A 111,145-nucleotide genomic window follows, 5' to 3' on the forward strand; every position below is an offset into this window, starting at 1 on the left:
GCCTACAAGGCCAAGACAGTGATCGTGAACAAGCGCAGCATGGCCGCGGGCTATGCAGGCCTGGACAACGAGTTGTTCTACATGGACAAGACCATGATGGTGTTCGGCGACGCCAAGAAGGTGGTCGAGGACATGGCCAAGGCGATCGAATAAACAAACATGCCACGCCTGTGAGAGATGACGGATGCCAAGCGCTCGCTCGCTGGCTTGCTGCCTACATCGGCTCTATTCCCACCTTCTTCATCATGGCCTCGGTGAAACTCATTTCGTGTTTGAAACCCTGGATGTAACCGGCCGAATCCTGGATGTCGACGAGGCCGCCTTGCTGCTGAAGCGCGGCAATCACCTTGGGCTGGGCCAGCGCCTGCTGAAAGGCCGCCCGGATTTTGTCCACCACCGCATCAGGTGTGCCTGCCGGCACGGAGATTCCGCCCCATGATGTCAACTCGGCGCCCTTGATGCCCGCCTCGGCCAACGTGGGCACGTCGGGCAGGGTGGGGTTGCGTTTGGAACCCGCCACGGCCAACGCACGAAGCTGGCCGGCCTTGACGAGTGGATAAGCGACGCTGAAGATGGGCGCGCCGAAGGTCACCTGGTCGCCAATCACCGCATTGACCAGTTCCGATGCTCCCTTGTAAGGCACATGCGTCGCTTGCGCACCGGCGGACGTGAGCATCATCTCCACGCCCAGGTGTGACGGCGTTCCCACGCCGCCCGATGCGTAGTTCATCTGCCCCTTGTTGGCCTTCGCCTGGGCCACCAGCTCGTGCATGGTGCGGATGTTCGACCGGCTACTCACCACAACCACGATGTCGGAGCTGGTCAGTCGCATGATGTGGCGGAAGTCCTTCAACGCGTCGTAGCCAGGGCTCTTGTACATGAGCATATTCGCCGCCATCGGCGCTGCGGAATAGATCCACGTGTACCCGTCGGCTGGTGCCTTGGCAACCACGCGTGCTCCGATGTTGCCCGCCGCGCCCGCGCGGTTGTCGATGACGACCGGTTGACCGAGGATGGGCGACACGGCCTCCGCCAGGATGCGCGTGGTGATGTCTGGACCTGTGCCGGCCAGATAGGGCACTACCCACTTGATGGCGTGGTTGGGGTAGGGGTCCTGCTGCGCCAGGACGGCGTATGGCGTTGCAAAAGGAAGCAGTGCGGCAGCCACGGTGCCGCGGCGCAGCAATGTTCGCCGGGTGATGTCTCTCATGTCTCTCGTCTCCATCAGTCTTTTGTAGGGGAAAGGGAAAAGCCGTGCGGGCCTCAGTGGCGCCCGCATCGGCGCGCTTTTAGCGCGCCGGCAACTCGCCGAGAAGTTCCTTGGCGATGGTGTTCTTCTGGATCTCGCTGGTGCCGGTCAGTACGCGGTACATGCGCAGCATCCGAAAGAGAAACTCCACGCGGCGGCCCTGCACGATGCCCTCGCCGCCATGCACCTGCACCGCCTTGTCGGCCACCCGGAAGGCGGTCTCCGAGCAAAACAGCTTCGCCATCGACGCCTCTGCGCGAGCCTCGGCGCCCAGGTCGATCTGGCGCGCGGTGTTGATCATCAGCGCGCGGGCCGCGGCCAACTCGGTGGCGGCCTCGGCCAGCATGTGCTGGATGGCCTGGAACTGGCCGATTGCACGGCCGAACTGCTTGCGCTGCATAGCGTAGTCGCGGGCGTCGCGAAGCGCCACGGTGGCCAGGCCCACCATCGCAGGGCAGTGCAGGAGCCGGTTGACCGTGATGCGCCCCAGGGCCAGCGCCAGGCCGCGGCCCGGCTCGCCGATCAGGTTTGCGGCTGGCACGCGAGCGGCTTCGAACACGATGTCGCCAGTGCTGCTCTGTCCGGCCATGGTCTTGTAGCCAGCCTCCACCCGCACGCCGGGCGCGTTCAAGTCCACGAAGAACGCGGAGACCTCCCGTTCGCGTGACGGGTCCGCGGCGGTGGAAGCCATCAACACTGCATAGTCGGCGAAGGGCGAGCCCGAAATGAAGCGCTTGCGGCCGGTGATGACGAAGTGGTCGCCATCCCGCACAGCGTGCGTCTGGACCGCGCCAGCATCGGAGCCCGCCTCCGCCTCGGTCAACGCGAAGCAGATCGCCTTCTCGGCCTGCGCCACCGGGATGATGAAGTCGCGCATCTGCTCGGGCGTGGCTTGGCGTGCCAGTGCGCCCACGCGCGGCGGGCCACTCAGCTCGCCAAACACGTGCGGCGCAAAGGGCGAGCCCGTGGCGTAGATGGCTTCCTTGATCAGGACGTGGTCCAGCACCGACAGGCCCAGGCCACCCATCTTGGCGGGCAGCGTCATGCCGTAGAAGCCCAGCTCGCGCGAGCGCCGCCACACGTGCTGCAGCAGCTCGCGCGGCGCGCCGTGCTCCTGGTCGACCTTGTGTTCGTGTGCCAGATCGGCCAACTCGCCATGCAGGTACTGCTGCACGCGCTCGATGATCTCGGCGGCGCGCTCGGAGCCTTCAAAAGGGCCCGCGAAGAAAGGTGCGGGCACCTTCACGTTGGGAGTCGTTGTGTCCATCTCAGTTCACCATTCGTTCTTGTCCGGCCCAGTAGGGCGCCTGAACTGCCTTGCGCATCACCTTGCCGTTCGGGTTCTTGGGCAGCTGGGCGACGAATTCGATGTGACGCGGGCGTTTGAAGCCAGCCAGGCGCTCCCCGCAGAAGGCATCGAGCAGGCGAGCGTCCGCCGGCCGGCCGGGCTTGAGCACCACATGCGCCGCCACCGCCTCGCCCCACTTGTCGTCGGGAATGGCGAACACGCAGGCTTCCTTGATCGCCTCGTGCTGGTAGAGCACCGCCTCGACCTCCGAGGGATACACATTGAAGCCCCCGCTGATGACCATGTCCTTCTTGCGATCGACGATGTAGACGAAGCCTTCCTCGTCCATCCGCGCCAGGTCGCCGGTGTGATAGCGGCCGTTCTTGAGCACCTCGGCGGTGAGTTCGGGCGCGCGCCAGTAGCCGGCAAAGACGTCTTCGCCGCCCACCACGATCTCGCCGATTTCGCCGGTGGCCACAGGCAGGGCGTTGTCGTCGAGGATCTGCACGTCGCATTCCAGCAAGGGCCTGCCGCACGACGCCAGGCGTTCGGGTCGCGCAGCGCGGGCGTACAGGTGATCGGCGACGCTGAGCGCGCACACGCCCGAGGTCGTCTCGCCCGCGCCATAGCCTTGCGACAGCACCGGCCCGAACACGTCCATCGCCCGCAAGATGCGCGCGGGCGCCATCGGTGCAGCGCCATAGCCCAGGCGTACCAGATCCGGCAACGGACGGTATTGCCCTTCCAACTCGCCCAGCAGCATGTTGATCATCGTCGGCACCATGAAGGTGTGCGTGACGCGGTCGGCGCGCATATCCGCAATGAAGCGACCGGGCTCGAAGCTGTCGAACAAGCGGATCGTCACGCCGCTGCACAACGCCGGCACCAGTTGCATGCCCGATGCGTGGGTGATCGGGCCCACCAGTCCGAGCACCGAACCTTCGTTCATGCCCTCGGAGCGCAGCAGGAACTTGCGCAATTGCGCCAGCCGGTTGCCGAAGGTCTGCATCGCCGCCTTGAGCACGCCGGATGAACCCGATGTGTAGTGAAGCACCGCGACCTCGTCGGCCGTGACCGCCACCGCCTCGAAGGCGTCGCTTGCGCGGGCCAGCGCGTCTTCGTACGAACTGGATTCGCCGCTGCCGGCAGGCTGTTCATCCACCAGCAGCAGGTGTGGCATCGCGCCGCGGATGTGCGACCCGAAGGACTCGACCCGCGCGGCCGTGGTGACGATGACGGCCGCATCGCTGTTGGCCGCGATCTCGCCCACTTCGGACGGAGAAAGCCGTGCGTTGAAGGGTGCCTTGATGAGCCCGACCTTGTAGCAGGCCAGTTCCACTTCCACGATCTCGGGCCGGTTGGGCAGGTAGATGCCCACGCGGTCGCCGCGCTTCAAGCCCAGGCCAAGGAGCGCATTGGCCAGACGGTTGGAGCGGCGCTCGAGCTCGGCATAGCTGAGGCTGCGCGTGGCGGTCTTGATGGCGACGCGGTTCGCGTAGGCGCGAGCGCTTCGCGATACCAGTGCACCGACGTTGGCGACGCGCCGTTGCGCCGCGGCGGAAAAGGGAATCGGGGTAGTGATGGGTGTCTCCTGGAACATGCCCGGTGGCGCTGTGCCGTGGGGCTTGATTCGACTGTTCCAGAAGGCCGGGTATCAGGGAAATACCGTTTGTTGATCTACAGGGATCAACGGAATTGATGGGCTGGTCAGCTTCGGGCCAGCCATTCGGCCTCCCACGTGCCCGATTCGATCATCTGCTTGATGTGCTCGATCAGCGTATCCCTGACGACCTGCGTTGCCGCGTCCATTGGCTTGCCCGCCGGCATGGCCAGCGAATAGGTGCGCTGCAGGTCGGGCTTTGCGACGCGTGCAACGACCCAGTTCGGGCGCGGTGGCGGCTGGTCGTTCAGCGCGCAGGCCGGGGTGAATGTGAAGCCAGCGCCGTTCAAGTAGAGGGAGCGAATCACACGGGTGGAGTCTTGTTCGTGCGCGATGTTCAGCGACAGGCCCAGACCGGCCGCTGCATCCTCCACCCCTCGACGGATGGCGAAGCGACGTGATTGCAGTACCAGAGGTTGGGCGACCGCGTCGGAAAAATCGATCTCGGGGCGTTGGCTGCTGTCGCTGCTGCTCACCGGTTTCTTTTTTTGGCGGGCCGGCTTTGCTGCTTTCGCCGTATTCGCTGGGCCGGGTTTGCGCAGCATGCGACGCACGCTGCCGTCCTCATCGTGACCGCAGAAGTACATGGCTTCGCGCACCAGCAGCCTGCACTGCAAGCCTTCCACCTGCGGCGAATCAACCAGCACGCCCAAGTCCGCGCGCCGGTCCAGCATGGCCTTCTTCACGCCGAGACTCAGGTCGTCCAAGACAAAGACGCGGATGCGCGGGTGCGAGATCTTCAGCGCGCCAAGCACAGGCCCCATGAGCAGCGACGCCAGCAGAAAAGGCAGCGCCACAGTGACGGAGCCTTCCGGCCCCTGCGGAAGGCGCTGGATTCGCTCGCGCACCGCGTCGGCATCACTCAGCAGACGGCGCGCATCTTCATAGAGCTGCACGCCGGCCTGTGTGGGCGTGACGCCCGCGTGCGAGCGATCGAAAAGCTGCGCGCCCAGCTCCGCCTCGAGCTTTTTGATCTGCGCCGTCAGAGCGGGCTGAGCGATGTAGAGGCCGCCCGCAGCGCGCGAAAGGCTGCCGGCTTCAAGAACGGTGATGAAATAGCGGAGAGTGCGCAGGTCCACGGGCGCGGATATGAAATGCTGGTGAATGAAGCATTCTTGCTCAGTTCTTGAGCTACGGACGTTTGCCCGTTTGCACATAGTCACTTCTCTACAGCGATGCTTCCTGAGCACCAGGCTTGCACGTCGTCTTTGGCTACCTCTGCCGTGTCCACGGACCGCGATTGGCCAGATCGTTGATCAGGTGACTAGGGCGCGTATGGCCGTGGCAGGAAAAGGCTGGTTGTTGTCGTTCATGCGCGAAGGGCGAATAACAGGGAAGGGCCCCTGAGGAGACATCGAGCCCGCGCGATTGAGCGCCGAATAGCGGACGTTCGTTCGGAGCAGCAGTCAGGCTGCGGTATCCGAACGGCGGACACGCACGCACTTTGTGGCGTCCAAAGACGTGCCTTTGAGGCGCGGAATGTGCGCATCTTGTCTGCCATGTATTCATGGCAGTCGAGGTGTGCGCCCCTAGCGAGCCATTAGGAAGGGGCAGCTCATGAATCTTCAGGGTGTCGGCAATGCACCAATCTGCTGTAGAAGCCCGAGCATGTCGGGCTGGCCACGTTCCCCCGAAATTTGCCCGTTGGACCACCGATAGAAGTTCATCGCCTGCACTTGGATCCGCTTCTCAGTCGCTGGAATTCCTAAGAAGGTGCCCCGATGCGTGCCGCGCATCGTGAAGCGCGCAGCGACCTTGTCGCCTTCCGCGATCATCTCTTCAAGGGTCCACTGCACGTCCGGGAAGCCTCCGCGCATCATCGCGACAATGAACAAGTACCCCGCAGGACCCAGCAATGGCGTGGTCTGCGTCGGCACATGAAAAACCGCATCCTTGGCGATGAGTTCCTTCGCGAGGCGCTCATCGGCCGTGTTGATGAACTCGGTGAATCTGTGCATCAATTGTTTAATAGCCTCGGGGTTCATCTTGCTCTTTCAAGTTGTCGAATTTGGATCGTCCGGTCCAATCGCCGTCCCACCGCAACGGCGCAGCAGCGACTGTGCTTGTGAGATGCCATGCTGCTCGCCGAAGGGCCCCGGGCTGCTACGCATGCCGGCTCATCCCGTTTTCGACGCGCACTACCGCAACCGTCGCGCTGGGATCCACACCAGAGCTCACGTCAGCCCGCCGCTCCGAAGCCGATCGATCGTGATTGATCAAGAGAACCGCGATCATTCCAATGACGGCCGGGATGGCGATGGCGATGAAGTTCTGCTGCAGCGGCAGGTTCATGCCCACCAATACGCCAATCAAAATTGGCGCCAGGATCGCCCCGCTGCGGCCAACGCCCAACGCCCAACCAAGGCCCGTGGAGCGTACGGCCATCGGATAGAACTGTCCCGTGTAAGCGTTGGCTACGATCTGGGTTCCAATTGTTGACGCGCCAGCTAGTCCGATGAGAAGGAAGAGCACAGGAGTCGGCATCTTGTAGCCGAGCAGAGCCAAGGAGATAGCCGCCAACGCATACATGCCGGCAAGCACGAACTTGATGTGGAACCGATCAGCGAGCCAGCCGCCGACGATCGCCCCCAGCATGGCGCCCACATTCAGCACCAGCACAAACGTTAGTGCCGAACCGAGGCTATAGCCTGCGCTGGCCATCAGCTTCGTCAGCCAAGAGCTCAGCGCGAAGACCATGAAAAGGCACATGAAAAAGGCGACCCAGAACATGACCGTGCTGAAGCCACGGCCGTCGTAGAAGAGATGCTTAATCGGCGCACTGTCGGCCCTGTCCTTCGCTGGAACCACGAACTGATCAGTGGGCAATGGCTTGTAACTCGGATCAAGCCTCCCGACGATGTTCTTCAACTCCTCAGTTCGACCCTTGGCGAGCAAGAATGGCATCGATTCCGGCACGGACTTCAGGATGAGCGGAATCAGCAGTATCGGTATGCCGGCCGCAAAGAATACCGATTGCCAACCATACGATTCGATAAGACCTTTGCCGAGCAGGGATGCCACGATTCCTCCGACTGCGTAACCGCTGAACATCAGTGTGACGAGGGTCGCGCGAATCTTCTTCGGGGAGTATTCGGTCATCTGCGCCACAACATTCGGCATCACACCGCCGATACCCAGTCCCGCGAAGAAGCGGAAGGTGCCAAACGTCACCGGATCGTTAGCCAGTCCGGCTGCGGCAGTGAACACACTGAAGAGGCCCACACAGATCGAGATGGCCCAGCGGCGGCCGATTTTGTCGGCGATGGTGCCGAGGAAGATTGCCCCAAACATCATGCCGAACAGCGCAGAACTGACCATGAAACCAGCGTTGGTCGCGTCTACACCCATCTTTGCCATGATGGAGGGCAGTGCGATGCCCACGACAGACAAGTCGTATCCGTCGAACACGATGATCAACGCACACCAAAAAAGCACAAGGCCGTGAAAGCGGTTGAACCTGGCATCGTCGGCCAGTTGATGAAGGTCGATTTGGCGCATGAATCTTGTCTCCGATGGGATGCCTAGGAACGATTCGGCAGAGCGTGCGCGTCGGCGGGAGCCGCAGGCTGTGCCTCGCGTGAATGTGCAGTTTGCGAGGCTTCCGATGATCGGCACCATGCGTTGTCGGGTCCAACGGATTTTCTTGATGTCCCGTATGCAATCTGGAAATGATGGGGTGGGTCTACCCAAGGGAACGGCGAGTCAGGCGATCTTGGCGCTGTCGTGGGCGCGCGCGCGTCAAACCCACGCCGTTCGAGCCGTTCGAGTGGTTCGGTCATTCGACCTTTCCTCCATGCGATTCCCAAATGCTCGCTATCACGGAAATTCGTTCGACCGAGGGCACCGGGCCTCATTACATTGATCAGCAAGGCAAGCGCCACTGTGGAACTGCCATCAATCAATCGGCCTCGGCTATGGCCGAACATAGGAGATACGCATGCAAGGAAAAATCGGCCTCGAGGAGCACTTTGCAATTCAAGAGACGTTGCAGGATTCAGCTGGATTCGTGCCCGGTGACTACTGGACCGAACTTAGCAGTCGTCTGCTCGACATCCACGACAAGCGCCTGCATCAGATGGACGAGAACGGCATGGAAATGATGATCCTCTCGCTAAACGCGCCTGCGGTCCAAGCGGTACCTGATCCGAAGAAGGCTTACGAGCTTGCTGTCCGGGCGAACGACTTTCTAGCGGAGCAAGTCGCAAAGAGACCCGACCGTTTCCAGGCTTTTGCAGCCCTCCCCATGCAGGACCCCGAGAAGGCAGCACAGGAGCTCGAGCGATGCATGAGGGACCTCGGCTTTCGCGGAGCCTTGGTCAATGGCTTCTCGCAAGTCGGGTCGCCAGACAATGTCGTCTACTACGATGCGCCGCAATATGAATCGTTCTGGGACGTAGCCGAACGTCTCGATGCGCCGTTCTATCTGCATCCGCGCAATCCCTTGCAAAGTTGGGCGCAGATCTACGATGGCCACCCGTGGCTGCTCGGACCCACTTGGGCGTTTGCTCAGGAAACCGCAGTGCACGCTCTGCGCCTCATGGCAAGTGGGCTTTTCGACCGCCATCCCGCCCTCAAGATCATTCTTGGGCACCTGGGCGAGGGGCTACCGTACAACATGTGGCGAGTGGATCATCGCAATGCCTGGGTGAAGGCACCCAAGGGATACCCCGCGAAGCGCAAGCTTTGCGAATACTTCCAGGAGAACTTCTACCTCACGACCTCGGGCAACTTCCGCACCCAGACGCTGATCGATGCGATGCTGGAAATCGGTTCGGACCGCATCCTGTTCTCGACCGATTGGCCCTTCGAGAACGTTGATCACGCCTCGAACTGGTTCAACGACGCGAGCATCAGTGAGGCGGACCGCACGAAGATCGGCCGGACGAACGCGATGTCGTTGTTCAAGCTCAAGTAGCACAGGCTCGCCCGCCGAGCATGGAGATCAAATGATTGACATTGACGAATGGACCATCACCGGTGCCGTGCTGAAGGCGCAAGCGGGAGCATCCCATTCCCGCCTCAAGACGGTGATGGACAGCCTTGTGCGACACCTTCATGACTTCGCACGGGAGATTCAACTCACCGAAGAGGAATGGTCCGCAGGGATCGACTTTCTTACCCGCGTTGGGAAGATCACCGATGACAAGCGACAAGAGTTCATCCTCCTGTCCGATGTTCTGGGCCTTTCTACACTGGTCACAGCTCAGTGCAACCGAAGGCCCAGCGGATGCACGGAAGCGACCGTGTTCGGGCCCTTCTTCGTGCACGATGCGCCGACCTACAACAACGGCGATGACATCTCCAACGGCGCAACCGGCGAACCTTGTTTTGTCAGCGGGATCGTCCGCGGAATCCACGGCGAGCCGATCGCCAATGCAGAGATGGATGTGTGGCAATCGGACGATGAAGGTTCGTACGATGTACAGCGCCCCGGGCTCGACCACGCCCAAGGCAGGGGTCGGCTGACCACTCGTGACGATGGGCGCTATCACTTCAAATCGATCGTAGCCGTTCCTTACCCTATCCCTCACGACGGGCCGGTGGGGCAGATGCTGGAGACCGTCGGGCGCCACCCTTGGCGGCCGGCGCACCTGCACTTCATGATCCAGGCGCCCGGATACCAGACCCTGATCACGCACGTATTCCGCTCAGGCGGGACCTATCTGGATTCGGATGCTGTCTTCGGCGTGCGCTCTTCTCTCATCGCGGATTGGAAGCGCCATGAGCCGGGCACGGCGCCAGACGGAACGCAGGCAGATGTGCCTTTCTATACCCTCGAATACGACTTCGTCTTGAACAATGCGCGGGAGGACTAAGGCCATGGAGGTCAAACACATTGTCATGTGGCGCGTCGCCGGCGCGACGGCCGCCGAGCGAAGCAGGAATTCCATCGTAGTGCGCGACGCATTCATTGGACTTCTGGGGAAGATCCCAGGCCTTCGCGAGCTTGAGGTCGGCATTGACACGAGCCACGTCGACTATGCCTGCGACGTGGGGCTGTGTACCGTTTTCCAGGACGCGCAGAGCCTTAGCGCCTATGCGACACATCCTGAGCACCTCCGCGTCAAGCGCGAACTTGGCGACATACGCGTCTCCCGGCACCAGGTCGACTATCTGCTCATCCCGGCCTAATGATGGAAAACTTTGTCTACACCGCGAACGCATCGCGAATCGTCTTTGGACCTGACAGCATTGATCAACTCCCCGCGGAGCTTGAGCGCCTCGGTGCCAAGCGCGTACTGGTGATGTGCACGCCGAACCAGCGCGATCAGGCTCAAGCGATTGCAGAGCGGCTCCCGGGCCGTGTCGCATCGATCTTCGACGAAGCTGTCATGCACGTGCCAATCGAGACCGCGCGCAAGGCCCGCGCACTCGCTGTCGAACTTGACGCAGACTGCGCATTGGCGATCGGAGGTGGCTCTACTGTCGGACTCGGAAAAGCGATCGCCCTCGAAGCCGGTCTCCCCATCATTGCGGTGCCGACCACATACGCGGGCAGCGAAGTCACGCCGATTTACGGAATCACCGAGAACGGCCTCAAGAAGACCGGGCGAGACCCCCGCGTGCTTCCTCGGGTCGTGGTCTACGACCCCATGCTCACGCTGTCGCTGCCCCTGGATCTCACCGTCACCAGTGCAATCAACGCGATCGCCCACGCAGCTGAGGGGCTGTACGCTCATGATGGCAATCCCGTCATCGCGCTGATGGCTGAAGAGGGGATACGCGCCTGCGCCGCGGCGCTGAATCCACTGCAGCAGAATCCTCGCGATGTCTCAGCTCGCAGCTCCGCGCTGTACGGCGCCTGGCTTTGCGGCACTGTACTCGGTGCCGTGTCGATGGGCCTGCACCACAAGTTGTGTCATACGCTAGGCGGGACATTCGACTTACCGCATGCAGAAGTGCACACAGTGGTGCTACCGCACGCACTGCGCTACAACGCGAAGGCGGCGCCTGCGGCTATGGACCGGATCGCCAAGGCGCTCATGGTCGCGGATGCACCCTCGGGCATGTTTGAACTTGCGAGATCGCACGGAGCTCCCGTCTCATTGAGATCCATCGGCATGGTCTCTAGCGGACTTGACCAAGCTGCCGACCTGGCTGTATCGAACCAATACCCCAATCCGCGGCCGCTAGAGAGAGCCGCGTTGCGAGAGTTGCTGGGTCGTGCGTTTGAAGGCGAAACACCCTGACCGATCAGCAGCATGATGACGCGTTAGTCGAAGATTAGGCGCACTCAACCTGAGGGCGCAGCACGTCACCGAGACGCGATTTCACGTGAAAGAGGCCGAATATCAATTCACGCAACCAGCGATTGCCGCTGTCTTGGTGGAAACGCTCGTGCCACTGCTGGTGAATCTCGAAGGGCACCACTTCGAAGGGCGCAGGGATGCTGCGCAGGTCCGAACGAGACTCCACCATCGCCTTCGCGAGCCGGGCCGGCGCCGTCATGAGAAGTCCGGAGGCGGCGACGATCGACGCCAAGCCAAGTGAGTGCGCGGCTGTGAGGACTACTTGTCGGCGGTCCAGCGCCCCTGCCTTGCCGAGGGTTTGCTGGAGCTGGAAATCGGTTGTCCCCTGGGGTCGGTAGGCCACATGCTCGGCCGCAAGATAGTCCTCGATGTCGATGCGATTTCTGGTGGCCAAAGGAGAGGACTTGGACATCAAGACGACGAACGTCTCATCGAATAGCCGTTGCTGATAGAAGGATGGACCCATCATCTCCCAACTTCCGAGCGCGATGTCGATCTGCCCATGGAGCATCCGCTGTCTGGCTTCGGGCATTGACACATCCACCGTTTCGAAGCGAACTCCCGGTGCGATAGAGCGAGCGACAGAGAGCAGCTCCGGCATCATGACCAACTGACCAATGTCATTGACCGCGATCCGAAACAAGCGGGTCGATGATGCCGCTTCGAATGTTCTCCCCTGATCGACCGCATGCACGAGGCAGGCAAGGCCTTCCTCTATGGGGGTGATGAGGCGCTCGGCAACTGGCGTTGGGACCATCCCCTCCGGCGAACGCACAAACAGCACGTCGTTGAAGCGTTCGCGCATACGCTTGAGAGCATTGCTCACGGCGGATTGCGTCATGCCAAGGCGATCACCTGCAAGCGTCACGCTGCGCGTGTTGTAGATCGCCTGAAAGACAAGGAAGAGGTTCAAGTCGATCGCGATGATGTTCACTTTGCCGTCTCCGAAACTTTTTATTTGAAGACGCTCGGCGCTCAAGTCGAACACCGGGCAATTTCGTCAAGTCACCCCGTCGGGCACTGATGTCCTGTGCGGAAAGCGCATTTCCTCACTCGGTATCCAAAACCGCTAGGTTGTCGTAGACCATGGCGAGCATGTCTCGAAGCGCCTCTGCCTGCACGGCGCTCAACCCAGACAACGACACGCGCTCGTACAGCTGCGCGAGCGGGATGATTCGGAGCGTGAGCTCTCGTCCCGCCTCCGTCAAACCGAGAGCGATTGCACGAGCGTCCTCGTTCGATCGCTCGCGCACGAGAATGCCCCGCTGCAAGAGACCGTCTACCACTCTTGAGAGCGTGGAAGCGTCCGTTGATGTATGCAGTGCCAGATCCGACAGGCGCTGGTGCTCCTTGTGATGCAGAGCAACGCAAACCCGCCACTCGGTCAGCGATAGCTTGAACTGCTTGAGCTCCTTGCTGAACGACTGCCCCATTCGTGTTCCTGCGCGCGCAAGCAAGTAAGGGATCGCACGCTCCAGATCGTGATCTTCCTTTTTTCCTGCAGACGCATTCAACTCTGAGGGCGACCGACCGTTGGGTCGATGCTGCTGGATGGGCACCACTGAACCTGATTTTCGTTTCACAAAGGCGAATTTAACAGCAAATGATGCCGGAATCATAGAGTAAACCCTAGGCTCTTTTTAATTGCGTTTGCAAATATTATGGACTTTAATTGAGGCCTCACCCAACCCGTAGCACCTTGGAGACCTCCATGACCGAATCCGCCGCCCGCTTTGCTCCCTTCGCACAACTGAACCGCGTTGACCTCCCTGCGCCCGGCCGAAGGTCGCCCGTGGCTGACGCCCCTCCGATCGGGCAATTAGTTGCATCCGCAAGTGAACTCGTCCCGGTGCTGCGCGCCCGGGCGCAGCGAACAGAACAAGATCGCCGGGTGTCAGACGAGACCACCCGGGCCTTTCATGACGCGGGCTTCTTCAAGCTGATGCAACCTGCCCGATACGGCGGCTATGAGTACGGTTTCACTGCATTCATCGATGTGGTTAGCGAACTTGCACGCGGCTGCACCTCATCGTCTTGGGGCTGTTCTTTGGGCGCCATCCACCAGTGGCTGGTCGGCACGTTTCCCGAGCAAGCTCAGGAAGACGTGTGGGGCAAAGACCCCAGCGCCATCGTCTGCGGTTCATACGCGCCGGCAACCATGGCCGAGAAAGTCGACGGAGGCTACCTTGTGCACGGCAAGTGGCTTTTTGCATCCAACGTGGACAACTCTCAATGGGCTCTCCTCGGCGTCCAGTTTCCGCCCGAAGAGAAAGGTGCGGCACCCACCGCTGGGTTTCTGCTCGCTCCCCGATCCGATTGGTCTATCGAAGACAACTGGTATGTAGCGGGCCAAGCGGGAACGGGCTCGAAGGCCGTCGTGATCGAGAAGCCCACTTTCATCCCGGCACACCGCAAACTGACGTTCGCGGAAGCTTCGTCCAACTGCCCTCCGGGCACCAAGGTCAACGCAAATCCGATCTATCGCATCCCTTTCCTCTCCGCGGTGCCGGTGTGCCTGGTGTCTCCTATCCTCGGAACTGCTCAAGGTGCGGTCGACGAGATGATTGAATTGGCTGGCAACCGGGTCACCCGCGGCGCCGTATCTGGAGGTGGCAATCGCCTGAGCGAGTTCTTTCCTGTCCAGTCTCGCTTGGCCGAAGCATCCGCAAGCGTCGATGCGGCGCGGTTGCTGCTGTACCGGGACACCGCACAAGTCGAGCAAATGGCTCTCGACGGCAACACGATCAGTGTCGAACAAAGAATTCGAAACCGTCGAGACCACGCTTTCGCAGCACGTCTGTCACGCGATGCCGTTGAGGCCGTGTTCGCCAGCGTCGGGGGTGCGGGCTTGTCCCTGAATCAGCCCATTCAACGTATGTGGCGCGATGCGAACGCTATCTCTCGCCATATCAGTCTCAACTGGGACGCAGTTTCTTCGATGGTGGGGCAATACCTGCTCGGCCTGGAGCCCAAGGGACAGTACTGATCGCGGAGGCCAACCATGTACTCCTGGGCACTCATCACTGGCGACGAGGCCGACACGGTCGACGCTCGCCAACTCCGCCAGGCGCTGGGCGCATTCCCCACGGGCGTGTGCCTCGTCACGACCACAACGCCCGACGGCAAGCGCGAGGGGATGACAATCAACTCCTTCTCCTCGGTGTCGCTCGACCCACCTTTGATCTTGTGGAGCATTCGGGACGACACTCGCAGCGCCGACGCGTTCTTAGCAGCAAGGCCTTTCAACCTCAGCGTGTTGAGTTCCGAGCAGCGCGACCTCGCTTGGCATTTCGCGAAGCCTGCGCCAGACAAGTTCGAGCGCTTCGCTGACGAGTTCGAAATCGGATCCAACGGATGTGCAAAGCTGCTGCACAGCGTTGCAACATTCGAATGCTCCACGTATTCGCGCCATCAGGAAGGAGATCACACGATCATCCTCGGGCGGGTGGATGGCTTTTCGCGGACGGACATACCACCTTTGCTTTTTCATTCAGGGCAGATGGGGTCGCTGTGGGAGCTCGCCGATACGCTGGCCCGGCCACAATAGCTCAGCAGCGGTAGGAGAAAAATCCTCCTCTGTTGAGCATGGTCGACGCGACCGGCACCACGCAGGCTGCATGCTATGCGTCGACCTCACCCGCGGAGATAAGTTGTGTTGAACCGGGCAGCACCACGACGGCTGCTGCGCCTATGGTGCCTGGCATGAAGGCGACGGCGCTGAGGCCGGATCATCGTCGCGAGATTCTGGAGCCAGAAAAGAAGGGATACGCGCAAATGGAAGTCATATCCGATATTCCTGTCGAATCAGAGTCACCCATCGCTCTCACGATCGGCAAATTCGACGGCGTACATCTCGGCCACCGAGCAGTCGTCGAGAGATTGAAGCAGAACGCAGCAGCGCGGCAATTGCCCGCCTGCGCCCTGACGTTCGATCCGCATCCCATCGAGTACTTCCTTGGAGCGCGCGCGCCAGTCAGACTAACGTCGCTACGCGACAAGATCCGACTGCTCGAAGAAACACAGGCACTCGACAGGCTTTACGTCTTCCCCTTTACTGAAGCCATCGCGGGTATGTCACCTAAATCGTTCGTAGCTAACGTTCTTGTCGGACAGCTAGCGGTTCGGTCTCTGTTGGTCGGGAAGGATTTCCATTTCGGCGCTGAGCGAGGCGGTGACATAACTACTTTAAGGACGCTGGGCTGCGAAGTGGGCCTTGAGGTGGCCACGTTGGAGGACTTTTTCCTCGACGGGGTCCGCGTATCAAGTACCGCCATACGCGCTGCCGTCGCTGAGGGGGACGTCAGTCGTGTGCGACGCTTCCTTGGGCGGGGGTAAATGCCGGCGTAGAACACCGGCTCAATCGCTCCCGCATCGAAGTTAATTTAGCTCGCTCCAGAGCGGACGTCGGCGAACGGTAGGTCATGGTCGCCTACGGTAGTACGCGCGCATCGGCGCAAGGACCGCAAACGCTTGCGGATTCAACCGGTCGATGCAACACATTCGCTGAACATCTCAGCCGGTGTATGGAAACCGAGCGTCTTGCGCGGCCTCTCGTTCAATTGTCTCGCGATCGCGTTGAGTTGAAGCTGTGAGAACCCTGAGATGTCCATGCCCTTGGGCATGTACTGCCTGAGCAATCCATTCGTGTTCTCGTTGCTTCCGCGCTGCCATGGGTTCTGAGGATCGCAGAAGTACACCTGAATGTCGGTGGCCAACGTGAACTTCTTGTGAGCATGCATCTCCGTGCCTCTGTCCCAAGTCAGTGACTTGTAGAGTTCCTGGGGCAGTTTGCGGGCGTTCTTGACGAGCGCGTTGACGACAGTCTGAGAGTCCTTGCCATCCAGCTTGACCAACATCACATATCGCGTCTGACGCTCAACCAGCGTGGCGATCTGGCTGTTGGCGCTTCCAAAGAGCAAGTCGCCCTCCCAGTGGCCGGGAACTGCTCGATCTTCGACCGTGGCTGGCCGCTCGCTGATGGAGACGGCGTCGACGATTCTTCCGTGGACGTCTGTCTTCTGCGTGTACTGGCGTGAGCGGCGCATGCCCCGGGTGCGCCTGAGATGCTGCAGCAGCTCCTTCTTCAAGGCCCCGCGGGCTTGAATGAACAGGCTGCGGTAGATGGTCTCGTGGGACACGTGGGAGGTCTCGTCGCTCGGATAAGTATGCTTGAGCCAACCGGCAATCTGCTCCGGAGACCATTGCAGTCGAAGCTTCTCAGTGACGATGCGCGCCAGGTCCCGGTTCTCAACAAGTCTGCAGCGTTTGGGTCGACGAGCCCGATCCCAGGTCGCCTGATCGGCCTGGGTCGCTCGATAGCATCCCGGACCACCATTGCGCTTGATCTCACGGCTGATGGTGGATGCAGCTCGCCCGAGGATCAATGCGATCGAGCGAATCGAGAAGCCAGCCGCCATGGCACGCGAGATCTCCTCGCGCTCGGCGAGTGTCAGCGCCATCGATGAACGGCTTCGCTCCGGTGGTTGAATGCCACCCGTACGGGACAGAATCTTTTGCACGGACGTGTGTGCCCGATTGAACAGTTGAGCAATCTGATGCAGGGTCCATCCCTGCCTCCATCGCTCCCACATCAATGCCTTCTGGCTGTCCGTGTAGTAGGTTCGCGTCCGGTAAGCCATCTGCAACACTCCTTCTGCCTACGGCAGTCATCAGTGGGTTGCATCGACCGGTTGAATCCGCACTCCAAACGCGAATTCTGGGTAGAGCTCTTGCAACTTCTACCTGCTTGCCCTGGCAACGGCGCTACAGAGCATCAATCGATGCCACGCCAGGCGCCTCCTTGGGCGCTCAGGACGAACCGCGCGCGACTGTCGTACCCATAGTGGTCTTTCGCGCTGTAGCGCAGCACGCCTTGCGGCACAACGACTTCACCCATGCCTTCAAGTGCTTCCTTGAGCGCCAGGCGGAACTCCAGAGTGCCCGGCTTTGCCTTGTTCAGCGCCAGAGGAATCGCCTTGTCCAGGAGCAGCTTGGCACCCCAGACGTTGGCCGCAAACTGGTTGTAGCTTCCGGCACCGAATTTCAACTCGTAGAGCTTGATGAAGTCGAGCGCCACCTTCTTCGACGGATGAATGTCGGGCAACTGGTCGGCCGCCACCGCGGGCCCCGACAAGCCCAGCGTGCCTTCGACATCCTTGCCGCCCATTCGCAGCAGGTCGGGCGCAACGGCGCTGTAGGTCTGGTAGACCTTGCCCTTGTAGCCGCGATCAACCAGGGCCTTCTGAGGCATCACTGCGCCGCTGCCTGACGCGACCACGAGCACCGCGTCGGGGTTGTGGGCCAGCACCTTCAACGCCTGCGAGGTTGCGCTTGAGTCCGTGCGTGAGAAGCGCTCGGCGGCTACCAGTTTGATGCCCTCCTTGTCTGCGAAACGGGTCATTTCGCGCAGCCAGCTTTCGCCGTACGAATCGGAGTAACCCAGGAAGGCGAAGGACTTGACGCCAGACTTTTTCATCTGCGCAACGGTGCCCTCAGCCATCAAGGCGATGCCCTGTGGGAGGCGAAAGGTGAAGGCATCCGCGCCTTCGGGAAGTTCGATGGGCGCCGCAGCCAGTTGCACAGTCTGCGATGCCAACGCCACTTGGGCAATCGCCAGTGCAGGCGGGCTCGCGGTGGAACCGACGATCACGTCGGCCTTCTCGTCCGCGACGAGACGTTGCGCGTTCTTGGCACCCCCGGTCGAGTCAGTGGCATCGTCCAGAACGACTATGCGTACTTTCTCGCCGCCGATCTGATCGGGGAACAACTGCATCGTGTTGCGTGGCGCGATGCCAAGCGCGGCGGCAGGGCCGGTGATTGAAAAGCTGGCGCCAATGACGATCTCGGCCTGGGCTGGCAACGCAGCCCATGCAGCCGCTGCGAACGCGGCAATGCGCAAATTCACTCTCATGGTTGCCTCTTCCTGTTATGGGTTGGACGCAAGCGCAGACCCGCGAATCGTCACTGGCATTGCTGCCGCGGATGCGCCTTGTTCCTGCTCTGCACCGCACATTTCCTGTATCAGACGACGGAACTGCGCCAGTGCCTTGTCGGCCGCGATGGGGTGCATTTGTCCGCCGGGTGTCGCAGCCAGCATGTCGCTTTGCGCCTGGATGATCTGGCGGTCCTCCTCGAACGCGGTGCACAGGCTTTGATAGATCGACTCTGTGATGGTGGCGTCGTCCAGGCGGAACTTGTGGGCTTGCATGAAGAAGTAGTGGGTGCTGCCGGCGGTCTCCGGCGTCAGGGCCTGACAACTGTGGAATTGGAGGGCTCCCGTCATGTCGTCGTGCGGCGTGTCCGCAGGCTTGACGTGAGCGTGCATCAGCAACACACCGGGCACCAGGAAGTCGTATGCAAAGCGCCTGTTCACCTTCCCCGTGAATCCGCCGAGGCGTGCGTGATACGGGGCGGGCACGGTGTCGCGCACATCACGCGTGACGTGCAGGCCACGATCGAGGCGTGTGACCTCGGGGCGCGATTGGGCAATGTTGGGCGACCCGCCAAGTGTCTTCTCATGCACATACGAGAGATGCGAAAAGTCCAGCAGGTTGTCGCAGATCAGCAGGTAGTCGGTGTCGTAATGCAAGTAGCCGGGCTTGTAACGCCATTCAGGGTGCTTCAGTGAGAAGGCGTCAGGAATGAGCGCAGGATCAGCGCGCTGTGGATCACCCATCCAGATCCAGATCCACCGGCCCCGCTCTTGCACCGGATAGCTGCGAACGCACAGTCGCGGCGGGATGTTCTCTTGCCCTGGGACTTCGGCGCACCGACCGTCGGCGCCGAACTTGAGGCCGTGGTACATGCAGCGGATCGCGTCACCTTCGCGCCGCCCCATTGACAGGGGCGCCCCGCGATGCGCACAGCGGTTGTCCATTGCCACCGCCACGCCATCGGCTCGGCGGTACACCAGCACGGGCTGGTCGAGGATCGTGCGCGCCAACAGAGTGTCGGCAAGCACTTCGTGGTCCCAGGCGGCCACGTACCAACAGTTCTTCACAAACATCGTGTGTCTCCGTCCCGGCGGATCGAGCCGCCTGTCTTCAGGTTCAGGGCAGGGCCACTCTAGGTATTGGCCCTCTATCGTGCAATACGCTGAACCGGAGAATCACTATCTGTGAAATCGATAGACAAGACTTTTGCGACCGCATTCGACCTGAACTTGCTCCGGGTACTGGTCACGCTGGACAGCACCCGGAGCGTGACCTACGCGGCTGACGCGCTGGACATGAGCCAGTCAGGCTTCAGCAGTGCGCTGGCCAGGTTGAGGCAACTTTGCGACGACCCGCTTTTCGTGCGCACTGCCGACGGCATGACACCGACGCCGCGCGCAGAACGCATGATTGCTACCGCACGATCTGTCCTGGAGCAGGTGGCAGAGGGCGTGCTCGGGCAACCTGGCTTCGATCCGGCCACCACCCGCACCGAGTTTCGTCTTGCCATGGCAGACGTCGCCGAAATCGTGTTCCTCCCAAGATTGCTGCGTCGCCTGCAGGAGCACGCACCTGGCGCCCGCGTGGCTTGCTCGACGCTCGCTCACGGGCCTTTGCAGGCTGCCATGACCGCGGGAGAAGTCGATCTGGCGCTCGGGTACTTTCCGGACCTCGGCTCGCAGTCGTTTTTTCAGCAGCGCTTGTATGTCCACACCTATGCCTGCATGGTGCGCAAGGGCCATCCCTTGGAGGGCAGCCGGTTGACTGAGAAGGCGTTCCTGAAGTTCGGCCACGCGGTTGTGGCTTCGCCCGCGCGAAGCAACGATCTCTTTGAGAAGTTCCTCGAGCAACGCGGTTTGAAGCGTCACATCGTGTTGAGCACTCCGCACCACATGAGTCTGCCAGCCATCATCGAAGAGACTGATCTGCTGGCAACGGTGCCATTGGCCACGGGCGCACGGTTTGCGCAGCTAGGCACCGTGCAGTTGCTTGGCCTGCCGTTCGATCCCCCGACGTTCTCGGTGCAACAGCACTGGCACCGGTTGGTGCATCACGATGCCCGTAGCCAATGGCTCCGAAGTCAGTGCTCTGCGCTCTTCAACGACGCATCCGACGAATGGCGTGAGGTTGAGGCAGCGCTTTACGGAACGGACCTTCGCGGTGCGACAAAGCGGCTCTCCGGCAGTGCTTCGTAGTGAGCTCGACGTGGACGTGCTGACAACTGTTGAAAGTGCGGTTACAGAGTTGCGCAAGCGTCTCATGCGCTTGGAATCCTCGCACTGCGCATGGCAATGAGACGAGCGTCGCTCAAGGCGGCAGTCCGATGATGGAGGACCGCCTTGTATTCCGGCGACTTGATCATGGCGGAGAAAGCATCGCGCGACGGGTACTCCACCAACAGCACCTCGTCCCAGGCTTCGCCCGCGGGGGCCACCAGGGCATGAAGCGCGCCGCCTTGCCAGACCACGCGCGCGCCCACCCTCGCCAGTAGCGGCGCCACGCCCGCGCTGTAGGCTGCATAGGCGGCGCGGCCGGAGCGCGGCGGCGCACCGGGGGCGTCAGCGGCCTGCTCGCGAAAGGCCAGCAGGTTCAGCATGGTCACTGGCGAGTCGGGCGGCACACGATCGAAGAGGCCTTTGAAGCTTTCACGGGTCGGATCGATGGCGATGCGTTCTTCGGGTTGCGTCATCCTGCGTCTCCTTGACGAGTTTCAATGTAGTGGCCTTCAGACTGGCACGCGCCTATAGCCCCAACTCCTGCTTCGCGATGATGTTGCGCTGGATCTCGTTGCTGCCGCCGTAGATCGACATCGCGCGACGCCAGAAGTAGTTGGGCGCCGCGCCGCGCACGCTGGCCTCGATGCCTTCGAGGTTCCCCTCGCCGCGCATCTGGGCCGGGTCGAGCACCTGCCCGTTCGGCCCCGACGCCTCGAAGATCAGCTCGGTGATTCGCTGTCCGATCTCGGTGCCGCGAATCTTCAATGCCGAGGCCAGTCCAGCGCCAGGGGAGCTGCCGCTTCCCATGCTCGACAGCGCCCGCAGTGTCGTGATTTCGAGCGCCTTCAGCTGCGACTCGACGGCCGACACCTTGGCGCGGAACACAGGGTCCTGGATCAGCGGACGGCCGCGGTGGCGCACGCCGGATGCGATGCGATGCAGGCGACGCATGGCGAAGGTGGAAAAGCCGATGTTCGAATTCTCGACGCGCTCATGTTCGAGCAGGAACTTCGCGTAGGTCCAGCCGCTGCCTTCCTCGCCGACCAGATTGCCCTTGGGCACCTTCACGTCAGTGAGGAACACGGCGTTGAAGGAACGCGTCCCTTCGAGCATCGGGATCGGCTGCACGACGATGCCGGGCGACTTCATGTCGATCAGCACGAAAGAGATGCCTCGCTGCGCCTTGGCCTCGCGGCTGGTGCGAACCAGGCAGAACATCCAGTCGGCGTAGTGGGCGTAGGAGGTCCAGATCTTCTGGCCATTGACGAGGTAGTGGTCGCCACGGTCTTCGGCCCGCGTGGCGAGCGACGCGAGGTCCGAGCCCGATGCGGGCTCCGAATAGCCCTGGCACCACCAGGTCGTCGATGCCCGAATGCCCGGCAGATGCTGCGCCTTCTGCGCCTCGTTGCCGAAATTGAAGATCACCGGCCCCACCATGCGCGGCCCGAAGGGCTGGATCGTCGGGCAGTTCAGCTCGGCGCTGATGGTCTCGAAGATGTAGCGCTGCGTGGCGTTCCAGCCCGGCCCGCCTTGAGAGATCGGCCATGTGTAGGCGTGCCATCCGCGCCGCCCCAGAATCTGCTGCCATCGCATGAAGTCCTCGCGATGCAAGTGCAGGTCGTGCTCCACGCGCCGCGAGATGTCACGCGGCAGGTTCTCGGTGATGAAGCTGCGCACCTCGTCGGCAAACGCTTGCTCTTCCTTCGAAAAGGCCAGTTCCATGGATGACTCTCCGTCAGTTCTTTGGGTGCAGCGAAAAGCGGATGCCGCCGATCGAGACGCTTGTGTTGTCGTTGGCGAGCCCGCGCGCCTGCGCGGCGCTGCGGATTGGGGTCGCGTCGCGAACCGACAGTTCGATGCCTGCGAGTCCTTCGCCGCGGTCGTCGCCCAGCGGGACGAATCGAAGGGCGGCGTTGTCGAGCCGCAGGTGCCAGTCGCCGTCCCCGCGTTCGACCGAACGCTGGAGGATGCGGCCCCAGCGCGTTGCCAGCGCCTCCGGGTCTTGGGCCTGCAGCACGGCGCCGGTGATGCCCCGCACATGAAGTTCCGAGACGGCATCGCGCCAGTGCGGTCCGGCAGGCCAGTAGGGGCCGTTCAGGTCCGCGCCGTTGCGCGTGGTGTTGATCTCCAGCAGCGCACCGCCCGTGTCGCGCGGATGCAGTTGCATGCCCTCGTAGTCGCCGATCGCAAGCGGCGCGGCAATGCGCACACCGATCGTGTCGACATGCGCCCGCCAGCGCGGCAGCGACTCGCTGTCCAGGATCACCATGTAGCCGCCATCGCCCTTGCGGCGCTCGATGTAGCGCCCGGCCGTGGTGCCTTCGCGCAGCGGCGCGACGACCTCGACAAAGCTGCTGCCGAAGGGCATCAGCGCGTTGTGCAAGCCGAACTGCCCCACCTCGGGATCGCGGTGGCAGACCTTCACGCCGAAGACGGCGCACAGGTCTTCTTCCACCGGCGCCAGTTGCGCGGCCACCAGGCAGAGCTGGCGCAGTCTCAGAAAAGTCGTTGTCAAAACGTTTGTCTCCTTGTGATCGTTCTTGGATGCGAGTTGGAATATGATATAACAAATACAGAACTGACAAGAACACAACCGAGACGAGACAAAGGCGCCTTTCATGACATCGCTTGCCGGACTGCGCGTACTGGATTTGTCGCGCTTCATCGCTGGACCGTACTGCGCCATGATGCTCGGCGACATGGGCGCCGAAGTGGTGAAGATCGAGCCGCCGGGAGAGGGCGAATACGCCCGCCGCGCCTTGCCGGCCGTGAACGGGCAGAGCCTCTATACCTTCATCGTCAACCGCAACAAGAAGAGCTTCGCGCTCGACCTGCGCAGCGAGAGTGGGCTCAGTCTGCTGCGCAGCCTCATCGCGAAGGCCGACGTGCTGGTCGAGAATTTCCGTCCGGGCACGATGGAAAAGATGGGCCTCGGATGGGATGCGGTGCACGCGCTCAACCCGCGGCTCGTGATGACGCGCATCTCCGGCTTCGGCCAGGACGGGCCGCTCGCTCACAAGCAATGCTTCGACGGCGTCGCGCAGGCCATGAGCGGCCTGATGGACATGACGGGCGCCGAGGATGGGCCGCCGACCATGATCGGCTCCTTCGTGTGCGACTACACCACGGGCATGTATGCCGCGCTGGGCATCCTTGCTGCGCTCAATGCGCGGCATGCGACGGGGCAGGGGCAACTGGTCGATGTTTCGCTGCTGGAGAGCGCCGCATCGCTGCTCATGACGGCGATCCCGCAGCAGAAGCTCTTCGGTACCACCATGACGCGCGTCGGCAGCCGCGACCGCTTCGTGGCGCCTTCGAATACTTTTGCCACCGGCGACGACCGCTATGTGCTGATCGTGGGCGGCGACGACAACATGTTCCCACGCGTCGTGCGGGCCATGAAGCATCCGGCGCTGCTGGACGATCCGCGCTTCGTGTCGATGGCGTCCCGCTTGGAACATCGTGACGCAGTGGAAAGCATCGTGGCCGACTGGATGCTCGCGCACAAGGCGGATGAGATCGTCGCCCGCCTCGAAGCCGAGGGTGTGCCCTGCGCCAAGATCGCGACGATCGACGAAGTGGTCGACAACCCTCAGCTTCGCCATCGAGGCGCCATCGCCGACATCCCCTTCGGCGGCACCAGCGTGCCGGTGCAGGGCGTGACCATTCATCTCTCGGCGACTCCGCTCACCATCGAGCGCGCCATGCCGGAAGTCGGCGAACACAATGCCGAGGTACTCCAGCAGTGGCTTGGGCTTGAACCCGACCCGCTTGCCACCCGGTGAACATCAACGACACGCAGCCACAATAGGAGACACCCACTTGACCACCGAGCTCATCGAACGATTCGAAGCGGGCGTACTGACGCTCACCCTCAACAGGCCGGAACGCCTCAATGCGCTGACCATGCCGATGACCGAAGCGCTGCTTGCGGCGCTGCGCCGCGCCGCGGTCGACAACGAAGTGCGGGCCGTCGTTCTGACGGGCGCAGGGCGCGCCTTCTGTGCCGGCGGTGACGTCAAGGCCATGGCCGAAGACGACGCGACCCGCCACACGCTTGAATCCCGCACCCTGCAGCTTCGCGAACACATGGAGTGCTCGCGGCTGCTGCACGAGATGTCCAAGCCCACTATCGCGGTGGTTCGCGGCGCAGCGGCCGGCGCCGGCTTGTCGCTCGCGCTCGCGTGCGATCTGCTGTTGGCGAGCGACACGGTCAAGCTCACATCGGCCTTCGCCAAGGTCGGCCTGTCGGGCGACTTCGGCAGCACCTATTTCCTGACCAAGCTGCTGGGGCAGCGGGCGCGTGCCTTCGCTTTGCTCTCGCCCGTGCTCAAGGCCGACGAAGCGCTCCAGCTGGGACTGGTCACGCGCGTGGTGCCGGACGCCGAACTCGACGCCGAAGGGCGCGCTCTCGCGCAGCAACTGGCCGACGGGCCTTCAATCACGCTCGGTCACATCAAGGCCAATCTCAACGCAGCGGAGCAGGGCGCCACCTTGGCGCAGGCACTCGACCACGAGGCCATCCGCCACATTCGCTGCGGCATGACCGAAGACCACCAGGAAGCGGCCCGCGCCTTTGTCGAGAAGCGTGCGCCGAAGTTCGTCAACCGTTGAAGGAGCCCGCCGTGGACCGCTTTTCTCTCAAGGGCAAGACTGCCATCGTCACCGGATCGTCGCGCGGCATCGGTCGTGCCATCGCCATCGCCTATGCCCGCGCGGGTGCGCGCGTCGTGGTCACCAGCCGCAAGGTCGACGCTTGCAATGCGGTGGTCGAGCAGTTGCGCGGCGAAGGCCTGGAAGCCATCGCCGTCGCCTGCAACATTTCCAGCAAGGAACAGGTGACCGCGCTGGTCGACCAGACCGAGAAAGCCTATGGGCCGGTCGACGTGCTGGTCTGCAACGCGGCCGTCAATCCGTACTACGGGCCGATGTCCGGCATCAGCGACGAAGCCTTCTCCAAGGTGATGGATGTGAACATCCGGTCGAACCTGTGGCTGGTCAACCGGGTTGCGCCGGGAATGGCGGAGCGGGGCGGCGGCTCGATCGTCATCGTCAGCTCGATCGCCGGCCTGACGGGCTCGCGCGTGCTGGGCGCCTATGCCATCTCGAAAGCGGCCGACATGCAGCTCGCGCGCAATCTCGCTTTGGAGTGGGGCAAGCAGGGCGTGCGCACCAACTGCATCGCGCCGGGCCTCATCAAGACCGACTTCGCCAAGGCGTTGTGGGACAACCCGAAGACGCTGGCCGCGGCGCTGGCGTCCAGCCCGCTCAACGCCATCGGTGATCCGGAAGACATTGCCGGAGCCGCACTGCTGCTGGGCTCCGATGCGGGGCGCTTCATCACCGGCACGACCATCGTCATCGACGGCGGCGCCACCATCGGCGGCGAAGCCTGAGAAAGGAAGGACATCGATGAGCTTCCAGGACATCACCATCGCGACCGAAGGCCGCATCCTCACCATCACGCTGAACCGGCCCGAGCGACTCAACGCATGGACGCACCGCATGGAGACCGAGTTCCGCCAGGCGGTCGAAGCTGCCGAGGCCGATGAGGGGGTGCGCGCCATCGTGGTCACCGGCGCGGGCCGGGGCTTTTGCGCCGGGGCGGACATGGACATTCTCGAAGCGGGCGCAGCCGGTGCGGCTGACACCACCATTCCGGTGGCCGCCGGATCCCGCTCAGCCAATGGCATCGAAGCCAACTACACATGGCGCTTCAGCTATCTGCTGCGCGTGCGCAAGCCCATCTTCGTGGCCATCAATGGCCCGATCGCCGGCATCGGCCTGTGCATGGCCGTCTTCTGCGACTTCCGCTACATGGCCGAGGGGCAGAAGCTCACGACCGCCTTTGCCAAGCGCGGGCTGATCGCCGAGCACGGCATCTCGTGGATGTTGCCGAGGCTGATCGGCCCGACGCATGCACTCGACCTGCTTCTGTCGGCGCGCACGCTGGTCACGGCGGAGGCGGCATCGCTCGGGCTGATCAAGGCATTGCCGGCCGAAGGCTTCCTGGCGGCAGTCCAGGCGATCGCGCGCGAGATGACCGAGAACGCCTCGCCGCGTTCCATCGGCGTCATCAAGCGGCAGGTGTACGACAGTCTCTTCCAGGACCTGGACACCGCCTGGCGCCGCGCCGATGAGGAAATGCAGGCCTCTTTTGCGAGCGAGGATTTCCGCGAAGGTGTGGCGCATTTCCTGGAAAAGCGCGCTCCTGCGTTCACGGGCCGTTGATCAGAGCGGCACCATTTGAAATAACATATTCGCTATTTGACAATTGACAAAGGCGTGTTTCCGCATGCCTCGCACGCCATGGAAGACCTTCTCACTCGCGACAGCCTCAACGCGCAGGCCTATGCCCGGCTGTGCCGCGACCTCAAGGCCGGCCGGTTCGCGCCCGGCGAAAAGCTCAAGCTGCGCGATCTCGCGGCCGAGATGGGCATCAGCCCGACCCCTGTGCGGGAGGCGCTGGCGCGGCTCATCTCGGAGCAGGCGCTCGAACAGGTGGGTCACCATTCGGTGCGGGTGCCGATCATGAGCGAGGAGCGCTTCGCCGAGGTGCGCGAGCTTCGCCTCATGCTCGAAGGGCAGGCGGCGGCCCGCGCGGCCCAGCGTGCCAGCGCCGACGACCTGAAGAAGCTCGAAGCCATCCACGAGCGCATGGCCGCCTTGCGCGAGGCGGGCGACATGGCCGGCGAGCTGCTCGAATCCGAGCGCTTTCACATGGCCGTGTATGCGTTGGCTGCCATGCCGGTGCTGCAGCGCATCGTCGAGAGCTTGTGGCTGCAATGCGGGCCGCTCATGAAGGCGCTGCAGACGCATGCGCTCGGGCAGCCTCGCAAGCAGCATCCGCACCACATGGTGATGCGCGGGCTGCGCAAGCACGACGGCGAGGTAGCACGGCGCGGCGTCCATGACGAGATCGAGCGCACCTCGGCGCCGATCCTCGCCTATCTGCGCGAGCGCGGCGCGCAGATTCCGGCGCAGGACGTGAAGCCTGCTCGCCGCCGCGTCGGCCAACCAGCCTGAGGCGCATCGCGTCAACACGATTGGGCATGTCCTGCAAGAGGGCGTGCCCGCAGGTCCATGCAGCGGGGAAATGCACTTGCATGCTCAATATTCATTGACCTGCGCTTGTCGCTTCCGGTGCAAGGCCGCATGATCGTGCACAAACCGGGCGTCCCGCATAGTGGGCCGAATCCGGACGAGCAGACCGCCTCGGAGACACGCCAGCATGATCGCTTACCGCCACGGCTCTCAGCCGCTGCATGAGTATTTGCGCCTGCACGCCCGCAGCACGCCGGACAAGCCGGCATTGATCTGGTACGGGCGCCGGATTTCGTACGCCGAACTCGACGACCTGAGCGACCGCTTCGCCCAAAGCCTGCGCGACCGTGGTATTGGCCAAGGCGACGTGGTGGCGCTCTTCCTGCACAACTGTCCGCAATACCTCATTGCGCACTTCGGCGTGCAAAAGCTCGGCGCCATCGTGAGCCCCTGCAACCCCGATGCCCGCGCGTACGAGCTGGAACACCAGCTCAACGAACTGGATGCCAGCGCCGTGGTGGCCGGCGAGGAGCTCCTCAAGGTCGTGCTCGGCTCCAGCGCGATGCACACCGTGGCGCACGTCTTCGCGGTGCGCTACGGCGAGATGCTCCCTGCGACGCTCGCCATCGACGTGCCGGCGAACATCCGGCTGCGGCATGAGCCGGCGCCGGCTCTGCCGGCCTGCGTCATCGACTTCGCCGATGCACTCGCCGAAGCGGAATCGTTCACGCCGGTGGACACCATCGCGATGGACGACGTCTCGCTCATGGCCTACACCTCGGGCAGCACCGGGCTGCCGAAGGGCGCGATGATCAGCTTCGAATGCGCGCTCTACAAGACCGCGGTGAGCGCCGACAGCTTCAGGATCGGCAGTGACGACGTGATGCTGGCCGACGTCGCGTTGCACCACATTTCGGGAATGATGACCGGCCTGGCCATTCCCATCTATGCAGGGGCGACCGTCGTGCTGCTGCACCGCTTCGATGCGACGGCCGTGCTGCAGGCCATCGAGGCCTGCAATGTGAGCTGGTGGTACACCATGGCGCCTTCCTTGCCGTCGACCATGGCGTGTGACGACGCGGCCACCTACGATCTGTCGTCGCTGCGCACCACGGTCGGCACCAGTTTCGGCGTTCAACTGACCGAATCGCTCGCGGGGCGATGGAGCCGCTTCGCGAACGGCTGCCTGGTCTACGAGGCGGGCTACGGCCTGAGCGAGACCCACACTTGCGACACGCTGATGCCGCCCGATGCCATCAAGTGGGGCACCAATGGCAAGCCCGCGCCTGGCGTGGAGCTGCGCATCGTCGACCCCGACACCGGCTGTGAATTGCCGACGGGCCAGCGCGGCGAGATCCTGCTGCGCGGGCCCATCCGGTACAAGGGCTACTGGCTGCACCCGGAAGCCACGCAGGCCATGCAGCTCGATGGCTGGCTGCGCACCGGCGACGTTGGCGTCGTGGACGACGAGGGCTACCTCACCTTCCTGGGCCGCACCAAGGAAATGATCAAGGTCTGGAGCTACAGCGTCTTTCCCGAAGAGGTCGAGGCCATCCTCGCGATGCACCCCGACGTGCGTCAGGCGGCGGTGGTCGGCCTGCCCGACCCGGATCGTGGCGAGGCCGTGCAGGCTTATGTCGTGCTCAAGGACGAGGCCGCCGCGCGCGTGCGCGCGGGCCAGCAGACCGATCGGGCGGACCAGAGGATCATCGAATGGTGCCTGCAGCACATGTCGCACTACAAGGTGCCGCGCACCGTCATCTTCCGCAACGGCCTGCCGTCATCGAAGAACGGCAAGCTGCTGCGGCGAATGCTGCGTGATCCTGCCGGCTCGATGGCGGTGAACTGAGCCGCCCGGCTCAACGCGCCGCGACCGGCGCACGCTGCCTGGCGTATCCGGCCAGCTCGTGCTTGGCGATGGCGTTGCGATGAACCTCGTCCGGCCCATCGGCTACGCGCAGATGGCGGGCATAGGCATAGAACGATGTCAGCAGCGTGTCCTGGCTCAAGCCGGCCGCGCCGAAGGCCTGCATGGCGTCGTCGATCACCTGCACGCAGTTGTTCGGCGCGATGACCTTGATCATGGCGATCTCCTTCGCTGCCACCTTGTTGCCGACGGTGTCCATGCGCCAGGCGGCATGCAGCACCATCCAGCGCGTCTGGTCGATCAGCATGCGGGCCTTGGCAATGCGCTCGCGCCACACGCCCTGTTCGGACAGCGGCTTGCCAAAGGCCACGCGAGAGACCACGCGCTCACACATCATCTCCAGCGCCGACTCGGCCATCCCGATCATGCGCATGCAGTGATGAATGCGCCCGGGGCCGAGGCGTCCTTGGGCGATCTCGAACCCGCGCCCTTCGCCGAGCAGCAGGTTCGACGCCGGCACGCGCACGTTCTCGAACAGCACTTCCGGATGGCCGAAGGGCGCGTCGTAGTGGCCCATGAGCGCCATGTCGCGCAGGACCGTCACGCCCGGCGTGTCGCGCGGCACGATGATCATGGACTGCTGCCGATGCCTGTCGGCGTTGTCCGGATCGGTCTTGCCCATGAGGATGAACAGCTTGCAGCGCTCGTTCATCGCGCCGGTGATGTACCACTTGCGCCCATTGATCACGTAGTCGTTGCCGTCGCGCCGGATGCTGCATTCGATATTGGTGGCGTCCGAAGAGGCCACGGCCGGTTCGGTCATCGCGAAGGACGAGCGGATCTCGCCGTCGAGCAGCGGACGCAGCCAGCGCTCCTGCTGTTCCGGCGAACCGTAGCGCGCGATGACCTCGGTGTTGCCCGTGTCCGGCGCGCTGCAGTTGAAAGCTTCGGCGCTCCAGTAGCGGCGGCCCATGATTTCGCACAGCGGCGCGTATTCGAGGTTCGTCAGCCCGGCGCCATGGCCGGCCTCGGGCAGGAACAGGTTCCAGAGTCCCGCCGCCCGCGCCTTCGGCTTGAGTTCCTCCATCAGCGGAAGGGTCGTGTAGCTTCCGCCCTTCTGCGCATTGAGGTAGGACTGGTGAGCTTCTTCCTCGCGACGCTTCTCGTTCGGATAGATGTGTTCGTCCATGAAAGCGAGGAGGCGGCTTTGGAGATCCTGGACCTTGGGGGTGTATTCGAATTGCATGTTGTTGAATGGAGTGAGGGGTGGATTGAAAAGGCCGGCGTCACGACCAGGAAAAGAGGCCCAGCGAGACCGCCACGAGCGCAGGCTTGTCCTGGCCTTCAATCTCGACCGTGTTTTCGGTGCGAAGCAACGTCCAGCCGTCTTCGCGCGGCTCGGCGGCCAGCAGCTTGATGTGATTGCGCACGCGTGAGCCGGCACGCACCGGCGCCATGAAGCGCAGCTTGTCGAGCCCGTAGTTGACCGACTTGGTGGGCTTCAGCCCGCCGAGCAGTTCATAGGAGGTGATCGGGAGCAGCGAGAGCGTGAGAAAGCCATGCGCAACCGGCGCGCCGAAAGGGCTCTCGCTTTTGGCGCGTTCGACGTCGATGTGGATCCACTGGCGGTCTTCGGTGCAATCGGCAAAGGCGTCGATGCGCGATTGCGGCACCTCCACCCATGATGAGCTGCCGATGGATTGGCCGACGTATTGCTGGAGGTTGTCCCGGTTCAGAAGAGGCATGGCATGTATGAAGTGGGGTCAGGTGGGGTGGGCCGCGGATGGATGGGCCATGCTCCGATAGTGCCCCGACTGGCGCGCGCCGGGGCGTCCTCCGCATGAAGGCTTTTCATCCGCCGCATGCGGCGTGTTGATGCAGCCGCATCGCGCGTGCGGGAACATCGGATGGCATCAACGCCGAAAGGAACATGCGTGACAGCCAGCTACGAAGTGCGAGACGGCATCGCCGTCATTGCGATGGACAACCCGCCCGTCAACAGCCTGGGCCTGGGCAACCGGCGCTTCATCGCCGAATCGGTGGCGCGCGCGCAGGACGATGCGGCGGTCCGTGCCATCGTGCTGACGGGACAAGGTCGCGCCTTCTGTGGCGGCGCGGACATCCGCGAATTCAACAAGCCGGAGGCCACCGCCGCCCCGGACTTGGTGGATGTCATCCGGATCGTCGAAGGCGCCAGCAAGCCTGTGATTGCTGCGATCCACGGCGTCGTGATGGGGGGTGGCCTCGAACTTGCGATGGGGTGCCACTACCGCGTGGTCCTGAGCGGTACGCAGGTCGCGCTGCCGGAGGTTCGCATCGGCATTCTGCCCGGTGCCACCGGCACCCAGCGCCTGCCGCGCCTGATCGGGCTCGAGCCCGCCCTCAACATGATCGTGACCGGTGACACGGTGATGAGCGACGTGCTGGCGGCGATTCCCTCTCAGAAATTGTTCGACCGGATCGTGCGGGCGGATGTTCTTCTCGCCGCCATCGAGTTCGCACGGGACATGGCCGACGTGCGACCGCTGCCACGTTCGCGCGACTTGAAGGTGCACCATCCGAACCCCGAGGCCTACCTGCAGTTCGCGCGCAACATGGTCGCGGCCAGTTCGCGCAACTATCCCGCGCCCCTGCGTTGTCTGGACTGCGTTGCCCAGTCGGTGCGGCTGGACTTCGATGCCGCCGTGGCGTACGAGCGCGCCGCGGTCACGGAACTCGTGTGGACCCCGGAGAGCGCTTCGCTGCGCCATGCTTTCTTTGCGGAGCGCGCCGCCAGCAAGATTCCGGACGTGCCGGAAGACACGCCCCAGCGCGCCATCAAGTCCGTCGGCGTGATCGGCGCGGGCACCATGGGCGGCGGCATCTCGATGAACTTCCTGAACGCGGGCATCCCCGTCAAGATTCTCGAGATGAAGCAGGAGGCGCTTGATCGCGGCATCGCCACCATCAAGAAGAACTACGAATCCCAGGTCAAGAAGGGCAAGCTCAAGCAGGACAAGTACGAGCAGCGCATGGCGCTCCTGAGCACCACGCTCGACTACAACGACCTGAAGGACGCGGACCTCATCATCGAGGCGGTGTTCGAAGAACTGGGCGTCAAGGAAAAGGTCTTCAAGGAACTCGATCGCGTCGCCAAGCCCGGCGCCATCCTGGCTTCGAACACCTCCACGCTGGACGTCGACAAGATTGCCGCCTTCACGAAGCGTCCGCAGGACGTGGTCGGCATGCACTTCTTCAGCCCCGCCAACGTGATGAAGCTGCTCGAAGTCGTGCGCGGCAAGGCAACGGCCAAGGACGTGCTCGCGACGGTCATGTCCACGGCCAAGAAGATCAAGAAGACGGCAGTGGTCTCCGGCGTGTGCGACGGCTTCATCGGCAACCGCATGATCGAGCAGTACTCGCGCCAGGCGGGCTTCCTGCTGGACGAAGGCGCGACCCCGCAGCAGGTCGACAAGGCGATCGAGAAGTTCGGCTTCGCGATGGGCCCGTTCCGCATGGGCGACCTCGCGGGCAAGGAAATCGGCATCACGCCGCGCAAGATCTCGGACGAGGAAATCGTTCAGCGACTGGTGTATGCGCTGGTCAACGAAGGCGCGCACATCCTCGAAGACGGCATTGCATCGAAGTCCGGCGACATCGACATGGTGTACCTGACGGGCTATGGCTTCCCGATCTGGCGCGGCGGTCCGATGCATTACGCATCGCAGGTGGGCCTGTACAACGTGGCCGAATCGATGAAGCGTTTTGCGAAGAACCCGCATGACAACGCGAAGTTCTGGCAGCCTGCGGCGCTAATCCAGAAGCTGGTGGCCGAAGGCAAGTCCTTCAGCTGATCTGCGAGCGCCTTCGGTTCATACCCCGGACCGAAGCCTGAAGGTGATGCCGAGCGCCGTGAACGCGGCATGGCGCGCATCGCAGTTGATGCTCAAGCCCTGAGAAGACGCGTTACGTACGAGCGAATCCAGTGCCCCGGTTGTGAAGTCCAGGGCCGTCACGCGGGTGCGGCCGTCGTCGGCCGGGACGAAGCGAAGGTTGAAGCGATCGAGCGCCAGCGTCGGAAGACCGTCGGCATCGCGCGAGCATGCGGCGTGGAACAACTGCGCCCAGTGAAGCGCCACCCGCTCGGGCGTGCGCACGGCCAGTTCCACGCCACAGAGGTGCGCAGGTCCATCGGCTCGGGCGCGTTCGGCGTCCTGCGCCTGCAGATCGACCATGCAAGCGCCCGTGTCCGTCGCGTCCAGCAACAGGCGGGGCGTGCAACCGAGAGCGGAGCCGTCGAGCGCCTCGACGCCGAGCCGTTGCAGGTGGGTGCGCTGCGCATCGAGGTCGTTGCATCGGAAGGCGAATGCATTGTCTGAAGAAGAAGCATGCATTTCGATCCACCGATCGTCGAAGACGTATCGCCGCCCGGCATGGGAGTTCGATGAAGCAGACGGCACGTTGAACACGCTTTCGATCACCGCTGCAGCCGCATCGTCATCGGCTAGGGCAAGGCGGAGCCCGCGAAATCGGGGTGGCTGCAGAGACACCGGCATCCGCCGTCAGTCCTTGGCGACGCAATGCCAGCCGAGTTCGGCCAACTGCCGCGCCTGCCTGCCGGCTTCGAGCGCCTGCGCATTCGACGCGTTCCCGCCCAGTGCGCGCCCCATGATTCCCTGCGCGATGGCCGCGGCCCGGAACAGGTTGAAGGCGGAATAGAACCGCCAGGCATCTACCGTCACCGGCGGGAGTCGCCGCCGCTCACAGTACCGCGCGAGGTAGCGGTCCTCTGTCGGAATGCCCAAGGCCGCCATCTGCACGCGGGAGAGATCGCCCAGCCCGCGAAACGGCGGCGGCAGTTGCCAGGCCATGCAGTGATAGGCGAAGTCGGCCATCGGGTCGCCGAGCGTCGAGAGCTCCCAGTCCAGCACGGCGATGATGCGTGGCTCGTCATGCGCGAAAACGAGGTTGTCGAGGCGGAAGTCGCCATGGACGATCCGGGTGGCTGCCTGCGGCGGCACGTGCTTCGGCAGCCATTCGATGAGGTTCTCGAACGCTTCGATACGCTCCGTTTCGCTTGCGCGGTACTGGCGAGTCCATCGTCCGATCTGGCGTTCGATGTAGTTGCCGGTGCGCCCGAAATCGCCAAGGCCTGCGGCTTCGACGTCGATCTCGTGCAGTGCGGCGAGCACCCGGTTCATGTCGTCGCAGATGCGGGCGCGCTCCTCGTTGCTCGCGCCGGGCAGCTTCGGATCCCAGAGGATCCGGCCGTCCATGTACTCCATCACGTAGAACATGGTGCCGATGACGGCCTCGTCCTCGCAGAGCGCATGCACGCGAGGCACCGGCACCTCCGTGGCGGCCAGTGCCTTCATGACGCGAAACTCGCGGTCTACCGCATGGGCGGACGGCAGCAGGGCGCCCGAAGGCTTGCGCCGCACGACGTAGCGCCGCCCGCCGCCTTCGACCAGGAAGGTCGGATTCGATTGGCCGCCCTTGAACTGAGAGACCCGAAACTCCCTGCCCGCATCGCCGTCGACGTGCGAGACGAACCATTCGCGCAGCCGAGCTTCGTCGAAGCGCTGGCGCTCCTGGACTTCGGTCGTTCCGCTGAATGCTTCGCTCATGGGGCTTGTCTCCTCGGTGAATGCGCTCGGGCGCGATCTCGCGGCATGATCGGCATCATGGGCGTGCTGCAAAAGAGCCTAAGGCCCGCGGCGCCCAGAGGCCAATGAATGCTTGGAATGGACCTGGATACAGCGAATGCATATCTCGAGAGTCGATCTCAACCTGCTCGTGGTGCTCGACACCATCTACACCGAAGGCGGCATCACCAAGGCGGCGGAAAAGCTGCACCTCACGCAGCCCGCGATCAGCCATGCGCTGGCGCGTCTGCGTGAACTGTTCAACGACCCACTGTTCGAGCGGCAGGGCCACAAGATGGTGCCCACGCCGCTCACCAAGCGGCTGATCGATCCCTTGCGCGGTTCGCTGCAGTCGATCGGCGCGCTGCTCAACGACACCCAGAGCTTCGAGCCTGCCGTCGCGAAGAAGCGCTTCGTCATCGGCCTGCGCGACTACATGGAGTCGACGGTGATGCCACCGCTGATGCGCGCACTCGCGATCGAGGCGCCGGAGGTCGAAGTGTCCGGCGTGCGCGCCAACCGCCGGAGCCTCGAGAGCGAGCTGGCTGCAGGCACGCTGGATGTGGCGATCGACGTGCTGCTGCCGCTGTCGGACGCGGTCAAGGTCAAGCGCATCAGCGTGGACGGAATGGCCGTGGTGGTGCGCAAAGGGCATCCGGCCATCCACGGATCGCTGGATCTGGACACCTACCTCGCGCAGCGCCACATCCTCGTGACTTCGCGCCGCCAGGGGCCGGGATTCGAGGACATCGAACTGCGCCGCATGGGCGTTCAGCGGCAGGTGGCGTTGCGCTGCCAGTTCTACTTTGCCGCGTGCCGCACCGTGTCCGAAACGGATCTGGTGCTCACCATGCCGGAGAGCTACGCCCATATGGCGAACAGGCAGTTCGGCAACCAGGTGATGGCTTTCCCGGTGCCGCTGTCCTCGATGGACGCCTATATGTATTGGCACGCCAGTACGGACAACGACGCAGCCAACCGCTGGCTGCGCTCGGTGCTGATGCGTTGCTGCGTCCGCTAGGCGGGCGGCACCTTCTCTCCTGTTCCGAAGAAGCGTCCGGCGCTGCACAGCGCCGCGCAGGCGCGCGCCTGAATCTTTCCATGAGGGTTTTCGCCAGTGCGACATCTTGGGCTTGGTCGTAAATTGGCATCTGTTATAACAAATATCGCGCAGCGGAGATTGTTCCGAGGCGTCAACGAAGGAGACACCGATGTCGATGAAGAGGCGCCATTTCCTGCAAACCACTGCCGCTGCGGCCGGCGTCTTGGGCTTGCCGATGCTGCATTCGGCGCGAGCCCAGGCGGGGCCGGCGCGAATCGGGGTGATGCTGCCCATGAGCGGCATCGGCGCCGAAGCCGGCGCGGCCTGGCTCGCCGGTGCGAAGGTCGCGGCCGAGCAATGGAACGCGAAGGGCGGCGTGCTCGGCCGACCCGTCGAACTGGTCGTGCGCGACGACAAGTTCACGAGCGCTGGCGCCGTCGCGGCTGCGCGTGAACTGGCCGGCAGCGGCGTGAACCTGCTGATCGGCGGTTCGCAGTCTCCGATGGCGCTGGCGACCGCTCCCATCCTCCCCGAACTGAAGGCCATGATGGTCGCGCCTTGCCCGACCGTGATGTCGCTCACGCACGAGAACTTCCAGCGCAACTTCTTCCGCCTGTCCTGGAACGCCTACATCGCCTTCGCGGGGATCGGCAACATGCTGACGGACCGCTTCAAGGAAGTGGAAACCTGGTCGTGCATCGTGCCGGACAGCGAGAACGGCCGCGACATGGCCCGCTTCTTCACCATCGGCGTGCAGCGTGCCGCCGCAAAGGCAGGCCGGCAGGTGAAGGTGCTCGACCCGGTGTTCGCGAGCCTCAACAAGGCCGACTACAAGGTCGAGATCAACAGCCTCATGAACGCGCCTTCGCAGGGGCTTTTTGTCGGACTCACGGCCGCGCCCTGCATCAGCCTGCTGCAGCAAGGCCGGGCGGTCGGCATGGACAGGAAGTTCAAGGTCATCGGTGACGCCGGCACCGAACTGATGATCGCCAAGGCGATGCAGAAGTCCACGCCCGCCAATCTCTGGAGCATCAGCTACTGGGTGCCCGGCACCGAAGTCGGCAAGCGCAATCCGATGAGCATGCCGCTCTACGAGGGCTACGTGAAGCTGACCGGGGACAAGAACCCGCCAAGCATCGTGCAGTCGAGCCATCGCTGCGCGCTCGGTCTTTTCAACGCGATCCAGAAGGCGAAGAGCACCGAGACAGAAGCTGTCATTGCCGCGCTGGAGGGCCTCAGCTTCGACACTGCCGTGGGTTCCTACCACGTGCGCAAGGAAGACCATCAGGGGCTCGGCACCGCCTACATCGCCAAGGTGGGCGCGCGCGACGCGGATCCGGGCTACGGCATCGTGGATGCCATTGCCTACAACGAAGCCGACGTGGCCGAACCGCCATCGCCGGGCAAGCCCATCTCGATGTGAGCGACGACGAGGAGACACAGCCATGACACCACTGAAGCGCCGAACCTTCATCCAGGCCGCGAGTGCGGCAGCCGTGCTGGGCGCCGCCGGGACGCGGTTTTCGTCCCTGGCGCTGGCCCAGGGCACGCCGGTCAAGATCGGCGCGATGCTGCCGATGAGCGGCATCGGCGCGGAAGCGGGCGCAGCGTGGCTCAACGGCATCAAGGCCGCGCAGCTGCAATGGAATGCCAACGGCGGCCTGCTGGGCCGGCCGATCGAGATCGTCGTGCGCGACGACAAGTTCACGAGCGCGGGCGCCGTCAGTGCGGTGCGAGAGCTGGCCGGCGAGGGCGTCAACATCTCGATCGGTGCAGGGCAGTCGCCGATGGCGCTGGCGATCGCTCCTATCCTTGGCGAACTCAAGAGCGTGGTGGTGGCGCCGGCGCCCAGCGTGATGTCGGTGACGCACGAGAACTTCAGCCGCAACTTCTTCCGCCTGTCTTCCAACGCCCTGATGCTCTATGGCGGAATCGGCAACCTGATGACGACGCGCTTCGCGGACGTGCAGACCTGGGCCGTGATCGCGCCGGACAGCGAGAACGGCCGCGACGTCGCACGCTACTTCAAGGCGGGTGTGATGCAGGCGGCGGCCAAGAGCGGACGCCAGGTCAAGGTGATCGAGCCGGTGTTCGCGAGCCTGAACAAGGCCGACTACAAGATCGAGATCAACAACCTCATGAACTCCGGCGCCGAGGGCCTGTTCATCGGCCTCACTGCCGCACCCTGCGTGAGCCTGCTCCAGCAGGGCCGCGCGGTCGGCATGGACAAGAAGTTCAAGGTGATCGGAGAAGCCGGCACCGAGCTTCTGATCGCCAAAGCGATGCAGAAGTCCACGCCGCAGAACCTGTGGGGGGTGACCTTCTGGGCGCCCGAACTGGAGCCCTTCAAGAGCCAGTTCCCGGTCAGCAAGGACCTGAGCAAGTACATCGTCGAAGTGACGGGGACGCCCTTCGTGCCCGGCATCGTGCAGGCGTCGCATCGCTCGGCGCTCGCGATCTTCAATGCGGTGGCCAAGGCGAAGTCGACGGAGACCGACGCCGTGATCCAGGCGCTCGAGGGACTGCAGTTCGACACGGCGGCCGGGCCCTATCGCATTCGGAAGGAAGACCACCAGGGCATCGGCTCCTTCTATTTCGCCAAGATCGGAGCACGGGACGCCGCGCCGGGCTACGGACTGGAGCAGGTGGTACGCCTGGACGAGACCGAGATCGTCGAGCCCGCAGCGCCCGGCAAGAAGTACGAGGGCTGAAAGTGGCCAATGAACTGATGTTCGCGGTGTTCAATGCCGCGGCTTTCGGCATGGCGATCTTCGTGGTCGCGGCGGGCCTGACGCTCATCTTCGGACTGATGCGCCTGCTCAACATGGCGCAGGGCGGCTTCTTCATGATCGGCGCGTACACGGCCTACTCGGTGATGGGCCGCGACGTGCAGTCGCTCTGGATGTTCCTGCTGGCTGCGCTGGTGGGCGGCATCGTGGTGGCGCTGCTGGGGCTCGTGACGGACCGCCTAGTGCTGCGCCGGCTGCGCGACGTCGATCCGCATTACGTCCTCATCGCGACCTTTGCCCTGATGATGGTCTGCACGGGGGTGACCAAGCTCGTCTGGGGAGTGGACTTCTTCTCGGTCAACCCACCGCCCGGCCTCGACCAGCCGCTCAATCCCTTCGGCATGTTCTTCTCGGCCTACCAGATCTTCGTGATCGCGGCCGGGCTGGTGGTCTACATCGTGCTCGAACTGGCGATCCACCGCATGTGGTTCGGCAAGCTGATGCAGGCGCTCGCGGCCGACCCGTGGATGGCGGGTGTGCTCGGGCTCAACGTGTCCTTCGGCATCGCGCTGAGCGTGATGGCGAGTTTCTTCCTCGCTGGGCTGGCCGGCGGCCTGCTGCTGCCCAACCAGAGCCTGTCGACCGGGCTCGGCGATTCCTACCTCATGTATGCCTTCTTCGCCGTCATCATCGGCGGCCTCGGCAACATACGGGGCGCATTCATCGGATCGCTCGTGCTGGGCCTCGTGCAGAGCCTCAACACGGTGCTGCTGCCCTCCGTGCCGGGCCTCGCGATCTACGTGGTGCTCGCCGCATTCCTGCTCTGGAAGCCGAGCGGCTTGTTCCCGGCGGTCGGGACGCAGGGCGAGGCAGGTGGGGAGTCGCATGGATCGGGCGCGCTGCACCGCCCACGCATTCCGCGTGGCGTGTGGCAGGGCCTGGGCGTGGCCACGGTGGCGGTGCTCGCGACCTTGCCGCTGTGGGTCAATGCCGGGCCGCTCTACGTGGTCGGCACCGTGCTGGTCCAGGTGATCTTCGCGCTGTCGTGGAACGTCCTCTTCGGCTACACGGGCCTGGTCTCCTTTGGCCATGCGGGCTTCTTCGCGATCGGTGCTTACCTGGCGGCACTTGCGCTGCGCCACATCGCGGGCGTGCCTTTCCTCGGCGTGATCGCGGGCGCGGCGGTGCTCGGCGCGGTCGCTGCCTGGGTCATCGGGGTCCTGGCCTTGCGCCGCATGAGCGGCGTCTTTCTCGCCGTCCTCACCGTGGCGCTGGCCGAGGCGCTGCGGCTCGTGATCGGCTTCTCGACCTTTCTCGGTCGCGAGGACGGCATCACCGACATCCCGCGCCCGGCGCTGGATTTCGGGCTGTTCCGCATCGACCTCGCCAGTTCCAACGCGTACTTCTGGTTCCTGTTGGTGGCGACAGTGCTGATCACGGCATTCTTGTGGTGGCTCCTGCACAGCCGCTTCGGGCGTACCTTGCAGACCGTGCGACAGGACGCGGAACGTGCCGCTTTCATGGGCACGAACGTCGCGCGCTACCGGCTGGCCGCCTTCGTCATTTCCGGTGCGGTTGCGGCAGTGGCAGGGGCGCTGTATGCGCCGTGGTCGCGCATCGTCACGGTCGAGGAGGTGCACTGGCTCGCCTCGGCACAGCCGATGCTGAACACGCTGCTGGGCGGGGTCAGTTCGTTCTGGGGGCCGGTCGTCGGCGCGGGATTGTTCGCAGCCATCACCTATGCGACCCGCACCCTGGTCGGGCTGTCGGAGCTGATCGTCGGCACGGGCCTGCTCGCCATCATCCTGCTGGCGCCCAACGGAGCGGTCGGCCTGTGGCGCAACCTCGAGGAAAGACTCTGGGGTCGCAAGCCGCAGCGTGCAGTGCCCATCGATGCGGGCCGCGAGGGGCGAGTGCCTGCGGTCCCGGACCTGGAGCCGGGAGCCGCGCGATGACCGACGACCTGTTGCGCGTTGAGGGCGTGCGCAAGAACTACGGCCCCATCGAAGTGCTGCACGGCGTGAGTCTTTCCGTCGCCGCCGGTGAGGTCTTCGCCATCATCGGACCCAACGGCGCCGGCAAGACCACGATGTTCAAGGTCATGACCGGCGAGGTGCCGTCCAACGGCGGCACCATCCACTTCGGCGGAAAGGACGTGACCCGGCTGGCCGCGCACGATCGGGTGCGCGAAGGTTTCGGCCGCACCTTCCAGGTGGCACGCGTCTTCAGCGACTTCACCGTGCTCGACAACGTCATCGCGGCTGTCGAGGCGCGTAGGAGCTACCGGGGCGAGCCACTCGGCTCACGCTGGCGCTGCGCTCCATCGCAAGATGTGCGGGACGAGGCGATGGTGCTACTCGAAGACGTCAAGCTCCAGGCGCTGGCAGGCGAGGCCGCTCGCTATCTCTCGCACGGCGACAAGAAGCGGCTCGAATTCGTGATCGCGCTGGCCGGCCGGCCGACCATCCTGATGCTCGACGAGCCCACCGCCGGCATGTCTCCGAGCGATCGCGCCGACATTGCGCAACTCGTGGCACGCACGCAGAAGGAGCGCGGCATCACCGTCGTGATGACGGAGCACGACATGGATGTCGTGTTCGGTTTGGCCAACCGCATCATGGTCATGAACTACGGCGAAGTCGTGTCCACCGGCACGGTCGACCAAGTGCGTGGCGACCCGAAGGTTCGCGAGGTCTACCTCGGCAAGGAGATGGTCGGTGCTTGAAGTCCGCGAACTCGATGCCTTCTACGGCGACAGCCACATCCTGCACGGCGCCCAGGTTTCGGTGAAGCCCGGCCAGCGCGTCGCGCTGCTCGGGCGCAACGGCGCGGGCAAGTCGACCCTGCTGAAGAGCGTGATGAACGCAGGTCCCCGGGTGCGAGGCACCCTGCGCTTCGACGGCAAGGACCTGCATGGCGTGCCCACCCACCAGCGCACGCGCATGGGTCTGTCATTGGTGCCGGAGGACCGGCGCATCTTCACGCACCTGACGGTGGCCGAGAACATCGCCATGGCGCGCTACGGCGCCTCGCCCGCTCGGCCTGCTGTGCCGGTGGGCGACATCATCGCGCGCTTCCCGATGCTGGCACCGCTGCAGCAGCGCTACGGCGGCCAGCTCAGCGGCGGCCAGCAGCAACTCCTCGCGGTGGCACGCGCGATGTCGGCCAACCCGAGCCTGCTGCTGCTGGACGAGCCGACCGAGGGACTGGCGCCGATCATCGTCGAGGAGATGGCGCGCGATGTCGTGCGGACCTGCACGGAGGGCAACGTCGCCCTGCTGCTGTGCGAACAGAACATCTGGTTCGCGCGCCGATGCACCCAGTACGTGTACGTGATCGACACCGGCCGTGTGGTGTTCGAAGGCGACTGGGAGCACTTCGATCGCAACCCGCAGGTGCAGCAACGCTACCTCGCGCTCTGACATTTTTGGAACCCTCCACTTCAACGCAAACCTCCAGGATTTCAATGGATCTCCAGTACACCCCCGAACAGAACCAGCTGCGCGAGAGCGTGGAGCGCTTCGTGCGCGAGGAATACGACTTTGCGCATCGCCGCAAGCTCGCGGCGAGCGACACAGGGCATGACGAAAGCTGCTGGCGCAGCTATGCCGAGTTCGGCTGGCTGGCGGTACCGTTCAGCGAAGAGGACGGGGGCATCGGCGGCGATGCGACCGACACCGGCATCGTGATGGAAGGCGTCGGCCGCGGCCTGCTGCTGGAGCCCTATCTCGGCAATGTGGTGCTCGGGGGTGGCGTGCTCGCGGCGCTCGGCAGCGCCGCGCAGAAGGCGCAGTTCCTGCAGCCGATGATGACTGGCGCCCACAAGCTGGCGCTGGCCTACGCCGAGCCCGAGTCGCGCTACGAGCTCGCGCAGTGCGAGACCACCGCACGCCGTGACGGTGACGGCTGGCGCATCGACGGCCGCAAGTCCTTCGTCCAGGGTGGCAGCGCAGCGGACTTCTATGTCGTGATTGCGCGCACCTCCGGCGAGTCGTCGGACAGCAAGGGCCTCACCGCGCTGGTGGTGGATGCGAAGGCCAAGGGCCTCGAAGTGCGTCCCTATGCCACGCACGACGGCAGCCGCGCGGCCGACCTCGTGTTCGAAGGCGTGCATGTGGACGCCTCGCGCCGCCTCGGAGACGAGGGCGCGGCCCTGCCTGCGCTCGAACTCGTGATCGACCAGGCGATTGCCGCCATCGCGTCCGAAGCGGTCGGTGCCATGAGCTCGCTGGTCGACATGACGCTCGAATACCTCAAGACCCGCCAGCAGTTCGGCCGGCCGATCGGCACCAACCAGGCGCTGCAGCATCGCATGGTCGACATGTACATCGCGCTCGATGAGGCGCGCTCGATGGCCCTGTATGGCGCGCTGATGCTCCGCGAGCCGGATTCGGCCGTGAGGCGCAAGGCGCTGTCGGCAACCAAGATCGAGATCGACCGCACGGCGCGGCGCGTGGGCCAGGAAGCCGTGCAGCTGCATGGGGCAATGGGCGTCACCGAGGAGCTCGCCGTCGGCCACTACTTCAAGCGCCTGTCGATGATCGGCGTCACCTTCGGCGACATGAGCTGGCACCTGCAGCGCCATGCGAACGCCTGAGCAAACGGGCCGGGAGAACGAGGCGTGGACCTGAATCTATCCGTACAAGAGCGGGCTTTCGAAGCGGAGGTGCGCGACTTCATCGCGCGCGAATTGCCGCCCGACATTCGCGAGAAGGTGCGGCTCGACCGTCACCTCGAGCGCGACGACTACATGCGCTGGCAGAAGATCCTCGGGCGCAAGGGCTGGTTCACCGGCGCTTGGCCGCGCCAACACGGCGGGCAGGCATGGAGCGCGATGCAGACGATCATCTTCAACCGGATCGCCGGCGAGATGCATTGCCCTGAGCTGCAGGTCTTCGGGCCCGCGATGGTGGGGCCAGTGATCTACACCTTCGGAACACCCGAGCAGAAGGCCGAGCATCTTCCCGCCATCCGCGACTCGTCGGTCTGGTGGTGCCAGGGCTATTCGGAGCCGGGCGCGGGGTCGGATCTCGCCGCGTTGCAGACCGCCGCGGAAGACGGCGGGGACCACTACATCGTCAATGGCCAGAAGATCTGGACCTCCTTCGCGCACCATGCGGACTGGATGTTCTGTCTCGTTCGCACCGGCCGCGAGGCCAAGCGGCAGCAGGGCATCTCCTTCCTGCTGATCGACATGAAGACGCCGGGCGTCGAGGTGCAGCCCATCCGCATGATGGATGGGCGCCATTACCTCAATGCCGTGTTCTTCAACGACGCGAAGATTCCCAAGCGCAACCGGATCGGCGAGGAGGGGCTCGGCTGGACCTATGCCAAGTTCCTGCTGGAGCACGAGCGCGTCGAGAACGCCAACCTGCGCTTCATCACCCAGGACCTGCAAAAGCTGCACAAGGTCGCGGCGCTCGTGCGCAGCGACGGCCGGCGGCTGGCAGACGATCCCGGCTTCATGGCGGAAGTCAGCGCCATCGAGGTGCAGTTCAAGGCGCTGGAAATCGGCCTCTTGCGCATGCTGTCGGACATGCATGCCGGCGCACCTGCCGGGCCGGGCAAGTCGTCCTTCATCAAGATCAGGGGGACGGAGATTGCGCAGCGCATCACCGAACTGCTGGTGCAGGCGAGCGGGCCCGACGCGCTGCGCTACCAGCCCGGGCCGCTGTTCGGCCAGGGAGACGACCGCCTGATCGGCCCGGAGCATGCGCTCGGACCTGTCGCCACCTATCTCTTCTGCCGCGCGATGACCATCTACGGCGGAAGCACCGAGGTTCAGAAAAACATCATGGCCAAGCACACGCTCGGTCTCTAGAGCATGAACGACGACATCGACTATCTCCAGGGCGAAAAGCCTCTGCACGAATACCTGCGGGGACACGCCCGCCGAGAGCCGGACAAGACTGCGCTGGTCTGGTACGGGCGCGAGATCAGCTATGCGGAGCTCGATCGCTACAGCGATGCCTTCGCGCAGGCGCTGCACGAGCGTGGTGTGGCGAAGGGCGACCGCGTGGCGCTCTTCATGCAGAACTGCCCGCAATACCAGATCGCGCATTTCGGTATTCAGAAGCTGGGMGCCATCGTGAGCCCGTGCAGCCCGATGTTCAAGGCGCATGAGTTCGCCTATCAGGTTGGCGATCTCGGTGCGAAGGCGATCGTGGTGGCGGACCATCTGGTTCCGATCGTGCAGTCCGTGGCCGACCGGGTTCGGGTGCCGCACGTATTCAGCGTGCGCTATTCGGACTTCCTGCCAGAGGCGCCGAGCTTGCGTGTGCCCGACGAAGTCCTGGCGCGGCTGCCGCTGCCCGAAGGCACCATCGACTTCCATGCGACGGTGACGCGGGCAGACCCGGTCGCGCCGTCGGTGGACCTGTCGATGGACGACGTCTCGCTGATGACCTACACATCAGGCACGACCGGCATGCCCAAGGGCGCGATGCTCAGCTACCGCAACGCGCTCTACAAGACGGCGGTGGGGCAGGAGATGTTCCGCATCCGCAGCGATGACGTGATGCTGGCGGTGGCGCCGCTCTATCACATCGCCGGCATGATCTGCGGCGTCACGATGCTGGCGTATACCGGCGCCACCGTGGTGCTGCTCAACCGCATGGATCCGCTCGCAGTCCTGCAGGCCATAGAGAGGCATCGCGTGAGCTGGTGGTATGCGATGGCGCCGATGCTGGTGGCCGCCATGAAGGAGCCGGGCGCGGAGAAGTTCGATCTGTCGTCGCTGCACACCACCATGGGGACGAGCTTCGGCATCAAACTGACGGAAGAACTGGCGAGTCGCTGGAGCGCCTTTGCCAACGGCTGCCTGGTGTACGAGGCGGGCTATGGCCTTTCGGAGACGCACACCAACGACGTTCTCATGCCGCGGGACGCGGTGCGCTGGGGAACGAACGGAGTCCCCGGCCGGGGCGTGGAGCTGAAGATCCTCGATCTCGATGGTCGCGAACTCCCGCCTGGCCAGACCGGCGAGATCGCGGTACGCAGCCGCGGCGTCTTCCATGGCTACTGGAACCGGCCGGACGCAACCGCGGAGGTCCTGCGCGACGGTTGGGTCCATACCGGCGACATCGGCAAGATGGACGACCAGGGCTATCTGACCTTCATCGGCCGGGTGAAGGAGATGATCAAGGTGTCGGGCTTCAGCGTCTTCCCCGAGGAAGTCGAGTCCATCCTGATCCTGCATCCCGATGTGGCCCAGGTCGCCGTGATCGGCGTGCCCGATGCCGACAAGGGCGAAGTCATCAAGGCCTTCGTCGTCCCTGGCGCGAGGGGACTGGACGCCGATGCCCTCTTGCGCTGGGCGCGCGAGAACATGTCGCACTACAAAGTGCCGCGCAAGGTCGAGTTTCGCGAATCGCTACCGGCCAGCGGCACCGGCAAGGTATTGCGGCGCTTGCTCAAGGAGTGAAGGACTGTCCCTCGCGGGTACCCAGGTACTCCACCAGTAGCTTCGCCGCCACCGAAAGGCCTTTGGCATCGCGAAAGCAGAGAACGAAACGGCGCTCGGCCCAGGGCTCCGCCAACGAAATGACGTGCAAGCCATGGGATGCACCCTGGCGGTCGGCCACTTCTCTCGGGACCACGCCGATGGCAAGCCCGGCGCGCACCACCCCCAGCGCGCCCTCGAAATTGCTCACGATGATGCGGTGAATCAATGTGCGCCCCGAGCGTGCGGCCGCGCGCTGGAGCAAGACCTGCAGCGAGCTGCCGACAGGCACGCCCACATGCTCGTACTCGAGCGTCTGTTCGAAGCGGACCGTCTTTCGTGATGCAAGCGGATGGCCGCGCGGCACCACGACGCAGAGGTGGTCGCGCCGGTAGGGTCGGGTCTGCAGCGCCCCAAGATCGACGCTGTCCCAGCAGACGCCCATCGAGGCGAGGCCATCGCGCACACCGGACACGACCTCCGGGCTCAGCCGCTCCTCGAGACCGACCTGGATGGTGCGGTGATCGGGCATCTTCAAGAACGACGCCACGTCGTTGGCCAGGGGACCGGCCATGGTGGAGATGCTTGCGAGGACCCGCACCTGCCCGCGCGCGCCGGTCAGATAGCTTTCCATGTCGCGCTCGATGCGTGCCGCGCTGTCCAACATGCCGCGTGCATGCTCCAACAGAGTCTGGCCCGCCGCGGTCGGCACGACGCCGTGGCGCTTGCGCACCAGCAACGGCGTTCGCAACTGGTCTTCGAGTTGCGCCAGCCGCTTGCTGATGGCGGAGCCGACGATGTTGGCCTGTTCGCCGGCGCGCGCCATGTTGCCGGCCTCGCAAACGGCCACGAAGAGGCGAAGGGTGGTGAGGTCGAGGTCTCGCAAGATATTCCAATCGGGAATTCAGAGCTTCTCAAAATGACAACCAGGCTCAGTCCGGAAATTCTAGAGTGAGGCCAGTCAAATGCCACCAGGAAACAAGCCATGACCCGTTCTTCCACCTTGCCGCCCAGCGTCGTCATCAGGGAGGTCGGCCTGCGCGATGGCCTGCAAATCATCCCGCGCGTGGTGCCGACCGCCGCCAAACTCGAGTGGATCCGCGACGCTTATGAAGCGGGACAGCGCGAGATCGAGGTCGGCTCCTTCGTGCCCGCGCGCCTTCTGCCGCAACTGGCCGACACCGCCGAACTGGTGGCCTTTGCCAAGACCTTGCCCGGCCTCATGGCCTCCGTGCTGGTGCCCAACCTGAAGGGCGCCGAGCACGCGATGGCGTGCGAAGCCGACCTCATGCTGCTTCCGCTGTCGGCCAGCCACGCGCACAGCCTTGCCAATCTGAGCAAGACGCCCGATGAGGTGGTCGAGGACATCGCGCGCATTCGCGATGCGCGCGATGCGCGTGGCTCCCGCACCCGCATCGAGGTCGGGATCAGCACGGCCTTCGGCTGCACGCTGCAGGGCCGGGTCGAGCCCTCGGAGGTGGTTCGGCTGGTCAAGGCGGTGATCGATGCCGGCGCCGAGTCCGTCGGCCTCGCCGACACGGTGGGCTATGCCGACCCGGCCATGGTGCGCTCGCTGTTCGAGGCGGTGCTGCCGATCGCCGGCGACAAGCTCAACTGCGGTCATTTCCACGACACGCGCGGCCTCGGCATGGCGAACGTCTATGCCGCGCTCGAACTCGGCATCAGCCGCTTCGATGCCTGCCTGGGCGGCATCGGCGGCTGCCCGCATGCGCCGGGCGCGAGCGGCAATGTCGCGACCGAAGACCTTGCCTACATGCTCGCCAGCATGGGCATCGAGACCGGCCAGGATTTCGACGCGCTGCTGGCCCTCCGGAAAAAGCTCGCGCAGTGGCTCGAAGGCGAGACCCTGCACGGCACGCTCTGGCGCGCCGGTCTTCCCAAGACCATGAAAGAGGAGCAAGCCGCATGAGCGAACAGGCACAGGTCGCCCAACCTCTCAAGGGCTTGCGCGTCGTCGAGTTCACGCACATGGTGATGGGGCCGACTTGCGGCATGGTGCTGGCCGACCTCGGTGCGGAAGTCATCAAGATCGAGCCGGTGAACGGCGACCACAGCCGGCGGCTGGTGGGTGCCGGTGCGGGTTTCTTCCCGATGTTCAACCGCAACAAGAAGAGCATCGGCATCGACCTGCATACCGAGGAAGGCGCCGACACCGCGCGGCGCCTCACAGCGACCGCCGACGTGGTGGCCGAGAACTTCAAGCCGGGCACCATGGCCAAGTACGGGCTCGACTACGCATCGCTTGCCAAGGTCAATCCGCGCATCATCTATGCGAGCCACAAGGGCTTCCTGCCCGGGCCCTACGACCATCGCACCGCGCTCGACGAGGTGGTGCAGATGATGGGCGGCCTCGCGTACATGACGGGGCGCCCCGGCGATCCGCTGCGCGCGGGCACCAGCGTCAACGACATCATGGGCGGTCTGTTCGGCGCCATCGCCGTGCTGGGTGCGCTGATCCAGCGAGGCATCACGGGTCGCGGCATGGAGATTCAGTCCGCCCTCTACGAGAACAATGTTTTCCTGATGGGCCAGCACATGCTGCAGTTCGCGGTGACCGGCAAGCATCCGGCACCGATGCCCGCGCGCGACAACCCCTGGGCGGTCTACGACGTGTTCACCGTCAAGGACGGCGAGCAGATTTTCCTGGCCGCCGTCAGCGACGCCCAGTGGCAGACCTTCTGCGACGCGCTGGGCTTCGCCGACCTCAAGGGCGAGCCTGAACTCGCGACCAACAATCAGCGCGTCTCGCACCGGCCCCGCCTGCTGAAGTCCATTGCAGAGCGCATCGCCGAGCGCAGCGCAGCCGAGCTGGCGCAGGTGATGGAGAAGGCCGGACTGCCTTTTGCACCCATCCGCAAGCCCGAAGACCTTTATGAGGACGAGCACTTGCTGGCCACCGGCGGCTTGGCCGACATGCGCCTGTCGGACGGACCCAAGGCGGGCCAGACCGTCAAGACCACGCTGTTCCCGATCACGCTGGAGGGGCGCCGTCTCGGTGTGCGTATGGACCCGCCTCGCCTGGGCGAGCACACCGCCGAGCTATTGAAGGAGATGGGATGCAGCGATGCCGAGGTCGACGGCATGCGCGCCCGCAACGTCGTGGCCTGACGCCGAAGGGCGTTCGGCACGGCAGAAAACAAGGAGACAGACATGAGCACATCGCCACTTCATATTTCCCGCATTTCGCGTATTTCGCGCCGATCTCTGCTTGCAGGTTCGGCGGCCGCTTTGACCCTGGGGCCGTGGACGCTGGCCGCGCACGCGCAGTCCGGCACGGTGCGGATCATCCTTCCCAATGCCGCCGGTTCGGGCGTGGATGGAATCACGCGCGCGGCCCAGCCGGCGTTGTCCAAGGCCTTGGGCGCTTCGGTGATCGTCGACAACCAGCCGGGGGCGGGCGGCATCGTCGGCCTGCAGGTGCTCGCGCGCTCGGCACCTGACGGCAACACGCTGGCGGTCGTGTCGAACAACGTCGTGATCTTCCCCAGCGTGATCAAGTCGCTGTCCTTCGACATGCCCGGCGACTTCACGCCGATCGCAATCGTCGGCGCGACGCCCATGGTGCTGGTGGTCAATCCGTCACGGATTCCGGCCACGAGCAGCAAGGAGTTGATCGCGTTGCTCAAGAGCAAGCCGGGGGAGTTCAACTTCGCGTCCGGCGGCAACGGCACGATCCTGCACCTGGCGACGCAGCTATTCCTCGAGGAAGCCGGCGTGTCGGCCAGACACATCCCCTACAAAGGCGTGGGGCCCATGGTGGCTGGCCTGATCGGCGGACAGGTCGACTTCGCGACCGCCGCTCTCCCCAGCGTGCAGCCGCACATCAAGAGCGGCGCGCTTCGCGCGATCGGGGTGTTGACGGCCCAGCGCACGCCGGCGGCGCCGGAGATTCCGACCTTTGCCGAGCAGGGCTTGCCGAACTTCGTCGTGGACGCATGGTTCGCGGTGATCGGGCCCAAGGGCATGAGTGCCGCCAGCGTCGCAAAGGCCCACGATGCGGTCGTTGCGGCTTTCGAAGATGCGGCCGTCAAGCAGGCGATGGCCAACCAGGGCAACACGATCAGCATCAGCACACCCGAGCAGGCTCAGACAGCGTTCCGCAGTGAAATGAAAAAGTATGCGGCGCTGGTCAAGAAGGCCGGCCTGGAGCCGGAATAAGGCGCCGCCGGGATTTCAGTCGTTGAGTTCGACCCAGGCCGGCGCATGGTCGCTCGCGCCTTCCAGGCCCCGCACCGCGCGATCGACTCCCGCCTGCATCATCCGTCCGCTTGCGGCGGGGCTCAGCAGCAGATGGTCGATCCGCAAGCCGGCATCGCGAGGCCACCGGTTGCGCAAGTAGCTCCAGAACGTGTAGAGCGGCTCCGCCGGAGATTGACGATGCAGCGCGTCGACCCAGCCCGCGTCGAGAAGCGCCTGGTATGCCGCTCGCGGCGCCGGCTGCAACAGCGCGTTGTCCTTGAATGAACGCGTGGCGTAGATGTCGGCGTCCGTCGGCACGACGTTGTAGTCTCCGGCAAGCACCACAGGGTGCCCCGAGGCCAGCAGCGAGGCGGCGTGACGGTTGAACCTGTCGAACCATTCGAGCTTGTAGTCGAACTTGGGGCCGGGCTGGGGATTGCCGTTGGGCATGTAGAGGGACGCGATCACGAATCCTTGCACGGCCGCTTCGAGATATCTTGCCTGCCGATCGTCGTCGTTCCCCGGCAAGCGTCGGCGGATTTCGATGGGCGCACCGCACTTGCTCAGAATGGCAATACCGTTCCACGACTTCTGCCCGTGAACGAGCGCTTCGTACCCCATGGCCCGGATCTCGTCGATCGGAAACTCATCTTCCGTGCACTTGAGTTCCTGCAGGCAAACCACATCAGGGGCGGTCACGTCGAGCCAGGCGCGCAAAGGGCCGATGCGCTTGCGCACATCATTGACGTTGTAAGTGGCAATCTTCATCGAACGCAATCCTCACCGAAACGCCCGTCCTTTGCTGGTGGCTCCAGTATCCTTGCATGCGTTTGCTGAACGCAGCGGGGATTCAATGAAGAAATCACTGGTTGGCATTCTTGCCGTCGTGCTCGCCGCTGTGTTGATTGTGGGCGGCGTGTTCTGGTGGAAGGCACGCAATGCCCGTGACGACAACACGCTGGTGCTGCAGGGCAACGTCGACATCCGGCAGATTTCGCTGGCCTTCGACGGCAGTGGACGTGTTGCACAGCTGAATGCCGAAGAGGGCCAGCAGGTGAAGGCCGGAATGGTCCTCGCCACACTGGACACCCGGACTCTGCACCTGCAAGGCGACCAAGCCCGCGCGCAGATCGACGTGCAGCGGCAGAACCTGCTTCGATTGCGTCACGGCGCGCGACCGCAGGAAGTTGCACAGGCCCGCAGCCGCCTGGCCGCGGCGCAAGCAGAGGCACAGCGCGCCCAGCGCGAACTCGATCGCCTGCGCGGCATCTCCGGCAACACGCAGGGACGCGCAGTCAGTCCGCAGGATCTCGATCGGGCGCAAACCGCGATGCAGACCGCCAGGGCGAAGGCCGAAGAACTCCGCGATGCCCTGCGGCTGACGGAACTGGGCGCACGAGCCGAAGATCTGGCCGCCGCCGAGGCGCAACTGGAGGCTTCCAACGCGCAATTGGCCCTTCTTCAGCATCAGATCTCGCAAGGGGAGCTGAAGGCCCCGGCGGATGCCGTGGTCCGTTCGCGCCTTCTGGAGCCCGGCGACATGGCGACGCCACAGCGGCCGGTGTTTGCGCTGGCGCTCACGCACCCCAAGTGGGTGCGCGTCTTCGCGAGCGAGGCGTCGCTCGGCCGCATCCGGCCTGGCATGGAGGCCACGGTCCTTACCGACAGCCACCCCGATCGCCCCGTCAAAGGCACCGTGGGCTACATCTCCTCTGTGGCGGAGTTCACACCGAAGACAGTACAGACAGAGGAACTGCGCTCCAGTCTCGTCTACGAAGTTCGTGTCTTGGTCAAAGACGAGGACAACCTGCTGCGGCTGGGACAGCCCGCCACGGTCAGGCTGGCCATCGGCGAAGCACCATGAGCTTGCCGGAGGCGACCGTCGTCGCCCAGTCCCTTCACAAGGAGTTTCCCGCAGCGCCCAAGGGCACGATGGTGGCGGTGGGCGACATGACGACGAGCTTTCGCCGGGGCGAGCTCACCGCACTGGTCGGTCCGGACGGCGCCGGCAAGACCACCCTCATCCGCATGATCGCCGGCCTGCTTCGCCCCACCAGCGGCAGTCTCCAGGTCCTTGGCCTCGACGTGGTCGCGCAGCCCCAGGCGGTGCAGGATCGCATCAGCTACATGCCCCAGCGCTTCGGCTTGTACGAGGATCTGAGCGTGCAGGAAAACCTGGAGCTCTACGCCGACCTTCATGGCGTCGCGCAGGATGTGCGTCGCGAGCGTTTCGGCCGCATGCTGGAGATGACGGACCTGAAGCGATTCACCGCGCGGCCGGCCGGCAAGCTCTCCGGCGGCATGAAACAGAAGCTGGGGCTGGCCTGTACCCTGGTGCGTTCGCCCGACCTGTTGCTGCTGGACGAGCCATCCGTCGGGGTAGATCCGCTGTCGCGTCGGGATCTGTGGAAGATCGTTCAGCAGTTGGTCGACGATGAGCACCTGAGCGTCATCGTCAGCACCGCCTACATGGACGAGGCCCAGCGCTGCGCCAAGGTGCTGGTCATGCATGAAGGCAGGCTGCTTTACGAAGGAACGCCCGAGGCCTTGCGTCAGCAGGCGCAGGGTTTGACCTTTACGGCCGAGCCGGCTGGGGGTGAACCTCCGCGCGATCTCCAGGCGCGCCTCCTCGACGCAGAGGAATTGATCGTCGATGCGGTGCCCAAGGCAGGCGGAGTGCGATACATCGTCCGACAGGAGGACCGGGAAAGTCAGGCGGCTCTGAGCACGCTGCTGCAGGACACCCCTCACCACGACAGGCCGGAAGAGCTGGAAGACGCGTTCATGCTGATGCTGCACCGGCGGCAGGCCCAGGGCGAGACCGATACCGCCAGGAAGGCCGTCGCGACCCGGATCGAGCCTCGCCGGGATGACCGGCAGGCAAGCAACGACGCGGACAAGCCTGTGATCGTCGTCCGCGATCTCGTGCGCAAGTTCGGCGATTTCACCGCAGTGGCGCGCACGTCCTTCGACGTCGCACGCGGGGAGATCTTCGGCTTGTTGGGACCGAACGGCGCCGGCAAGACCACCACCTTTCGGATGCTGTGCGGGCTGCTGCCGGCCACCAGCGGGTACCTGGAGGTTGCTGGCGTCGATCTTCGTACTGCCCGTGCCCAGGCCCGCGCGCGCATCGGCTACGTCGCGCAGAAGTTCGCGCTGTACGGCAACCTGAGCGTGCGCGAGAACCTCGAGTTTTTCGGCGCAGCCTATGGTCTCCGGGGCGGCGCGCTGAAGCAGCGGGTAGAGGCGTCGATGCAGCAGTTCAGGCTGGACGGTGCTGCCGCCAGCGGGCCATTGCCGGGCGGCTACAAGCAGCGCCTGGCGATGGCCGCAGGTCTCATCCACCAGCCCGAGATCCTGTTCCTCGATGAACCGACCAGCGGCATCGATCCGCTGGCGCGGCGCTCCTTCTGGCGCATCATCACGGCGCTCGCGCAGTCGGGCGTCACAGTGGTGATCACCACGCACTTCATGGAAGAGGCCGAGTATTGCGATCGCATCGCGATCCAGGACGCCGGCAAGGTGCTCGCGCTCGGCACGCCGCTGCAAGTGCGTGAGAAGGCGGGGGGAGACCAGGGCTTCGACATGTCCGACGCTTTCATCGCCATCGTCGAGCACGCGCGCCACCAAGAGGAAGCGCAAAAGGCCGCCGCATGAATCTTTCCACATTCCTGCCCACGCGCATTGCAGCTCTGGTACGCAAGGAGATCCGCCAGATGGTGCGAGACCGCAGCAATCTGGCCGTGGGATTGCTGCTGCCCTTCGCGTTGATCCTGCTCTTTGGCTATGGGCTGTCTTTCGACGTGACGAAAGCCCCTGTCGCCGTCGTCCTGGACGACCGCTCACCGACGGCTCGCGAAGCTGTCTCCGGGCTGGACGGGACCGAGTACCTTTCGCCAACGGCTGTCGGCAGCATGGCCGAGGCCGAGGCGATGATGCGCGCCGGGCGCGTGAGCGGCATCGTGCGCGTGCCAGCGGACTTCACCCGATTGGCCGCAAGCGGCGCGGGCGCACCGATACAGCTGGTGCTCAACGGAGTGGATTCGACCACCGCCAGCATCATCGAAGGCTATGTCACGGGCGCGCTGGCGAGCGCGGGGTTGCGTCGGGCAGACCGTCAAGGCGGCAAGTCGGTCGCGGCTTCCGGCACCGTGGTTCTCGCGCAGCGCATGTGGTTCAACGAGGCCGGCGTCAGCACCTGGTATCTCGTACCGGGTCTTCTGGCACTGGTGATGACGCTGATCGGTGCGTTCCTCACGTCGCTGCTGGTGGCTCGCGAATGGGAGCGCGGAACGCTTGAGTCCTTGTTCGTCACCCCCGTTCGGCCGATGGAGATCGTCATTGCAAAGCTGGTGCCGTACTTCATCATCGGAGCCATCGACCTGGCGCTTTGCCTGCTCGCGGCGCGTTTCCTCTTCGACGTGCCGATGCGAGGATCGCTGAGCATCATCGTCGGCACATCGCTGCTGTACCTGTTGGTGTCTCTTTCGCTCGGATTGATGATTTCCGGCATCACCCGCAACCAGTTCCAGGCCAGTCAGCTCGCGCTGCTGACGAGCTTCATGCCGGCGATGATGCTTTCGGGCTTCGTCTTCGACCTGCGCAACATGCCGCTGGCTGTGCAGGCGGTCAGCCAGCTGCTGCCTGCCACTCACTACATGGGCATGATCAAGACGCTCTTCCTTGCCGGCGACAACGCCGCGATGGTGTTGAAGAACAGTGCCATTCTCTTGGGCTATGCAGTGGTTCTCATCTACGGCTGCAGCCGGACCTTGCGCAAGCGCCTGGAGTGAAGCATGCACGAAGGGATCGCCAAGCTCGCGCAGATCGCCGCCCTGGTGCGAAAGGAGCTGCTTGCCATCCTCAAGGAGCCTTCCAGCAGGGCGATCCTCGTGGTGCCGGCGCTGCTGCAATCGCTTCTGTTCGGCTACGGAGCGACCTTCGACATCAAGCATGTGCCCTATGCCGTCGTGGATCTCAGCCGCGGCGCCGCTTCGACCGAACTGCTGTCACGGCTGGACGGAACGGGCGTCTTCGAGCGGGTCGCATCGCTCTCCTCCACGAAGGAGATCGCGCGGCCCATCGACTCGGGAGATGCGCTGATGGTGCTGAGCGTTCCGTCCGATTTCGAGTCGCGTCTCGCAAAGGGAGAGCCGGCGCCGCTGCAATTGATCCTGGATGGCAAGAACTCGACCACTGCGGGCATGGCCGCCGCCTACGTGGGCGCCATCGTCGGGAGCTTCAACGCGTCGCGCGCCGGCATGCCCGGTGTCACGGTCGTGCGACGTGCATGGTTCAACCCTAACCTCGAATCGCGCTGGAATCTGATGCCCGCACTGATCGCGGCACTGAGCATGCTGCAGACCTTGCTGCTCGCGGCCCTTTCCGTCGCGCGAGAGCGAGAGCAGGGGACTTTCGACCAACTGCTGGTGACGCCGCTCACGCCGATGCAGATCCTGGTCGGCAAGGCGCTTCCAGCCATCTTCATCGGGCTCGTGCAGTCGAGCATCATCTTCCTGGTCATTCGTTTCTGGTTCCAGGTACCACTGAACGGGTCCGTCTGGTTGATCTATCTCGGACTGTTTTGCTTCACGGGCGCGGCGGTGGGCATCGGCCTTTCCATTTCGGCGCTGGCGCTGAACATGCAGCAGGCCATGCTCTACGCCTTTCTATTGATCATGCCGCTCATGCTTCTATCGGGCCTGCTCACTCCGGTGGAGAACATGCCTCAGATCCTTCAATGGGTCACCTATGCCAATCCATTGCGGTTTGGCGTGAGTATCGTGCGCCGGGTCTATCTTGAGGGCGCAGGCATGCGCGACGTCGCCATGGATTTCGTGCCACTGCTTTGTATCGCGGCAGTCACGCTGCCCTTGGCCGCGTGGCTTTTTCGTCATCGTCTTTCCTGATCGTCGAGGACGCCATGCCGCACTCGTATTCATTGGGTTCATTGAATTTGGTTGCGCCCGGCGCGCTCGCCGTGCTGTTGCTCGGCCTGGCTGGCTGTGCGGTCGGTCCGGAGTTTTCGGCTCCGGCCACCGCGTCACCCAAGAACTGGTCGAGCTGGCACAGCGGCGATCCGGCACTCGCAGTGACAGTCTCGGCTGACAGCGTGCTGCCCGATCGTTGGTGGGACGTATTTCAAGACCCTGTTCTCGATGGACTGCAGCAGCGTGCGCTGGCGGTCAGTCCCGACCTCCAAACGGCGGCCCTGCGCTTCGCTCAATCGCGCGCGGTGCGCCAAGGCCAGAATGCACAGAAGGCGCCAACGCTCGACCTCGGTGCAGGCGCCACGCGCCAGCGCCTGAGCGAGTTCGGTGCGGGCACTCGTCTCATCGACGCAATCAGCAGCGGCACGACGCAGCAAGAACTCATTCAACTGCTGAGCGAGCCTTTCAATCTCTATCAGGCGGGGTTCGATGCATCATGGGAACTCGATCTGTGGGGCCGCGTACGGCGCTCGGTCGAAGCGGCCGACGCCGATGTCGCTCAACAGGCGGCGTTGTTCGACCAGGCGCGCCTGAGCCTGCTCAGCGAGGTGGCTCGCAACTACTTCGAGTTGCTAGGCGTGGAGCGACGCCTCGCTTTGACGCGGCAGGAAGTTGCCGCACTCGACGATCGCCTGAGCCTGATCGAAGCACGGGTCAACGGCGGCGTGACGACCCGCCTCGACCTGCTGCGGCAGCGCAGCGAAGTGCTGAGGCTGCGCGCCCAGGTGTCGGCATTGCTGGCGCAGGAAACGAGTCTGCTCAATCAGATTGCCGTGCTGATCGGGGAACGTCCCGGCGCCCTTCAGAAGACGCTTGAAGCGGCAGGGGACTCTGAAGCCATACGCTTGCCGGACCTCGCGCTCGGCTTGCCATCCGAAGTCGCTCAACGCCGTCCGGACATTCGCGCGTCCGAAGCACAACTGCGCAGTGCGACGGCCAGGATCGGTGTTGCTCAGGCGCAGTTGTATCCCAGCATCCGGCTGGGCGCAGGGTTCGGACTCGAGTCCTTCCTGGCGGACGAATTCACGAACTGGGGCAGCCGCACATGGTCGATCGGCCCATCGCTGAGCCTCCCGATCTTCGACGGCGGCAGGCGCAAGGCCGAAGTGCAATTGCGCGAGCTGCAACAGCAGGAAGCGGCCATTGCGTATCAGCGAACGGTGTTGCGGGCGTGGCGCGAGATCGACGACGCACTGACTGGTTATACGGCGGAGCAGCAGCAATGGCATCAGTACCAGGAACGCGTCGCCACGGCCGGGGAGGGTTACGAGCTTGCCCGGGCGCAATACGACGGCGGTTCGGTCGACTTCACCACGGTGCTGGACACCCAACGTGCCTATCTGCAAGCCCGGATCGATCTGGCGGCAAGTCGTGCGCGGCTGGAGACGAGTTTCGTAGCAATCAACAAAGCCATCGGTGCGGAGGCAACCATGGCTATCATGCGCGAATGACTGATTCATCGACTGGCTGACAGTCATCGCAATCCAACCCCGCTTCGGCGGGGTTTGCTTTTTGGCGGAATCATTTTGAGTAAGAAAGCATGAACGAGTCGAAAGAGACGGCCATTCCATGAGAGTCCTCGTCTGTGGCGGTCGTGACTACGAGGACTGGACGTTCATCGTTCGAGTGCTTGATCGGGTCCACGCGCGCCAGACCATTACCCAGCTCATCGAAGGGGGTGCGACGGGTGCCGACGAACTCGCACGGCGTTGGGCCAAGGCTCGCGGGATCGAGGTCCTGACGTTCACCGCTCACTGGGAACGCTACCCCGGACGTGCCGGTCTGATCCGGAATGCGCAGATGCTGCGAGAAGGGCGACCCGAACTCGTGGTGGCTTTCAAGGGAGGCAGGGTGACGGCGCACATGGTCACCATTGCATCGGCAGCGCTCGTGCCGGTGCTGAAAACCTGGCGGGTCAAGAGCGAGGAGCGGCCCGCCGGAGACTGAGTCCCTTGAGTTGCCGGCATTGCGGGGGGGCGGGGATCACAGATCCTCGATGACGAACATGCGATAGCGCTGGGCCATCAGATAGGGACCGCGACTCACGACCTCCATCATCTTTGCCGCGGTCTCTTCATTCGGCGTCTTCACGAGCAGCCCATAGTGGCCTTCCCTCGCCAGCTTGGTATAGGCCCTCACGGTCGCACCCTCGGTGCCGGCGGACGGCAGCGGGTCGTCCGCATCCTTGGCCGTGGGTGTGATCTGCGACAGGATCGCCGCTGGCGTCACCAGGAGAACCTCGCTGTCTTCCAGGCGCGTGTTCAACTCCGTTCCGACCGAGACTGCCGTGGCTTCGTCCGGGAACATCACCATCGAATAGCCGGTCGGATAGAACGTGCCGCCGACCGTCGCGATCATGGAAGGGTCGAGACTGAATGAGGTGAACATGGGCGCCTTCGGTTCATGCAAGTTGGATGCAAGCTTTCATGATCCCGGCGGCAGGACGGCGCCCGAGTAGGAATAGCACGGCATCGAGCGCCGGTCATGGGAGATTCATGCCGGATTCGTGCCCCCCGGTTCGGCTCCTTCGCGCAGCACCGCGTTGATCTCGGCACCGAAGATGAGCGTCGTCGCACTGATGTACAGGAACACCAGCGTCGCGATGACGCCCGCAAAGCTGCCGTACACCACTGCCAGCCGCCCTGCGGAGCGCAGTGTGTACGACAGCGTCGCGGCGGCGGCCACCCACAATGCAGCGCCCACCAGCGCGCCAGGCGCCACTGAAGACAGCCGCTGGCTGATGTCCGGGAGCCAGCCGTACATCAGCGCATACAGCATCGCCAGCACCACATAGGCCGACCCATAGCGCACGCTGTTGCGAAGCCAGAGCGTTTCCTGCGCCGTCCCCATCGTGTCCAGCAACCGCGACACATAGGGCATCACGATGACCGAGCTGAACGCGGCCAGGATGCCCGCGCCCACGATGATCGTGAACACCGTCACCTTGATGCGCGCCTTCCAGAAGGGAAGGCCCCGCTGAATGCCATAGGAGCGGTTCAACGCACTGCGCACCGCCTGCATGCCCGACGAGGCCGTCCATAGCGTGGTGACGACACCCAATGTCAGAAGTGCCTGGTTGCGCTGGGCCAGCAGTTGCTTGATGACCGGCTGCATCGCGTCCCGCACCGCCTGCGGCGCGTAGTCCATCACCCGATCCGCCAGCGCTGCCGCGTCGCCAGGCTCGCCGATGAAACCGGCAGCGGCGGAGACCAGGATCAACAACGGAAACATCGCAATCAGCGACGAGAAAGCCAGGCTGCCGGCCTGGTTCGCGCTCTGGTGATGGATGTAGTTGCGAACGGCGAGCCACACAACCCGCAGTCCGCGCGTGGACATCGCGGCCAGCTGGAAGCGGCGCCAGGCCTGGTGCGGCGACGTCAAGTCTTGTGCCTGGATTTTTCCGGGCCGCTGGGGTCCTGTTGGGGCGAATTGCCCTGATGCTTCATCGGGATCTTTCAAGGCCAGTTCCTCGTCGGCACCTTCCGCCACTCCCGCATTTTTTCGCGTAGGACGGAGTCACATGCCAAGGGACGTCCTATTCGCCCTCCACGCCGGGTTGTTCGATCCGGTCGAGCACTCGTTCCGGCGCCACGTTCCGGCTGAGTTCTTCAAGCTCCGGGTCGCGAGCCGATGCGAGTTCCATGCGATTGGCGATCTCCTTCACCAGCCCGAGCAGCTTCGTGATCTCGTGCTCGCTGAGCAGGCTGATCTGCAGGTCGAGATCCGCGCGCTGATCCGCCAGCGCTGCCATGCGGTTCTGGCTGATCATGACGAAAGTCGAGATGAAGATCGCTTCGACCGAGGCGACCATCGCGAGCACCACGAAGGTCGGATCAAAGGGCTCCAGAGGCGTCCAGCCGAGATTGATCACGAGCCAGGCGCCATAGATCACGAGATGAACGTAGACGAAAGCCATGCTTCCCGCGAGCCGGGTCATGGCGTCAGCGATCTTGTCCTGAATGCCGGCGGACGCGCTGTGCATGTGCCGCCGCTCCACCAGCGCGGCGATGTTGCGGTCGATCACCCCCGCGACGGGGGATTCTTCATCGTTCGCTGCGGTCTCCCTGTCCATTTGGATTCATCACAGTTGCGTCTTCCCGGTGCCCGTCCGGTCGTGCACCCATCGCACGGCCTGCTGCTCCGCGTGGCGCAGCGCCTCGGCGGCAGTCGCATAGGCGAACTCGGAGGTGTCGTTCGGAAGCTCGATCTTCTTGGTGACCGAAGGCCCGCCAACGCAGATTGCGACCGGCTTGAACGTGTTCCCCGGCATCGGCTCCGTGCCGCACAGGAACAGCCATCCGCGGTAGGCGAAGGGCCGCCCTTCGGTCGCGCCTTGCGATGTCGGTGCTTGCATGGAAGGTCTCCTAGTGTCTACAGAGCTTCCGGGCCGGGTGCGAGCGCGCGTGTCGGTACGACATTGCGCGTACGGTAGGACCGCTCCCACCGCCGGGCTGCTTCGGTAATTGCGGGTTCGTCCTACCTGCACTCATTGAATACTGTGAGTGAATACATGCTCTTAATGCCATGTCGCTGCCCTTCTTCCTTGTCGAAGACAACCTGCTGATTCAGAAGAACCTGATCTCGGCACTGGATGAATTGGCGGGAGCGAAGGTCATGGAAGTCTTTCCGTCGGAGGCGGAGGCCGTCGCGTGGCTCAAGGCAAATCCCGATCACTGGAAGCTCGGGGTGATCGACCTGTTCCTGGCGCAAGGCTCGGGACTCGGTGTTGTCCAGCAGTGTCGTGGGCGCTCCGCTGATCAGCGTGTGGTTGTGTTGACAAACTACGCCACTGCCGACATTGCCCGCAAGGCATTGGCCCAGGGCGCCGATGCGATCTTCGACAAGTCCACGGAACTGGATGCGTTTTTCGCTTACTGCACTGCACATCGGCTGGCGCTCCATCTTTGAGAGATTCGTGCTCTGAATTCCCCTGCTGACGTCTCCGCGGTCAGGATAGGTTCAGAACCCGGTGCTAGAGTTTTTTGCCGACTTGAAAACGCGCGCACGAGCAGTATTTCACCGGGATGATCACTACTTAGAAGAGGTCATGTCTCAAAGAGCTATTCCTTCGGTCTCTTCGATCCCTTCGATCTCTTCGGTTCCTTCGAAGTCACGGGCGCTGCTTGCATTCGAGGCCGCCTGCGAGCGCCTGCGCAACTCCCTGGACTCGCCGGGTGCCGAAGGCAGGCCCTCCGCCAGTTCCGCCGAACGGCAGCAGGCCTACCAGTTGATCCTGGAAGCGTTGGCGAACGTCCGTGACGCCTACGGCATCGAGACTGGGCCAATAGCGCCCATAGCGCAGGTAGCGCCGGCCATCCATGACCCACCACATACATCGGAGGCAAGCCATGGCAATCAACATCGAAGCGTCTGAAGAGATCTTCAGGCGTTGTGCAACGGCGGCGATGCTGATCAAGCCCGGCGATTCGCTGCCGATGCGGTTGCGCGACTACGGCATGCTCGTCGCGGACGAATGCGCGGAGGCGGTGAGGGGATACAGAAACGAGAGCCAGCGCGATGCGGGCGATTCGATCCGGGAAGTCTTTGGTGACTAGCCCTGCAGCAGAGGCGCCCCCCACGGCGTCGATGGAGATTCCCTTCGAGGACCAGCTTCTCGCGTTCGAGGCGCGGCTGGCCAAACAGGGACTCGCGTCGGCCCTGGAGCTTCTGAACGATCGAACGAAGTTCCGCTACACCGCGCTGCACCGGCTCAGGGGCGGCAATCTGCTCCCCGTGTGCGTCTTCGACCGCTTCAACGAAAACCGCGCCTATCTCCAGAGCGCGCAATTCCTGGCGGCGCTCGGCGCGATCACGGTGGAGGCCGGTGATTTCGTGACCTCGGATTGCAGCCAGGATGTTCGCCTGAAGCCGCTCGGCGGACTCATCATTTCCTATTGCGGCGTCGTTCTGGCGCCGGTCGATGGACCCGCATGCGGCGTGCTGTGCCACTTCGACATAGACAGCTGTGAAGTGCGGCCCTGCGAGTTGTCGTTCCTGCGGGCCGTGGCACCACTGCTCGTCCATTACGTCGAGTAGGGCCCTTGAAGAGGGCCCTTCGCGCGGGTCAGGCGGCCGCGGTGAGTTCGCCCATCAGCTCTTCCTTGCGGGTTTCAAGTTGATCGCGCAGGGCCATCAGGTCGAGTCCGTGCGCTGCACGGGCCTTGACGAAAATCTCGTTGCGCTCTTCCTTGACGTGGTGGTCGATGTATTCCCCAAGCACGGTCACCTTGGCGTCGAACTTGTCGTCGATCTCCGTGGCGCCCTGGATCTGGGCAATCAGGTCCTTGGCGCTGGCATGCTCCACCTCGGCTTCGTCGAGGAGGTCTGTCTCCTTGATGGCTTCGCGCACGGCGGGATAGAAGATTTCTTCTTCGATCTGTGCGTGAACGGTGAGCTCCGAACAGATCTCCTCGGCCAGTTCGCGCTTCTTGTCGGAAACGTTGGCGGCTTTCGAGTGGGTCAATTCTTCATAGGCCTTGAACAGCTTCTTGACGTTGCGATGGTCCGCATCGAGAAGGCTGCACGCGTCGGCGGCGGCGCGCTTGGTGGAAGTCGGCATCGTGGGCTCCGGTTGAGTGGGGGATGAAAACAAGAACGAATGACGAAGCATCTGAAGGCGAGGGCGGCACCCATGTCGGCTGCCGGTTGTCTATGCGGTAGGACCTCGCCCACTGCCGTTGAAAGTGCGGCGGCGACGATGCCAGGGTTTCAACAGGACCAGCAATGCGCCCGCGCCTGCACCCGCGCTGCACGCGACGAGCAAACCCGGATGCTTCTTGCCGTACTCCTGCAGGGGACGCTGGTCCATCTCCTCGTGGAGCTCGGCGCGTGTCACAGCGAGCCTGGCCTTGGCGTCGAGGGAAGCGTCAGAGTCGTTCATGCAGTTTCTCCTTTCGGACCACACGAAGCAGGTCGAGGTCGGCTTCGAATTGCTGCTGCACTTCCTGCGCCTTCGGCACCACCGCCGAGCGCATCGCCGCAACGAGTCCGATCACGAACAGGAGCCACGCGACGCCCGGAACGACGACCAGCGCCCAGTGGAACCCCTGCAACACGCCGAGCATGATCGCCACGGCGGTCAGGCCCAATGCGAGCAGGAGACAAACCCCCGCCACCACGGCGCCCGTCGCCTTGATCAGCATCGCGCGCTTGGCTGCGGAAAGTTCGGCTCGCATGAGAGCCACGTGGTTGGCCAGATGGCGTGCAACCAGGTCTGGCCGCCTGAGGAGGACGGTAAAGAAGGGATGGATCACGGGCATTTGCTCCTGTGGCGGAGCGTTCGAGCGCGCCGTCATTGCGCATGTAGGAAGAAGGCGCGTGCAACCCGCAAGAAGCGCTGAGGACATGCGATGCAAGGCAATGGCGAATGGCCGCAAAACGATGGTGTAGGCGCACACCGGCAAGCTATGAGGACATTGGCGATGGCCTCTGCTGTGATTGCCGGGTCAGGATGAGCGGTTCCATCCCAACCAACCCAACCCAACAGCAGCGAAGGAAAAGTCATGACTGCACCACCTCAACGGTCAGGCCAGTCCGGTCAGGTGGCCGATTCGGGCAGCGGGGACGGCACCCGCCCCGTCACCAGCGGCGGCGCCGACAACATCGGGGCCGGAGAAGCGTTCACCGGAAAGCAGACGCAAGGCGGCGACGTCTCGGGCCCGGCTCCTGTGGAGAGAAACTCCGACCGGCGCAAAAGCGTGGAAACCAGCCGTGAAGACGACTCGGCCCCTTACAACCTGAGGGAAGACCTCAGCTCGGAACAGAGTCGGGACCCCTCTTGACGCCAGCATTCGACATCGACATCGACATTCGACATCCGGCATTCGGAGGGGGAACGATGGAGCAGAAATTTCGGGTGCCCTACCTCGAATGGGAATTCGTGTTCTTCGTCCCGGAGCGTGATTTCGACGGCGTGCTCCACGGCCGTGCGGAAGTGATCCGCACGCGCGACCTGCGGCTGGAATGCACTTTCTCCCTGTCCCGCAAGCAAGGCTCACTCCGCCAGCTACGCGGAGAATTGAACGAGGAGTGCCTCGCCTGGGTCTCGGAATGGCGGCGCCGCAAGCGCGGCGGCGGCGGAGGGTGAGGGCCCCGGTTCCGGCCTGGGTCTAGTTGGGCGGCGCCTCGCTGACCATGCGGCGCAACAAGTGCTCATCGATCAGCTTGCGGATGGTCTCCACATCGACGGGCTTCGTCAGGTGGGCGTCGAAGCCGGCATTGAGCGCATCCTGGATGTCGCGCGGCTGACCCCAGCCAGTCGCCGCGATCAGCATCATTTCGGCGTTCCCAACATCGGCGCGCAATTGCCGTGCAACTTCATGGCCGTCCAGATCCGGCATGCCGATGTCCAGGAGCGCGACGTCAGGCCGGTGCGTTCGGGTGAGTTCGACCGCCTGCAGCCCGCCGTTGGCAATCACGACGCCGTAGCCCGCGCGCTCGAGCAGCTTGGCGAGCCCCCAGGCCGCATCGCGGTTGTCGTCCGCGACGAGGATCTTTGTCTCGCGCGATGGCGGGACGTCCAGCGGCACGAGCTGGCGCGGGGCTGGGGGAGCCTCCAACTCCGTGGCGCGGAACACCGGCAGGCCGAAGCGGAAGCGGCTGCCTTGTCCAGGGCCCGCCGAAGTCGCATGAATCCAACCTCCATGCAACTGCACGATGCTGCGCGAGAGCGCGAGCCCGATGCCGAGTCCGCCGGCAATCCTCTCGCGCGCCTCCGGGGCCTGCACGAACATGTCGAACATGGCGTCGATCTCCGCGGGCACCATGCCGATTCCATCGTCGGCGACAGTCACCACCACTTCGTTCTCGACAAGCTCGGCCGACACGCTGATGTGTCCGCCGGCCGGCGTGTACTTGGCGGCGTTGCTCACGAGATTGCTGATGACCTGCGCCAGTCGAACCGGATCGGCATCGACTTCCAACTCGACGACGGGAAGCCTCACGGTCAGGGTGTGATTGGCGGAATCGATCTGCGGACGGGTCGCCTCCAGCGCTGACTCGACCACGGCCGAAATGCGAACCGCCTGCCGCTGCAGCGCGAGCCTGCCGAGGCGGAGGCGCGAGACGTCGAGCAGATCGTTCAGCAGTTCGCGCATCGCCGCCGCCTGCCGGCGCACGACGTCGGCGGCCCTGTTGCGGTCGCCGTCGGTGTCCGGGCCTTCGAGCACCTGGGCCGCCGACGATATCGATGCGAGCGGCGTCCGGAGCTCATGCGACAGGACCGCGAGGAACCGGTCCTTGGCCGCGTCGGCCACTTCGAGTGCCCGCCGGGCCGAAAGGTTGTCCTGCAAGGCTTCGAGCAACTCCGCCTTGCTGCGCTCCGCCGCGTCCTGCGCCTTGCGCATCAGCGTCTGGTCGCGAAGCACCTTGACGAATCCGACCGCGGCGGCGGCGCTGTCCCGCATCAGCATCATCGCGCCGCTCGCCCAGAAGCGCGTGCCGTCCTTGCGCACGTGGAAGCGATCGTCGGCGGCGCGACCCTCGGTCCGGGCGAGGTAAGCCTCTTGCTCGGGTGCGCCGGCGGCTCGATCCTCTTCGGTGAAGATCACGTCCACCGAGCGGCCGACGACTTCCTTTTCCGAGTAGCCGAGGATGCGCTGCGCACCCGCGTTCCAGGTCGTGACGCGGCGGTCCAGGTCCGTCGAGAAGATGGCGAACTCGTCGGCGTTCTCGATCACCAGGCGCAACTGCTCGCGGCTTTCGCGCAGTTCGGCCTCGACCTGCTTGGCGACCGTGATGTCGCGCGCGGTGGCGGTGCCCGCCATCACTCGGCCGTTGTCGTCGTGGATCGGCGAAATGGTCATGGAGACCTGAAGCGTCGAGCCATCCTTGCGCCGTCGAACGGTCTCGAAGTTCTGCACCTGCTGACCGGCGATGACTTTGTCGAGCAAGGCCGTCTCACGCACGTCCTGCTCTGGGGACAGGATGGAGAGCGGCCTGCCGATGATCTCTTCCTCCGCATAGCCGAACATGGATTCGGCCCCGCCGTTCCAGCTCAGGATCGTGCCGTCCAGCGCAAAGCTCATGATGGCGTCGCTGGAGAAGGCAACCACCGCCGACAGCCAGAGCCGCACTTCCTCCGCCTGCTTGCGCTCGGTGATGTCGATGAACGAAAGCACGATGCCGGCGATGCGGTCGTCGGTCGTACGGTAGGGCAGCAGGCGCGCGAGGAACCAGCTGCCGTCGGCCTGTCCGACTTCGCGTTCGACCGGCACGAGCCGCTCCAGGACCCGATGCGCATCGGCACTGAGTTCGCGGTAATTGAGTTGCGTCGTCAGGTCGGCCAGCGGCCGCCCCAGGTCGGTCGGGATCAGGTTGAACAAGCTGATGGCCGAGGGCGTATAGCGCTTGATGCGCAGGTCGCGGTCCAGGAAGATGGTCGCGATCGCCGTGGCGTCCATCAGGTTCTGCATGTCGCTGTTGGCGTGGCCCAGTTCGTCGACCTTGGCCTTGAGTTCGTGGTTGACCGTCGTCAGCTCTTCATTGATGGACTGCAGCTCCTCGCGGCCGGTTTCCAGTTCCTCGGTGGCCGAACGCAGTTCTTCGTTCATGGCCTGCAATTCCTCGTTGCTGGCCTTGAGCTCTTCGGTGGATGCCTCGTACTGCTCGACCGTGTCCCGCAGATGCGCTTTGAGCCGCTCCAGTTCGCGATCGAGGTGGCGGGCGACCGGGTCGGGCTCCTTGAGCCGAGCCGCGGCATCCGCCGGATCGGGCGTCTGCACCGCCGCGGGCCGGCTGTCGAGCAGGACGATGTACAGATCGGCCCCCGGTTCACCCACCGGCGTCACGCTCAGGCGAAGGACCAGCGCCTCGCCATCGAGTTCGATAGGGAGGTCCGGCACTTCGGAAGTCTTCCGTGTCTGACCGGCTTCGAGCAGCGCCGCCCGCAACTCGATGCGCAGGGCCGAGTTCACCGATCGCAGCAGATTGCGGCTCGGCTCGCCGCCCGTGAATTGCAGAAAGCGTCCGGCGCTCGGCGACAGGTGGACGATTTCGTATTCGCTGTCCACGAGGAGGGAAGGCGGCGCCAGCTCTTCCAGCAGACGCAGGTGCAGTTCGCCCCAGGAAGTCCGATGGGGATGCTCCGGCATGCGGCCGGCGCGCTGCAGGGGAAGCAAGGGCTGAGCGGCGGCGGCCGTCGACGCTGCCTCCGTTGCAACCTGCACGCCCGGCGAGAACGCGCCGCGCTGCATCTGCAGTGCCAGAGTGCCCGGACCCGACGGCACCGGAAGGCCAATGCGCGGCGCTGCGCGTTGCTTGTAGATCCGGTACTTCTTGTCGGCCACGGTGAACAGCGGGCTGCCGTCGTCCACCGATTCCGACGAGCCCAGGAATAGGACGGCGCCCGGGTTCAGCGCGAAATGGAAGGTCTCGAAGACGCGCGCTTGCGCGTCACGGTTCAGGTAGATGAGCAGGTTGCGGCAGCTCACGAGGTCGAGCCGCGAAAACGGAGAGTCCTTCAGCACGTCGTGCGTCGCGAAAAGCACCATCTCGCGCAACTCCCTGCGCACGCGATAACCGCGATGCTCCTTGGTGAAGAAGCGTTGAAGGCGATCGTCGGACACGTCGGCTTCGATGGCCGCCGGGTAGAGGCCTTCGCGCGCTGCCTGGATCGCTTCCTCGTCGAGGTCGGTCGCGAAGATCTGGATCAGGGGCGGCGCGTCGAGCTCGCGCGCGTATTCGGCCAGCATCATTCCGACCGAGTAAGCCTCTTCGCCCGTCGCGCAGGCCACGACCCACACGCGAACCGTTTCGTTCGGCCCCCGTTTGGCGAAGAGCGCCGGGATCTGCCGCTGCAGCGCCGCGAAGGATTCAGGGTCGCGGAAGAAGTTGGTGACGCTGATCAAGAGATCCTGCAGCAGCGCACCGGCCTCCGCGGAATTCGTGCGCAGGCAATTCAGGTAGCTAGGCAGATCCTCGATCGAATTGACCTGCATGCGCCGGGCGATGCGGCGCAGCACGGTGGCGCGCTTGTACGACGAGAAGTCGCGCCCGGTGCGAGCGCGCAGAAACGTCAGGATGTCGCGCAGCGCCGCTTCGTCGTGCCCGGGCGGCGGACGCGAGGCTTGCGAGGCGGGTTCTTCTTCCGTCGGGAGCCGCAGCTGTTCGCCAAGCCGGTGGTAGCGCAGCAGGCGCTCCGACATCTGCGACACCGGCAGCACCCAGTCCACCATGCCGGTCTCGATCGATGCGCGCGGCATGCCGTCGTACTCGGCCTCCTCGGGCGATTGCGCGACCGTGAGACCGCCTCGTTCCTTGATGCGCTTGATGCCGATCGCACCGTCGCCGTCAGCGCCTGACAGCACCACCGCCGAGGCTTTCGGACCGTGCGACTCCGCCAGAGAGCGCAGGAACAGATCGACGGCCAGGGGGCGGCCCCTGCGTTTGAGCAGGCCGAGCTGCAGTTGATCGCCCGCGGTCTGCAGCGACTTGCCGGGCGGAATGACGTAGATGTGATCGGGCTCGATCGTCAGCGTCTCCTGGACCTGGACCACGGGCAAACTCGTGCAGCGCTGCAACAGTTCGGCCAGCGTGCTTTCATGATCCGCGGCGAGGTGCAGGACGACCACGAAGGCGACGCCCGGCGCTTCAGGAACACTCTTGAAGAAAGTGACCAGCGAGCCGATGCTGCCCGCGGAACCGCCAATGCCAACGACCGGCACCGCGGCCACTGTGCGCGGCAGGGCGGAGGCCGTCTTTTCGGCGTTTTGTTCGTTGGGTTCGGTGGTCCCTTCAGGCTCCGGTGCGCTCATCCTGCCCTTTCGCAAAAGTTCGGCCAACGTTCGAAAAGCCCGAAATTATGCGCCGCATCGAGGCCTGCGGATGTGCATCGCAAGGCGCGCGTGAGCGACCGCAGCCCGGTAGTTCTTGCGGCAACTCTTACCGATCGCGGGCGCCAGGCACGAATCAAGCTCGGCAGTCGGGAGCGGGCACTTGGGCACGGCATTTGCCTACATGAAGGCCGTGCACCAGAACACCATCATGCAAGCAAACGAGCCGGGCGCCGGCACTCCTCCATTGGCCCTTTCGGGAAACCACGCGGGGCACCACTTCAACTACCAAGGCTGGGACGTGACCCTGCAGCTCGATGGCGTGAGTCGCGAGGGGCACGTGAGCGGGCATGCGGACCTGCGCGCCGGCAACTACAGCTGCCGCTTGGTGCTCGCGACTCCCCACGGCGATGGCGCCAGCGCACTGCGCGCACTTGCGCAGAGAGCCCGGACGCTGATCGCCGATCGCGAAGCGCTGGCTGCCTCGATCAAGCGGAGCGGCGGCGACACCAACCCGGCATAGGGAGCGTTCATGTCACCCCACGTCCGTTTGGGGCTGTGCCTTCTCCAGCAACTGGCGCTCATGCAGGTCCTGCGTGAATTGGCGCGGGTGCTGCGCGTCAGCGGGCGCGGCGAGCCGCCGGGCTGGGACGGCGCGACGATCTCCCAGCGATTCGACAACTACCACCGCGAACTCCTCGCCATACGCGGCTCGTTCACCGCGGAGGATCTGAGCCAGCTCCGGATCTGCCGCGCTGTGTTCCTGCGCCGGATGATGGCAAGCGCTTCGGCGCGCTTGGGCGGATGGGAGGACTCGGTGTCGCTCGAAGACGCGCCGGTCTCGCGGCTTTTCGAATGGCTGTCCCATGATTTCGAGCGCCTGGAGCTCTCGGCGCTCGAAGAAGGCATGACCATGCGCGAGACCGCGTTCTATCTGCAGATCGTCGGCATCCGGGAGGTCTAGCCGGTTGCGCCGGTTCGACGGAACTACCGGTCGCCCGGCTGAAGTTGCCGCAAGTTTTTCAAGCAGCCGCCTGGCGGGTTGGCCGACGTTCCAGTGCCGCAGCCGTCGCCGGCATGGCACGACTATTGCCGGAGTAAAGGCACACAAGCCGAATCACGCACCAGGACTGCTCCATGGAAATCCAAGCACACGCCCCTCGTCCCCGTCAGTTCGTTCCGCAAGATCTCGATCATGTGGACCTCAACGACGTCTACCAACTGCGTTTCTGGATGCAGGAGTTGCAAGTGACGGAAGGCCGCCTGCGAGCGGCGGTCGCCGCGTGCGGCACGAGGATCGCGGCTGTGAAGAGGTACCTGGGTATCGCCTGAAGGAAAGGCCAATGCAATGGGTGAGTGAGGACGCCGCCGCAGCCAAGTGCACGGCAGAAGCCGGACAAGCTACCCCAGTTTGGCGCCGACTCGCCGATGGGCCGGCCTGGACAGGCGGCCGGGATCGCGGGCCTTTACGTCCTTTACGATCTTCTCGTTTCCTCCGAAGCGAGCTTCACCAGCGGAGACGTCATTGCCAGCACGGGCGGCAAGCCGGCCGGCTGATGCACCGAGCATCTCGGCCAGCCGCATGGCGTCGTGCGGCGCGTGCGCCTTGACGTCGTTGTCGAAGTAGCAATAGACGTCGCGGCGCGCGCACTTCGGCGCCGCACGGGTGGACGCGCACCGCGCATCGGGCGGCTGGCCGCCATCGCGCCATGCCTCGATGCGGCGCGCCCATCGTGACAGCGCCTCGTCGCTGTAGCCGCTGGCGTAGAGCTGGGTATCGCCATGAAGCCGCACGTAGACGAAGTCGGCCGTGACGTCCTCGATCAGCGGAAATCGCCCGGCGGTGTCCGCCACGACAAGCGCCATGCGATGTTCGCGAAGCAGGGCGATGAACGCCGGGTCGACAAAGCTCGGATGGCGGACCTCGAGCGCATGCCGCAGCGGCCGCTCGCCCTCCGATTGCAGCCACGTGCGGCCCGCCGTGCGCTCGTCGTGCATGCGACCGAGCGCCTTCGCTTCTTCGGTGTCTTTCGGCAGCAGCGAAAGAAAAGCGCCGATCAGGTCCGCATTCCATTGCAGGGTCGGCGGCAGCTGCCAAAGAATCGGTCCGAGCTTTGCGCCGAGCGCCAGCGGTCCTGACGCGAAGAAGTTGGCGAGCGCCGTACGGACTTCCTTCAAGCGGAGAAGGTGAGTCACGTAGCGCGGGCCCTTCAGCGCGAAGACGAAATCGTCCGGCGTCCCGGATGCCCACCCCTCGTACAGCGGCGGCCGCTGCAGCGAATAGAACGAGCCGTTGATTTCCGTCGACGACAGCACGCTCCCCACATAGGCGAGTTCTTCCCGCTGCTTGAGCCCCTTGGGATAGAACGCGCCGCCACGCCACTCGGAGTAGCGCCAGCCCGAGACGCCGATGCGCAAATCGCCCGAATGCTTGGAACTCTTGGAAGGCTTCGAAGCCCTGGTCATGCGCGGACGCTGCGGCAAACCGGCAGGCACGCCCGTAGGAAGAGCGCCCACTCGTAGGTCCGCGCCTTCCGTGTCATCAGTGCCGGGACGACACAAGCCGGCAGGCCGCTCACGATGTTCGGGGGGTACGGAGTGCAGCGTGCAGCACAGCAGTCCAACCATCGGAGACCATCGTGAGTGAAGAGAAATTCGAGCACTATCGGCATCCATCGGGCGGATGGGGTTCTCTCAAGGCAGTGACCTCGCATCTTCTTCGCGAAGGTATCGCGATCGCGGGTGCCAGAGCGCTGCTGCATCAGAACAAGCCGGACGGATTCATGTGCGTGAGTTGCGCATGGGCGAAGCCGGCGGAGCCGCACCCTGCCGAGTTCTGCGAGAACGGTGCGAAGGCGACGGCCTGGGAGCTCACCTCCAAGCGGCGCACCGCTGAATTCTTTGCATCGAACACGGTCGAAAGCCTGCTCCAGATGAGCGACCACGACCTGGAAGCGGGCGGTCGCCTCACCGTCCCGATGAAGTGGGACGCGGCATCGGACCGCTACCTCGAAGTGAGCTGGGAAGACGCGTTCCAGGGTATTGGCGCCGAACTGCGTTCGCTGCGCGAGAGTTCGCCCGAATCGGTGGTCTTCTACACGTCGGGGCGGGCATCGCTGGAAGCGAGCTACATGTACCAGCTCATGGCGCGCCTCTACGGCAACAACAATCTGCCGGACAGCTCCAACATGTGCCATGAAAGCACGTCGGTCGCATTGCCTGAGAGCATCGGCGTTCCGGTGGGAACGGTCGATCTCGGCGACTTCGAGAAAACCGATGCGATCTTCTTCTTCGGCCAGAACGTCGGCGTGAGCAGTCCGCGCATGCTGCACCAGCTACAGGAAGCGCGGCGCCGCGGCGTGCCGATCATCACCTTCAACCCCCTGCGCGAACGCGGGCTCGTGAATTTCGCGAACCCTCAATCGCCCAAGGAAATGCTGACGCCGGCGGACACCACGATCAGCACGCAGTACCTCCAGCTCAAGATCGGCGGCGACATCGCTGCGCTGACGGGGCTCTGCAAGGCGGTGCTCGCAGCCGACGACCCGTCGGCCAATGGCGGCCAGGGCAGCACCGTCGACCGTGGGTTCATCGCCCAGCACACCCACGGCTTCGATGAATTCCAGCGCTTCGTCGAAGACACGAGCTGGGAGTCCATCGAGCGCGAGAGCGGCTTGCAGCGCGATGCCATCGAAGCGGCAGCACGCGTGTTCGCCAAGGCACGCGCAGTGATCGGCGTCTACGGCATGGGCCTGACGCAGCATCGAAAAGGGGTGCAGAACGTGCAGATGGTGACCAATCTGCTGCTGTTGGGTGGCCACATCGGCCGACCCGGTGCCGGCATCTGCCCCGTGCGCGGGCACTCGAACGTGCAGGGACAGCGCACGGTGGGCATTTCGGAAAAGCCTGAACTCGTGCCGCTGGACAAGCTGGCGGAACTCTACGGCTTCGAGCCGCCGCGCAAGAAGGGACTGAACACGGTCGAGACCTGCGAAGGCGTGCTCGACGGATCGGTGCGTGCCTTCGTCGGCCTTGGGGGCAATTTCGTTCGTGCGGTGCCGGATACGCGACGCATGGAAGCTGCATGGCGGCGGCTGCGCCTGACGGTCAACATCGCCACCAAGCTCAACCGGACGCATCTGGTGCATGGCGAGGTGTCGTACCTCCTGCCTTGCCTGGGCCGTATCGAGATCGATCGCCAGCGCACCGGACCGCAGACGGTATCGATGGAGGACTCGACCGGCTACTTCCATGCGTCGCACGCCGTGGCGGAGCCGGCCGCGACGACGCTTCGCTCCGAGATCGCGATCGTTGCCGGCATCGCCAAGGCAACGCTGCCGCCGAATCCTCGCGTGCCGTGGGACAACTGGGTCGAAGACTACTCGCGCATCCGCGATGCGATCGAGGCGACGTGGCCGGATGTGTTCACCGACTTCAATGCCCGCTTCGGCAAGCCGGGGGGCTTTCAACGGCCGATCTCGGCGAACAAGCATGAGTGGAAGACGCCGACCGGCAAGGCCAATTTTGTCTTGCCCGGTTCGCTCGAGGTCGACCCCGATGCGCCGGAGACCGCGCCGGACGTGCTTCGCCTCATGACCATCCGCAGCGACGACCAGTTCAACACCACGATCTACAGCCTGGACGACAGGTTCCGCGGCGTGCACGGCACGCGGCGCGTGCTGTTGATGAACCCGTTCGACATCGACCGGCTCGGCTTCGAGGAAGGCGCCATCGTCCGCGCGACGACCGCGGTGGACGACGGCGAAACGCGCGAGGTCGACGGGCTGCGCGTCACGCCCTACAACATCCCGCGCGGCTGTGCCGCCGGCTACTACCCGGAGTGCAATCCGCTTCTGCCGCTGGCCCACCATGCCGAACGCGCGAAGGTGCCTGCGGGCAAGTCGATCCCCATCCGCCTGCAAGCCGGTTCGCCAGCAGCCCACGCTTGACGAGCGGCCATGCAGGACGCGCTCGCCCCTGCCGGAGTCCAGGCCGCTCACATCTACGGACTGTGGCAGTTCACGCTCATCGTGTGCATGCTCGTCTTCGCCGGCGTGCTGCTCGCGCTGCTCGTCGCTATGCGAAAGGGCTCGTCCGCACGGCACCCTTCGCCGGTAGTGCCGAATCCCGCCAGCGCGGGCGAGCGGAGCGCAGGACGCGCCGTGCTGGCGGCGACGCTGCTGTCGTCGGCGGGGCTGGTGGTTCTGGTGGGCGCCGACATTTCCACCGATCGATCGCTGTCCCGGCTTGCGGTGGACGACGCGCTGCACATCCGCATGGTCGGGCACTCGTGGTGGTGGGAAGTGTCCTATGGCGCCGAAGGGCAGCCGCCCGATTTCAAGCTCGCCAACGAGCTGCACGTGCCGGTTGGACGTCCGGTCGTGATCGCCCTGGACAGCGTCGACGTGATCCACACCTTCTGGGTTCCGAACCTGCATGGCAAGAAGGACATGCTGCCCGGCCGGCCGACGACCATCGAGTTCAGGGCCGACAAGCCCGGCGTGTACCGCGGGCAATGCGCGGAGTTCTGCGGGCAGGAGCACGCACTGATGGCGCTCTCGGTCACCGCCGAATCGCCGGAAGACTTTGCAGCGTGGGAGGCCTCGCAGCGAGCGCCCGCCGCGCAGCCTTCTGATGCGGAGGCGCTTCGGGGCCAAGCCATCTTCATGTCGGGCACCTGCGCGCAATGCCATGCGATCAAGGGCACGTCGGCGCAAGGCGCGCTCGGACCCGACCTGACGCACCTGGCGGGCCGCACGACCATCGCGGCCGGCGCCATCGCCAACACGCCGAGCGAACTCGCCGCCTGGATCGTCGATCCCCAAGCCAAGAAGCCTGGCAGCTGGATGCCGGCGAACCCGCTCGCGCCCGACGACGTGCGCGCCCTCGTCGCCTACCTCGGTACCCTCCAATGAAGCCGGCCCAAGCGTCGATCGCCGCGCGCACGAAGCGGGTCGACGGCGAGGATTCGCCCGAAATCGCCGCAGCGCTGATGAATGCATGGCGCGATCCGCCTGGCTGGCGGGGTGTGCTGTCCGCCATCGACCACAAGACCCTGGGCCGGCGCCTCATGCTGACCACCTTCGCCTTTTTTCTGATTGCGGGGCTGCTGGCGCTGGCGATGCGTACGCAGCTCGCAAGGCCCGGCCTGCGCCTCATGAGCCCCGACGTCTACAACCAGCTCTTCACGGTGCACGGCTCCACGATGATGTTTCTCTTCGCGGTGCCCGTCATGCAAGCGGTGGCTGTCTACCTCGTGCCCTTGATGATCGGTGCGCGGTCCATCGCCTTCCCGCGCATGAACGCCTATGCCTATTGGGTGTTCCTCTTCGGCGGGATCTTTCTCTATGCGGGTCTCGTGTTCGGCAACGGACCGAACACGGGCTGGTTCAGCTACGTCCCGCTGTCCTCGGGCGACTACTCGCCGAGCAAGGGACCCGACATCTGGGCGCAGATGATCACCTTCACCGAGCTGTCGAGCCTGCTGGTCGCGGTCGTGCTCATCACCACCATCTTCAAGATGCGGGCGCCGGGCATGACGCTCGGACGCATGCCGCTCTTCGTATGGGCCACGCTGGTGACGCAGTTCATGGTGCTGTTCGCGATGCCGGCCGTGATGCTGGCGAGCACGTCTCTCATCCTCGACCGCCTGGTCGGCACGCAGTTCTTCAGCCCGCAGCGCGGCGGCGACGTGCTGTTGTGGCAGCACCTGTTCTGGTTCTTCGGTCATCCCGAGGTCTACCTGATCTTCATCCCGCCGCTGGGTTTCATCTCCACCATCATCGCGACCTTCTCGGGGCGGCCGATCTTTGGCTACACGGCCATGGTGCTCGCGCTGATCGCGACGGGGTTCCTGGCGTTCAGCCTGTGGGTCCACCACATGTTCGCCACCAACCTGCCGGAACTCGGCAAGGCCTTCTTTACCGCTTCGAGCCTGTCCATTGCCGTTCCTTCCGCAGTGCAGATCTTCTGCTGGATCGCGACGCTGTGGCACGGGCGCGTGCGGCTTGCGACGCCCCTGTATTTCGTCCTCGCCTTTTTCTTCATCCTCGTGCTGGGCGGGTTGACGGGCCTGATGCTCGGATCGGTTTCCATCGATCTGCAGGTGCACGACACCTACTTCGTCGTCGCCCATCTGCATTACGTGCTGTTCGGCGGCGGGGTGTTTCCGCTCTTCGGGGCGTTCTATTACTGGTTTCCGAAGTTCAGCGGGCGCATGCTGAACGAGAAAGCAGGCCTCTGGCATTTCTGGCTCTTCTTCGTCGGCTTCAACCTCACCTTCTTTCCGATGCATCTGCTGGGTCTGTGGGGCATGCCGCGCCGCGTCTGGACCTATCCCGAAGGCATGGGCTGGGACTCGCTGAACCTCATGGCAACGATCGGTGCCTGGACCATCGGACTCAGCGTGGCGACCTTCCTCGGCAATGTCGCCTGGAGCCTGTGGCGGGGCCGCGTGGCCGGACCGAACCCTTGGGGCGCCTCGACGCTGGAGTGGCTGGCCGCCAGCCCGCCGCGCCCGCACAACTTCAACGTCATTCCCGTGGTCCAGTCCGCGGAACCGCTCTGGGAGCCGAACGGAATACCGTCGACCGTGAGCGGGCTCGCGACCGACGCGCGAGAGGTCCTGGTCACCAGCGTGATCGAGGCGCATCCTGAAAACCGCCCGCTCTTCCCCATGCCCACGGCGTGGCCCTTCTGGAGTGCCGTCGCCACGACCGTGCTTTTCGTCGGATCGGTCTTCACGCCTTGGGCGGTCGTCTGGGCCGCCTTCCCGCTGACGGCGGTCCTGATCGCCTGGTTCTGGCCCAACAAGAGAGAAAACGCCCATGCCGTGGCGCTGGAGCAGAGGCCGTGAGCGTGCCCGGCGCGACGCTCCCTGCCACGCCCGGTGCAAGGCTCGAAGTCGGTCATCTGCCGACCTATGGCTTCGGTACCCGGAGCCTGATGTTCTGGGGCACCCTCGGACTGATGCTGATCGAAGGCACCGTCTTCGGGCTCGGCGTGATGACGTATTTCTACCTGTGGGGCGTTTCGCCCCAATGGCCGCTCGGAGCAGCACCGCCGCGCCTCTTGTGGGGCACGATCAACACGGTGCTGCTCTTCGTGAGCATGTGGCCCAACGAACTCGCCAGGCGCGCCGCCAATGCCGAGAACCGGCGCGTGGCACGGCGCTGGCTGGTGGTGTGCGCCTTGTTCGCGATCGCCTTCCTGGCCGTACGCGCGCTGGAGTTCGGCGCGCTCAACATATCGTGGGACGCCAATGCCTACGGCTCCGTCATCTGGGTCCTGCTGGGGCTGCATACGACGCACCTGATCACCGACCTTGTCGATACGGTCGTGCTGGGCGTCCTGCTCTTCACCGGCCCCTTCGAAGGCAAGCGGTTCAGCGACGTGAGCGAGAACGCGGTGTACTGGTATTTCGTCGTGGCGAGCTGGCTGCCGATCTATGCGGTCATCTACCTGGCGCCCCTGTTCTGACGACGAAGGGGCTCGAACGTGATCCGCTCGATCCGCTTGCGACATCTCCCGGCAGCAGGATTCGCACTCTGTGGCGCATCGCTGGCGCATGCACACATCGGCGGGGCGACGACTGTCGCATGGGCACCTTCATGGAACTTCGAACTCGGTGTGAGTCTGCCGCTGCTGATCTCGGCCCTGCTGTATGCGGCCGGGCACCGGACACTCCTGCAGCGTGCGAGATCAAGCCGCGCGATCCTGAAACGGCAGGCGGTTGCCTTCGCCGCAGGATGGATCGCATTGGTCGCCGCGCTCCTGTCGCCGCTGGACGCGTTGGGCGGCGCTCTTTTTTCGGCGCACATGGTGCAGCATGAATTGATGATGATCGTGGCGGCGCCGTTGCTGGTCATCGGCCGTCCGCTGCTCACGATGCTGTGGGCGTTTCCCGCGCGCGGACGAACGCTCATCGGCAAGGCAATGCGCTCCGGCGGCGTTCGTGGCACATGGCGGTTCATCACGCGGGCGAGCGTCGCCTGGGTCCTGCATGCGGCAGCGCTTTGGCTCTGGCATGCACCGCGCCTGTTCGAGGCGGCCCTGGCTGACCCCGCGATACACGCGTTGCAGCATGCGAGCTTTCTGGGCAGTGCGCTGCTGTTCTGGTGGACGATCTTCGGAGCGCATGCACGAAACCTCAACGGCGACGGCAACGGCAACGGCAGCAACGGCGGTGCGGCCATGCTCTCGCTGTTCACGACCATGGCCCATACCGGCGCGCTCGGCGCGCTGCTGACGCTGGCACCGGCGCTCTGGTATCCGTCATACATCGAGTCGGCCACCGCATGGGGCTTCGATCCGCTCCAGGACCAGCAACTCGGTGGCCTGGTCATGTGGGTGCCGGGCGGCCTTGCATACCTCGTCGGCGGGCTGGTGGTGGCTGCGCAACGCCTGCTGCAGCGCGACGGGCGTCCCTTGGTGCCAGGTACCGGCGCGGGACCATGAAACGGCAACCACGTCGCCTTGCCCTTGCTTGCGCCGCGATGGCGGCCCTGCAGTGCGCAGCGGCGCCGCCATCGCTATCCCCGTCCCCATCCGCTCTGCGCGACCAAGGCGAGTACCTCGCGCTGGTCGCTGGCTGCGCGTCTTGCCATACCGATCCGAATGGCGGCCGCCCCTTCGCGGGCGCACGCAGTGTTCCGTCCCCCTTCGGCCCGATCGTGACCACGAACATCACGCCCGACAAGGAGGCCGGCATCGGACGCTACACCTTCGCCGATTTCGAGCGGGCCCTTCGCGACGGCGTCACGCCCAGCGGCCGCCGCCTCTATCCGGCCATGCCGTACACGGCCTACACGAAGATGCGCGAAGAAGACCTCCAGGCGCTCTACGTCTATCTGATGGAAGGCGTCGAGCCGGTGCCCGTGAAGCCACCCGAGACGAAGCTGCCTTTCCCGTTCAACCAGCGCTGGATGCTGCGCCTCTGGCAGCTTGCGTTCCTCAAGAAGGGCGTCTATGAGCCAGAGCCCGGCAGGGATGCCGCCTGGAACCGCGGCGCCTACCTGGTGCAGTCCACCGCGCATTGCGGCAGCTGCCACACGCCACGCGGAATGGGCTACCAGGAGCGCGGCGAGAACGAGTCGTCGAGCCAGTTCCTTGCGGGCACCGTCACCAATGATTGGTTCGCGCCCAACCTGACGGGCGACTCCGGTGCCGGCCTCGGGCGCATCGACCAGCAAGCGGTCGCCTCCTTCCTGAAGAACGGCAAGGGCGGCGGGCTGGTCGCCTACGGGACCATGGCCGAAACGGTGAACGAATCGCTGCGCTATCTCAGCGAAGAAGACGCCAACGCCATCGCGGGCTACCTGAAATCATTGCCGGCGCAGCAGCCTTCGGGCCAGTACGAGCCCAAGCCGGAGCGTGAGCAGTGGGCAGAAAAGGGCAATCACACCGCAGGCACCCAGTCCGTGGGTGCGGCGGTCTACGCCGGCTTCTGTGCGCAATGCCACCAGCAGGAAGGCGGGGGGCTGCCGCCGGGCATACCGCGCCTGGCGGGCAATCCCAGCGTGCTGGGCAAGGACACGACATCCCTCATCCGTCTGGTGCTCGAAGGCGGACGTGCGGCACAAACGACGGATGAGCCGCCCTCGGAGATGCCTTCGTTCAACCGCACGCTGAACGACGTGCAGATCGCGCAGGTTCTCACCCACATCCGAACGAACTGGGGGAATGACGCGCGCCCGGTGTCGTCCGGCGACGTCGCGAAGCTGCGCCGCAAGCTCAAGCGGCCGCCGTGAGCCTGGCCCGGTGCTTTCGCCGCATTCGCAGCATTCGCAACATTTGCAGCATCGACCGCTGAAGCGTCCTACAAGCCCGCCAGAGTGCCACGCACATCGATGGGCCGGGGCACTGCATAGCTTTGCATCTGCATCACAGGAGATGACGATGGCACCCGCTTCCAAAGAGCCCGCAGCGCCGGCGAACCCGAATGGTCCGCCGCTGAGCAAAGTCATGCCCACAAAAGCGGAGGCGCGGGCCTCGGGGCTGGAGGGCGCCGGGCCGGTGCAGAAAGTCGATCTGGATTCGCCCGAGAACGTCAACCGGTGGCTGCGCGAACTCGACGTCACGCGCGATCAGCTCGAAGCAGCGGTGAAGGCGGTCGGCACGAGTGCGACAGAGGTCGAGATGTACCTGAAGGGCAGCCGCTCTTCGACCAATGCCGATCAGTTGACCGGCAAGCCTGGCCCCTGAGGCGAGGCCCTGGCTTCGAGCCCCGTCAGAGCGCCCCCTTGGCAATCCACCGCGTCAACCCAGCTTCGTAGCGCGCCCGCGCGGCTTCGAGCGGTGGCCGGTCATCGGCTTCCCGTGAGTCGTCGAGCGCCATCCGGAAGTAGCCCATCTGAAATGCCAGATAGCACGGCTTGAGAAATCGAAGGAGGTCCTCGTCCAGGCGAACGCCTGCCGCACGCAGCTGCCCGATCAGCGTCAGCTCTTCTTTGTCGGACAGCGACAACTCCACAGTCGCGCCCGCAATGTCCCACGCGACATCCTGGCAACCGACCAGATCGTGCGCCGCGTGGTGGTCGACGGCATCTGTCTTGAGAAAGCGGTCTTCCTGCATCAGCCACTCCCATGCATGCAAACGGCTGTCGGTCTCGATCGGCATCACACGCGCCTGGAGCGAGGCAGCAAGAGACTCCCTGGCTTGCCAGGCCGTGGCCGCCGTGGCCGCCGTGGCTCCGAGGGCCTCTTGCGTGTTGTGGCGCGCCATGGCTTGCAATTGAACCAGCGAAGCGCCACGGCCGCTCGGAGCCGGGAAACGCAGGGCGCGATAAGCAAGATAAGCACCCAGGTGCGCGACGAACCGCGAGCGCAATGGCGGGGCCAACTGCGTTGGCAGCGGCCGCATGTCGTCGCGCCAGCGCTCGACGAGAAAGCCGTGACAGAAGGCCACCGGCTCGGGACAGAAGCCCGCTGCGGCGAGCGCACTCGCACGCTCGAACGCATGCGCCCCGCGTCGGCCGAGGCCGGCGAACTTGACGAGCCATCGCCGCCCCGACGCATGCGCCAGGAATTTGCGGCGCTCCTGCCATGGATGTGCGGGCGGTCGCGAGGCGGCCGTTGGCTGCAGCTTGCGCCACGCGCCGTTGCCGATGTCTTGCAGCGGTTCATCGAGCGGCCCCAGTGCTTGCGCAATCCAGTTCGACAGCCGATGGGCCGGATCGTCTGCCTCCAGCACCGACGCGTCGAAGCCCGAAACCCACTGGGGCGCCTGCGCCCAAAGCCGACGCACCTCATCGCTCGCATGGGCGCCGGGTCCGTTGCCGTGGCTCGGAAAGAGATGAAGCTGGTCCGGCCGAACTCCCGAGCCCGCGCCCGCCAGCCATCGGATCGCCGCCGCCATCGAAGAGCCTGAAAGGCCCGGCCCCTCATCGACAATCGCAAAGCGGCATCCGCCGGGAAGGCGCGCAGGAGCTTCGGCTTCGATGCGGCGCTCGAACGGCGGGCCGGTCGGCCGCAACGTCAGCGGCAGCGGCGCACCGAGTCCGATCGCGACCATTGCCGACAGGCTGGTGCCGATGCTGCGGAGGCCGATCACGCGCCACGGCGCCGCAGGGTCCGAGACTGAAGCTCGGCAGCGCAGTGCGGCCTGCAGATAGCTCTCCGGATAGAGCGCATAGAAGGCGTAGCCCTCCGGCGTGCGCATCTCGAGCCATTGGTCCCTTGTCGCGTGGTCGCAGGCGCGAAGCTCGAGCCACGGCAGCGTTGCGGTTTGCGCAAAGCTGCAGTTCCACGACACGGCGCAACAGTGCGCCAGGGCCATCACCAGGCGCATCGCCGTCACTTCCTCGACGCCCGCGGCGTCGACGCCGGAGCGCTCGAAATGCGCATCGGCGAAGCCCTGCGCGAGCATGCCGGCATCGATGAGCAAACCCGTGAGCCGGCCATGGCGCTCCAGTCCGGGTGCCGTCGTATCGACTTGCCGCATGGCGAGCCGAAGCCGCGCGAGCGCCGTGGTCGCGGGCTCCCGCTGTACGGCATCGCCGTAGACCAGCATCACTCCGCCGAAGGAAAGGACCGATAGGCGATGCGCTCGAAAGCCTCGAAGGTCGGGATCGACCACGCCACGACACGGCCGCGGCGATAGTCCTCGAGCCACCGAACCCAGCACTCGAATTGCGCAGGGGAAGGCGAGATGACCGCGCGGCGCTTCTTCGCGAGGGCAAGCGCATCCAGGGGCGTCGCGCCATGGGCGACCAGCACGCAGAGCGCGAGCGTTGCCGAACGGCCGATGCCGTGCTCGCAATGAATCAGTACGCGGCGCCCCGCATCCATCCATTGCGTCGCGAACCGCACGCCGTGCGCGAGATGGGTCGATTCGATCGCGCACGCGTCCTCGGTCGGCAGATGCAGCAATACGATGCCATGGCTGCGCAGCAGATGCTCGTCGTCCCTGGCTTCCAGGCGCAGGTCGACGACGGCCTCGATGCCGTGCTCACCGGCGAGCCGGTCGACGTGCCGATGATCGAAGCTGCCGCCGACCGCCAGCTGGTCGGTGATCCAGCTGAAGGTGGGCTTCCATTGCGCAACGCGCGTCATGGCTCATGCCATCGAACGAGCGGACACTGCCGGATCGACGCGCACCGGCAGGGGGGTGCGCGCGAAGCTGCCCGGCGCATAGCGGCGCACCATGCGTGCGCAGAACTCGGCGTATTCGCCAACATCCAGCGGCGGGCTCGTGTGATGCGGTGCCTTGCCGCGATGCTCTGGCGTGAAGCAGAAGGTGAGCGTGACGTCGAAGGGCTCCAGCAGCCGCATCTGCCGGTCGAACCATCGATCGGCGTCCGGGCGAAAGCTGTCGGCCCAGCTCAGGCCGGTGCGCAAATGGCGAACGCCGAGCTGACGCAGCCATAGGACGGCGTCTTCGATGCGTGGGTCCTCGAAGTGGAACCACTGGCAGATGCCGAGCGCGGGCGCATAGTCGCTGAAGAGGCGACAGGCGAGCTTGGGCGTGCCGTCCTCGCGCAACAGGCCCATGTGGAAATGCCGGTAGTAGCTCGACCCTTCCGCCTCACGATGGCGGGTGGTCGCGGGCCACGCCTTCGGAAGATCGTAGAGCGAATACCAGTGAACACGCGGGACGCGGCCGATCAGCAGTTCCGCCGAACGCGAGAGGCCGAACACCTGCACTTCCTCGGCGCCGAAGCTCGAAACCCCCACTTCGGTGACCCACACCGGCATGTTCGCGACAGCTTCGATCTCGGCGATGCGCGAGGGCCATTCATCGATTTGCCAGTTGTTCCAATCCAGCGGAAAGCCGTGCACAGCCACCGCATCCATGAGATCGAGAACGCCATCGTTGCGCAACCGCTCGATGAAGTGCGGATCGATCGGCGAGATGCCGCCCAGGACGCGGACCATCTCGGGGTTCTCCGAGCGCACCGCCATGGCTGCCTCTCGCGCCATGCAGCCGAACTGCGTCCACTCGGGATCGAGCTCCAGATCCCAGTGCGATTTATTGTTGGGCTCGTTCCAGAACTTGACGGCTTCGATCATTTCCGCTGCTCCGAGGGGTCGACCGCCACGTTAACGGCTGGCGCAGGGCGAGGTTCAGGCGGCCCCATCGCTTCGGCATCGCCCCTGATGAAGGCTTCCACCAGCTCGCGCGCTTCGTCATCGGTGAACTGCTGCGGCGGCGACTTCATGAAGTAGCTCGAAGGCGCCAGCACCGGCCCGCCGATGCCGCGATCCTTTGCCAGCTTGGCGCAGCGGATGGCATCGATCACCACGCCCGCCGAGTTGGGCGAGTCCCACACCTCCAGCTTGACTTCGCACTGCAGCGGGACGTTGCCGAAGGTCGTGCCCTCCATGCGGATGTAGCACCACTTGCGATCTTCGAGCCACGGCACGTGGTCGCTCGGACCCACGTGCACGTCCGCAGCCTTCATCGGATTGCCGAGCTGGCTGGTGACGGCCTGCGTCTTCGAGATCTTCTTGGATTCGAGGCGCTCGCGCTCCAGCATGTTGAGGAAGTCGGTGTTGCCGCCAAAGTTGAGCTGATAGGTGCGATCCAGCCGAACTCCGCGCTTGCGAAAAAGATCGGTGAGGATGCGATGCACGATGGTCGCGCCGACCTGCGACTTGATGTCGTCGCCAATGACCGGCAATCCGCGATCCGCAAAGCGCCGCTGCCAGACAGGATCCGACGCGATGAACACCGGCATGCAGTTCACGAAGGCGCAGCCGGCGTCGAGCGCCTGTTGCGCATACCAGCGCGCTGCCTTCTCCGAGCCCACTGGCAGATAGGAGACGACGACATCCGTCCGCGTCTTCCTCAGGACTTCAGCCACGTCCACTGCGGGGCGGCGCGCGATGGGGACCACGCCCTTGAGATAGCGGCCGATGCCGTCATGGGTGGCTCCGCGTTGCACGTCCACGCCGATCCGCGCAACGTCGGCAAAGCGGATCGTGTTGTTGGGCGGCGCGAAGATCGCTTCGCCGAGATCGCGGCCCACCTTGTGCGCGCTCACGTCGAAGGCCGCGCTGAATTCAATGGCGCCCGCGTGATAGCCCGCGAGATCGACGTGCATCAAGCCGGGCACGAAATCGCCTGCGGCACCTTGATAGAACGTCACGCCCTGCACGAGCGAGGAAGCGCAGTTGCCCACGCCGACGATGGCAACCCGAACCTTCTTCATGGCTGAACCCTTTGTTGTTCGATCGCCGCTGTGTCAAAGCAGCAGTGTCGCGGAGCGCGACGAAACCAAATCTACAGCCGTTGGTTTCGAAGCGCCTCAGGAAAGTTGCTTGTTTAAGGCGAAACCAACTCAGCCGTGACGTAACCGCGTTTTCTTCCTACGCCTCGATCGGCGCGCTCGTACAAAGCGCTGGATTTCGAATGCAGCAACTTTGATCCATCGCGCAACGCGACCAGAACAACGCAAGAAGCAACGACGAAGCAACGAACGAACAACGAAGAAACACGAAGAAAGGGTCTCATGGCACAGCACGTACTCATCACCGGCGGCGCCGGCTTCATCGGCTCGCACGTCGCGGACGAACTCCTCTCGCACGGTTATCGCGTTCGCGCGCTGGACACGCTCGCGTCGCAAGTGCATGGCGAGCGCCCTCGACGTCCGAGCTACCTGGACCCGGAAGTCGAGTTGATGCAAGGTGACGTGTGCGACCCGGCCCTCGTCCGCAAGGCGCTCGAAGGCGTCGACGCGGTCTATCACTTCGCCTCGGCGGTGGGGGTCGGCCAAAGCATGTACCAGGTCGCGCACTACACGCGCGCCAACAACCTCGGGACTGCGGTGCTGCTCGAGGCGCTGATCGAGCGCCCCGTCGCTCAACTGCTGGTGGCTTCGAGCATGAGTGTCTATGGCGAAGGGCTCTATCGCACGCGCGAAGGCGAGGTCCGCGTGGTGGGGGAGCGCTCGTTCGATCAACTGCGCCGCGGCGACTGGGAACTGCACGACGCCGAAGGGCATGTGCTGTCACCTGCGCCGACGCCTGAAGACAAGCCGCCGGCACTTGCCTCCGTGTATGCGCTGTCGAAGTTCGATCAGGAACGCATGTGCCTGATGATCGGCCGGGCCTTCGGCTTCAAGACGGTCGGCTTGCGATTCTTCAACGCCTATGGGCCGCGCCAGGCACTGTCGAATCCCTACACGGGCGTGCTGGCGATCTTCGCGTCGCGCCTGCTCAACGACAGTCCGCCGCTGATCTTCGAAGACGGCCAGCAGCAGCGCGACTTCGTGAGCGTGTATGACATCGCGCGCGCCTGCAGGCTTGCGCTTGAAACGCCTGCAGCAGCGGGCGAGGTCTTCAACGTGGGCAGCGGCAAGCCGAGCTCGGTCGTGGAGATCGCCCGCCGGCTGGCGGAGGTCGTGGGCAAGGAGCATGTGCATCCCGAGGTGACCGGCAAGTACCGTGTGGGAGACATCCGCCATTGCTACGCCGACATCCGCCGTGCACGCGAAGTCCTGGGCTATGAGCCACAGGTCGATCTGCAGGAAGGCTTGTCGGAGTTGGCGGCATGGCTCGAGGGCCAGGCGGCGGTGGACCACGTCGTTCGGGCTCGTGACGAACTCACCGCCCGGGGGTTGGCGCTATGACGAGTCGCGTGACCCGAACGCATGGCGTGAACGGCAACCACGCAGCAGGACCGCGCAAGGCGCAATCCATCCGCTTCGGCCGCGATGAAGACCTGACGCTCATTACGGGCGGCGCCGGGTTCATCGGCTCCAACCTGGCGCATCGCCTGATGAGCGAGCGCAGGACGGTGCTGGTCTACGACAACCTTTCGAGGCCCGGCGTGGAGGCCAATCTCGAATGGCTCAGGCAGCAACATGGCGAGCGCCTTTCGGTGATGGTCGAAGACGTGCGCGACGCCGAAGCGGTGCGATGGGCCGTGGGCAGGGCGCAGCGGATTTTTCATTTCGCTGCGCAGGTCGCTGTGACCACCAGCCTCGTCGACCCGATGGAAGACTTCGGGGTCAATGCACTGGGAACGCTCAATGTGCTGGAAGCCGCGCGTGCTCAGCCCCGCGCGCCTTCGATCGTGCTGACGTCGACGAACAAGGTCTACGGTGGGCTCGACGACGTGGCCCTGGAGTTGAGCGGGCAACGCTACGCGCCTGCTTCACCCGAGACGCTGGCGCATGGCATTTCGGAAGACAGGCCGCTCGATTTCCATAGCCCCTACGGATGCTCGAAGGGAACGGCGGACCAGTACGTTCACGACTATGCGCGCAGCTTCGGCCTGCGCACCGTGGTGTTCCGGATGAGCTGCATCTACGGCCAGCGGCAGTTCGGCACGGAAGATCAGGGCTGGGTCGCCCACTTCCTGCTGCGCGCATTGCGTCGCGAGCCGATCACGATCTTCGGCGACGGCAGGCAGGTGCGAGACATCCTGCACGTCGACGACCTCGTGAACGCGATGGTTCTTGCCGACGAGCATATGGAGCGGCTTTCGGGACAGGCTTTCAACATGGGCGGCGGGGTGGACAACGTCATCAGCTTGCTGGACCTGCTCGATCGCATCGAGGCGATCGACGGCACGCGGCCGAAGGTGGACTTCGATGCCTGGCGAGTGGGCGACCAGCGCTACTACGTCTCGGACACCCGGCGCTTCCAGCGGGCGACGGGCTGGCGTCCGCAGACGAGTGCCGACCACGGCATCGAGCGACTCTACGCATGGCTGCGCGAGATGCGGCGAACGTCCGTCTCGGCTCCAGCGGGGGAGTCCCTGATCGCCGAGGGAGATGCCAAGTGCTTGCGGGCGTGATCGCCTCGCCGGGCCACGTACTGCTCAAGCACGTGCCACGGCCTGAGGCCGGTCCAGGCCAGGTCCTTCTGCGGCTCGAAGGTTCGGGCGTTTGCGCATCGAGCATTCCGCTCTGGGAAGGCCGGGAATGGTTTCAGTACCCGCAGGCCGCGGGCGCGCCGGGTCACGAGGGCTGGGGCCGCGTGGAGGCATGCGGGGAGGGCGTCACCCAAGTGCGCGTCGGCCAGCGCGTGGCCGCGCTCAGCTACTGCGCCCACGCCGAGTACGACGTGGCCGATGCAAGCGCCGTGGTGCCGCTGCCGCCCATGCTCGACGGCATGCCGGTGCCCGGTGAGCCGCTGGGTTGCGCCTTCAACATCTTCCGGCGCAGCGGCATTGCCGCCGGACAGACGGTCGCGATCGTTGGCATCGGCTTTCTCGGCGCATTGCTCACGCGAATGGCCTCCAGCGCGGGTGCACGCGTGATCGCCATCTCCCGAAGGTCCTTTGCGCTGGACATCGCGAGGGCCTGCGGCGCGCAAGAAGCCGTCGAGATGAACGACCACTGGCGCGTCATCGAACAGGTCAAGCGCCTCACCGATGGGCATTTGTGCGAGCGCGTGATCGAAGCCGTCGGGCTGCAGGCGCCGCTCGATCTGGCAGGCGAACTCACCGCCGAAGGCGGACGGCTGGTGATTGCCGGCTATCACCAGGACGGAACAAGACAGGTGAACATGCAGCTCTGGAACTGGCGAGGCATCGATGTCATCAATGCGCACGAGCGTGACCCCGCGCGCGCGATCGTGGGCATCCGCGGCGCCGTGGACATGCTGTGCTCGGGCGTGTTCGACACCTTGCCGCTCATCACGCATCGTGTGGGCCTCGATGAATTGGGCAGCGCCCTCGCCATGACACGCGACCGGCCCGACGGCTTCCTCAAGGCCGTCGTCACGACCGGCTGAGGAGCTGCGATGAGCGAACAGATCAAGCAACTGCGCGTGCCGGCCGGCTCGGACGTTAAACCCGCTGCCACCACGCGCCGGCCGAGGCTCGGCTTTCTTGGTGTCGGATGGATCGGCCGCAATCGCCTGCGCGCCATCGCCGATGCGGACGTTGCGGACATCGTTGCCGTGGCAGACCCCGACACGGCATTGCGCACGCACACGCTGGCCCTGGCGCCGGACGCCGCCACCTGCGAGAGCCTCGAAGCACTGCTGGACCTCGAACTCGATGGCGTGGTGATCGCCACTCCGAGCGCGCTGCATGCGGGGCAAGCCGAGGCTGCGTTGGCGAAAGGCGTTGCCGTTTTCTGCCAGAAGCCGCTGGCTCGCACGGCGGCAGAAGCGCAGAAGGTCATTGCGGCGGCACGGCGGTCGAACCGGCTGCTGGGTGTCGATCTTTCGTACCGCCACACCAGCGCGATGCGAGGCATACGCGCCGCCGTGCGGGAAGGCGAGATCGGCGACGTCTACGCCATCGACCTCGTCTTCCACAACGCCTATGGGCCGGACAAAGCCTGGTTCCGCGATCCAAAGCTCTCCGGCGGCGGTTGCGTGATCGATCTCGGCACGCATCTGGTCGATCTCGCCTTGTGGACGCTCGGCGCCTGGGAGGTGAGTGACGTCGCCGCGCAGCTCTTTGCCGGCGGGCGGCGACTCGGCCCGCGGCCCGAGGTGGTGGAAGACCACGCCATCGTGCAGTTCAACCTCCACAGCGGCCCTGATGGGTTCGTGGCCGTGAGGCTGGCCTGCTCGTGGAACCTGTCGGTCGGGCGCGACGCCGTCATCGAGGCGCACTTCCACGGCACGCGTGGCGGCCTCGCAATGCGCAATGTCGGCGGATCGTTTCTCGACTTCGTGGCCGAGCGCTTCGACGGCACCCGCAGCACAGTGCTTGCGGCGCCGCCGGACGACTGGGGCGGCCGCGCTGCACTGGAGTGGGTTCGCCGGCTCGCCGGCGGCGAGGGCTTCGACCCTGAAATCCGAAGCGTGGGGGAGGTCGCGCGCGTCCTGGATGCCGTCTATGGCCGATGACGTTCGCATCCGGACAGTGCTGATGACCACCGACAGCGTCGGGGGCGTCTGGACGCACGCCTTGGAACTCGCGCGTGCGCTGGGGCGGCGCGGGGTGCGCGTCGCGCTTGCCACGATGGGCGCACCCTTGCTGCCGCCGCAGCGCGAAGCGGTCATGCAATTGCCCACGACCACCGTCTACGAAAGCAGCTATCGGCTCGAATGGATGGAGAACCCGTGGGCTGATGTGCGGGAGGCTGGCGATTGGCTGCTGCGGCTCGAACGTGCGCTGCAGCCGGACGTCGTTCATCTCAATCAGTTTGCCTTCGGTGCGCTGCCCTTCGTGGCGCCCAAGTTGCTGGTCGCGCATTCGTGCGTGCTCTCGTGGTGGCGCGCGGTGCACGACCAGCCCGCACCAGCGCTGTGGACGCGCTACCGGCATGAAGTCAGGCGCGGGCTCCATGGGGCGGACCTCGTCGGCGCGCCCACGCTGGCCATGCTGAATTCGCTTGCCACGAACTATGGCTATTGGGGCGGCGGCGTGGTGTTGCCCAACGGCCGCAGCGTGCCGACTTTCTCCCCCGGCCCCAAGGAAGAAGTGATTCTGTTCGCCGGCAGGCTATGGGACGCGGCCAAGAACATCCAGGCGCTGGAGGCGGTCGCGCCGCACCTGCCGTGGCCGATTCGCGTCGCCGGATCCGCGGCAGCACCAGGTGGCCACGCGGTCGAGCCGAGCGGTGTCGTCAAGCTGGGTGAACTGTCGCCGAAGAGCCTGGCTGCCGAGCTGGCGCGCGCGGCCATCTACGCACTGCCCGCGCGCTACGAGCCCTTCGGGCAGAGCGCACTGGAGGCAGGGCTTGCAGGCTGTGCACTCGTGCTGGGCGACCTGGAGAGCCTGCGCGAAGTCTGGGGCGATGCAGCGCTGTACGTGGAGCCCAATGACCACGACAAGCTTCGCTCGACGCTGCGCCGGCTGATCGCGGAGCCATCCTGGCGCATGCACCGCGGCCGGCTGGCGCGCGCGCGTGCCTTGCGCTATGGGCCCGAAGGCATGGTGCGGGCCTATCTCGACGCGTACCGCCGCGCTCATGGCGATGCGGGCGATGCGGGCGCCGTCAATGCCATATCGCATGCGGAGGGCTGACATGCGCGTGGTGGTCTTCTGTCATTCGCTGGTTTCCGACTGGAACCACGGCAACGCGCATTTCCTGCGCGGGATCGGCAGCGAGCTCATCGCCCGTGGGCACTCGATCGTCTTCTACGAGCCGCAAGATGCGTGGAGCCGTTTGCAGCTCGAAGCGTCTCACGGCCGCGCACCGCTGGAGGCCTTCGCGCGCGCCTATCCTGAACTGCGCAGCAAGACCTATGCGCTGGAGGGCCTCGATCTCGACGCCGCATTGGACGGCGCGGACCTCGTGCTCGTCCATGAATGGAACAGCCATCTTCTGGTCCGCCGCATCGGCGAGCACCGTCGCCGCAACAACCATTACAGGCTGCTTTTTCATGACACCCACCATCGATCGGCGACGGACGCGCAGAGCATGGCCGCATACGCGCTCGAGCACTATGACGGCGTTCTCGCCTTCGGCAATGTGATCCGCGACCTGTATCGCAGCCACGGCTGGTCACGCCGGGCGTGGACCTGGCACGAGGCGGCGGACGCCCGGCGGTTCCGGCCTCTGGCCCACGAGCCGAACGAAGGCGATCTCGTCTGGATCGGCAACTGGGGCGACGACGAGCGCGAGGCGGAACTGAGCGAGTTCCTCCTGGAGCCGGTCCGCAAGCTCGGCTTGCGCACACGCATTCACGGCGTGCGCTATCCGGCCCATGCGCTGGACCGGCTTGGCGAGGCAGGCATCGACTACGGCGACTGGCTGCCCAACCACGAGGTCCCGAAGGTGTTCGCGCGTTTTCGCGTGACGGTGCATGTGCCTCGCCGTCCTTACGTGCGGGCACTGCGCGGCATTCCGACCATCCGCGTCTTCGAGGCTCTGGCCTGCGGCATCCCGCTGGTGTCGGCGCCATGGGACGACACCGAGGCGCTGTTCACCGCCGGGGAGGACTTCCTGTTCGCGCGCAACGGCGCCGAGATGCAGCGCCACCTGCGCATGCTGCTGAACGAACCGGATCTCGCGCGCGGCATGGGCGCCCGCGGCCGCGCCACCGTGCTTGCGCGCCATACCTGCGCGCACCGCGTCGATGAGCTGCTCGCCATCCATGACGAACTCGATTCCCCGCAACCTCAACGGAGCCCTGCATGCATTCGAAGCTGAACATCGCCTTCTTCGGTTCGAGTCTCGTTTCAGCCTACTGGAACGGCGCCGCCACCTACTACCGGGGCATGGTGCGTGCGTTGGCGGCACGGGGACATCGCGTGCGCTTCTTCGAGCCCGATGCTTACGGACGGCAGCAGCATCGCGACATGCCGGACCCCGACTGGGCCAAGGTGATCGTCTACCCGGGCGACGACGAGCGCGCGGCACTGCGCTGTGTCGAATCGGCACGCGATTGCGACCTGGTGATCAAGGCCAGCGGCGTCGGCGTCTTCGACGCCTTGCTGGAGGAGGCCGTGCTCGACCTGCAGGGCCCATCGACGCTGGCCGTGTTCTGGGACGTCGACGCGCCGGCCACGCTGGAGCGCCTGCAGAGCGATGCAAGCGACCCGTTTCGCGCGCTGGTGCCGCGCTACGACCTCGTGCTGACCTACGGCGGCGGCAATCCGGTCGTGGCTGCCTACGAGGCCCTCGGCGCGCGGCAGTGCGTCCCGATCTACAACGCGCTCGACCCCTCGACGCATCATCCGACCGAGCCCGATCCGCGTTTCATGTGCGAACTCGCGTTCCTGGGCAACCGGCTGCCGGACCGCGAGGAACGCGTCGACCGCTTCTTCCTCGCGGCGGCTGCCGAACTGGTTGGTCGCCGCTGCATCCTCGGAGGCAGCGGCTGGGAGGACAAGGCGGTGCCGCCCAACGTCGATTACATCGGGCACGTCTACACCGCGGACCACAACGCGTTCAACGGAACGCCCAAGGCCGTGCTCAACGTGAGCCGCGACAGCATGGCCCGCTTCGGGTTTTCGCCCGCTACGCGTGTCTTCGAGGCGGCAGGCGCCGCTGCCTGCCTGATCACGGACGACTGGGAAGGCATCGACTGTTTCCTGCAACCCGGCAGCGAGGTGCTGGTCGCGCGCGATGGCGCGGAGGTGGCCGCGCACGTGCGCTCGCTGGACGCCGACATGGCGCGGCGCATCGGCTGGGCGGCACGCCGCCGCGTGCTGGCGGAGCACACCTACGCCCACCGCGCCGCGCAGGTCGAAGCGCTGCTGGAAGGCCGGCAAGCCGCTCGGCCGGTACGAGAGGCCGCATGATGGATCGCCCGACCTTGCGCATCGTCATCCTCGGCCTGTCGATCACGTCTTCGTGGGGCAACGGCCATGCGACGACCTACCGCGGCCTCGTGCGCGAACTCGTGCGGCGCGGGCACGACGTGCTTTTCCTGGAGCGCGACGTCCCCTGGTATGCGCAGAACCGCGACCAGCCGAAGGCGCGCCACGGGCGGCTTGCGCTCTACGCCGATCTCGATGAACTGCGCCGTGTGCATGCACGGGCAGTGGGCGATGCCGACCTCGTGATCGTCGGCTCGTATGTGCCTGACGGAGTCGAAGTCGGCGATTGGGTGCAGTCGCAGGCCGACGGCCTCACGGCCTTCTACGACATCGACACGCCCGTCACGCTCGCGAAGCTTGCCGTCGGCGACACAGCCTACCTGGCCGCGCGCCAGATTCCGGGCTACGACATGTACCTGTCATTCACCGGCGGGCCTACCCAGGAGCGCCTGGAGCGCGAATACGGTTCGCCGGCTGCGCGCGTGCTGTATTGCTCCGTCGACCCGGAGCTCTACTACCCGGAGAACGTTGCGCAGGATTGGGACCTCGGCTACATGGGCACCTACAGCGACGACCGGCAGCCCACCCTCGACCGGCTGCTGCTGGAACCGGCGCGGCGCTGGAGCTTCGGCCGGTTCACGGTCGCGGGCCCGCAGTACCCCGAGAGCATTCAATGGCCCGCGAACGTGACCTACACCGCGCACCTGCCACCAGCGGCGCACCGCGCCTTCTACAGCCGCCAGCGCTTCACGCTCAACGTGACGCGCTCGGACATGATCGCGGCGGGCTGGTCGCCGAGCGTGCGCATCTTCGAAGCGGCCGCCTGTGGGGTTCCGATCATCAGCGACCGCTGGGAAGGCATCGAAACACTGTTGACGCCCGGGCGCGAAATCTTCCTCGCAGATTCGCCTGAAGAAGTGCTGCATCTGCTTCATGACTTGCCGGAGCACGAACGCATCGCCGCCGGCCTCGTTGCCCGCGCGCGGGTGCTCGCGCATCACACGGCGGCCCATCGTGCGGCCGAGCTCGAAGGCTACGTCATGGCGCTTCAAGAGGGGGCGGCGGCATGAAGTCCCTGCTTGAGCAGGCCGAAGCGCTCGGGCCGTGGTTTCACAACCTTCATCTGCCTGGAGGGGTGCAAACCTCGCCGAAGCACTTCCTGGGCGGCGACTTTCCGAATTTCAAGTGGCAGCAGATCGAGCCCTTCCTTCCCCGGGACCTGGTCGGGTGGCGCGTGCTCGACGTCGGCTGCAACGCAGGCTTCTATAGCTTCGAGCTGGCGCGGCGCGGCGCGTGGGTGCTTGGGATCGATTCCGATGAGCACTACCTTGCACAGGCGAAGTGGGCCGCCAACGTGCTTGAGCTGCAGCATCAGGTGGAATTCAGGCAGATGGAGGTCTACGAATTCGCCAGGTTCGAAGAGACCTTCGATCTGGTCTGGTTCATGGGGGTTTTCTACCACCTGCGCTACCCGCTGCTGGTGCTCGATCTTCTGGCGCAGCGCACGAAGCGGCACATGGTTTTCCAGACGCTGACGATGCCCGGCGAATCGGTGTCCACGCAGACCGGAGATTGTTCGATCGAGGACCGTTCGCCGCTGCTGGAGCCGGGCTGGCCCAAGATGGCTTTCATCGAGAACAGCCTTGCGGGCGATCCGACCAACTGGTGGGTTCCCAACCATGCCGCCGTGGAGGCAATGCTGCGTTCGGCTGGCCTGCGCGTGACCGCGCGTCCGGGGCACGAGATCTATCTGTGCGAGCCGGCGAATCCGCCGCGCACGCCCTTGTACGCGCCGCAATTCGCCGCCGTGACGGGTTTGACCGGCGCGATGCAGCGCGTCAGCGGCTCGGCCGAACGGCCGAAACGATAAGCGCCTATCCGGCGGCGTGTTCCGCGGGTTCGGCTCCATCGGCAGTGCGTGCCAGGTCCGCAGCGGCGGCTGCGGCCGCGGCCGCCAGCGCACGGCTCTTCAGCCCGGCCAATCTTGCCTCCTGGGCATCGAATCGATGCGCGGATCCTTTCTCGTGTGCCGCCCGGCCACCCGCTCTCGCGATTTCGCGAAGCCGCTGAGGGTCCATGGCGGCAAATCCGCGGCGCGCGCGGGGAGGCGACAAGGTTTCTTCGGGCGATGGATGGGTGCTCATGGATGTGCCTCTTGCAGGGTGCGGCGTACCGGAATTGAATGGGCGTTTCCGTGCGCTTCGCAACGTCCATGCCAGAGGCGGGACAAGAGCAGCCTGCGAGGGAGAACCGCATTGCGGGCCGCGTGGGCGGCGGCTGTGGGCAGCGCTTTGGGCAATGAATGCGGCAAATTTTGCTGTCGGGCCGACAAGAAGCAGGAGCTTTTCGCATGAACCGCATGAACAGGACGAACAACGACGACGCAGACTGCGAATCCCGCGCCGAGGACCGCGGCATCCTGTGGCTCGTGGCCGCCTTGGTGGCTGGCGCAACGCTCGCGGTCTGCTGGCGCCGGCCGGCTGGCGACGGGGTACAAGACGTGCAGGAGACCCGAAAGCGCCTGGAGAAGCTGGACCACGACTTGCGCACGCCGCTCGGCAGCCTTGCCACCGCCATGGAGCTTCTGCGCACCGAGCCGGCGGACTCGGAGATCTACCAGGAAGCGATGACCGTGCTGGAGCGTCAGATCGCACGCCTTCATTCGCTGACAGATGAGTTGCACGACCTCTCACACGAACTGGCGGCGCCCGATGTCGGCCGCGGCGCTCGCGGGGCCGTAGGCTCGCGCGGGAAAGACAGCAGCCGTTCTGCAGCTTGAGCCTTGCAGATTTAGGGAGCGCACGTGGGACACACCGTCATAGTCGAAGACGATGAAGATTCGGCACGCATGATCAGCGCCTTGGTCGTTCGCGAGGGCCATACCGTCGCGAGCGCGAGCACGATCGAATCGGCCTGCCGGCTGTTGGCGATGCAGCCGGCGGACCTTCTGCTGCTCGACCTGCATCTGCCGGACGGCAACGGCTTCGAGCTGCTGCAGCACGAGGACCTGCTCGGCGACACCGAGGTGGTGCTCATGACGGGCAATGCGAGCGTCGAAACCTCGGTCAAGGCGCTGCGGCTCGGCGCGGCCGACTACGTGGTCAAGCCCGTCAGCCCCGCCCATCTGAAAGGACTCCTGTCGCGCCTGATCCGGCCGTCGCGCTTGCGCGCGGAGCTGCAGGAAGTCACCGAACAGTGGCGCGAGACCGGCAGGTTCGGTCGGCTGATTGGCGAATCCGCCGCGATGCAGCGGGTCTATTCGCAGATCTCGCGCGTGGCGGGCACGGCGATCACCGTCTTCATTCATGGCGAAAGCGGCACCGGAAAGGAACTGGCCGCCCGCGCCGTGCACGACCTGAGCCGGCGCAGGGAGCAGCCATTCCTTGCCGTCAACTGTGGCGCGCTGTCGCCGAACCTCATCGAAAGCGAAATCTTCGGCCACGAACGCGGGAGCTTCACCGGCGCCGATCGGCAGCATCAGGGCTTCTTCGAGCGAGCGTCCGGGGGCACGCTGTTTCTCGACGAGGTCACGGAGATGTCGCCGTCGCTGCAGGTCAAGTTGCTGCGCGTGCTGGAGACGGCGACCTTCATGCGCGTGGGCTCCACCGACGTGCGCCAGACGGACGTGCGGATCATCGCGGCGACCAACCGGAACGCGCTCGAATCGGTGGCGCGCGGTGTGCTGCGCGAGGATCTTTTCTACCGGCTGAATGTGTTCCCGATCACCATGCCGCCGCTTCGGGACCGCAATGGCGACGTTCGCATGCTGGCCAATGGCTTCCTGGCTGAATTGAGCGCCCAGGAGCGGCTCTCCAAGCACTTCACGCCGCGTGCGCTGGCGCGTCTTGCAGAGTATTCATGGCCGGGCAATGTCCGCGAGTTGCGTAATGTGGTGCAACGCGCTTGGGTCATGGCCGTCGATGAAGAAATCGACGAGGAATGGCTGCCTTCAGGGACCGACAAGGCGGACTTCGCGAGCGAGCCGCCGCTGGTGGATCACGGGGGCGAGTGGGCTCGCAACGGCAACGGCCGCAACGGCACCCAGCTTTCGATTCCGCTGGGGACGAACCTTTCCGACATCGAGCGACAGGTGATCCTGGCGACCTTCGAGCATTGCGGAAGGCACAAGGAGAGGACCGCCGCGGTCCTCGGCATCAGCATGAAGACGCTGTACAACCGGCTGAAGGAATACGGGACTTAGCGCCTCAGGCGCCGCCGATGCCGACAGTCACCTTGCCGGTACCGCCGCACGCCTCGCACACGCGGCGTTCGGGGTCGCGCCCCGAACCGCCACAGACGCGGCAGAGGCCTTCTCCGGTGGACGGCGTGCCCGGAGGCGCCTCGTCTCCCGGGGACATGGTCGACTCGGGATTCGCTGTCTGGACGGTCTGCCCGGATTCCTGGTTGCTGGACTCTGGCGTGTTCATGATGTCCTCGCACATTCAATGTTTCGATGTTCAATGTTGTTCATTGCTTCGGCTTCGGCTTGGGGGCCTGGTCGGTCTGCGTGGGTCCGGTCGACGGCTGATCTCCCGGGTGATGCCCGGAGAGCCCGCCCGTCGTCCCGATGCCGGGCGTCCGGAGATTGCCGCTGCGCGCTTTGGGCGAGTCGGGTGTGACGGTCTCGCCCGACGACACCGAACCGCCCTTGTCCCCGGAGTCCGCGGACTCCCCGGAGCCCCCCGGTGTTGCACGCGTGGCGGGCTTCTTGCCGCTTTCGCCCTGGACGGAGGGCGCCATGCTTCCCTTGGGGTTGCCGGTGGGTTGCGCAGCGACCGGTGCACTCACGCCGCAGATCAGGGCACTCACGGCCATGGCGACGATGCCTTTTTCAATACCAATATGCATGTTTTTTTCCCCTGCTGCTTCAGGCCAAGTTCGAACCTTCAGGGCCCCTGCGATGTGCGTTGTCTGCGGCAGTGCGTGTCAGCAAAAGACGAGGGCTGCGCCGGTGCCGCCCGATCGAGCGAGCCGCGAGATGCGCCTACAGGCGGCGCGCGTGACCGGTGCTAATTTGCGTCACCATGCCGCAAAAAACGCAACCCGCTCCCATCGCGCCCGACGTCGCACCCCGGGGCACCGCGCTCCTGGTGGTCGACATGATCAGTTGCTGGGACTTCCCGGATGGCGACAAGCTGGTGCGCGGCGCGCGGCGCATCGCCCCGAACATTGCCGCGCTGAAGGCCCGCTGCCGGGAGACCGGAACGCCGGTCATCTATGCCAACGACAACCGCGGGCGCTGGCGATCCGACTTCCCGACGCTGGTGCAAGAGTCGCTGGAGCGCGGCGGCATCGCGGCCGAGATCACCCGCGCACTGGAGCCTGCCCGCGACGACTATTTCGTCCTCAAGCCCAGCCACTCGGCCTTCTTCGGTACGCCGCTGGAGCTCCTGCTGAAGTTCCTGAAGGTCCACCGCATCGCCATCGCCGGTGTGGCGAGCGACCAGTGCGTGCTGAGCACGGCGATGGAGGCGCGAATGCGCTCGTTGGAAGTCGTGGTGCCCAGGGATTGCGTGGCATCGCAGACGACGCCGCGCAACAACACGGTCCTCCGGCAGTTTGAAGAAGTCCACCAGGTGCCTACGATGCCAGGCTCACGCATTCGATTCGACGCAGAGGCAGAGCCATGACCACCTTGTCCGACTTTCTCGACCCGCGATCGCATGGCTTCGTGCGCCTGGCAGTGGCGGTTCCGCGCAATCGCGTTGCCGATCCGGTGTTCAATGCCAGCGAGACCGTGGCCATGTACCAGGAGGCGAGCCGGCAGGGCGCGGCTGTCATCGCGTTTCCTGAACTGGGGCTCTCGGCCTATACCTGCGACGACCTGTTTCACCAGGCGGCCTTGCTCGACGCCTGCGAAGACGCGCTCGCCACGGTGGTCGCGGCGTCGACCGAACTCGCGGGGCTGGCGATCGTCGGCCTGCCGCTTCGGGTCGACCATCGCCTGTACAACTGCGCGGCGGCAGTGTCGGGTGGGCGCGTGCTGGGCGTGTGGCCGAAGACCTATCTGCCGAACTACGGCGAGTTCTACGAAGCCCGCCAGTTCAGCGCGGCGGACAGCGCCTTGGCAAGCGAGATCACACTGTGCGGTACGCAGGTGCCTTTCGGCACCGATCTGCTGCTGGAGTGCCGCCAGACGCCGCTCCTGAAGCTGCATGTGGAGATCTGCGAAGACGTCTGGGTTCCGATACCGCCGTCGAGCTATGCCGCGCTGGCGGGCGCCACGGTGCTGGTCAACCTGTCGGCGTCGAACATCACCATCGGCAAGTCGGAGTATCGCCATCGGCTCGTCAGCCTGCACTCCGCGCGGTGCCTGGCGGCCTATCTCTATTCGTCGGCCGGCATTGGCGAGTCGACCACCGATCTCGCATGGGACGGCCAGGCCCTCATCTGCGAAAGCGGCGACATGCTGGCCGAGAGCGAGCGATTCAGCAACCGCTCGCACTTCATCATGGCTGACATTGACCTCGAGCGTCTCTCGCGCGAACGCATGCGCCAGAACTCGTTCGGGGTCTCCGCGCGGCGGCACAAGCAGGCGCTGGAGGGATGGCGGACGGTGCATTTCGATGCCGAGCAGCGGCAGCCCCTGTCGCAGCCGGGATTGCAACGCAGGCTTGAGCGCTTCCCCTATGTGCCTGCCGATGCGCGCAGCAGGGACGTGCGCTGCATGGAAGTCTTCAACATCCAGGTGCAATCGCTGGTGCAGCGCCTGGAGGCGGCAGCGATTTCCAAGCTGGTGATCGGTGTCTCGGGCGGACTGGATTCAACCCATGCATTGCTGGTGTGCGCCCAGGCGATGGACCGGCTGAAGCGCCCGCGGTCGGACATCCTCGGCTACACGATGCCCGGATTTGCCACGAGCCGACGCACACAGGACCAGGCTCTGCGGCTGATGGAGGCCATCGGCTGCAGCGCGAGCGAGCTGGACATCCGGCCGAGCTGCAATCAGATGCTCAAGGACCTGGGCCATCCTTTCGCGGAGGGAGTGCCGCAATACGACATCACCTTCGAGAACGTGCAGGCCGGCGAGCGCACGAGCCATCTGTTCAGGCTCGCGAATTTCCATCAGGCGATCGTGGTGGGCACCGGCGACCTGAGCGAGCTTGCGCTCGGCTGGTGCACCTACGGCGTGGGCGATCACATGTCGCACTACAACGTGAACGCCAGCGTGCCGAAGACGCTCATCAAGCACCTGGTCCGCTGGGTCGCCGACAACGGTCAGGTCGGCGCCGCGGGCAGCGACGTGCTGCGGGCCATCCTCGCAACCGAGGTCAGTCCCGAGCTGGTCCCCGGCGATTCGTCGAAGGAGGATGAGCATCCCGGGCAGAAGACCGAGGATTTCGTCGGCCCTTACGAGTTGCAGGACTTCCATCTCTACTACACCGTGCGCTATGGCTTCCGCCCCAGCAAGGTGGCCTTTCTCGCCTACACGGCGTGGCACGATGCTGCGCAGGGCCATTGGCCTGACGACCTGCAGGGAGAGCGAAACGCCTATTCGCTCACACAGATCCGCAAGCATCTGGGCACCTTCCTCTATCGCTTCTTCAAGACCAGCCAGTTCAAGCGCTCGTGCGTGCCCAACGCGCCCAAGGTGGGCTCCGGCGGCTCACTGTCGCCGCGGGGCGATTGGCGCGCGCCAAGCGACGGCGAAGCGGCGGTCTGGCTTGCCGATCTGGAGCGGATTCCCGAGGACGAAACGCCCGGCGCCTGAAGGCAAGGCAGGGCAGGGCGGGGCGGGGCGGGGCGGGGCGTGGATCTTCTTCGCTGCCCAGGATGAGAAAACTTCCTACGCGACTGCCATCTTGCGAAAAGGAGTTTCGACGTCGGAGCCAAGGTCGAAACCGGCGCGACCGCCATCTGTTCCTCGCCGGGAGCGGAGTCAGCATATGTCATTGAAGAAGGCCGGCAGCACGCCGGGCGCAACCGTTCCTCCACCGCTTTCACAACCGACGGAAGCGCAGATCCGCGCCGAGGATCTGGAGCAGAACGACACCAGGATTGGCCAACAGCAGGAGGCTCCTGAAGGCCAGGACCCTGAGCGCGAGTCACGCATACGCGAAGCGGCCTACGCGAGGTCGGAGCGCAGAGGGTTCACGCCCGGCCATGAGGAAGAGGACTGGCTGGAGGCTGAACGCGATCTCGCGCAACGGAATCGACCGCGGGGCGGGTGATCGGTCACCAGTTGCTTTCAGCCGGCCAGCAACGAACCGTTGATACGGCACTGCACCAAGTGCCGAGATTATGATTTCGCATGCTCACGAAATCGCCTGGCGGCGCCGCGCCAAAGAAGCCCGCTCGTGCATCCAATCCGGACCGCACGCAACTCACGCCCGACGACTGGATCCGCGCTGCAACGGAGCTGCTGATGCATCGCAGCATCGATGCGGTCCGGGTCGATGTGATCGCGAAGATCATGGAAGTGACGCGTGGCAGCTTTTACTGGCACTTCAAGGATCGGGAAGATCTGCTGAGCCGGGTCCTGCTGAGCTGGCAGGAAGCGCAGACCGAGCAAATCATTGCCCGCTACCGCAAGCAGGGCGTTCATGCAGATGACTTGATCCGAGAGCTTGTCGAATTGCCTTTCCATGGACGTGCGGCGGCCAAGGGGGCATCGGTGGAATTGGCGATCCGCGCTTGGGCGCGCCGCGATGATATGGCGCGCAGGATAGTGGATGCGGTGGATGCCAAGCGTCTGGTCTACCTGGAAGAGTGTTTTGCAGAGCTGGAATTTTCCGCCGAGGACGCGAAATCTCGCGCCTTTCTGCTGTATTGCTACATGCAGTCCGAATCCCTGTTCCGCAATCAGGGGACCGCAAAGGACAAGCAACGGCGCCAGATCTTCGTGGCCGAAACACTGCTGGCTAAACGCTAGCGGCTGGACTCGCGCACCTCCCCGCAGCCGGGGAAACCCTGACGACCATACATTCGGGACGCTTTAAACTTTCCAGACACAACTGTATGGAAGCGACGGCCCGCCGAGTCCCGGTGCGCACGCTTTGCAGCCTAAGGTAGCCATGCGCACTCCACTCTTTCGTAGCGGCGAATCGCTCGCGTCGCCCCAAGTAATTCGCGAACATCGCGCCGACGGCAGCTTCATTCTGCGCAGCGCCGACCCGTTGCGCCCCTATGCGCGCTGCATCGGAGACTGGCTGGACGAGTGGGCCATGGCGACCCCCGAGGCGGTCTTCCTGGCTGAGCGGGACAGCAATGGCGAGTGGCTGCGCCTGAGCTACCGGGAGGTGAGGACGCAGGTCGGCCGCATTGCCCAAGGACTCAGCGCATTGGACATGCCGCCGCACCGGCCCGTGGTGATCGTTTCGGAGAACGGCATCGACCATGCGCTGCTGTCGCTGGCGGCGATGTACATCGGCAGGGTGAGCTGCACGGTCTCAAGTGCCTACACCCGCATGACACGTGACTGGAGCAAGCTGCACGGCATCCTCGACATGCTCGAGCCCGGTATTGTGTACGCTGCAGATGCAGCAGTGTATGGCGAAGCGCTGGCGCATTGGCGCGGCAGCGCTCCGCTGTACTTCAGCCGCAATGCCAGGGAGTTGCCCGATGCACGGACGTTTGCCTCCCTGGCCGCAGCCAAGGAGGGGCCGATGGTCGAGCGGCTCGCAACCGCGGTGAAGCCGCAGACCGAGGCCAAGTACCTGCTCACGAGCGGCTCGACCGGTGCACCCAAGGTCGTCATCAACACGCATCAGATGCTGTGTGCCAACCAGCAGCAGATTGCGCAGGTGTGGCCCTTCCTTGGACGAGAGCCGCTGGTGCTGGTGGAATGGTTACCGTGGAGTCACACGTTCGGCGCCAACCATAACTTCAACATGGCGCTGGCGCACGGCGGGGCGCTGTACATCGACGACGGCCGTCCGGCGCCTGGGCTGATCGAGAAGACCTTGGCCAATCTCCGTGAGATTCGACCCAACTTCCACTTCAACGTGCCGCGCGGGTTCGACATGCTGCTTCCATATCTGGAGAAGGATCAGCAGGCGGCACGCGATGTCTTCGAGCGTCTGGACGGCATCTTCTACGCCGGTGCCGCTTTGCCCCAGAGTACCTGGGAGCGGCTTCAGAAGGTGGCCAACAGTGTGCGGGACGAGCCGATTTGGTTCACCTCCGCTTGGGGTGCTACGGAAACGTCGCCGGCGGTTACCTCTGTGCACTGGCAGATCGAGCGCGCGGGCTGCATTGGTCTGCCGCTTCCGGGCTCGCAAGTGAAGTTCGTGCCCAACGGCGAGAAGCTCGAACTTCGCGTCAAGGGACCGCAAGTGTTTCCGGGCTATCGCAACGCGCCGGAGACCACGGCTGCCGCGTTCGACGACGAGGGCTTCTATTGCATAGGCGACGCGGCCAAGCTAGTGGACCCGGCGGATCCGGCAAAGGGCATCGCCTTCGATGGACGCGTTGCGGAGGACTTCAAGCTCACCAGCGGCACGTGGGTTTCGGTGGGCACGGTTCGGTTGCGTGCCATCAGTGCCATGTCGCCGTATGTGGCCGACGCAGTGGTGACAGGGCACGACCGCGAAGAGCTGGGGCTCATGATCTTTCTGTCCCCGCAAGGGCGGCAATGTGATTGTGCCAAGGTCATCGACCGTGTGCGTGATGCACTTAAATCCTTGCGTGCAGTGGGCGCGGGCAGTTCCCAGTGCCCGGGCCGGGTACTGGTGCTGGGAGACGCGCCGTCGATCGACGCCGGCGAGATCACAGACAAGGGCTACATCAACCAGCGAGTGGTGCTTAAAAGGCGCGAAGCGGATGTAGATGCTCTGTACTCCAACCCATCCGACCCGCGCGTGGTCGTCCTTTGATTCCGATTGAGAGGTCTTCATGCGTTTCGACGACGCCTACATTCCCTTGCCCCTTTTGTGGAGCTCACCATTCATCCGCTGGCAGGGCGCGGCGGCTGATTCGTCCGCACTCGACCTGGCGGTGCAGGTCACACGCGATGCGCTTGCGGCGGGCGGTTTCCATCCTGCGGACGCCGGGCAGATCGTCTTCGGCACCACCATTCCCCAGCCAGACAGCTTCTACGCGCCGCCGTGGATCGCGGCCCAATTGGGGATGCCGGGCATCGGGGGACCTTCGATCGCACAGGCCTGCGCCACGGCTGTGGCCTGCCTGGTCAGCGCGGCAGCCGCGTCGCAGCTTGGCGATGGCCAGACGCAGGTCGTGGTCACTTCCGACCGCACCAGCAACGGACCGCTGCTTGTCTACCCGCGCAGCGCTTCGATGGGCGGGGCACCCCACACGACGAACTGGGTGCTCGATTCCTTCGCCGCCGATCCGTGGACGAGCGAATCCATGCTCTACACGGCGGAGTGCACTGCAGTCGATGGCGGCTTCACGCGTCAGCAGTGCGATGAACTCACGCTGCTGCGTTACTCCCAGTACGAAGACTCATTGAGGGATGACCGCGCCGCGCAGAAGCGCTATTTGCGGCCTATCGTCCTTCAATCCCGCAAGTCGAAGATCGTGCTGGAGGTAGACGAAGGCATCAGCGAGTACAGCGCGGCAGGCTTGGCGAAGCTTTCGCCGGCGAAGCCCGGCGGCGTCATCACTCACGGAACGCAAACGCATCCCGCGGACGGCACGGCAGGCGCAGTCCTCACGAGCAAGGCCAAGGCAGTGCAACTCGCCGATGGCCAACCGGTCGTGCGCTTGCTGTCAGCGGCGTTCGCGCGCGCGGAGAAGGGCCGTATGCCGAAGGCGCCTGCCATCGCGGCGCACAAGGCGCTCACGTCTGCCGGCAAGCGCGTGGCGGATCTCAAGATCATCAACACGCACAATCCCTTTGCGGTGAATGACCTATAGCTGCACCGCGAGACGGGCTTTCCGCTCGAGCGCATGAATCCACTCGGCTGCAGCCTTATCTACGGTCACCCGCAATCGCCGACTGGAATGCGTGGCATTGCTGAGCTTGCGCATTCCCTCGCGATGGACGGAGGCGGCGTGGGCCTGTTCACTGGCTGCGCGGCCGGAGACATGGGCGCTGCCGTGGTGATCGAAGTCGCATAGACCATTGCGAAGGCACCCGAACGGTGGTCCGTTGGCCTCGCATGGGCCGTGCAGGGCGTTTGAGACGGCATGGAGATCTATTGCGTCTTTTGTCCATACAGAAATGTACGCTGCTAAGTAAAAACACCGCCTCTCACTGCAATGAGGACGTTTTACATTCCTAAGAATCACAGTACATAACTGTATTGTGATTGCAGCGACAAGCATCACCACAGCCGGACCGAAGCGGCTTGATCGCGCCTTCAAAACTCACACGGAGACAAGACATGTTGGGCAAACTTAGTGCATCTCGGATGGCGCTCCTTTTCGCCATCGCGGCCCTCGGAGCCTGTGGCGGTGGCGGGGGCGGCGGCTTTCCGGTCTCGCCTGCCTCCGGCAGTGGCTCGGGAACGGGAACAGGGACCGCCAGCTCGGGGGGAGGGACGACCTCGACGCCGCCGTCAACGACGCCCTTCCAGGGCCCGAGCAAGTCGACCTGCGAAGCATTGGCCGGCTTGGTTGAAAACAATGCGAGCTTTCCGGCCCAAACGAAGGTCACGACCGCCACGTTCAGTGCCGCGGTTGCTGCTTCAGGCAATACGCCCGCCACACCCGAGCATTGCGATCTTGTCGGCACGATTCGCGCGGCGCGTGTCGGCGCCCAGAGCTCGCCGGGTGTGACGCAGACTTACGCGATCAACTGGCGAGTCCGCTTGCCCACGGCGTGGAATGGACGCTCTGCGATGTCGGGTGGAGGTGGACTCGATGGCAGCGTTCCCGACACGCTCACGCGACTGCGGCAGGGCTATGCGACCGCCGCCAACGATTCCGGCCACGACAACGTCAAGAACAACGATCCCATGGCCGCGGCCACGGGTGCCTTCGCCACTGACTTCGAAGCTCGAACGGATTTCGCCTATCGCGCCATCGAGCAGACGACTCAAGCTCTCAACTCCTTCGTCAAGACCTACTACAACGAAGCGCAGGACTACGCCTATTTCGAAGGCTGCTCCATGGGTGGCCGCGAAGCGATGATGGTCTCGCAACGATTGGGTGACCAGTACGATGGAATCGTGGCGGGTGATCCGGGCTTCAAGCTCACAACGATGTCCACGCATGAGGTCTACGACGCGCAAGTTCTTGGCGCTCTGGCGACTTCGATGAATCTTGCTTCGGTGAACGGCGTGCCGTTGGCCAGCAACACCTTCACCAATCAAGACCTGCAATTGGTGTCCAAGGCCGTCCTGGATGCGTGCGACGGCTTGGATGGGCTGATCGATGGGATGGTCAACAAGCCTTTGCAGTGCACCACATCCAAGGTGTTGCCGAAGCTCGACCTTGTGCAATGCAGTGGCGCCAAGGCCGACGGTTGTCTCACTTCCGGTCAGATCGACGCGATCGTGAAGATATATGCCGGGCCAGTCACTCCGTCGGGCAAGCGCCCCTACTACCCATGGATGTGGGACGCCGGCATCGCGGGCTGCACGAGCGCTGCGGATTGCAACGCTGCGGGTGCAACCAACATTGCAACCGGCTGGCGTTCGTGGAAGATTGGCTCTTACCAGGCGAACCTCGCCACCGCGCAGAACAATTCGCTGGACTTCACCGGCGGCGCGGGAGGCGCGCTCAGTACGGTTCTCGCACCCACGCCACCGACGTCCCCGGCGCCGACGGCAGCAGAGGGTCTGACCAAGATCATGCTGAACTACGACCTCGACGCCTATTACGCGAGCTTGTTCAACACGACAGTTGCATTCCCGGTCTCGTCGTTCGATCAGCTGCAGGCGGACTCGACCGACTATTCCAAGCTCAAGGGCAGGAAGGGCAAACTGATCGTGTATCAGCCTCAAAGCGGCGGTCCCTTCTCGCCGATGGCCATGGTTGACTGGTATGAGCAACTCAACACGGCCAACGGCGGAACGCCGTTCAACTACGCGAAGACGCAGGAATTCGCCCGCTTGTTCCTGATGCCGGGCGTGCAGCACTGCTTGGGCGGGCCCGGAACGAGCACCATGGATGCTTTCGCTGCAGTCGTGAACTGGGTCGAGAAGGGCGCAGCGCCCGCGTCGATCATCGGTACTGCTCCTGTCGGGACGCCATGGCCGGGCCGCACCCGCCCACTGTGCGCCTACCCAACGAGCGCGACCTACAAGGGCACCGGCAGCATCGAAGACGCAGCGAACTTCATTTGCCAGTAATAGCCCGCGGCTCAGGAAATGCAAAAGGGCCGCGAACCGGCCCTTTTGCTTTGCTGCTGATGCTGAGCAGTTTCAGGTGCCGTTGTGGCGTCTCACCCTTAGTTCAGTTTGGGCCCTTGCCCATCACGAGTGCGAATAACTCATTGGGGTGATGAATGCCAAGCCGATCGAAGGCGCGGTCGCGATAGGTCTTGACGGTGCCTGGTGATACGCCAAGATCACCTGGCCCAAGTACAACGGGACTGGAGATCTCAACATCGCAGCGAGCTACAGCTGTGTCAACTGAACGCGTTCGCCCTCGCCGGCGCGGCGCCATGCGCTGATTCAACAAAGGGTCCTTCGGAGACTGCGTTCTTCCGAAGGACCCCCGCAGTCTTGGAGTACCCGTTGGGTTTTGCCGAGACCGTGAACGCAATGTCGGTCACACGTGCGAGGTGACGACTCGGCGGGGGACTGAAGCGCCGGACGGATGAATCCTACGGCAACGGCTTCGTTGTCGGACTGACCTGCCAGCAGTAGACGACTTTGGCTTGCCCGGTCGTCGCGTCGGCGGGCGCAGCTTGCTTCGGCATACCAGCCACTTTGCTTGTCATGCCATGAAGACTTATCGCGTCATGGTCATTCGCCATGCAGAGAAGCCCAATGAGGACGGCAGCGTCCAGGGGGTGAACTCGAATGGCAGCGCCAGCCCGCAGGCACTGAGCGTTCTCGGCTGGCAAAGGGCGGGAGCGCTGGTGAGCTTCTTCACCGGCTTTACCGGAGGCGGCGCCGAGCATATCGAGAAGCCAGAGTTCCTGTTCGCCCCCCGGCCCACGGAAAAGGCACCCAGCGAACGTGCTCTGCAGACCCTTCAGCCGTTGGCCGGCTTCATCGGAAAAACCGTGTCGACGCAATTCCAGAAAGGGCAAGAGGCGGACTTGGTCGCGCACATTGCGCAATTGCCCGGCGCGGTGCTCGTCGCTTGGGAGCACAAGGCGATTGTCGATATTGGCAATGCGCTCATGGGTGGCCGGGACGAAACACCCCAGTCGTGGCCGGACGACCGATTCGACCTGGTGTGGGTTTTTGAGCGAGCCGGATCCGACACGAGTTGGCGCTTCTTCCAGGTTCCCGAGCAGCTCCTTTCGGGCGATCGGTGCGAATCCATCTGAAGTCTTTTGAAGTCTTTGCACTGCCGGTGCTCTTCCTACGCAACTCGCGCTTCGCTCCGACAGAGGCACGGGGTCGTCCATCTAGTCTGGTTTTCCAACCTTTCAAAGGAGTTTGCCATGCAGTGGAGAGATGACGACCGGCGCGGCGGTCAGGATTGGCGCGACGAGCAGAACCGCGAGTGGCGGGGCCGTGGACAGGGCCAGGGTCAGCACGAGGCTTTTCAGGGCCGCAGCACGCAGATGGGCGGTTCCGAATACGGCGGCTATGAGTCGGGGTGGTCCCAGGGCGGCCGCAGTCAAGGCGGCCAGGGCAGTGACTATCAGCGCGGCTACTGGGGCAACGATTTCGATCGAGGCAATCCCGATCGAGACTACGGCCGCTCATCGCATGAGCGCGACAGTTGGCGCACGCACAACCAGGGTTCGCAGGGATCGCAGGGATCGCAGGGATCGCGATTTGGCGGCCCAGGGGAATACGGCCGCGAGAGCGAACAGGGCCGAGGCACGCTCGGTGCCGGCTACATGAGCGGCTACGGCCGTGACCAGAGCCAGAGCGACTGGGACATGCCGACCGGCCCGCGCACATGGGGCAGCGGTATTGGAAGCGGGGTGCAGGGTCGCGGAAGACAGCAGTACATCCAGGGGCAGGGACGTCACTCGGACCCGGACTATCTGCAATGGCGCAATGAGCAGATGGAGCGCTTCGACGACGACTTCGATGCCTATCGGCGTGAGCGGTACGGCAAGTTCGCGGACGAGTTCAACACCTGGCGCGCAGCCCGCAGCCAGCAGTCATCGGGCCAGGGTTCGAGCGGAGCATCGTCGGGTACGTCAGGCGCGTCGGGCGCGTCAGGTGCCTCGTCAAGTAGCTCTGGCGGTTCCGGCAGCAGCAGCCGTACGGGCGACAGTTCGAGCTCCAAGCAACATAGTTGATCGGCACTCGAGGAACACACCATGGCAAATGAAATCTCCGGCCGTCCCTTGGCGGTCGTCACCGGCGCGTCGTCGGGCATTGGCTTCAACCTGGCGAAGTGTTGCGCGGAAGGCGGTTACGACCTTTTGCTGGCCGCCGACCAGCCTCTGGAGGCGGCTGCGCAAGACTGCCGCTCGCTCGGCGCGCAAGTCGAGACGGTGCAGGTCGAGCTTGCCAGCCGCGACGGTGTCGACAAATTGGTCTCCAAGGTGGGCGGCCGGCACGTCGAAGCCTTGCTCGCCAATGCTGGCCATGGCCTCGGCAGGGCGTTCATGGAGCAGGATTTCGCCGAGATACAGCACGTCGTGGACACCAACATCACGGGCACGCTGTACCTGCTGCGCGAGCTGGGCGCCAGGATGGTCGCGGACGGCCGCGGAAAGATCCTGGTCACCGGCTCGGTCGCCGGCTTCATGCCCGGCAGTTTCCAGGCTGTCTACAACGGAACCAAGGCATTCGTGGACTCGTTTGCCGCGGCCTTGCGCAACGAATTGAAGGACTCGGGGGTGACCGTCACTTGCCTGATGCCAGGTCCCACCGACACTGAATTCTTCGCGCGTGCGGACATGCTGGACACGAAGGTGGGCACCGACAAGAAGATGGACCCCGCCGAAGTCGCGAAGATCGGCTTCAAGGCCATGGAAGACGGAGAGGCCGACGTGGTCGCCGGTCTCAAGAACAAGATGCAGGTCGCGATGGCCAAGGTGCTGCCTTCGCAGATGTCGGCCGAGGGTCACCGGAAGCTGGCGGAGCCGGGCACGGCGGAGAGATGACGATAAGGGCTGCAAGGCCCCCTACGCACCAAACGGCGGAACCGAGCGGTGGTTGTTCTCCCACTGCTCCTGATGCTCCAGGCAGAGCTTCGCCGTCGGTTTCGCCAGCAGGCGAGCGAAAGGAATCGGCTCGTCGCATTCGTCGCAGAAGCCGAAGCGCTTCTCGCGCATGCGTTCGCGCGCGTCCTGGATGTCGCGCAACTCCTCCTGGTCGCGCATCAACTGCACATGATCGAGTCCGGCGAGGAAGCGCTCGTCGGCAATGTCGACGGGGTCATTGACCTCACGCGGACGGGGTTCGCTGGACGCGAGACCGCTTTGCTTGAGATCCCGCACTTCAGCGCGCAGGTCCTCCTCGCGGCGCACCAGCAGCGCTTCGAGTTCTTGCAGCTGCGCCTCGTTCAGATGGGCACGGGCATCAGTCATCGTGTCTGCGTGCCCGTGGTCGCGCCGCCCGAGGGAGGCTGAGATGGCGTCGACGACTGCGAGTTCGCCGGCCCTGCGGGCTCCTCGCTTCGCTGCGTCGAGAAGAAGTTGTAGCTCAGCGCACCCACCAGCAGCACTGCAATGGCAATGGCGCCCCAGCGGATGACGCGCTTGTTATCGCGTTCATCGCTTCCGACCTGGCCCTGTGGTTTCATGGCAAATCCTGGTTGTCGAGACATTGCGAGTCCCGCTCAATGCGCAGCGCTCGCGAAGAGCTTCACCATCTCGGCATTGAAGTAGGGGATGTCGTCGGGCCTGCGGCTGGTGACCAATCCATCGTCCACCACCACGGGTTCGTCCACCCAATCCGCACCGGCGTTCTTCAGATCGGTGTGCAGCGAGGGCCATGACGTCATCTGGTGGCCCTTGACGCCCTCGGCCTCGACCAGCGTCCAGGGACCGTGGCAGATCGCGGCAATCGGCTTGGCCGCATCGATGAACGACCGAACGAAGGCGACGGCCTTGCCGTCGATGCGCAACGCGTCGGGATTGACCACGCCGCCCGGGAGCAGCAGTGCATCGAACTCCTCGGGTTGCGCCTCGGCCAAGGGGACGTCGACGGGAAACGAGTCCGCCTGATCGTGGTGGTTCCAGCCGCGCACCTTGTCGTCCTTGGGCGAAACGAGCTTCGTCACTGCGCCGGCG

General features: G+C 64.6%; 111 protein-coding genes and 1 pseudogene (1 of these 112 cut by a window edge). 71 read left to right on the forward strand and 41 right to left on the reverse strand.

The genetic code is table 11. From position 1 onward, the window contains the following. Positions 1-153 (forward strand): NAD(P)(+) transhydrogenase (Re/Si-specific) subunit beta (locus tag AC1DMA_RS26385; protein WP_478146068.1); only part of this gene is annotated, 153 nt, incomplete at its 5' end. A 61-nt stretch (positions 154-214) separates the two neighbouring features. On the opposite strand, the gene AC1DMA_RS26390 is transcribed toward AC1DMA_RS26385, so the two are convergent. The 6 genes from AC1DMA_RS26390 to AC1DMA_RS26415 all read right to left on the reverse strand — a co-directional run bounded on the left by AC1DMA_RS26390 (position 215) and on the right by AC1DMA_RS26415 (position 7,695). Further along, a complete protein-coding gene (locus AC1DMA_RS26390) occupies positions 215-1,210 on the reverse strand; it encodes a Bug family tripartite tricarboxylate transporter substrate binding protein (RefSeq protein WP_478128880.1) in 996 nt (331 codons plus the stop codon). A 79-nt stretch (positions 1,211-1,289) separates the two neighbouring features. Further along, entirely contained in the window at positions 1,290-2,516 is a 1,227-nt protein-coding gene (locus AC1DMA_RS26395) for an acyl-CoA dehydrogenase family protein (protein ID WP_478145992.1), read from the reverse strand. A 1-nt stretch (position 2,517) separates the two neighbouring features. Continuing rightward, on the reverse strand, positions 2,518-4,137 hold the full coding sequence (locus AC1DMA_RS26400) for an AMP-binding protein (protein WP_478145993.1): 1,620 nt from the start codon (positions 4,135-4,137) through the stop codon (positions 2,518-2,520). A 107-nt stretch (positions 4,138-4,244) separates the two neighbouring features. Continuing rightward, positions 4,245-5,276 carry a LysR family transcriptional regulator gene (locus AC1DMA_RS26405; protein ID WP_478145994.1) on the reverse strand — a complete coding sequence of 344 codons (1,032 nt, stop codon included), beginning with the start codon at positions 5,274-5,276 and terminating at the stop codon, positions 4,245-4,247. Positions 5,277-5,762: 486 nt separating this feature from the next. Next, positions 5,763-6,155 carry an ester cyclase gene (locus tag AC1DMA_RS26410; protein WP_478145995.1) on the reverse strand — a complete coding sequence of 131 codons (393 nt, stop codon included), beginning with the start codon at positions 6,153-6,155 and terminating at the stop codon, positions 5,763-5,765. A 145-nt stretch (positions 6,156-6,300) separates the two neighbouring features. Beyond that, the gene (locus AC1DMA_RS26415) at positions 6,301-7,695 is read right to left on the reverse strand and encodes an MFS transporter (RefSeq protein WP_478145996.1); all 1,395 of its coding nucleotides are present in this window, start codon (positions 7,693-7,695) and stop codon (positions 6,301-6,303) included. Between the two features lie 439 nt (positions 7,696-8,134). Between AC1DMA_RS26415 and AC1DMA_RS26420 the strand changes: the two genes are divergently transcribed. From AC1DMA_RS26420 to AC1DMA_RS26435, 4 genes are read left to right on the forward strand one after another with little or no spacing between them, the layout of a single operon-like run. Beyond that, positions 8,135-9,112: an amidohydrolase family protein gene (locus AC1DMA_RS26420; protein ID WP_478145997.1), complete on the forward strand. Its 978-nt coding sequence runs from the start codon at positions 8,135-8,137 to the stop codon at positions 9,110-9,112. A gap of 31 nt (positions 9,113-9,143) precedes the next feature. Continuing rightward, positions 9,144-10,013, forward strand: a complete 870-nt coding sequence (locus AC1DMA_RS26425) for an intradiol ring-cleavage dioxygenase (protein ID WP_478128887.1) — start codon at positions 9,144-9,146, stop codon at positions 10,011-10,013. Between the two features lie 4 nt (positions 10,014-10,017). Next, positions 10,018-10,329 (forward strand): Dabb family protein, encoded by a 312-nt coding sequence (locus tag AC1DMA_RS26430; protein ID WP_478128888.1) that lies wholly within the window; start codon positions 10,018-10,020, stop codon positions 10,327-10,329. Positions 10,330-10,331: 2 nt separating this feature from the next. Beyond that, positions 10,332-11,387, forward strand: coding sequence for a maleylacetate reductase (locus tag AC1DMA_RS26435; RefSeq protein ID WP_478145998.1), 1,056 nt, complete (start codon positions 10,332-10,334; stop codon positions 11,385-11,387). Positions 11,388-11,421: 34 nt separating this feature from the next. Here AC1DMA_RS26435 and AC1DMA_RS26440 read toward each other — a convergent pair whose 3' ends face one another. Together AC1DMA_RS26440 and AC1DMA_RS26445 are read right to left on the reverse strand one after the other, a co-directional pair. Beyond that, positions 11,422-12,381: a LysR family transcriptional regulator gene (locus tag AC1DMA_RS26440; protein ID WP_478145999.1), complete on the reverse strand. Its 960-nt coding sequence runs from the start codon at positions 12,379-12,381 to the stop codon at positions 11,422-11,424. 115 nt (positions 12,382-12,496) lie between these two features. Then, on the reverse strand, positions 12,497-13,066 hold the full coding sequence (locus AC1DMA_RS26445) for a MarR family winged helix-turn-helix transcriptional regulator (protein WP_478146000.1): 570 nt from the start codon (positions 13,064-13,066) through the stop codon (positions 12,497-12,499). A gap of 92 nt (positions 13,067-13,158) precedes the next feature. On the opposite strand from AC1DMA_RS26445, the gene AC1DMA_RS26450 reads away from it, so the two are divergent. Genes AC1DMA_RS26450 through AC1DMA_RS26460 form a run of 3 tightly spaced genes read left to right on the forward strand, consistent with a single transcriptional unit; the run spans position 13,159 to position 15,782 of the window. Further along, complete coding sequence (locus tag AC1DMA_RS26450; RefSeq protein WP_478146001.1) at positions 13,159-14,433, forward strand: acyl-CoA dehydrogenase family protein; 1,275 nt, start codon at positions 13,159-13,161, stop codon at positions 14,431-14,433. A 15-nt stretch (positions 14,434-14,448) separates the two neighbouring features. Continuing rightward, complete coding sequence (locus AC1DMA_RS26455; RefSeq protein ID WP_478128892.1) at positions 14,449-14,994, forward strand: flavin reductase family protein; 546 nt, start codon at positions 14,449-14,451, stop codon at positions 14,992-14,994. A 38-nt stretch (positions 14,995-15,032) separates the two neighbouring features. Beyond that, a complete protein-coding gene (locus tag AC1DMA_RS26460; RefSeq protein ID WP_478128909.1) occupies positions 15,033-15,782 on the forward strand; it encodes a hypothetical protein in 750 nt (249 codons plus the stop codon). Positions 15,783-15,925: 143 nt separating this feature from the next. On the opposite strand, the gene AC1DMA_RS26465 is transcribed toward AC1DMA_RS26460, so the two are convergent. From AC1DMA_RS26465 to AC1DMA_RS26475, 3 genes are all read right to left on the reverse strand, one after another. Continuing rightward, positions 15,926-17,086 (reverse strand): IS30 family transposase, encoded by a 1,161-nt coding sequence (locus tag AC1DMA_RS26465; protein WP_478146002.1) that lies wholly within the window; start codon positions 17,084-17,086, stop codon positions 15,926-15,928. Between the two features lie 134 nt (positions 17,087-17,220). Then, the gene (locus AC1DMA_RS26470; RefSeq protein WP_478128893.1) at positions 17,221-18,357 is read right to left on the reverse strand and encodes an ABC transporter substrate-binding protein; all 1,137 of its coding nucleotides are present in this window, start codon (positions 18,355-18,357) and stop codon (positions 17,221-17,223) included. A 15-nt stretch (positions 18,358-18,372) separates the two neighbouring features. After that, positions 18,373-19,452, reverse strand: a complete 1,080-nt coding sequence (locus AC1DMA_RS26475) for an aromatic ring-hydroxylating dioxygenase subunit alpha (RefSeq protein ID WP_478128894.1) — start codon at positions 19,450-19,452, stop codon at positions 18,373-18,375. Between the two features lie 111 nt (positions 19,453-19,563). Between AC1DMA_RS26475 and AC1DMA_RS26480 the strand changes: the two genes are divergently transcribed. Further along, positions 19,564-20,574, forward strand: a complete 1,011-nt coding sequence (locus AC1DMA_RS26480) for a LysR family transcriptional regulator (RefSeq protein ID WP_478128895.1) — start codon at positions 19,564-19,566, stop codon at positions 20,572-20,574. Between the two features lie 62 nt (positions 20,575-20,636). Here the strand turns inward: AC1DMA_RS26480 and AC1DMA_RS26485 are convergent, their stop codons facing one another. The 3 genes from AC1DMA_RS26485 to AC1DMA_RS26495 are packed head-to-tail and all read right to left on the reverse strand — an operon-like array spanning position 20,637 to position 23,110. Next, the gene (locus AC1DMA_RS26485) at positions 20,637-21,068 is read right to left on the reverse strand and encodes a DUF1330 domain-containing protein (protein WP_478128896.1); all 432 of its coding nucleotides are present in this window, start codon (positions 21,066-21,068) and stop codon (positions 20,637-20,639) included. A gap of 52 nt (positions 21,069-21,120) precedes the next feature. Continuing rightward, positions 21,121-22,317: an acyl-CoA dehydrogenase family protein gene (locus AC1DMA_RS26490; RefSeq protein WP_478128897.1), complete on the reverse strand. Its 1,197-nt coding sequence runs from the start codon at positions 22,315-22,317 to the stop codon at positions 21,121-21,123. Positions 22,318-22,330: 13 nt separating this feature from the next. Further along, positions 22,331-23,110 carry a VOC family protein gene (locus tag AC1DMA_RS26495; protein ID WP_478128898.1) on the reverse strand — a complete coding sequence of 260 codons (780 nt, stop codon included), beginning with the start codon at positions 23,108-23,110 and terminating at the stop codon, positions 22,331-22,333. 103 nt (positions 23,111-23,213) lie between these two features. Between AC1DMA_RS26495 and AC1DMA_RS26500 the strand changes: the two genes are divergently transcribed. The 6 genes from AC1DMA_RS26500 (at position 23,214) to AC1DMA_RS26525 (ending at position 29,488) form a co-directional block, all read left to right on the forward strand. After that, positions 23,214-24,380, forward strand: coding sequence for a CaiB/BaiF CoA transferase family protein (locus tag AC1DMA_RS26500; RefSeq protein WP_478128899.1), 1,167 nt, complete (start codon positions 23,214-23,216; stop codon positions 24,378-24,380). 37 nt (positions 24,381-24,417) lie between these two features. Continuing rightward, positions 24,418-25,209 (forward strand): enoyl-CoA hydratase-related protein, encoded by a 792-nt coding sequence (locus AC1DMA_RS26505; protein ID WP_478128900.1) that lies wholly within the window; start codon positions 24,418-24,420, stop codon positions 25,207-25,209. Positions 25,210-25,220: 11 nt separating this feature from the next. Beyond that, positions 25,221-25,991, forward strand: coding sequence for an SDR family NAD(P)-dependent oxidoreductase (locus AC1DMA_RS26510; protein ID WP_478146003.1), 771 nt, complete (start codon positions 25,221-25,223; stop codon positions 25,989-25,991). 16 nt (positions 25,992-26,007) lie between these two features. Beyond that, the gene (locus AC1DMA_RS26515) at positions 26,008-26,826 is read left to right on the forward strand and encodes an enoyl-CoA hydratase-related protein (RefSeq protein WP_478128902.1); all 819 of its coding nucleotides are present in this window, start codon (positions 26,008-26,010) and stop codon (positions 26,824-26,826) included. Positions 26,827-26,904: 78 nt separating this feature from the next. Further along, the gene (locus AC1DMA_RS26520; RefSeq protein WP_478146004.1) at positions 26,905-27,621 is read left to right on the forward strand and encodes a GntR family transcriptional regulator; all 717 of its coding nucleotides are present in this window, start codon (positions 26,905-26,907) and stop codon (positions 27,619-27,621) included. A 205-nt stretch (positions 27,622-27,826) separates the two neighbouring features. Continuing rightward, the gene (locus AC1DMA_RS26525; protein ID WP_478146005.1) at positions 27,827-29,488 is read left to right on the forward strand and encodes an AMP-binding protein; all 1,662 of its coding nucleotides are present in this window, start codon (positions 27,827-27,829) and stop codon (positions 29,486-29,488) included. A gap of 10 nt (positions 29,489-29,498) precedes the next feature. Here AC1DMA_RS26525 and AC1DMA_RS26530 read toward each other — a convergent pair whose 3' ends face one another. Both AC1DMA_RS26530 and AC1DMA_RS26535 read right to left on the reverse strand, forming a co-directional pair. Next, a complete protein-coding gene (locus AC1DMA_RS26530) occupies positions 29,499-30,752 on the reverse strand; it encodes an acyl-CoA dehydrogenase family protein (protein ID WP_478128905.1) in 1,254 nt (417 codons plus the stop codon). 40 nt (positions 30,753-30,792) lie between these two features. Further along, positions 30,793-31,251, reverse strand: a complete 459-nt coding sequence (locus tag AC1DMA_RS26535) for a MaoC family dehydratase (protein WP_478128906.1) — start codon at positions 31,249-31,251, stop codon at positions 30,793-30,795. A 189-nt stretch (positions 31,252-31,440) separates the two neighbouring features. Between AC1DMA_RS26535 and AC1DMA_RS26540 the strand changes: the two genes are divergently transcribed. Then, the gene (locus AC1DMA_RS26540; protein WP_478146006.1) at positions 31,441-33,339 is read left to right on the forward strand and encodes a 3-hydroxyacyl-CoA dehydrogenase NAD-binding domain-containing protein; all 1,899 of its coding nucleotides are present in this window, start codon (positions 31,441-31,443) and stop codon (positions 33,337-33,339) included. Between the two features lie 18 nt (positions 33,340-33,357). On the opposite strand, the gene AC1DMA_RS26545 is transcribed toward AC1DMA_RS26540, so the two are convergent. After that, complete coding sequence (locus AC1DMA_RS26545) at positions 33,358-34,041, reverse strand: hypothetical protein (protein ID WP_478128327.1); 684 nt, start codon at positions 34,039-34,041, stop codon at positions 33,358-33,360. Positions 34,042-34,047: 6 nt separating this feature from the next. Continuing rightward, the gene (locus tag AC1DMA_RS26550) at positions 34,048-35,112 is read right to left on the reverse strand and encodes a phosphotransferase (RefSeq protein ID WP_478128328.1); all 1,065 of its coding nucleotides are present in this window, start codon (positions 35,110-35,112) and stop codon (positions 34,048-34,050) included. A 136-nt stretch (positions 35,113-35,248) separates the two neighbouring features. Between AC1DMA_RS26550 and AC1DMA_RS26555 the strand changes: the two genes are divergently transcribed. From AC1DMA_RS26555 to AC1DMA_RS26595, 9 genes are all read left to right on the forward strand, one after another. Continuing rightward, positions 35,249-36,151 carry a LysR family transcriptional regulator gene (locus AC1DMA_RS26555; RefSeq protein WP_478128329.1) on the forward strand — a complete coding sequence of 301 codons (903 nt, stop codon included), beginning with the start codon at positions 35,249-35,251 and terminating at the stop codon, positions 36,149-36,151. Positions 36,152-36,341: 190 nt separating this feature from the next. Further along, the gene (locus AC1DMA_RS26560) at positions 36,342-37,595 is read left to right on the forward strand and encodes an ABC transporter substrate-binding protein (RefSeq protein ID WP_478146007.1); all 1,254 of its coding nucleotides are present in this window, start codon (positions 36,342-36,344) and stop codon (positions 37,593-37,595) included. Positions 37,596-37,617: 22 nt separating this feature from the next. Then, positions 37,618-38,883 (forward strand): ABC transporter substrate-binding protein, encoded by a 1,266-nt coding sequence (locus AC1DMA_RS26565; RefSeq protein ID WP_478146008.1) that lies wholly within the window; start codon positions 37,618-37,620, stop codon positions 38,881-38,883. Between the two features lie 2 nt (positions 38,884-38,885). Then, positions 38,886-40,856, forward strand: coding sequence for an ABC transporter permease (locus AC1DMA_RS26570; protein ID WP_478146009.1), 1,971 nt, complete (start codon positions 38,886-38,888; stop codon positions 40,854-40,856). Next, positions 40,853-41,626, forward strand: a complete 774-nt coding sequence (locus AC1DMA_RS26575; protein WP_478146010.1) for an ABC transporter ATP-binding protein — start codon at positions 40,853-40,855, stop codon at positions 41,624-41,626. Before AC1DMA_RS26570 ends, AC1DMA_RS26575 begins: the two co-directional genes overlap by 4 nt. Next, positions 41,619-42,323 carry an ABC transporter ATP-binding protein gene (locus AC1DMA_RS26580; protein ID WP_478128334.1) on the forward strand — a complete coding sequence of 235 codons (705 nt, stop codon included), beginning with the start codon at positions 41,619-41,621 and terminating at the stop codon, positions 42,321-42,323. The genes AC1DMA_RS26575 and AC1DMA_RS26580 overlap by 8 nt, the downstream gene beginning before the upstream one ends. Before the next feature lie 44 nt (positions 42,324-42,367). Beyond that, positions 42,368-43,498: an acyl-CoA dehydrogenase family protein gene (locus tag AC1DMA_RS26585; RefSeq protein ID WP_478146011.1), complete on the forward strand. Its 1,131-nt coding sequence runs from the start codon at positions 42,368-42,370 to the stop codon at positions 43,496-43,498. Positions 43,499-43,522: 24 nt separating this feature from the next. Beyond that, positions 43,523-44,722: an acyl-CoA dehydrogenase family protein gene (locus AC1DMA_RS26590; protein ID WP_478146012.1), complete on the forward strand. Its 1,200-nt coding sequence runs from the start codon at positions 43,523-43,525 to the stop codon at positions 44,720-44,722. Positions 44,723-44,725: 3 nt separating this feature from the next. Beyond that, a complete protein-coding gene (locus AC1DMA_RS26595; RefSeq protein ID WP_478146013.1) occupies positions 44,726-46,324 on the forward strand; it encodes an AMP-binding protein in 1,599 nt (532 codons plus the stop codon). Here AC1DMA_RS26595 and AC1DMA_RS26600 read toward each other — a convergent pair. After that, entirely contained in the window at positions 46,314-47,228 is a 915-nt protein-coding gene (locus AC1DMA_RS26600) for a LysR family transcriptional regulator (RefSeq protein WP_478128338.1), read from the reverse strand. The two genes, AC1DMA_RS26595 and AC1DMA_RS26600, sit on opposite strands and share 11 nt — an antisense overlap. A gap of 99 nt (positions 47,229-47,327) precedes the next feature. On the opposite strand from AC1DMA_RS26600, the gene AC1DMA_RS26605 reads away from it, so the two are divergent. The 3 genes from AC1DMA_RS26605 to AC1DMA_RS26615 are packed head-to-tail and all read left to right on the forward strand — an operon-like array spanning position 47,328 to position 50,521. Next, positions 47,328-48,272, forward strand: coding sequence for a hydroxymethylglutaryl-CoA lyase (locus AC1DMA_RS26605; protein ID WP_478146014.1), 945 nt, complete (start codon positions 47,328-47,330; stop codon positions 48,270-48,272). Then, entirely contained in the window at positions 48,269-49,471 is a 1,203-nt protein-coding gene (locus AC1DMA_RS26610) for a CaiB/BaiF CoA transferase family protein (RefSeq protein ID WP_478146015.1), read from the forward strand. Before AC1DMA_RS26605 ends, AC1DMA_RS26610 begins: the two co-directional genes overlap by 4 nt. Positions 49,472-49,513: 42 nt before the next feature. Beyond that, the gene (locus AC1DMA_RS26615) at positions 49,514-50,521 is read left to right on the forward strand and encodes a Bug family tripartite tricarboxylate transporter substrate binding protein (RefSeq protein ID WP_478146016.1); all 1,008 of its coding nucleotides are present in this window, start codon (positions 49,514-49,516) and stop codon (positions 50,519-50,521) included. A gap of 15 nt (positions 50,522-50,536) precedes the next feature. Here the strand turns inward: AC1DMA_RS26615 and AC1DMA_RS26620 are convergent, their stop codons facing one another. After that, positions 50,537-51,310: an exodeoxyribonuclease III gene (locus AC1DMA_RS26620; RefSeq protein WP_478146017.1), complete on the reverse strand. Its 774-nt coding sequence runs from the start codon at positions 51,308-51,310 to the stop codon at positions 50,537-50,539. An 85-nt stretch (positions 51,311-51,395) separates the two neighbouring features. Between AC1DMA_RS26620 and AC1DMA_RS26625 the strand changes: the two genes are divergently transcribed. From AC1DMA_RS26625 to AC1DMA_RS26650, 6 genes are all read left to right on the forward strand, one after another. Next, a complete protein-coding gene (locus tag AC1DMA_RS26625) occupies positions 51,396-52,406 on the forward strand; it encodes an HlyD family secretion protein (RefSeq protein ID WP_478128343.1) in 1,011 nt (336 codons plus the stop codon). Then, entirely contained in the window at positions 52,403-54,199 is a 1,797-nt protein-coding gene (locus tag AC1DMA_RS26630) for an ATP-binding cassette domain-containing protein (protein WP_478146018.1), read from the forward strand. The genes AC1DMA_RS26625 and AC1DMA_RS26630 overlap by 4 nt, the downstream gene beginning before the upstream one ends. After that, positions 54,196-55,335 (forward strand): ABC transporter permease, encoded by a 1,140-nt coding sequence (locus tag AC1DMA_RS26635; protein ID WP_478146019.1) that lies wholly within the window; start codon positions 54,196-54,198, stop codon positions 55,333-55,335. The genes AC1DMA_RS26630 and AC1DMA_RS26635 overlap by 4 nt, the downstream gene beginning before the upstream one ends. A gap of 3 nt (positions 55,336-55,338) precedes the next feature. Continuing rightward, positions 55,339-56,451, forward strand: coding sequence for an ABC transporter permease (locus AC1DMA_RS26640; RefSeq protein WP_478146020.1), 1,113 nt, complete (start codon positions 55,339-55,341; stop codon positions 56,449-56,451). Continuing rightward, a complete protein-coding gene (locus AC1DMA_RS26645; protein WP_478146021.1) occupies positions 56,424-57,983 on the forward strand; it encodes an efflux transporter outer membrane subunit in 1,560 nt (519 codons plus the stop codon). Before AC1DMA_RS26640 ends, AC1DMA_RS26645 begins: the two co-directional genes overlap by 28 nt. A gap of 118 nt (positions 57,984-58,101) precedes the next feature. Beyond that, entirely contained in the window at positions 58,102-58,479 is a 378-nt protein-coding gene (locus tag AC1DMA_RS26650) for a DUF2493 domain-containing protein (RefSeq protein WP_478146022.1), read from the forward strand. Positions 58,480-58,515: 36 nt separating this feature from the next. Here the strand turns inward: AC1DMA_RS26650 and AC1DMA_RS26655 are convergent, their stop codons facing one another. The 4 genes from AC1DMA_RS26655 to AC1DMA_RS26670 all read right to left on the reverse strand — a co-directional run bounded on the left by AC1DMA_RS26655 (position 58,516) and on the right by AC1DMA_RS26670 (position 60,886). Then, positions 58,516-58,920 carry a hypothetical protein gene (locus tag AC1DMA_RS26655; RefSeq protein ID WP_478128349.1) on the reverse strand — a complete coding sequence of 135 codons (405 nt, stop codon included), beginning with the start codon at positions 58,918-58,920 and terminating at the stop codon, positions 58,516-58,518. Between the two features lie 105 nt (positions 58,921-59,025). After that, a complete protein-coding gene (locus AC1DMA_RS26660; RefSeq protein WP_478146023.1) occupies positions 59,026-59,913 on the reverse strand; it encodes a YihY/virulence factor BrkB family protein in 888 nt (295 codons plus the stop codon). 154 nt (positions 59,914-60,067) lie between these two features. Then, the gene (locus AC1DMA_RS26665) at positions 60,068-60,604 is read right to left on the reverse strand and encodes a DUF1003 domain-containing protein (RefSeq protein ID WP_478128351.1); all 537 of its coding nucleotides are present in this window, start codon (positions 60,602-60,604) and stop codon (positions 60,068-60,070) included. A gap of 9 nt (positions 60,605-60,613) precedes the next feature. Next, the gene (locus AC1DMA_RS26670; RefSeq protein ID WP_478128352.1) at positions 60,614-60,886 is read right to left on the reverse strand and encodes a hypothetical protein; all 273 of its coding nucleotides are present in this window, start codon (positions 60,884-60,886) and stop codon (positions 60,614-60,616) included. A gap of 170 nt (positions 60,887-61,056) precedes the next feature. On the opposite strand from AC1DMA_RS26670, the gene AC1DMA_RS26675 reads away from it, so the two are divergent. After that, positions 61,057-61,440, forward strand: coding sequence for a response regulator (locus AC1DMA_RS26675; RefSeq protein ID WP_478146024.1), 384 nt, complete (start codon positions 61,057-61,059; stop codon positions 61,438-61,440). 202 nt (positions 61,441-61,642) lie between these two features. Here AC1DMA_RS26675 and AC1DMA_RS26680 read toward each other — a convergent pair whose 3' ends face one another. After that, positions 61,643-61,852: a hypothetical protein gene (locus tag AC1DMA_RS26680; RefSeq protein ID WP_478128354.1), complete on the reverse strand. Its 210-nt coding sequence runs from the start codon at positions 61,850-61,852 to the stop codon at positions 61,643-61,645. Between the two features lie 28 nt (positions 61,853-61,880). Here AC1DMA_RS26680 and AC1DMA_RS26685 point away from each other — a divergent pair, with 28 nt between their 5' ends. Together AC1DMA_RS26685 and AC1DMA_RS26690 are read left to right on the forward strand one after the other, a co-directional pair. Next, the gene (locus tag AC1DMA_RS26685; protein WP_478128355.1) at positions 61,881-62,087 is read left to right on the forward strand and encodes a hypothetical protein; all 207 of its coding nucleotides are present in this window, start codon (positions 61,881-61,883) and stop codon (positions 62,085-62,087) included. Further along, entirely contained in the window at positions 62,080-62,568 is a 489-nt protein-coding gene (locus AC1DMA_RS26690) for a hypothetical protein (protein WP_478128356.1), read from the forward strand. Before AC1DMA_RS26685 ends, AC1DMA_RS26690 begins: the two co-directional genes overlap by 8 nt. Positions 62,569-62,596: 28 nt before the next feature. On the opposite strand, the gene AC1DMA_RS26695 is transcribed toward AC1DMA_RS26690, so the two are convergent. The 3 genes from AC1DMA_RS26695 to AC1DMA_RS26705 all read right to left on the reverse strand — a co-directional run bounded on the left by AC1DMA_RS26695 (position 62,597) and on the right by AC1DMA_RS26705 (position 63,785). Continuing rightward, positions 62,597-63,091 carry a hemerythrin domain-containing protein gene (locus AC1DMA_RS26695; RefSeq protein ID WP_478128357.1) on the reverse strand — a complete coding sequence of 165 codons (495 nt, stop codon included), beginning with the start codon at positions 63,089-63,091 and terminating at the stop codon, positions 62,597-62,599. A gap of 90 nt (positions 63,092-63,181) precedes the next feature. Beyond that, positions 63,182-63,412: a hypothetical protein gene (locus tag AC1DMA_RS26700; protein ID WP_478128358.1), complete on the reverse strand. Its 231-nt coding sequence runs from the start codon at positions 63,410-63,412 to the stop codon at positions 63,182-63,184. Then, positions 63,399-63,785, reverse strand: coding sequence for a phage holin family protein (locus tag AC1DMA_RS26705; protein WP_478146025.1), 387 nt, complete (start codon positions 63,783-63,785; stop codon positions 63,399-63,401). The genes AC1DMA_RS26700 and AC1DMA_RS26705 overlap by 14 nt, the downstream gene beginning before the upstream one ends. A 249-nt stretch (positions 63,786-64,034) precedes the next feature. Between AC1DMA_RS26705 and AC1DMA_RS26710 the strand changes: the two genes are divergently transcribed. Both AC1DMA_RS26710 and AC1DMA_RS26715 read left to right on the forward strand, forming a co-directional pair. Continuing rightward, entirely contained in the window at positions 64,035-64,313 is a 279-nt protein-coding gene (locus AC1DMA_RS26710) for a hypothetical protein (RefSeq protein ID WP_478146026.1), read from the forward strand. Between the two features lie 56 nt (positions 64,314-64,369). Beyond that, entirely contained in the window at positions 64,370-64,618 is a 249-nt protein-coding gene (locus AC1DMA_RS26715; RefSeq protein WP_478146027.1) for a hypothetical protein, read from the forward strand. Between the two features lie 22 nt (positions 64,619-64,640). On the opposite strand, the gene AC1DMA_RS26720 is transcribed toward AC1DMA_RS26715, so the two are convergent. Beyond that, positions 64,641-69,284, reverse strand: coding sequence for a PAS domain S-box protein (locus AC1DMA_RS26720; protein ID WP_478146028.1), 4,644 nt, complete (start codon positions 69,282-69,284; stop codon positions 64,641-64,643). A 181-nt stretch (positions 69,285-69,465) separates the two neighbouring features. Here AC1DMA_RS26720 and AC1DMA_RS26725 point away from each other — a divergent pair, with 181 nt between their 5' ends. From AC1DMA_RS26725 to AC1DMA_RS26735, 3 genes are all read left to right on the forward strand, one after another. Beyond that, the gene (locus AC1DMA_RS26725) at positions 69,466-69,825 is read left to right on the forward strand and encodes a hypothetical protein (protein ID WP_478146029.1); all 360 of its coding nucleotides are present in this window, start codon (positions 69,466-69,468) and stop codon (positions 69,823-69,825) included. A gap of 9 nt (positions 69,826-69,834) precedes the next feature. Further along, positions 69,835-70,266 carry a hypothetical protein gene (locus tag AC1DMA_RS26730; RefSeq protein WP_478146030.1) on the forward strand — a complete coding sequence of 144 codons (432 nt, stop codon included), beginning with the start codon at positions 69,835-69,837 and terminating at the stop codon, positions 70,264-70,266. A gap of 173 nt (positions 70,267-70,439) precedes the next feature. Then, positions 70,440-70,634, forward strand: a complete 195-nt coding sequence (locus AC1DMA_RS26735; protein WP_478128365.1) for a DUF3606 domain-containing protein — start codon at positions 70,440-70,442, stop codon at positions 70,632-70,634. A gap of 69 nt (positions 70,635-70,703) precedes the next feature. On the opposite strand, the gene AC1DMA_RS26740 is transcribed toward AC1DMA_RS26735, so the two are convergent. Beyond that, the gene (locus AC1DMA_RS26740) at positions 70,704-71,768 is read right to left on the reverse strand and encodes a DUF72 domain-containing protein (protein WP_478146031.1); all 1,065 of its coding nucleotides are present in this window, start codon (positions 71,766-71,768) and stop codon (positions 70,704-70,706) included. A 170-nt stretch (positions 71,769-71,938) separates the two neighbouring features. On the opposite strand from AC1DMA_RS26740, the gene AC1DMA_RS26745 reads away from it, so the two are divergent. The 7 genes from AC1DMA_RS26745 to AC1DMA_RS26775 all read left to right on the forward strand — a co-directional run bounded on the left by AC1DMA_RS26745 (position 71,939) and on the right by AC1DMA_RS26775 (position 80,504). Next, positions 71,939-74,251, forward strand: coding sequence for an FdhF/YdeP family oxidoreductase (locus AC1DMA_RS26745; protein WP_478146069.1), 2,313 nt, complete (start codon positions 71,939-71,941; stop codon positions 74,249-74,251). Positions 74,252-74,260: 9 nt separating this feature from the next. Continuing rightward, complete coding sequence (locus AC1DMA_RS26750) at positions 74,261-75,217, forward strand: cytochrome c oxidase subunit II (protein WP_478146032.1); 957 nt, start codon at positions 74,261-74,263, stop codon at positions 75,215-75,217. Next, positions 75,214-77,157 carry a cytochrome c oxidase subunit I gene (ctaD, locus tag AC1DMA_RS26755; RefSeq protein ID WP_478146033.1) on the forward strand — a complete coding sequence of 648 codons (1,944 nt, stop codon included), beginning with the start codon at positions 75,214-75,216 and terminating at the stop codon, positions 77,155-77,157. Before AC1DMA_RS26750 ends, ctaD begins: the two co-directional genes overlap by 4 nt. Further along, positions 77,154-77,780, forward strand: a complete 627-nt coding sequence (locus tag AC1DMA_RS26760; protein ID WP_478146034.1) for a cytochrome c oxidase subunit 3 — start codon at positions 77,154-77,156, stop codon at positions 77,778-77,780. Before ctaD ends, AC1DMA_RS26760 begins: the two co-directional genes overlap by 4 nt. A gap of 18 nt (positions 77,781-77,798) precedes the next feature. Beyond that, on the forward strand, positions 77,799-78,758 hold the full coding sequence (locus AC1DMA_RS26765; protein WP_478146035.1) for a cytochrome c oxidase assembly protein: 960 nt from the start codon (positions 77,799-77,801) through the stop codon (positions 78,756-78,758). Continuing rightward, positions 78,755-80,050, forward strand: coding sequence for a c-type cytochrome (locus tag AC1DMA_RS26770; RefSeq protein ID WP_478146036.1), 1,296 nt, complete (start codon positions 78,755-78,757; stop codon positions 80,048-80,050). Before AC1DMA_RS26765 ends, AC1DMA_RS26770 begins: the two co-directional genes overlap by 4 nt. Positions 80,051-80,198: 148 nt before the next feature. Beyond that, positions 80,199-80,504: a DUF3606 domain-containing protein gene (locus tag AC1DMA_RS26775; protein ID WP_478146037.1), complete on the forward strand. Its 306-nt coding sequence runs from the start codon at positions 80,199-80,201 to the stop codon at positions 80,502-80,504. A 25-nt stretch (positions 80,505-80,529) separates the two neighbouring features. Here the strand turns inward: AC1DMA_RS26775 and AC1DMA_RS26780 are convergent, their stop codons facing one another. Genes AC1DMA_RS26780 through AC1DMA_RS26795 form a run of 4 tightly spaced genes read right to left on the reverse strand, consistent with a single transcriptional unit; the run spans position 80,530 to position 84,952 of the window. Next, positions 80,530-82,311: a hypothetical protein gene (locus AC1DMA_RS26780; RefSeq protein WP_478146038.1), complete on the reverse strand. Its 1,782-nt coding sequence runs from the start codon at positions 82,309-82,311 to the stop codon at positions 80,530-80,532. After that, complete coding sequence (locus tag AC1DMA_RS26785; RefSeq protein WP_478146039.1) at positions 82,311-82,853, reverse strand: protein-tyrosine phosphatase family protein; 543 nt, start codon at positions 82,851-82,853, stop codon at positions 82,311-82,313. Before AC1DMA_RS26785 ends, AC1DMA_RS26780 begins: the two co-directional genes overlap by 1 nt. A 3-nt stretch (positions 82,854-82,856) precedes the next feature. After that, complete coding sequence (locus tag AC1DMA_RS26790; protein WP_478146040.1) at positions 82,857-83,810, reverse strand: glycoside hydrolase 5 family protein; 954 nt, start codon at positions 83,808-83,810, stop codon at positions 82,857-82,859. Continuing rightward, positions 83,807-84,952: an inositol-3-phosphate synthase gene (locus tag AC1DMA_RS26795; RefSeq protein ID WP_478146041.1), complete on the reverse strand. Its 1,146-nt coding sequence runs from the start codon at positions 84,950-84,952 to the stop codon at positions 83,807-83,809. The genes AC1DMA_RS26790 and AC1DMA_RS26795 overlap by 4 nt, the downstream gene beginning before the upstream one ends. Positions 84,953-85,252: 300 nt before the next feature. Between AC1DMA_RS26795 and AC1DMA_RS26800 the strand changes: the two genes are divergently transcribed. Genes AC1DMA_RS26800 through AC1DMA_RS26840 form a run of 9 tightly spaced genes read left to right on the forward strand, consistent with a single transcriptional unit; the run spans position 85,253 to position 94,789 of the window. Continuing rightward, positions 85,253-86,371 (forward strand): NAD-dependent epimerase/dehydratase family protein, encoded by a 1,119-nt coding sequence (locus tag AC1DMA_RS26800; RefSeq protein WP_478146042.1) that lies wholly within the window; start codon positions 85,253-85,255, stop codon positions 86,369-86,371. An 8-nt stretch (positions 86,372-86,379) separates the two neighbouring features. Beyond that, complete coding sequence (locus AC1DMA_RS26805; RefSeq protein ID WP_478146043.1) at positions 86,380-87,543, forward strand: GDP-mannose 4,6-dehydratase; 1,164 nt, start codon at positions 86,380-86,382, stop codon at positions 87,541-87,543. Then, entirely contained in the window at positions 87,528-88,484 is a 957-nt protein-coding gene (locus tag AC1DMA_RS26810) for an MDR/zinc-dependent alcohol dehydrogenase-like family protein (RefSeq protein WP_478146044.1), read from the forward strand. Before AC1DMA_RS26805 ends, AC1DMA_RS26810 begins: the two co-directional genes overlap by 16 nt. Before the next feature lie 9 nt (positions 88,485-88,493). After that, positions 88,494-89,555, forward strand: coding sequence for a Gfo/Idh/MocA family protein (locus tag AC1DMA_RS26815; RefSeq protein ID WP_478146045.1), 1,062 nt, complete (start codon positions 88,494-88,496; stop codon positions 89,553-89,555). Next, positions 89,545-90,678 carry a glycosyltransferase family 4 protein gene (locus AC1DMA_RS26820; RefSeq protein WP_478146046.1) on the forward strand — a complete coding sequence of 378 codons (1,134 nt, stop codon included), beginning with the start codon at positions 89,545-89,547 and terminating at the stop codon, positions 90,676-90,678. Before AC1DMA_RS26815 ends, AC1DMA_RS26820 begins: the two co-directional genes overlap by 11 nt. A gap of 1 nt (position 90,679) precedes the next feature. Next, complete coding sequence (locus AC1DMA_RS26825) at positions 90,680-91,807, forward strand: CgeB family protein (protein WP_478146047.1); 1,128 nt, start codon at positions 90,680-90,682, stop codon at positions 91,805-91,807. Further along, complete coding sequence (locus tag AC1DMA_RS26830; protein WP_478128382.1) at positions 91,792-92,901, forward strand: CgeB family protein; 1,110 nt, start codon at positions 91,792-91,794, stop codon at positions 92,899-92,901. The genes AC1DMA_RS26825 and AC1DMA_RS26830 overlap by 16 nt, the downstream gene beginning before the upstream one ends. Beyond that, positions 92,898-93,989: a CgeB family protein gene (locus tag AC1DMA_RS26835; RefSeq protein WP_478146048.1), complete on the forward strand. Its 1,092-nt coding sequence runs from the start codon at positions 92,898-92,900 to the stop codon at positions 93,987-93,989. The genes AC1DMA_RS26830 and AC1DMA_RS26835 overlap by 4 nt, the downstream gene beginning before the upstream one ends. Next, on the forward strand, positions 93,986-94,789 hold the full coding sequence (locus AC1DMA_RS26840; protein WP_478146049.1) for a TIGR04290 family methyltransferase: 804 nt from the start codon (positions 93,986-93,988) through the stop codon (positions 94,787-94,789). Before AC1DMA_RS26835 ends, AC1DMA_RS26840 begins: the two co-directional genes overlap by 4 nt. A 4-nt stretch (positions 94,790-94,793) precedes the next feature. On the opposite strand, the gene AC1DMA_RS26845 is transcribed toward AC1DMA_RS26840, so the two are convergent. Beyond that, positions 94,794-95,063, reverse strand: a complete 270-nt coding sequence (locus AC1DMA_RS26845; RefSeq protein ID WP_478128385.1) for a KGG domain-containing protein — start codon at positions 95,061-95,063, stop codon at positions 94,794-94,796. Between the two features lie 206 nt (positions 95,064-95,269). Here AC1DMA_RS26845 and AC1DMA_RS26850 point away from each other — a divergent pair, with 206 nt between their 5' ends. Continuing rightward, complete coding sequence (locus AC1DMA_RS26850) at positions 95,270-95,698, forward strand: histidine kinase dimerization/phospho-acceptor domain-containing protein (protein WP_478146050.1); 429 nt, start codon at positions 95,270-95,272, stop codon at positions 95,696-95,698. A gap of 24 nt (positions 95,699-95,722) precedes the next feature. After that, on the forward strand, positions 95,723-97,120 hold the full coding sequence (locus tag AC1DMA_RS26855) for a sigma-54-dependent transcriptional regulator (protein WP_478146051.1): 1,398 nt from the start codon (positions 95,723-95,725) through the stop codon (positions 97,118-97,120). A 4-nt stretch (positions 97,121-97,124) separates the two neighbouring features. Here the strand turns inward: AC1DMA_RS26855 and AC1DMA_RS26860 are convergent, their stop codons facing one another. Beyond that, entirely contained in the window at positions 97,125-97,346 is a 222-nt protein-coding gene (locus tag AC1DMA_RS26860; RefSeq protein WP_478128388.1) for a hypothetical protein, read from the reverse strand. Between the two features lie 40 nt (positions 97,347-97,386). After that, a complete protein-coding gene (locus AC1DMA_RS26865) occupies positions 97,387-97,767 on the reverse strand; it encodes a hypothetical protein (RefSeq protein WP_478146052.1) in 381 nt (126 codons plus the stop codon). A gap of 176 nt (positions 97,768-97,943) precedes the next feature. Between AC1DMA_RS26865 and AC1DMA_RS26870 the strand changes: the two genes are divergently transcribed. The 8 genes from AC1DMA_RS26870 to AC1DMA_RS26905 all read left to right on the forward strand — a co-directional run bounded on the left by AC1DMA_RS26870 (position 97,944) and on the right by AC1DMA_RS26905 (position 107,117). Continuing rightward, positions 97,944-98,549 (forward strand): cysteine hydrolase family protein, encoded by a 606-nt coding sequence (locus tag AC1DMA_RS26870; RefSeq protein ID WP_478128390.1) that lies wholly within the window; start codon positions 97,944-97,946, stop codon positions 98,547-98,549. Then, positions 98,546-100,630 carry an NAD(+) synthase gene (locus AC1DMA_RS26875; RefSeq protein ID WP_478146053.1) on the forward strand — a complete coding sequence of 695 codons (2,085 nt, stop codon included), beginning with the start codon at positions 98,546-98,548 and terminating at the stop codon, positions 100,628-100,630. The genes AC1DMA_RS26870 and AC1DMA_RS26875 overlap by 4 nt, the downstream gene beginning before the upstream one ends. Before the next feature lie 175 nt (positions 100,631-100,805). Beyond that, positions 100,806-101,090, forward strand: a complete 285-nt coding sequence (locus AC1DMA_RS26880) for a DUF2934 domain-containing protein (protein WP_478146054.1) — start codon at positions 100,806-100,808, stop codon at positions 101,088-101,090. Positions 101,091-101,170: 80 nt separating this feature from the next. Continuing rightward, positions 101,171-101,791 (forward strand): TetR/AcrR family transcriptional regulator, encoded by a 621-nt coding sequence (locus AC1DMA_RS26885; protein ID WP_478128393.1) that lies wholly within the window; start codon positions 101,171-101,173, stop codon positions 101,789-101,791. A 142-nt stretch (positions 101,792-101,933) separates the two neighbouring features. Beyond that, positions 101,934-103,733, forward strand: a complete 1,800-nt coding sequence (locus tag AC1DMA_RS26890) for a feruloyl-CoA synthase (protein WP_478146055.1) — start codon at positions 101,934-101,936, stop codon at positions 103,731-103,733. 19 nt (positions 103,734-103,752) lie between these two features. After that, positions 103,753-104,736 carry a thiolase family protein gene (locus AC1DMA_RS26895; protein WP_478146056.1) on the forward strand — a complete coding sequence of 328 codons (984 nt, stop codon included), beginning with the start codon at positions 103,753-103,755 and terminating at the stop codon, positions 104,734-104,736. Further along, positions 104,737-104,940, forward strand: coding sequence for a hypothetical protein (locus AC1DMA_RS26900; RefSeq protein ID WP_478146070.1), 204 nt, complete (start codon positions 104,737-104,739; stop codon positions 104,938-104,940). A 266-nt stretch (positions 104,941-105,206) separates the two neighbouring features. Continuing rightward, on the forward strand, positions 105,207-107,117 hold the full coding sequence (locus AC1DMA_RS26905; protein WP_478146057.1) for a tannase/feruloyl esterase family alpha/beta hydrolase: 1,911 nt from the start codon (positions 105,207-105,209) through the stop codon (positions 107,115-107,117). A 103-nt stretch (positions 107,118-107,220) separates the two neighbouring features. Here the strand turns inward: AC1DMA_RS26905 and AC1DMA_RS26910 are convergent. After that, positions 107,221-107,337: pseudogene (locus AC1DMA_RS26910) on the reverse strand (helix-turn-helix transcriptional regulator); the annotation flags it as partial. 376 nt (positions 107,338-107,713) lie between these two features. On the opposite strand from AC1DMA_RS26910, the gene AC1DMA_RS26915 reads away from it, so the two are divergent. From AC1DMA_RS26915 to AC1DMA_RS26925, 3 genes are all read left to right on the forward strand, one after another. Further along, on the forward strand, positions 107,714-108,268 hold the full coding sequence (locus tag AC1DMA_RS26915; RefSeq protein ID WP_478128397.1) for a histidine phosphatase family protein: 555 nt from the start codon (positions 107,714-107,716) through the stop codon (positions 108,266-108,268). A gap of 117 nt (positions 108,269-108,385) precedes the next feature. Further along, entirely contained in the window at positions 108,386-109,201 is an 816-nt protein-coding gene (locus AC1DMA_RS26920) for a hypothetical protein (protein ID WP_478146058.1), read from the forward strand. 21 nt (positions 109,202-109,222) lie between these two features. After that, positions 109,223-110,014, forward strand: a complete 792-nt coding sequence (locus tag AC1DMA_RS26925; RefSeq protein ID WP_478128399.1) for an SDR family NAD(P)-dependent oxidoreductase — start codon at positions 109,223-109,225, stop codon at positions 110,012-110,014. A gap of 21 nt (positions 110,015-110,035) precedes the next feature. On the opposite strand, the gene AC1DMA_RS26930 is transcribed toward AC1DMA_RS26925, so the two are convergent. The 3 genes in view from AC1DMA_RS26930 to AC1DMA_RS26940 are tightly spaced (at most 36 nt apart) and all read right to left on the reverse strand, a layout consistent with a single transcriptional unit that may run on beyond the window. Then, a complete protein-coding gene (locus AC1DMA_RS26930) occupies positions 110,036-110,440 on the reverse strand; it encodes a TraR/DksA family transcriptional regulator (protein WP_478128400.1) in 405 nt (134 codons plus the stop codon). Further along, positions 110,437-110,655, reverse strand: coding sequence for a hypothetical protein (locus AC1DMA_RS26935; RefSeq protein WP_478128401.1), 219 nt, complete (start codon positions 110,653-110,655; stop codon positions 110,437-110,439). Before AC1DMA_RS26935 ends, AC1DMA_RS26930 begins: the two co-directional genes overlap by 4 nt. Positions 110,656-110,691: 36 nt before the next feature. Further along, on the reverse strand, positions 110,692-111,145 hold the 3' portion of the coding sequence (locus AC1DMA_RS26940) for a type 1 glutamine amidotransferase domain-containing protein (protein ID WP_478128402.1). 98 nt of this gene lie beyond the right edge of the window; 454 of the gene's 552 nt are visible here — the last part of the coding sequence; its start codon lies beyond the right edge, outside the window; the stop codon is at positions 110,692-110,694.

The organism is Variovorax sp. 05N34 (assembly GCF_056397405.1).

What these genes read in the sequence shown, in the direction of transcription:
- AC1DMA_RS26485 (WP_478128896.1), bottom strand. Translation starts at nt 21,068, where the DNA reads ATGACGCAACCCGAAGAACGCATCGCCATCGATCCGACCCGTGAAAGC.
- AC1DMA_RS26835 (WP_478146048.1), top strand. Translation starts at nt 92,898, where the DNA reads ATGATGGATCGCCCGACCTTGCGCATCGTCATCCTCGGCCTGTCGATC.
- AC1DMA_RS26735 (WP_478128365.1), top strand. Translation starts at nt 70,440, where the DNA reads ATGGAAATCCAAGCACACGCCCCTCGTCCCCGTCAGTTCGTTCCGCAA.
- AC1DMA_RS26730 (WP_478146030.1), top strand. Translation starts at nt 69,835, where the DNA reads ATGTCACCCCACGTCCGTTTGGGGCTGTGCCTTCTCCAGCAACTGGCG.
- AC1DMA_RS26565 (WP_478146008.1), top strand. Translation starts at nt 37,618, where the DNA reads ATGACACCACTGAAGCGCCGAACCTTCATCCAGGCCGCGAGTGCGGCA.
- AC1DMA_RS26605 (WP_478146014.1), top strand. Translation starts at nt 47,328, where the DNA reads ATGACCCGTTCTTCCACCTTGCCGCCCAGCGTCGTCATCAGGGAGGTC.
- AC1DMA_RS26825 (WP_478146047.1), top strand. Translation starts at nt 90,680, where the DNA reads ATGCGCGTGGTGGTCTTCTGTCATTCGCTGGTTTCCGACTGGAACCAC.
- AC1DMA_RS26775 (WP_478146037.1), top strand. Translation starts at nt 80,199, where the DNA reads ATGGCACCCGCTTCCAAAGAGCCCGCAGCGCCGGCGAACCCGAATGGT.
- AC1DMA_RS26460 (WP_478128909.1), top strand. Translation starts at nt 15,033, where the DNA reads ATGGTCGACGCGACCGGCACCACGCAGGCTGCATGCTATGCGTCGACC.
- AC1DMA_RS26830 (WP_478128382.1), top strand. Translation starts at nt 91,792, where the DNA reads ATGCATTCGAAGCTGAACATCGCCTTCTTCGGTTCGAGTCTCGTTTCA.
- AC1DMA_RS26650 (WP_478146022.1), top strand. Translation starts at nt 58,102, where the DNA reads ATGAGAGTCCTCGTCTGTGGCGGTCGTGACTACGAGGACTGGACGTTC.
- AC1DMA_RS26530 (WP_478128905.1), bottom strand. Translation starts at nt 30,752, where the DNA reads ATGCAATTCGAATACACCCCCAAGGTCCAGGATCTCCAAAGCCGCCTC.
- AC1DMA_RS26770 (WP_478146036.1), top strand. Translation starts at nt 78,755, where the DNA reads ATGAAACGGCAACCACGTCGCCTTGCCCTTGCTTGCGCCGCGATGGCG.
- AC1DMA_RS26520 (WP_478146004.1), top strand. Translation starts at nt 26,905, where the DNA reads ATGGAAGACCTTCTCACTCGCGACAGCCTCAACGCGCAGGCCTATGCC.
- AC1DMA_RS26525 (WP_478146005.1), top strand. Translation starts at nt 27,827, where the DNA reads ATGATCGCTTACCGCCACGGCTCTCAGCCGCTGCATGAGTATTTGCGC.
- AC1DMA_RS26450 (WP_478146001.1), top strand. Translation starts at nt 13,159, where the DNA reads ATGACCGAATCCGCCGCCCGCTTTGCTCCCTTCGCACAACTGAACCGC.
- AC1DMA_RS26850 (WP_478146050.1), top strand. Translation starts at nt 95,270, where the DNA reads ATGAACCGCATGAACAGGACGAACAACGACGACGCAGACTGCGAATCC.
- AC1DMA_RS26550 (WP_478128328.1), bottom strand. Translation starts at nt 35,112, where the DNA reads ATGAGCGAAGCATTCAGCGGAACGACCGAAGTCCAGGAGCGCCAGCGC.
- AC1DMA_RS26925 (WP_478128399.1), top strand. Translation starts at nt 109,223, where the DNA reads ATGGCAAATGAAATCTCCGGCCGTCCCTTGGCGGTCGTCACCGGCGCG.
- AC1DMA_RS26425 (WP_478128887.1), top strand. Translation starts at nt 9,144, where the DNA reads ATGATTGACATTGACGAATGGACCATCACCGGTGCCGTGCTGAAGGCG.
- AC1DMA_RS26840 (WP_478146049.1), top strand. Translation starts at nt 93,986, where the DNA reads ATGAAGTCCCTGCTTGAGCAGGCCGAAGCGCTCGGGCCGTGGTTTCAC.
- AC1DMA_RS26470 (WP_478128893.1), bottom strand. Translation starts at nt 18,357, where the DNA reads ATGAGAGTGAATTTGCGCATTGCCGCGTTCGCAGCGGCTGCATGGGCT.
- AC1DMA_RS26630 (WP_478146018.1), top strand. Translation starts at nt 52,403, where the DNA reads ATGAGCTTGCCGGAGGCGACCGTCGTCGCCCAGTCCCTTCACAAGGAG.
- AC1DMA_RS26390 (WP_478128880.1), bottom strand. Translation starts at nt 1,210, where the DNA reads ATGAGAGACATCACCCGGCGAACATTGCTGCGCCGCGGCACCGTGGCT.
- AC1DMA_RS26575 (WP_478146010.1), top strand. Translation starts at nt 40,853, where the DNA reads ATGACCGACGACCTGTTGCGCGTTGAGGGCGTGCGCAAGAACTACGGC.
- AC1DMA_RS26870 (WP_478128390.1), top strand. Translation starts at nt 97,944, where the DNA reads ATGCCGCAAAAAACGCAACCCGCTCCCATCGCGCCCGACGTCGCACCC.
- AC1DMA_RS26795 (WP_478146041.1), bottom strand. Translation starts at nt 84,952, where the DNA reads ATGAAGAAGGTTCGGGTTGCCATCGTCGGCGTGGGCAACTGCGCTTCC.
- ctaD (WP_478146033.1), top strand. Translation starts at nt 75,214, where the DNA reads ATGAAGCCGGCCCAAGCGTCGATCGCCGCGCGCACGAAGCGGGTCGAC.
- AC1DMA_RS26430 (WP_478128888.1), top strand. Translation starts at nt 10,018, where the DNA reads ATGGAGGTCAAACACATTGTCATGTGGCGCGTCGCCGGCGCGACGGCC.
- AC1DMA_RS26790 (WP_478146040.1), bottom strand. Translation starts at nt 83,810, where the DNA reads ATGATCGAAGCCGTCAAGTTCTGGAACGAGCCCAACAATAAATCGCAC.
- AC1DMA_RS26895 (WP_478146056.1), top strand. Translation starts at nt 103,753, where the DNA reads ATGCGTTTCGACGACGCCTACATTCCCTTGCCCCTTTTGTGGAGCTCA.
- AC1DMA_RS26890 (WP_478146055.1), top strand. Translation starts at nt 101,934, where the DNA reads ATGCGCACTCCACTCTTTCGTAGCGGCGAATCGCTCGCGTCGCCCCAA.
- AC1DMA_RS26750 (WP_478146032.1), top strand. Translation starts at nt 74,261, where the DNA reads ATGCAGGACGCGCTCGCCCCTGCCGGAGTCCAGGCCGCTCACATCTAC.
- AC1DMA_RS26585 (WP_478146011.1), top strand. Translation starts at nt 42,368, where the DNA reads ATGGATCTCCAGTACACCCCCGAACAGAACCAGCTGCGCGAGAGCGTG.
- AC1DMA_RS26475 (WP_478128894.1), bottom strand. Translation starts at nt 19,452, where the DNA reads ATGTTTGTGAAGAACTGTTGGTACGTGGCCGCCTGGGACCACGAAGTG.
- AC1DMA_RS26820 (WP_478146046.1), top strand. Translation starts at nt 89,545, where the DNA reads ATGGCCGATGACGTTCGCATCCGGACAGTGCTGATGACCACCGACAGC.
- AC1DMA_RS26930 (WP_478128400.1), bottom strand. Translation starts at nt 110,440, where the DNA reads ATGACTGATGCCCGTGCCCATCTGAACGAGGCGCAGCTGCAAGAACTC.
- AC1DMA_RS26815 (WP_478146045.1), top strand. Translation starts at nt 88,494, where the DNA reads ATGAGCGAACAGATCAAGCAACTGCGCGTGCCGGCCGGCTCGGACGTT.
- AC1DMA_RS26455 (WP_478128892.1), top strand. Translation starts at nt 14,449, where the DNA reads ATGTACTCCTGGGCACTCATCACTGGCGACGAGGCCGACACGGTCGAC.
- AC1DMA_RS26680 (WP_478128354.1), bottom strand. Translation starts at nt 61,852, where the DNA reads ATGGATGGCCGGCGCTACCTGCGCTATGGGCGCTATTGGCCCAGTCTC.
- AC1DMA_RS26610 (WP_478146015.1), top strand. Translation starts at nt 48,269, where the DNA reads ATGAGCGAACAGGCACAGGTCGCCCAACCTCTCAAGGGCTTGCGCGTC.
- AC1DMA_RS26415 (WP_478145996.1), bottom strand. Translation starts at nt 7,695, where the DNA reads ATGCGCCAAATCGACCTTCATCAACTGGCCGACGATGCCAGGTTCAAC.
- AC1DMA_RS26545 (WP_478128327.1), bottom strand. Translation starts at nt 34,041, where the DNA reads ATGCCGGTGTCTCTGCAGCCACCCCGATTTCGCGGGCTCCGCCTTGCC.
- AC1DMA_RS26720 (WP_478146028.1), bottom strand. Translation starts at nt 69,284, where the DNA reads ATGAGCGCACCGGAGCCTGAAGGGACCACCGAACCCAACGAACAAAAC.
- AC1DMA_RS26445 (WP_478146000.1), bottom strand. Translation starts at nt 13,066, where the DNA reads ATGATTCCGGCATCATTTGCTGTTAAATTCGCCTTTGTGAAACGAAAA.
- AC1DMA_RS26670 (WP_478128352.1), bottom strand. Translation starts at nt 60,886, where the DNA reads ATGCAAGCACCGACATCGCAAGGCGCGACCGAAGGGCGGCCCTTCGCC.
- AC1DMA_RS26685 (WP_478128355.1), top strand. Translation starts at nt 61,881, where the DNA reads ATGGCAATCAACATCGAAGCGTCTGAAGAGATCTTCAGGCGTTGTGCA.
- AC1DMA_RS26710 (WP_478146026.1), top strand. Translation starts at nt 64,035, where the DNA reads ATGACTGCACCACCTCAACGGTCAGGCCAGTCCGGTCAGGTGGCCGAT.
- AC1DMA_RS26620 (WP_478146017.1), bottom strand. Translation starts at nt 51,310, where the DNA reads ATGAAGATTGCCACTTACAACGTCAATGATGTGCGCAAGCGCATCGGC.
- AC1DMA_RS26905 (WP_478146057.1), top strand. Translation starts at nt 105,207, where the DNA reads ATGTTGGGCAAACTTAGTGCATCTCGGATGGCGCTCCTTTTCGCCATC.
- AC1DMA_RS26780 (WP_478146038.1), bottom strand. Translation starts at nt 82,311, where the DNA reads ATGCTGGTCTACGGCGATGCCGTACAGCGGGAGCCCGCGACCACGGCG.
- AC1DMA_RS26665 (WP_478128351.1), bottom strand. Translation starts at nt 60,604, where the DNA reads ATGGACAGGGAGACCGCAGCGAACGATGAAGAATCCCCCGTCGCGGGG.
- AC1DMA_RS26465 (WP_478146002.1), bottom strand. Translation starts at nt 17,086, where the DNA reads ATGGCTTACCGGACGCGAACCTACTACACGGACAGCCAGAAGGCATTG.
- AC1DMA_RS26435 (WP_478145998.1), top strand. Translation starts at nt 10,332, where the DNA reads ATGGAAAACTTTGTCTACACCGCGAACGCATCGCGAATCGTCTTTGGA.
- AC1DMA_RS26700 (WP_478128358.1), bottom strand. Translation starts at nt 63,412, where the DNA reads ATGAACGACTCTGACGCTTCCCTCGACGCCAAGGCCAGGCTCGCTGTG.
- AC1DMA_RS26560 (WP_478146007.1), top strand. Translation starts at nt 36,342, where the DNA reads ATGTCGATGAAGAGGCGCCATTTCCTGCAAACCACTGCCGCTGCGGCC.
- AC1DMA_RS26640 (WP_478146020.1), top strand. Translation starts at nt 55,339, where the DNA reads ATGCACGAAGGGATCGCCAAGCTCGCGCAGATCGCCGCCCTGGTGCGA.
- AC1DMA_RS26695 (WP_478128357.1), bottom strand. Translation starts at nt 63,091, where the DNA reads ATGCCGACTTCCACCAAGCGCGCCGCCGCCGACGCGTGCAGCCTTCTC.
- AC1DMA_RS26555 (WP_478128329.1), top strand. Translation starts at nt 35,249, where the DNA reads ATGCATATCTCGAGAGTCGATCTCAACCTGCTCGTGGTGCTCGACACC.
- AC1DMA_RS26635 (WP_478146019.1), top strand. Translation starts at nt 54,196, where the DNA reads ATGAATCTTTCCACATTCCTGCCCACGCGCATTGCAGCTCTGGTACGC.
- AC1DMA_RS26515 (WP_478128902.1), top strand. Translation starts at nt 26,008, where the DNA reads ATGAGCTTCCAGGACATCACCATCGCGACCGAAGGCCGCATCCTCACC.
- AC1DMA_RS26880 (WP_478146054.1), top strand. Translation starts at nt 100,806, where the DNA reads ATGTCATTGAAGAAGGCCGGCAGCACGCCGGGCGCAACCGTTCCTCCA.
- AC1DMA_RS26410 (WP_478145995.1), bottom strand. Translation starts at nt 6,155, where the DNA reads ATGCACAGATTCACCGAGTTCATCAACACGGCCGATGAGCGCCTCGCG.
- AC1DMA_RS26715 (WP_478146027.1), top strand. Translation starts at nt 64,370, where the DNA reads ATGGAGCAGAAATTTCGGGTGCCCTACCTCGAATGGGAATTCGTGTTC.
- AC1DMA_RS26935 (WP_478128401.1), bottom strand. Translation starts at nt 110,655, where the DNA reads ATGAAACCACAGGGCCAGGTCGGAAGCGATGAACGCGATAACAAGCGC.
- AC1DMA_RS26740 (WP_478146031.1), bottom strand. Translation starts at nt 71,768, where the DNA reads ATGACCAGGGCTTCGAAGCCTTCCAAGAGTTCCAAGCATTCGGGCGAT.
- AC1DMA_RS26420 (WP_478145997.1), top strand. Translation starts at nt 8,135, where the DNA reads ATGCAAGGAAAAATCGGCCTCGAGGAGCACTTTGCAATTCAAGAGACG.
- AC1DMA_RS26865 (WP_478146052.1), bottom strand. Translation starts at nt 97,767, where the DNA reads ATGCATATTGGTATTGAAAAAGGCATCGTCGCCATGGCCGTGAGTGCC.
- AC1DMA_RS26785 (WP_478146039.1), bottom strand. Translation starts at nt 82,853, where the DNA reads ATGACGCGCGTTGCGCAATGGAAGCCCACCTTCAGCTGGATCACCGAC.
- AC1DMA_RS26845 (WP_478128385.1), bottom strand. Translation starts at nt 95,063, where the DNA reads ATGAGCACCCATCCATCGCCCGAAGAAACCTTGTCGCCTCCCCGCGCG.
- AC1DMA_RS26395 (WP_478145992.1), bottom strand. Translation starts at nt 2,516, where the DNA reads ATGGACACAACGACTCCCAACGTGAAGGTGCCCGCACCTTTCTTCGCG.
- AC1DMA_RS26655 (WP_478128349.1), bottom strand. Translation starts at nt 58,920, where the DNA reads ATGTTCACCTCATTCAGTCTCGACCCTTCCATGATCGCGACGGTCGGC.
- AC1DMA_RS26675 (WP_478146024.1), top strand. Translation starts at nt 61,057, where the DNA reads ATGTCGCTGCCCTTCTTCCTTGTCGAAGACAACCTGCTGATTCAGAAG.
- AC1DMA_RS26615 (WP_478146016.1), top strand. Translation starts at nt 49,514, where the DNA reads ATGAGCACATCGCCACTTCATATTTCCCGCATTTCGCGTATTTCGCGC.
- AC1DMA_RS26400 (WP_478145993.1), bottom strand. Translation starts at nt 4,137, where the DNA reads ATGTTCCAGGAGACACCCATCACTACCCCGATTCCCTTTTCCGCCGCG.
- AC1DMA_RS26915 (WP_478128397.1), top strand. Translation starts at nt 107,714, where the DNA reads ATGAAGACTTATCGCGTCATGGTCATTCGCCATGCAGAGAAGCCCAAT.
- AC1DMA_RS26800 (WP_478146042.1), top strand. Translation starts at nt 85,253, where the DNA reads ATGGCACAGCACGTACTCATCACCGGCGGCGCCGGCTTCATCGGCTCG.
- AC1DMA_RS26920 (WP_478146058.1), top strand. Translation starts at nt 108,386, where the DNA reads ATGCAGTGGAGAGATGACGACCGGCGCGGCGGTCAGGATTGGCGCGAC.
- AC1DMA_RS26885 (WP_478128393.1), top strand. Translation starts at nt 101,171, where the DNA reads ATGCTCACGAAATCGCCTGGCGGCGCCGCGCCAAAGAAGCCCGCTCGT.
- AC1DMA_RS26535 (WP_478128906.1), bottom strand. Translation starts at nt 31,251, where the DNA reads ATGCCTCTTCTGAACCGGGACAACCTCCAGCAATACGTCGGCCAATCC.
- AC1DMA_RS26875 (WP_478146053.1), top strand. Translation starts at nt 98,546, where the DNA reads ATGACCACCTTGTCCGACTTTCTCGACCCGCGATCGCATGGCTTCGTG.
- AC1DMA_RS26500 (WP_478128899.1), top strand. Translation starts at nt 23,214, where the DNA reads ATGACATCGCTTGCCGGACTGCGCGTACTGGATTTGTCGCGCTTCATC.
- AC1DMA_RS26625 (WP_478128343.1), top strand. Translation starts at nt 51,396, where the DNA reads ATGAAGAAATCACTGGTTGGCATTCTTGCCGTCGTGCTCGCCGCTGTG.
- AC1DMA_RS26490 (WP_478128897.1), bottom strand. Translation starts at nt 22,317, where the DNA reads ATGGAACTGGCCTTTTCGAAGGAAGAGCAAGCGTTTGCCGACGAGGTG.
- AC1DMA_RS26860 (WP_478128388.1), bottom strand. Translation starts at nt 97,346, where the DNA reads ATGAACACGCCAGAGTCCAGCAACCAGGAATCCGGGCAGACCGTCCAG.